The 110,592-nt window shown below is 63.5% G+C and carries 113 protein-coding genes and 1 tRNA gene (2 of these 114 running past the window's edge); 87 read left to right on the top strand and 27 right to left on the bottom strand.

Features of this window, described 5'->3' with window-relative positions; genetic code table 11:
* From cysT to MGMSRV2_RS06200, 4 genes are all read right to left on the bottom strand, one after another.
* Nucleotides 1-94 carry the 5' portion of a sulfate ABC transporter permease subunit CysT gene (cysT, locus tag MGMSRV2_RS06215; protein WP_024079505.1) on the bottom strand. The gene continues 731 nt to the left of window position 1, outside the view, so 94 of the gene's 825 nt are visible here — the first part of the coding sequence; its start codon is at nt 92-94; the stop codon falls past the left edge of the window.
* A gap of 7 nt (nt 95-101) precedes the next feature.
* Complete coding sequence (locus tag MGMSRV2_RS06210; RefSeq protein ID WP_024079504.1) at nt 102-1,145, bottom strand: sulfate ABC transporter substrate-binding protein; 1,044 nt, start codon at nt 1,143-1,145, stop codon at nt 102-104.
* An 87-nt stretch (nt 1,146-1,232) separates the two neighbouring features.
* Nucleotides 1,233-2,513 carry an NAD(P)/FAD-dependent oxidoreductase gene (locus MGMSRV2_RS06205; RefSeq protein WP_024079503.1) on the bottom strand — a complete coding sequence of 427 codons (1,281 nt, stop codon included), beginning with the start codon at nt 2,511-2,513 and terminating at the stop codon, nt 1,233-1,235.
* A gap of 13 nt (nt 2,514-2,526) precedes the next feature.
* Complete coding sequence (locus tag MGMSRV2_RS06200) at nt 2,527-2,832, bottom strand: c-type cytochrome (RefSeq protein ID WP_024079502.1); 306 nt, start codon at nt 2,830-2,832, stop codon at nt 2,527-2,529.
* Nucleotides 2,833-3,066: 234 nt separating this feature from the next.
* Between MGMSRV2_RS06200 and MGMSRV2_RS06195 the strand changes: the two genes are divergently transcribed.
* The 16 genes from MGMSRV2_RS06195 to MGMSRV2_RS06120 are packed head-to-tail and all read left to right on the top strand — an operon-like array spanning nt 3,067 to nt 16,317.
* Nucleotides 3,067-3,747, top strand: a complete 681-nt coding sequence (locus tag MGMSRV2_RS06195; RefSeq protein WP_052588882.1) for a beta-ketoacyl synthase chain length factor — start codon at nt 3,067-3,069, stop codon at nt 3,745-3,747.
* On the top strand, nt 3,737-4,573 hold the full coding sequence (locus tag MGMSRV2_RS06190; protein ID WP_024079500.1) for a lysophospholipid acyltransferase family protein: 837 nt from the start codon (nt 3,737-3,739) through the stop codon (nt 4,571-4,573). Before MGMSRV2_RS06195 ends, MGMSRV2_RS06190 begins: the two co-directional genes overlap by 11 nt.
* The gene (locus MGMSRV2_RS06185) at nt 4,524-4,775 is read left to right on the top strand and encodes a phosphopantetheine-binding protein (protein WP_234016346.1); all 252 of its coding nucleotides are present in this window, start codon (nt 4,524-4,526) and stop codon (nt 4,773-4,775) included. The genes MGMSRV2_RS06190 and MGMSRV2_RS06185 overlap by 50 nt, the downstream gene beginning before the upstream one ends.
* Nucleotides 4,772-5,017 carry an acyl carrier protein gene (locus tag MGMSRV2_RS06180; protein WP_024079498.1) on the top strand — a complete coding sequence of 82 codons (246 nt, stop codon included), beginning with the start codon at nt 4,772-4,774 and terminating at the stop codon, nt 5,015-5,017. Before MGMSRV2_RS06185 ends, MGMSRV2_RS06180 begins: the two co-directional genes overlap by 4 nt.
* 7 nt (nt 5,018-5,024) lie before the next feature.
* Nucleotides 5,025-5,576: a COG4648 family protein gene (locus MGMSRV2_RS06175; RefSeq protein WP_052588881.1), complete on the top strand. Its 552-nt coding sequence runs from the start codon at nt 5,025-5,027 to the stop codon at nt 5,574-5,576.
* Entirely contained in the window at nt 5,573-6,880 is a 1,308-nt protein-coding gene (locus MGMSRV2_RS06170; protein WP_024079496.1) for an AMP-binding protein, read from the top strand. The genes MGMSRV2_RS06175 and MGMSRV2_RS06170 overlap by 4 nt, the downstream gene beginning before the upstream one ends.
* The gene (locus MGMSRV2_RS06165) at nt 6,877-7,218 is read left to right on the top strand and encodes a 3-hydroxyacyl-ACP dehydratase FabZ family protein (RefSeq protein WP_024079495.1); all 342 of its coding nucleotides are present in this window, start codon (nt 6,877-6,879) and stop codon (nt 7,216-7,218) included. Before MGMSRV2_RS06170 ends, MGMSRV2_RS06165 begins: the two co-directional genes overlap by 4 nt.
* Entirely contained in the window at nt 7,215-8,891 is a 1,677-nt protein-coding gene (locus tag MGMSRV2_RS06160) for a glycosyltransferase family 2 protein (protein ID WP_024079494.1), read from the top strand. The genes MGMSRV2_RS06165 and MGMSRV2_RS06160 overlap by 4 nt, the downstream gene beginning before the upstream one ends.
* Nucleotides 8,878-9,285: an acyl-CoA thioesterase gene (locus MGMSRV2_RS06155; protein WP_024079493.1), complete on the top strand. Its 408-nt coding sequence runs from the start codon at nt 8,878-8,880 to the stop codon at nt 9,283-9,285. The genes MGMSRV2_RS06160 and MGMSRV2_RS06155 overlap by 14 nt, the downstream gene beginning before the upstream one ends.
* Nucleotides 9,282-9,863: a LolA family protein gene (locus MGMSRV2_RS06150; protein ID WP_024079492.1), complete on the top strand. Its 582-nt coding sequence runs from the start codon at nt 9,282-9,284 to the stop codon at nt 9,861-9,863. Before MGMSRV2_RS06155 ends, MGMSRV2_RS06150 begins: the two co-directional genes overlap by 4 nt.
* On the top strand, nt 9,860-12,172 hold the full coding sequence (locus MGMSRV2_RS22155; RefSeq protein WP_024079491.1) for an MMPL family transporter: 2,313 nt from the start codon (nt 9,860-9,862) through the stop codon (nt 12,170-12,172). Before MGMSRV2_RS06150 ends, MGMSRV2_RS22155 begins: the two co-directional genes overlap by 4 nt.
* Nucleotides 12,165-12,758, top strand: coding sequence for a DUF3261 domain-containing protein (locus MGMSRV2_RS06140; protein WP_024079490.1), 594 nt, complete (start codon nt 12,165-12,167; stop codon nt 12,756-12,758). The genes MGMSRV2_RS22155 and MGMSRV2_RS06140 overlap by 8 nt, the downstream gene beginning before the upstream one ends.
* On the top strand, nt 12,755-13,921 hold the full coding sequence (locus MGMSRV2_RS06135) for a beta-ketoacyl-ACP synthase (protein WP_024079489.1): 1,167 nt from the start codon (nt 12,755-12,757) through the stop codon (nt 13,919-13,921). Before MGMSRV2_RS06140 ends, MGMSRV2_RS06135 begins: the two co-directional genes overlap by 4 nt.
* The gene (locus MGMSRV2_RS06130) at nt 13,918-14,376 is read left to right on the top strand and encodes a hotdog family protein (protein WP_024079488.1); all 459 of its coding nucleotides are present in this window, start codon (nt 13,918-13,920) and stop codon (nt 14,374-14,376) included. The genes MGMSRV2_RS06135 and MGMSRV2_RS06130 overlap by 4 nt, the downstream gene beginning before the upstream one ends.
* Nucleotides 14,369-15,085 (top strand): 3-ketoacyl-ACP reductase FabG2, encoded by a 717-nt coding sequence (locus MGMSRV2_RS06125; protein ID WP_024079487.1) that lies wholly within the window; start codon nt 14,369-14,371, stop codon nt 15,083-15,085. Before MGMSRV2_RS06130 ends, MGMSRV2_RS06125 begins: the two co-directional genes overlap by 8 nt.
* Nucleotides 15,085-16,317 (top strand): beta-ketoacyl-ACP synthase, encoded by a 1,233-nt coding sequence (locus tag MGMSRV2_RS06120; protein WP_024079486.1) that lies wholly within the window; start codon nt 15,085-15,087, stop codon nt 16,315-16,317. The genes MGMSRV2_RS06125 and MGMSRV2_RS06120 overlap by 1 nt, the downstream gene beginning before the upstream one ends.
* Here the strand turns inward: MGMSRV2_RS06120 and MGMSRV2_RS06115 are convergent.
* On the bottom strand, nt 16,314-17,213 hold the full coding sequence (locus tag MGMSRV2_RS06115) for a LysR family transcriptional regulator (RefSeq protein ID WP_024079485.1): 900 nt from the start codon (nt 17,211-17,213) through the stop codon (nt 16,314-16,316). The genes MGMSRV2_RS06120 and MGMSRV2_RS06115 overlap by 4 nt on opposite strands.
* Before the next feature lie 104 nt (nt 17,214-17,317).
* Here MGMSRV2_RS06115 and MGMSRV2_RS06110 point away from each other — a divergent pair, with 104 nt between their 5' ends.
* Nucleotides 17,318-17,791 (top strand): DoxX family protein, encoded by a 474-nt coding sequence (locus MGMSRV2_RS06110; RefSeq protein ID WP_024079484.1) that lies wholly within the window; start codon nt 17,318-17,320, stop codon nt 17,789-17,791.
* Nucleotides 17,792-17,793: 2 nt separating this feature from the next.
* Nucleotides 17,794-18,555 carry a DODA-type extradiol aromatic ring-opening family dioxygenase gene (locus MGMSRV2_RS06105; protein ID WP_024079483.1) on the top strand — a complete coding sequence of 254 codons (762 nt, stop codon included), beginning with the start codon at nt 17,794-17,796 and terminating at the stop codon, nt 18,553-18,555.
* On the opposite strand, the gene MGMSRV2_RS06100 is transcribed toward MGMSRV2_RS06105, so the two are convergent.
* Nucleotides 18,556-19,239, bottom strand: coding sequence for an ABC transporter substrate-binding protein (locus MGMSRV2_RS06100; protein ID WP_242410722.1), 684 nt, complete (start codon nt 19,237-19,239; stop codon nt 18,556-18,558). It lies immediately after the preceding gene.
* Nucleotides 19,240-19,453: 214 nt separating this feature from the next.
* On the opposite strand from MGMSRV2_RS06100, the gene MGMSRV2_RS06095 reads away from it, so the two are divergent.
* The 9 genes from MGMSRV2_RS06095 to MGMSRV2_RS06055 all read left to right on the top strand — a co-directional run bounded on the left by MGMSRV2_RS06095 (nt 19,454) and on the right by MGMSRV2_RS06055 (nt 32,605).
* A complete protein-coding gene (locus MGMSRV2_RS06095; RefSeq protein ID WP_144084273.1) occupies nt 19,454-21,532 on the top strand; it encodes a sensor histidine kinase in 2,079 nt (692 codons plus the stop codon).
* Nucleotides 21,533-21,538: 6 nt separating this feature from the next.
* Nucleotides 21,539-21,973 (top strand): response regulator, encoded by a 435-nt coding sequence (locus MGMSRV2_RS06090; protein WP_024079480.1) that lies wholly within the window; start codon nt 21,539-21,541, stop codon nt 21,971-21,973.
* 131 nt (nt 21,974-22,104) lie between these two features.
* Nucleotides 22,105-23,397: a PP2C family protein-serine/threonine phosphatase gene (locus tag MGMSRV2_RS06085; RefSeq protein WP_024079479.1), complete on the top strand. Its 1,293-nt coding sequence runs from the start codon at nt 22,105-22,107 to the stop codon at nt 23,395-23,397.
* Nucleotides 23,398-23,414: 17 nt separating this feature from the next.
* Nucleotides 23,415-24,062, top strand: coding sequence for an STAS domain-containing protein (locus MGMSRV2_RS06080; protein ID WP_024079478.1), 648 nt, complete (start codon nt 23,415-23,417; stop codon nt 24,060-24,062).
* A gap of 10 nt (nt 24,063-24,072) precedes the next feature.
* Nucleotides 24,073-24,801, top strand: a complete 729-nt coding sequence (locus MGMSRV2_RS06075; protein WP_024079477.1) for an ATP-binding protein — start codon at nt 24,073-24,075, stop codon at nt 24,799-24,801.
* 102 nt (nt 24,802-24,903) lie between these two features.
* On the top strand, nt 24,904-26,040 hold the full coding sequence (locus MGMSRV2_RS06070; RefSeq protein WP_024079476.1) for an FIST signal transduction protein: 1,137 nt from the start codon (nt 24,904-24,906) through the stop codon (nt 26,038-26,040).
* Between the two features lies 1 nt (nt 26,041).
* Nucleotides 26,042-29,245 (top strand): response regulator, encoded by a 3,204-nt coding sequence (locus MGMSRV2_RS06065; RefSeq protein WP_024079475.1) that lies wholly within the window; start codon nt 26,042-26,044, stop codon nt 29,243-29,245.
* A gap of 10 nt (nt 29,246-29,255) precedes the next feature.
* On the top strand, nt 29,256-30,332 hold the full coding sequence (locus MGMSRV2_RS06060; RefSeq protein WP_024079474.1) for an HD domain-containing phosphohydrolase: 1,077 nt from the start codon (nt 29,256-29,258) through the stop codon (nt 30,330-30,332).
* 14 nt (nt 30,333-30,346) lie between these two features.
* Nucleotides 30,347-32,605 (top strand): response regulator, encoded by a 2,259-nt coding sequence (locus MGMSRV2_RS06055; RefSeq protein WP_052588879.1) that lies wholly within the window; start codon nt 30,347-30,349, stop codon nt 32,603-32,605.
* Between the two features lie 2 nt (nt 32,606-32,607).
* Here MGMSRV2_RS06055 and MGMSRV2_RS06050 read toward each other — a convergent pair whose 3' ends face one another.
* Nucleotides 32,608-33,861, bottom strand: a complete 1,254-nt coding sequence (locus MGMSRV2_RS06050; protein ID WP_024079472.1) for a hypothetical protein — start codon at nt 33,859-33,861, stop codon at nt 32,608-32,610.
* A 195-nt stretch (nt 33,862-34,056) separates the two neighbouring features.
* Here MGMSRV2_RS06050 and MGMSRV2_RS06045 point away from each other — a divergent pair, with 195 nt between their 5' ends.
* Both MGMSRV2_RS06045 and MGMSRV2_RS06040 read left to right on the top strand, forming a co-directional pair.
* The gene (locus MGMSRV2_RS06045) at nt 34,057-36,153 is read left to right on the top strand and encodes an MASE3 domain-containing protein (protein ID WP_158497739.1); all 2,097 of its coding nucleotides are present in this window, start codon (nt 34,057-34,059) and stop codon (nt 36,151-36,153) included.
* 9 nt (nt 36,154-36,162) lie between these two features.
* Nucleotides 36,163-36,564, top strand: coding sequence for a response regulator (locus tag MGMSRV2_RS06040; RefSeq protein WP_024079470.1), 402 nt, complete (start codon nt 36,163-36,165; stop codon nt 36,562-36,564).
* Here MGMSRV2_RS06040 and rimO read toward each other — a convergent pair whose 3' ends face one another.
* Nucleotides 36,565-37,905 (bottom strand): 30S ribosomal protein S12 methylthiotransferase RimO, encoded by a 1,341-nt coding sequence (gene rimO, locus MGMSRV2_RS06035; protein WP_041633475.1) that lies wholly within the window; start codon nt 37,903-37,905, stop codon nt 36,565-36,567.
* A 143-nt stretch (nt 37,906-38,048) separates the two neighbouring features.
* Here rimO and MGMSRV2_RS06030 point away from each other — a divergent pair, with 143 nt between their 5' ends.
* On the top strand, nt 38,049-38,480 hold the full coding sequence (locus tag MGMSRV2_RS06030; protein ID WP_024079468.1) for a YeeE/YedE family protein: 432 nt from the start codon (nt 38,049-38,051) through the stop codon (nt 38,478-38,480).
* Between the two features lies 1 nt (nt 38,481).
* A complete protein-coding gene (locus MGMSRV2_RS06025; protein WP_024079467.1) occupies nt 38,482-38,928 on the top strand; it encodes a YeeE/YedE family protein in 447 nt (148 codons plus the stop codon).
* Between the two features lie 51 nt (nt 38,929-38,979).
* Here MGMSRV2_RS06025 and pal read toward each other — a convergent pair whose 3' ends face one another.
* The 5 genes from pal to hpnC form a co-directional block, all read right to left on the bottom strand.
* Nucleotides 38,980-39,504 carry a peptidoglycan-associated lipoprotein Pal gene (pal, locus tag MGMSRV2_RS06020; protein WP_024079466.1) on the bottom strand — a complete coding sequence of 175 codons (525 nt, stop codon included), beginning with the start codon at nt 39,502-39,504 and terminating at the stop codon, nt 38,980-38,982.
* Nucleotides 39,505-39,649: 145 nt separating this feature from the next.
* Nucleotides 39,650-40,246, bottom strand: coding sequence for a superoxide dismutase (locus tag MGMSRV2_RS06015; RefSeq protein ID WP_024079465.1), 597 nt, complete (start codon nt 40,244-40,246; stop codon nt 39,650-39,652).
* Between the two features lie 102 nt (nt 40,247-40,348).
* Nucleotides 40,349-41,515, bottom strand: coding sequence for a hydroxysqualene dehydroxylase (locus MGMSRV2_RS06010; RefSeq protein ID WP_024079464.1), 1,167 nt, complete (start codon nt 41,513-41,515; stop codon nt 40,349-40,351).
* Nucleotides 41,512-42,306, bottom strand: a complete 795-nt coding sequence (locus MGMSRV2_RS06005; RefSeq protein ID WP_024079463.1) for a squalene/phytoene synthase family protein — start codon at nt 42,304-42,306, stop codon at nt 41,512-41,514. Before MGMSRV2_RS06005 ends, MGMSRV2_RS06010 begins: the two co-directional genes overlap by 4 nt.
* The gene (gene hpnC, locus MGMSRV2_RS06000; protein ID WP_024079462.1) at nt 42,303-43,151 is read right to left on the bottom strand and encodes a squalene synthase HpnC; all 849 of its coding nucleotides are present in this window, start codon (nt 43,149-43,151) and stop codon (nt 42,303-42,305) included. Before hpnC ends, MGMSRV2_RS06005 begins: the two co-directional genes overlap by 4 nt.
* 79 nt (nt 43,152-43,230) lie before the next feature.
* Between hpnC and MGMSRV2_RS05995 the strand changes: the two genes are divergently transcribed.
* Nucleotides 43,231-44,067, top strand: coding sequence for a phytoene/squalene synthase family protein (locus MGMSRV2_RS05995; RefSeq protein ID WP_024079461.1), 837 nt, complete (start codon nt 43,231-43,233; stop codon nt 44,065-44,067).
* Nucleotides 44,068-44,300: 233 nt separating this feature from the next.
* Here MGMSRV2_RS05995 and MGMSRV2_RS05990 read toward each other — a convergent pair whose 3' ends face one another.
* Together MGMSRV2_RS05990 and MGMSRV2_RS05985 are read right to left on the bottom strand one after the other, a co-directional pair.
* Complete coding sequence (locus MGMSRV2_RS05990; RefSeq protein WP_024079460.1) at nt 44,301-44,489, bottom strand: YgaP family membrane protein; 189 nt, start codon at nt 44,487-44,489, stop codon at nt 44,301-44,303.
* Nucleotides 44,490-44,567: 78 nt separating this feature from the next.
* On the bottom strand, nt 44,568-45,230 hold the full coding sequence (locus MGMSRV2_RS05985) for a Crp/Fnr family transcriptional regulator (RefSeq protein ID WP_024079459.1): 663 nt from the start codon (nt 45,228-45,230) through the stop codon (nt 44,568-44,570).
* Nucleotides 45,231-45,284: 54 nt separating this feature from the next.
* Between MGMSRV2_RS05985 and MGMSRV2_RS05980 the strand changes: the two genes are divergently transcribed.
* Nucleotides 45,285-46,208 (top strand): esterase-like activity of phytase family protein, encoded by a 924-nt coding sequence (locus MGMSRV2_RS05980; protein WP_024079458.1) that lies wholly within the window; start codon nt 45,285-45,287, stop codon nt 46,206-46,208.
* Here MGMSRV2_RS05980 and MGMSRV2_RS05975 read toward each other — a convergent pair.
* On the bottom strand, nt 46,205-46,717 hold the full coding sequence (locus MGMSRV2_RS05975) for a glycine cleavage system transcriptional repressor (RefSeq protein ID WP_024079457.1): 513 nt from the start codon (nt 46,715-46,717) through the stop codon (nt 46,205-46,207). The two genes, MGMSRV2_RS05980 and MGMSRV2_RS05975, sit on opposite strands and share 4 nt — an antisense overlap.
* Before the next feature lie 142 nt (nt 46,718-46,859).
* Between MGMSRV2_RS05975 and MGMSRV2_RS05970 the strand changes: the two genes are divergently transcribed.
* The gene (locus MGMSRV2_RS05970; protein WP_234016350.1) at nt 46,860-47,279 is read left to right on the top strand and encodes a c-type cytochrome; all 420 of its coding nucleotides are present in this window, start codon (nt 46,860-46,862) and stop codon (nt 47,277-47,279) included.
* Nucleotides 47,280-47,657: 378 nt separating this feature from the next.
* Here the strand turns inward: MGMSRV2_RS05970 and MGMSRV2_RS05965 are convergent, their stop codons facing one another.
* Nucleotides 47,658-48,428 (bottom strand): metallophosphoesterase family protein, encoded by a 771-nt coding sequence (locus tag MGMSRV2_RS05965; RefSeq protein WP_024079455.1) that lies wholly within the window; start codon nt 48,426-48,428, stop codon nt 47,658-47,660.
* Nucleotides 48,419-49,330 (bottom strand): lipid kinase MamU, encoded by a 912-nt coding sequence (gene mamU, locus MGMSRV2_RS05960; RefSeq protein ID WP_024079454.1) that lies wholly within the window; start codon nt 49,328-49,330, stop codon nt 48,419-48,421. Before mamU ends, MGMSRV2_RS05965 begins: the two co-directional genes overlap by 10 nt.
* A 185-nt stretch (nt 49,331-49,515) precedes the next feature.
* Between mamU and MGMSRV2_RS05955 the strand changes: the two genes are divergently transcribed.
* The 21 genes from MGMSRV2_RS05955 (at nt 49,516) to MGMSRV2_RS05855 (ending at nt 69,039) form a co-directional block, all read left to right on the top strand.
* On the top strand, nt 49,516-50,631 hold the full coding sequence (locus MGMSRV2_RS05955) for an HD domain-containing phosphohydrolase (protein ID WP_024079453.1): 1,116 nt from the start codon (nt 49,516-49,518) through the stop codon (nt 50,629-50,631).
* A gap of 52 nt (nt 50,632-50,683) precedes the next feature.
* Complete coding sequence (gene mepA / locus MGMSRV2_RS05950) at nt 50,684-51,547, top strand: penicillin-insensitive murein endopeptidase (RefSeq protein ID WP_024079452.1); 864 nt, start codon at nt 50,684-50,686, stop codon at nt 51,545-51,547.
* A gap of 161 nt (nt 51,548-51,708) precedes the next feature.
* Nucleotides 51,709-52,503, top strand: a complete 795-nt coding sequence (rpsB, locus tag MGMSRV2_RS05945) for a 30S ribosomal protein S2 (protein WP_024079451.1) — start codon at nt 51,709-51,711, stop codon at nt 52,501-52,503.
* 110 nt (nt 52,504-52,613) lie between these two features.
* A complete protein-coding gene (gene tsf, locus MGMSRV2_RS05940) occupies nt 52,614-53,540 on the top strand; it encodes a translation elongation factor Ts (protein ID WP_024079450.1) in 927 nt (308 codons plus the stop codon).
* Between the two features lie 176 nt (nt 53,541-53,716).
* A complete protein-coding gene (pyrH, locus tag MGMSRV2_RS05935) occupies nt 53,717-54,442 on the top strand; it encodes a UMP kinase (protein ID WP_024079449.1) in 726 nt (241 codons plus the stop codon).
* 3 nt (nt 54,443-54,445) lie between these two features.
* Complete coding sequence (gene frr, locus MGMSRV2_RS05930; protein ID WP_024079448.1) at nt 54,446-55,018, top strand: ribosome recycling factor; 573 nt, start codon at nt 54,446-54,448, stop codon at nt 55,016-55,018.
* 6 nt (nt 55,019-55,024) lie between these two features.
* Nucleotides 55,025-55,759, top strand: coding sequence for an isoprenyl transferase (locus MGMSRV2_RS05925; RefSeq protein ID WP_024079447.1), 735 nt, complete (start codon nt 55,025-55,027; stop codon nt 55,757-55,759).
* Between the two features lie 6 nt (nt 55,760-55,765).
* Nucleotides 55,766-56,545 carry a phosphatidate cytidylyltransferase gene (locus MGMSRV2_RS05920; RefSeq protein WP_024079446.1) on the top strand — a complete coding sequence of 260 codons (780 nt, stop codon included), beginning with the start codon at nt 55,766-55,768 and terminating at the stop codon, nt 56,543-56,545.
* A 10-nt stretch (nt 56,546-56,555) separates the two neighbouring features.
* Nucleotides 56,556-57,722, top strand: coding sequence for a 1-deoxy-D-xylulose-5-phosphate reductoisomerase (locus tag MGMSRV2_RS05915; protein ID WP_024079445.1), 1,167 nt, complete (start codon nt 56,556-56,558; stop codon nt 57,720-57,722).
* Between the two features lie 10 nt (nt 57,723-57,732).
* Nucleotides 57,733-58,860 (top strand): RIP metalloprotease RseP, encoded by a 1,128-nt coding sequence (gene rseP, locus MGMSRV2_RS05910; RefSeq protein ID WP_024079444.1) that lies wholly within the window; start codon nt 57,733-57,735, stop codon nt 58,858-58,860.
* A 46-nt stretch (nt 58,861-58,906) separates the two neighbouring features.
* A complete protein-coding gene (bamA, locus tag MGMSRV2_RS05905) occupies nt 58,907-61,180 on the top strand; it encodes an outer membrane protein assembly factor BamA (protein WP_024079443.1) in 2,274 nt (757 codons plus the stop codon).
* A gap of 1 nt (nt 61,181) precedes the next feature.
* On the top strand, nt 61,182-61,808 hold the full coding sequence (locus MGMSRV2_RS05900; protein WP_024079442.1) for an OmpH/Skp family outer membrane protein: 627 nt from the start codon (nt 61,182-61,184) through the stop codon (nt 61,806-61,808).
* A 5-nt stretch (nt 61,809-61,813) separates the two neighbouring features.
* Nucleotides 61,814-62,833 (top strand): UDP-3-O-(3-hydroxymyristoyl)glucosamine N-acyltransferase, encoded by a 1,020-nt coding sequence (lpxD, locus tag MGMSRV2_RS05895; RefSeq protein ID WP_024079441.1) that lies wholly within the window; start codon nt 61,814-61,816, stop codon nt 62,831-62,833.
* Nucleotides 62,834-62,860: 27 nt separating this feature from the next.
* The gene (fabZ, locus tag MGMSRV2_RS05890; protein WP_024079440.1) at nt 62,861-63,334 is read left to right on the top strand and encodes a 3-hydroxyacyl-ACP dehydratase FabZ; all 474 of its coding nucleotides are present in this window, start codon (nt 62,861-62,863) and stop codon (nt 63,332-63,334) included.
* Nucleotides 63,334-64,134 (top strand): acyl-ACP--UDP-N-acetylglucosamine O-acyltransferase, encoded by an 801-nt coding sequence (gene lpxA / locus MGMSRV2_RS05885; RefSeq protein ID WP_024079439.1) that lies wholly within the window; start codon nt 63,334-63,336, stop codon nt 64,132-64,134. The genes fabZ and lpxA overlap by 1 nt, the downstream gene beginning before the upstream one ends.
* Nucleotides 64,124-64,936, top strand: a complete 813-nt coding sequence (locus MGMSRV2_RS05880) for an LpxI family protein (RefSeq protein ID WP_041633472.1) — start codon at nt 64,124-64,126, stop codon at nt 64,934-64,936. The genes lpxA and MGMSRV2_RS05880 overlap by 11 nt, the downstream gene beginning before the upstream one ends.
* The gene (gene lpxB / locus MGMSRV2_RS05875; RefSeq protein ID WP_024079437.1) at nt 64,933-66,105 is read left to right on the top strand and encodes a lipid-A-disaccharide synthase; all 1,173 of its coding nucleotides are present in this window, start codon (nt 64,933-64,935) and stop codon (nt 66,103-66,105) included. Before MGMSRV2_RS05880 ends, lpxB begins: the two co-directional genes overlap by 4 nt.
* Nucleotides 66,102-66,500 (top strand): lactoylglutathione lyase, encoded by a 399-nt coding sequence (gene gloA / locus MGMSRV2_RS05870; protein ID WP_024079436.1) that lies wholly within the window; start codon nt 66,102-66,104, stop codon nt 66,498-66,500. Before lpxB ends, gloA begins: the two co-directional genes overlap by 4 nt.
* A 57-nt stretch (nt 66,501-66,557) precedes the next feature.
* Entirely contained in the window at nt 66,558-67,481 is a 924-nt protein-coding gene (locus MGMSRV2_RS05865) for a helix-turn-helix domain-containing protein (protein WP_024079435.1), read from the top strand.
* 14 nt (nt 67,482-67,495) lie between these two features.
* Entirely contained in the window at nt 67,496-68,083 is a 588-nt protein-coding gene (locus MGMSRV2_RS05860) for a BON domain-containing protein (RefSeq protein WP_041633470.1), read from the top strand.
* Between the two features lie 80 nt (nt 68,084-68,163).
* Nucleotides 68,164-69,039, top strand: a complete 876-nt coding sequence (locus MGMSRV2_RS05855) for a DMT family transporter (protein WP_024079433.1) — start codon at nt 68,164-68,166, stop codon at nt 69,037-69,039.
* Here MGMSRV2_RS05855 and argE read toward each other — a convergent pair.
* Nucleotides 69,036-70,169, bottom strand: coding sequence for an acetylornithine deacetylase (gene argE, locus MGMSRV2_RS05850; RefSeq protein WP_242410746.1), 1,134 nt, complete (start codon nt 70,167-70,169; stop codon nt 69,036-69,038). The genes MGMSRV2_RS05855 and argE overlap by 4 nt on opposite strands.
* Before the next feature lies 1 nt (nt 70,170).
* Nucleotides 70,171-70,386 carry a hypothetical protein gene (locus MGMSRV2_RS21545; protein ID WP_162472131.1) on the bottom strand — a complete coding sequence of 72 codons (216 nt, stop codon included), beginning with the start codon at nt 70,384-70,386 and terminating at the stop codon, nt 70,171-70,173.
* Here MGMSRV2_RS21545 and MGMSRV2_RS05845 point away from each other — a divergent pair.
* From MGMSRV2_RS05845 to MGMSRV2_RS05830, 4 genes are read left to right on the top strand one after another with little or no spacing between them, the layout of a single operon-like run.
* Nucleotides 70,385-72,040 carry a peptidase domain-containing ABC transporter gene (locus MGMSRV2_RS05845; RefSeq protein WP_242410721.1) on the top strand — a complete coding sequence of 552 codons (1,656 nt, stop codon included), beginning with the start codon at nt 70,385-70,387 and terminating at the stop codon, nt 72,038-72,040. The genes MGMSRV2_RS21545 and MGMSRV2_RS05845 overlap by 2 nt on opposite strands.
* On the top strand, nt 72,037-74,208 hold the full coding sequence (locus tag MGMSRV2_RS05840) for a peptidase domain-containing ABC transporter (RefSeq protein WP_024079430.1): 2,172 nt from the start codon (nt 72,037-72,039) through the stop codon (nt 74,206-74,208). The genes MGMSRV2_RS05845 and MGMSRV2_RS05840 overlap by 4 nt, the downstream gene beginning before the upstream one ends.
* Before the next feature lie 2 nt (nt 74,209-74,210).
* Nucleotides 74,211-75,599, top strand: a complete 1,389-nt coding sequence (locus tag MGMSRV2_RS05835) for an HlyD family type I secretion periplasmic adaptor subunit (protein ID WP_024079429.1) — start codon at nt 74,211-74,213, stop codon at nt 75,597-75,599.
* Nucleotides 75,600-75,609: 10 nt separating this feature from the next.
* Complete coding sequence (locus tag MGMSRV2_RS05830; RefSeq protein ID WP_024079428.1) at nt 75,610-76,311, top strand: DUF502 domain-containing protein; 702 nt, start codon at nt 75,610-75,612, stop codon at nt 76,309-76,311.
* Here MGMSRV2_RS05830 and recG read toward each other — a convergent pair.
* The gene (gene recG / locus MGMSRV2_RS05825; RefSeq protein WP_024079427.1) at nt 76,298-78,379 is read right to left on the bottom strand and encodes an ATP-dependent DNA helicase RecG; all 2,082 of its coding nucleotides are present in this window, start codon (nt 78,377-78,379) and stop codon (nt 76,298-76,300) included. The two genes, MGMSRV2_RS05830 and recG, sit on opposite strands and share 14 nt — an antisense overlap.
* Before the next feature lie 124 nt (nt 78,380-78,503).
* Between recG and MGMSRV2_RS05820 the strand changes: the two genes are divergently transcribed.
* Nucleotides 78,504-78,755 carry a succinate dehydrogenase assembly factor 2 gene (locus MGMSRV2_RS05820; protein WP_242410720.1) on the top strand — a complete coding sequence of 84 codons (252 nt, stop codon included), beginning with the start codon at nt 78,504-78,506 and terminating at the stop codon, nt 78,753-78,755.
* Complete coding sequence (gene mfd, locus MGMSRV2_RS05815) at nt 78,752-82,219, top strand: transcription-repair coupling factor (protein ID WP_024079425.1); 3,468 nt, start codon at nt 78,752-78,754, stop codon at nt 82,217-82,219. The genes MGMSRV2_RS05820 and mfd overlap by 4 nt, the downstream gene beginning before the upstream one ends.
* 195 nt (nt 82,220-82,414) lie before the next feature.
* Here the strand turns inward: mfd and MGMSRV2_RS05810 are convergent, their stop codons facing one another.
* Nucleotides 82,415-83,062, bottom strand: coding sequence for a DsbA family oxidoreductase (locus MGMSRV2_RS05810; protein WP_024079424.1), 648 nt, complete (start codon nt 83,060-83,062; stop codon nt 82,415-82,417).
* A 12-nt stretch (nt 83,063-83,074) separates the two neighbouring features.
* A complete protein-coding gene (locus tag MGMSRV2_RS05805; RefSeq protein WP_024079423.1) occupies nt 83,075-84,385 on the bottom strand; it encodes a diguanylate cyclase domain-containing protein in 1,311 nt (436 codons plus the stop codon).
* A gap of 171 nt (nt 84,386-84,556) precedes the next feature.
* Between MGMSRV2_RS05805 and MGMSRV2_RS05800 the strand changes: the two genes are divergently transcribed.
* Together MGMSRV2_RS05800 and MGMSRV2_RS05795 are read left to right on the top strand one after the other, a co-directional pair.
* Nucleotides 84,557-85,627 (top strand): efflux RND transporter periplasmic adaptor subunit, encoded by a 1,071-nt coding sequence (locus tag MGMSRV2_RS05800; RefSeq protein ID WP_024079422.1) that lies wholly within the window; start codon nt 84,557-84,559, stop codon nt 85,625-85,627.
* Nucleotide 85,628: 1 nt separating this feature from the next.
* On the top strand, nt 85,629-88,691 hold the full coding sequence (locus tag MGMSRV2_RS05795) for an efflux RND transporter permease subunit (protein ID WP_024079421.1): 3,063 nt from the start codon (nt 85,629-85,631) through the stop codon (nt 88,689-88,691).
* Here the strand turns inward: MGMSRV2_RS05795 and MGMSRV2_RS21385 are convergent.
* Both MGMSRV2_RS21385 and MGMSRV2_RS05790 read right to left on the bottom strand, forming a co-directional pair.
* Nucleotides 88,674-88,829 carry a hypothetical protein gene (locus MGMSRV2_RS21385; RefSeq protein WP_024079420.1) on the bottom strand — a complete coding sequence of 52 codons (156 nt, stop codon included), beginning with the start codon at nt 88,827-88,829 and terminating at the stop codon, nt 88,674-88,676. The genes MGMSRV2_RS05795 and MGMSRV2_RS21385 overlap by 18 nt on opposite strands.
* A gap of 153 nt (nt 88,830-88,982) precedes the next feature.
* Nucleotides 88,983-89,453: a Ros/MucR family transcriptional regulator gene (locus MGMSRV2_RS05790; RefSeq protein WP_024079419.1), complete on the bottom strand. Its 471-nt coding sequence runs from the start codon at nt 89,451-89,453 to the stop codon at nt 88,983-88,985.
* A gap of 330 nt (nt 89,454-89,783) precedes the next feature.
* On the opposite strand from MGMSRV2_RS05790, the gene rpiB reads away from it, so the two are divergent.
* The 11 genes from rpiB (at nt 89,784) to MGMSRV2_RS05735 (ending at nt 99,642) form a co-directional block, all read left to right on the top strand.
* Nucleotides 89,784-90,233, top strand: a complete 450-nt coding sequence (gene rpiB, locus MGMSRV2_RS05785) for a ribose 5-phosphate isomerase B (RefSeq protein ID WP_024079418.1) — start codon at nt 89,784-89,786, stop codon at nt 90,231-90,233.
* A 30-nt stretch (nt 90,234-90,263) separates the two neighbouring features.
* Nucleotides 90,264-91,541 carry a serine hydroxymethyltransferase gene (glyA, locus tag MGMSRV2_RS05780; RefSeq protein WP_024079417.1) on the top strand — a complete coding sequence of 426 codons (1,278 nt, stop codon included), beginning with the start codon at nt 90,264-90,266 and terminating at the stop codon, nt 91,539-91,541.
* A gap of 63 nt (nt 91,542-91,604) precedes the next feature.
* Entirely contained in the window at nt 91,605-92,072 is a 468-nt protein-coding gene (nrdR, locus tag MGMSRV2_RS05775) for a transcriptional regulator NrdR (RefSeq protein WP_024079416.1), read from the top strand.
* Between the two features lie 16 nt (nt 92,073-92,088).
* Nucleotides 92,089-93,162 carry a bifunctional diaminohydroxyphosphoribosylaminopyrimidine deaminase/5-amino-6-(5-phosphoribosylamino)uracil reductase RibD gene (gene ribD, locus MGMSRV2_RS05770; protein WP_041633466.1) on the top strand — a complete coding sequence of 358 codons (1,074 nt, stop codon included), beginning with the start codon at nt 92,089-92,091 and terminating at the stop codon, nt 93,160-93,162.
* A 13-nt stretch (nt 93,163-93,175) separates the two neighbouring features.
* A complete protein-coding gene (locus MGMSRV2_RS05765; protein WP_024079414.1) occupies nt 93,176-93,769 on the top strand; it encodes a riboflavin synthase in 594 nt (197 codons plus the stop codon).
* Complete coding sequence (gene ribB / locus MGMSRV2_RS05760) at nt 93,741-94,889, top strand: 3,4-dihydroxy-2-butanone-4-phosphate synthase (protein ID WP_052588878.1); 1,149 nt, start codon at nt 93,741-93,743, stop codon at nt 94,887-94,889. The genes MGMSRV2_RS05765 and ribB overlap by 29 nt, the downstream gene beginning before the upstream one ends.
* Before the next feature lie 2 nt (nt 94,890-94,891).
* Nucleotides 94,892-95,326 (top strand): 6,7-dimethyl-8-ribityllumazine synthase, encoded by a 435-nt coding sequence (gene ribH, locus MGMSRV2_RS05755; RefSeq protein ID WP_024079412.1) that lies wholly within the window; start codon nt 94,892-94,894, stop codon nt 95,324-95,326.
* 12 nt (nt 95,327-95,338) lie between these two features.
* Complete coding sequence (gene nusB / locus MGMSRV2_RS05750) at nt 95,339-95,821, top strand: transcription antitermination factor NusB (protein WP_024079411.1); 483 nt, start codon at nt 95,339-95,341, stop codon at nt 95,819-95,821.
* Nucleotides 95,799-96,842: a thiamine-phosphate kinase gene (gene thiL, locus MGMSRV2_RS05745; protein ID WP_024079410.1), complete on the top strand. Its 1,044-nt coding sequence runs from the start codon at nt 95,799-95,801 to the stop codon at nt 96,840-96,842. The genes nusB and thiL overlap by 23 nt, the downstream gene beginning before the upstream one ends.
* A complete protein-coding gene (locus MGMSRV2_RS05740) occupies nt 96,830-97,297 on the top strand; it encodes a hypothetical protein (RefSeq protein ID WP_024079409.1) in 468 nt (155 codons plus the stop codon). The genes thiL and MGMSRV2_RS05740 overlap by 13 nt, the downstream gene beginning before the upstream one ends.
* A gap of 263 nt (nt 97,298-97,560) precedes the next feature.
* Entirely contained in the window at nt 97,561-99,642 is a 2,082-nt protein-coding gene (locus MGMSRV2_RS05735; RefSeq protein WP_024079408.1) for a sodium-translocating pyrophosphatase, read from the top strand.
* 54 nt (nt 99,643-99,696) lie between these two features.
* Here the strand turns inward: MGMSRV2_RS05735 and MGMSRV2_RS05730 are convergent, their stop codons facing one another.
* Nucleotides 99,697-100,167, bottom strand: coding sequence for an outer membrane protein assembly factor BamE (locus tag MGMSRV2_RS05730; RefSeq protein WP_024079407.1), 471 nt, complete (start codon nt 100,165-100,167; stop codon nt 99,697-99,699).
* Nucleotides 100,168-100,302: 135 nt separating this feature from the next.
* Between MGMSRV2_RS05730 and MGMSRV2_RS05725 the strand changes: the two genes are divergently transcribed.
* The 10 genes from MGMSRV2_RS05725 (at nt 100,303) to cutA (ending at nt 106,481) form a co-directional block, all read left to right on the top strand.
* A complete protein-coding gene (locus MGMSRV2_RS05725) occupies nt 100,303-100,842 on the top strand; it encodes a ubiquinol-cytochrome C chaperone family protein (RefSeq protein WP_024079406.1) in 540 nt (179 codons plus the stop codon).
* Nucleotides 100,843-100,847: 5 nt separating this feature from the next.
* Nucleotides 100,848-101,381 carry a DUF177 domain-containing protein gene (locus tag MGMSRV2_RS05720; RefSeq protein WP_024079405.1) on the top strand — a complete coding sequence of 178 codons (534 nt, stop codon included), beginning with the start codon at nt 100,848-100,850 and terminating at the stop codon, nt 101,379-101,381.
* 91 nt (nt 101,382-101,472) lie between these two features.
* Nucleotides 101,473-101,661: a 50S ribosomal protein L32 gene (gene rpmF, locus MGMSRV2_RS05715; RefSeq protein ID WP_024079404.1), complete on the top strand. Its 189-nt coding sequence runs from the start codon at nt 101,473-101,475 to the stop codon at nt 101,659-101,661.
* Nucleotides 101,662-101,694: 33 nt separating this feature from the next.
* Nucleotides 101,695-102,747, top strand: coding sequence for a phosphate acyltransferase PlsX (gene plsX / locus MGMSRV2_RS05710; RefSeq protein WP_024079403.1), 1,053 nt, complete (start codon nt 101,695-101,697; stop codon nt 102,745-102,747).
* Between the two features lie 8 nt (nt 102,748-102,755).
* Nucleotides 102,756-103,730: a beta-ketoacyl-ACP synthase III gene (locus tag MGMSRV2_RS05705; protein ID WP_041633462.1), complete on the top strand. Its 975-nt coding sequence runs from the start codon at nt 102,756-102,758 to the stop codon at nt 103,728-103,730.
* Between the two features lie 127 nt (nt 103,731-103,857).
* Nucleotides 103,858-104,172 carry an integration host factor subunit alpha gene (locus MGMSRV2_RS05700; RefSeq protein WP_024079401.1) on the top strand — a complete coding sequence of 105 codons (315 nt, stop codon included), beginning with the start codon at nt 103,858-103,860 and terminating at the stop codon, nt 104,170-104,172.
* The gene (locus MGMSRV2_RS05695) at nt 104,172-104,726 is read left to right on the top strand and encodes a MerR family transcriptional regulator (protein WP_024079400.1); all 555 of its coding nucleotides are present in this window, start codon (nt 104,172-104,174) and stop codon (nt 104,724-104,726) included. Before MGMSRV2_RS05700 ends, MGMSRV2_RS05695 begins: the two co-directional genes overlap by 1 nt.
* 135 nt (nt 104,727-104,861) lie before the next feature.
* Nucleotides 104,862-104,938 (top strand) — tRNA-Pro (locus MGMSRV2_RS05690).
* Between the two features lie 58 nt (nt 104,939-104,996).
* Nucleotides 104,997-106,094: a hypothetical protein gene (locus MGMSRV2_RS05685; protein WP_024079399.1), complete on the top strand. Its 1,098-nt coding sequence runs from the start codon at nt 104,997-104,999 to the stop codon at nt 106,092-106,094.
* A gap of 60 nt (nt 106,095-106,154) precedes the next feature.
* Entirely contained in the window at nt 106,155-106,481 is a 327-nt protein-coding gene (gene cutA / locus MGMSRV2_RS05680; protein ID WP_024079398.1) for a divalent-cation tolerance protein CutA, read from the top strand.
* Here the strand turns inward: cutA and MGMSRV2_RS05675 are convergent.
* Nucleotides 106,478-107,629 (bottom strand): bifunctional 2-C-methyl-D-erythritol 4-phosphate cytidylyltransferase/2-C-methyl-D-erythritol 2,4-cyclodiphosphate synthase, encoded by a 1,152-nt coding sequence (locus tag MGMSRV2_RS05675; protein ID WP_024079397.1) that lies wholly within the window; start codon nt 107,627-107,629, stop codon nt 106,478-106,480. The two genes, cutA and MGMSRV2_RS05675, sit on opposite strands and share 4 nt — an antisense overlap.
* A 97-nt stretch (nt 107,630-107,726) precedes the next feature.
* Between MGMSRV2_RS05675 and MGMSRV2_RS05670 the strand changes: the two genes are divergently transcribed.
* The 3 genes from MGMSRV2_RS05670 to MGMSRV2_RS05660 form a co-directional block, all read left to right on the top strand.
* Nucleotides 107,727-108,521: a cytochrome C assembly family protein gene (locus tag MGMSRV2_RS05670; RefSeq protein WP_024079396.1), complete on the top strand. Its 795-nt coding sequence runs from the start codon at nt 107,727-107,729 to the stop codon at nt 108,519-108,521.
* An 80-nt stretch (nt 108,522-108,601) separates the two neighbouring features.
* A complete protein-coding gene (gene dusB / locus MGMSRV2_RS05665; RefSeq protein ID WP_024079395.1) occupies nt 108,602-109,609 on the top strand; it encodes a tRNA dihydrouridine synthase DusB in 1,008 nt (335 codons plus the stop codon).
* Nucleotides 109,606-110,592, top strand: the 5' portion of a protein-coding gene (locus MGMSRV2_RS05660) for a two-component system sensor histidine kinase NtrB (RefSeq protein WP_024079394.1). 132 nt of this gene lie beyond the right edge of the window; only the first 987 of its 1,119 coding nucleotides appear in the window; its start codon is at nt 109,606-109,608; the stop codon falls past the right edge of the window. The genes dusB and MGMSRV2_RS05660 overlap by 4 nt, the downstream gene beginning before the upstream one ends.

The following is a 110,592-nucleotide window of genomic DNA, read 5'->3' as shown; positions in this document are numbered from 1 at the left end:
CCAGCGGGATCAGCACCACCAGCGACAGATAGCCTATGGTCAATCCCAGGGTTAGCGAGAACCCTGGGATGACGCGAACGGTTTTGGCCGTCATGGTTGGTTTACTTCTTGGCCTGGATGCGGTCGAAGATGCCGCCATCGCCGAAATGTTCCTTCTGTGCCTTGCCCCAGCCGCCGAAGACGTCGTCGATGGTGAACAGCCGCACATTGGGGAAGTCGGAGGCGTACTTCTTGGCGATATCGGGATCGCGCGGACGATAGTGGTTCTTGGCGGCGATTTCCTGGCCCTCGGGTGAATAGAGGAACTTCAGGTAGGCCTCGGCCTGGGTGCGGGTGCCCCGACGGTCGACCACCTTGTCGACCACCGCCACCGGCGGCTCGGCCAGGATGGACAGGCTGGGGATGACGGTCTCGAAGCCGCCGCCGAATTCGCGGTTGGCCAGGATGGCTTCATTTTCCCACGACAGGAAGACGTCGCCGATGCCCCGTTGGGCGAAGGTGGTCAGCGAGCCGCGCGCGCCGGTATCGAGCACCGGAACGTTCTTGTAGATCTTGCCGACGAAATCTTCGGCCTTGGCCTGATCGTTGTTCCACTTGTTGAGGGCATAGCCCCAGGCGGCCAGATGGTTCCAGCGCGCGCCGCCCGAGGTCTTGGGATTGGGGGTGACGACCTGGACGTCGGAGCGGATCAGGTCGTCCCAATCCTTGATGTTCTTGGGATTGCCCTTGCGGACCAGGAAGACGATGGTCGAGGTGTAGGGCGACGAATTATAGGACAAACGCTTCTGCCAATCGGGCCCCAGCAGCTTGGCCTTTTCGGCGATGGCGTCGATGTCGTAGGCCAGCGCCAGGGTGACCACGTCGGCTTCCAGGCCGTCGATGACGCCGCGGGCCTGCTTGCCCGAGCCGCCATGCGACTGGTTGATCTTCAAATCCTCGCCGGTCTTGGCTTTCCACGACTTGACGAAAGCGGCGTTGAATTCCTGGTAAAGCTCGCGCGTCGGGTCATAGGACACGTTCAGCAAGGTCTTGGGCTCGGCCGCCTGGGCGCCGGGAATGGCCACCGCGATGGCGGCGGCGATGGCGGTGGCGGCAGCGGCGGCGATGGCGGCACGCTTGATGTCTTGGATCAGAAACCAGGTCATTTATTCGGCTCCTAAGATAGAAGTCTATCGGAAATTAGGTTTATCGGGCCGGAAAAAGGCGACGGGCGGTGCCGTCGCCGGTTTTCCTCAGCCCCAGGTGTCGGTGGTGATGGACTTGTACCAATCCCGGGCATAACGGGCTTCCAGGGCGCGGAACTGGGCATCGGCGTCCTTGGGGCTGACGCCGCCGGAACCGGGCACTTCTTCCAATCCCTTGTCGCCGACCCGGTACACGCCGGCGACGGTGATGCCGTAATCGGGGGCGATCAGCGAATAGCAGGTGTTGGCCCACGACGGTTCCAATTGCCCCTTGCCGTTCACGGCATTGACGATGGTGGCGGCCACCACCTTGCCGTGGGCGTTGGCGATGAAGCCCGATTTGGGCTGCGGAGCGGCGATGGTGGCGTCACCGACCACGTAAACGTCCTTGGCCTGCTTGGCCTCGAAGGTCTTGGCATCCACCGGCACCCAGCCCGACTTGTCCACCAGCCCGGCCACATGGGCGATGGCGCCGGCCTGTTGCGGCGGAATGACATTGGCCACCGCCACCTTGTGCTTGGTGCCGAATTCGCTTTCCAGCACGCGGGCGGCGGCGTCGACCTTGGTGATCTTGCCGTCCTTGGACAGCGGCACCCATTCGATCAGGCCGGGATACATCTTGGCCCAGGCATCCTGGAACAGGCCCTGCTTGGAAAAGCTGTCCTTGCCGTCAAGGATCAACAGCTTGGACTTGGGCTTTGTCGTCTTCAGGTAATGAGCGATCAGGCTGGCCCGCTCATAGGGGCCGGGCGGGCAGCGATAGGGGTTGGCCGGCACCGACAAGGCGACGACACCGCCATCTTCCAGGGCTTCGAGCTGACGGCGCAAGGTGATGGTCTGGGCCCCGGCCTTCCAGGCATGCGGCAGGATTTCCGCCGCCTTTTCGTCGTAGCCTTCGATGGCGTTCCATTTGAAATCGATTCCTGGGGCCACCACCAGCTTGTCATAGGACAATTGGCGCCCACCCTTCAGCGCCACGATCTTCTTCACCGTATCGACAGCGATGGCTTCATCGTGGATGACGTCCACGCCCCAGCGCTCGGACAGCGCATCATAGGAATGGGTGATGGTGGAAATATCCTGCAAGCCGCCGATGACGGCGTTGCTGAACGGGCAGGTGACGAAGCTTTTGGACCGTTCGACCAAGGTGACGTCGATGGCCGGGTCGAGGCGGCGGATATACTTGGCGGTGGTGGCGCCGCCGAAGCCGCCGCCGATGACCACGACGCGGGCCTTGGCCGGCGGACGGGCGGCGCAGGCGGATAGGCCGGTAAGGGCGGCGGCGCCGGCCAGCAGGCCGAAGGAGCGGCGGGAAAGACGGGTGGTCATGGTCGGGCGCTCCTTACTTGTCGCCGAAATGGGCGGCCAGCTGCGACAGCTGATCGTCGGAATAGCCCTTGGCCAGCCGGCCCATGACCGTCGAGGGCAGGGCGCCCGAGCGGAAGGCCTTCAACTGGTCGAGCAGGACCGAGGCGGGGCGACCCTTCAAGGCCGGAATGGCGCCGGCGCCGCTACCGTCGCTGCCATGGCACGACGCGCAGGGGCCGGCCAGGACGCTGCCCTGGTTGGGCAGTTGATCGGTGGCGGACGCGGGATGGGGGGCGGTGGCCAGCAGGCCGAGGGCGAGAATGAAGAATGGGCGCTTCATGGTCGATCCGTTCCGATGAATTTGTCTGCGATCAGGGTGCCCATGTGCTTAGTCCATGTCAACCATAAATCTATCATTTAGTAGATTACTGCGCTTTGTATGTGAAATGTGGAGTGGGTGGGCGACTTTTCGTGATGGTTGTAATGTCGTTCGACTAAGGCTTCCTTGCGTGCTAAATCCCTGGTCGTGTGATCAGTTGACCGGCATCCGGGGGAGAGGGTGGTGTCTGTTTGCGTGCGCGTTGCCGCTTGGGCGGCCTGGGATGGACATGCCGATGTCCTGGCCGTGGGCGGTATGGTGCCGCCCGCCCGCCCGGCTTTGCCGTCCCTGTTGCGCCGCCGCGTCTCGGCCATCGGGCGCAAAGCGCTGGAGGCCGCCTGGACGGTCCTGCCCACCGATGGCGAGCCGCGCCTGATCCTGGCCTCGCGCCATGGCGAATACGTCCGCACCTTCGATCTGCTCAATGCCCTGGCCGAAAGCGGCGAGGTGTCGCCGGCTGAATTCAGTCTGGCGGTGCATCATGCCCTGGCCGGGCTGCTGTCCATCGCCACCGGCAACCGCCAGGGCCACTCGGCGGTGGCCGCCGGCCCGGATTCTTTCGGCTATGGCCTGCTGGAAGCAGCCGGTTTCGTCGCCGAGCAGGCGGCACCCGCCCTGTTGCTTTATTTCGACGAGCCGTTGCCGTCCCTGTACACCGCCTTGGACGACGATGACGTCCCGGCGCCGGTGGCCCTGGCCGTGCTGCTGGTGCCGCCGGAATCGCCTGTGGCGCGGGTTGTCCATATGGATCTGCACCCCGGCACCGGGACTGCCGGCCAGTGCCTGGCGCGGTCGTTCCTGTCGGTGCTGGAGCAAGATATCGACGTCGCCGTCCAGGGTGGGCGTCATGCTTGGCGGTGGTCCCATGCGGCTTGATCCTGGCCAGCTGTGGCGCGGTTTCGGCACCGCCTTGTTCCTGTCGCTGATCGCCGTCGGCGGCACGCTGATGGCGGTGACGGTGTTTCCGGCCATCAATCTGGTCACCCGCTCCGCCGAGGCCCGGCAGCGCCGCATCCTTTACGCCATGCATCTGGCGTTTCGGCTTTATTGCGCTGCCATCAAGGTCTTGCGGGTGGCCGATATCGACATCAAGGGCGGCGAACGGCTGCGTCACCTGCAAGGCGCCCTGATCGTCGCCAATCACCCGTCGCTGCTGGATGTGGTGATGATCATCGCGGCGACGCCTAAGGTGCAATGCATCGTCAAGGCCGGGCTGTGGCGGCATCCGCTTTACCGCCTGACCGTGGGCGGCGCCGGCTTCATCCGCAACGATCTGGAGCCGGAAGACCTGGTCGCCGCCTGCACCCGCGACCTGCACGCAGGGCTCAACCTGATCATCTTCCCCGAAGGCACCCGCACCATCCCCGGCACCCGGCCCAAGCTGCAACGCGGCTTCGCCAATCTGGCCATCACCGCCGATTGTCCGGTGCAGGTGCTGACCATCACCTGCGACCCGCCGGTCCTGCACAAGGGCAATCCGTGGTGGCGGGTGCCGGAAAAGCGTTCGCGCTTTTGCCTGGAGGTGGGAGAATTGCTGGACATCGAACGTTTCACCGACGGCCATATCCGTTCGGTGGCGGCGCGGCGGCTGGTCGCTCATCTGGATAACTTCTACCTGGAAAAATTGGGTCATGGACACGCTGGAACAGCACTTGAAGACATTGATCGTCGATGCGTTGAAGTTGGAGGATCTCTCGCCTGACGACATCGACGCCGCCGAACCCCTGTTCGGCGATACCGGGTTGGGCCTTGATTCCATCGACGCGCTGGAACTGGGGGTGGCCATCCGCAAGACCTTCGGCATCAAGATCGACACGGTGACCGAGGACGTGCGTCACCACTTCGCCAGCATCGACAATCTGGCTGCCTTCATCCGTGCCCAGCAAGGGAACGCCCAGGAATGACCCGCGACGAAATTCAGACCTCTCTCGCCGGCTATCTGACCGAAATGTTCGAGGTGGCGCCGGAAAGCATCACCGCCGAGGCCCGCCTGTACGAGGATCTCGACCTGGACAGCATCGACGCAGTCGATCTGGTGGTGAAGTTGCAGGAATTGACCGGGCGCAAGATCAAGCCCGAGCAGTTCAAGACCGTCCGCACCGTCGGCGACGTGGTGGACCGCGTGCATGAACTGTTCAACGAATAAACGGGGCATGCTGGTCTCGGCCCTGTTGGCCGGGGCCGGCATGGCCTATCCGTTCGTCGTCCATGCCGTCATGGGGCGGGTACCGCCGGGGGCATTCGTCCTGCTGGTGCTGGTGTTGCTCGGCCTGCGCTTCATGGCGTTGCGCGGCACCGCCATCGCCCGCACCCTGGCGGTGCCGCTGGGGCTGGCCTTTACCGGCACCATCGTGTTGGGGCTGATGGACGCCCAGGTGGCCGCCTTGGCCTATCCGGTCATGATGAATTTGGCCTTCGCCGCCGCCTTCGGCTGGTCGTTGCGGGCGCCGCCATCGCTGGTCCAGGTCTTCGCCAGTATCACCGAGCCCGACCCGTCGCCGGTCGCCATCGCTTATATGCGGGTCGTGTCGCTGGTGTGGTGCGTGTTCCTGACCGTCAACGCCCTGATCGCCCTGGCCTTGGCCCTGTGGGCCGACAGGGGGCTATGGGCGCTTTATACCGGATTGATTTCCTATGGGCTGATGGGGTTGTTGTTCGCGGGGGAATGGCTGGTGCGCCAACGGGTGAAAAGGCGGGCGGCATGACGGCCTGCATTCCCCTGGCTGGCCCCCGTTCGGCTGATGCCGTCATCGCCCGTCATGATGGTCAAGCCATTGCCTGGGGCTGGGTGCTTCAGCATTCCGCCTCGCTGGCCGGGCGGTTGCGGGCCCAAGGGGTGACGCGGCTGGGGTTGTGGTGCGCCGACGGTCACCTGCTGCTGATCGGCCTGCTGGCGGCGGCGCGGGCCGGCTGCACCGTGGTGCTGCCGCCGGCGGATCAACCCGGTCTGCTGCACGATCTGTCGGGCGCCTGGGATGTGCTGGCCGGCGACGGCGCCGGCATGATGCCGGTCCTGGCCGAGGGCAGTGAGGCAATGACCGCCCCGATCGGCGACATCGTCATCGCGTTCTTCACCTCGGGCAGCACCGCCCAGCCCAAGCGGGTCGAGCGCCGGCTGGATCAATTGCAGGCCGAAGTGGCCGCCTTGCATGCCTTGTGGCCAGGGGTGGGCTGGGGCTTTCACCACGCCACCGTGCCGCATCAGCATATCTATGGGCTGGTGTTCAAGCTGTTGTGGCCGTTGCTGTGCGGGCGCGGCTTTTTCTCGTCTTCGCACCAGTACTGGGAAAGTGTAGAGGCCGAGATGCAAGACGGCGACGTGCTGATCTCGAGCCCGGCCCATCTCAGCCGTTTAGGTGGGCTGGGCGCCATGCCCAGGCCGGCGTTGCTGCTGTCGGCGGGGGCGGCCTTGCCTATGCGTGCAGCGGACGAGGCCGAAAGCGTGTTCGGCTTGCGCCCCATGGAAGTGTTCGGCAGCACCGAGACCGGGGCCATCGCCGCCCGCCCTGCCGTGGCCAGTGCGCCATGGTCGGTCCTGCCGGGCAATGTGGTCACCGCCGATGCCGATGGATTGCTGATGCTGACCTCACCGTGGGGGGCGGGCGTTCACACCGGGGCCGATGCGGTGGACATCTTGCCCGATGGCCGCTTTCACCTGTTGGGTCGCGCCGACCGGGTGGTCAAGATCGAAGGCAAGCGGATCGGGGTGGCGGCGGTGGAAGCCGCCTTGCGCACCCTACCGCAGGTGGCCGATGCCGTGGTCATCAAGGTCAATGCCGGGCGCGACCAACTGGCGGCGGCGGTGGTGCTCAGCCTTCTGGGCCGGGCCGAGCTGGCGCAATGGGGTGCCTTCCGTTTTGGCCGGCGCTTGCGGGCCGGGTTGGCCGGACAACTGGAACCCATGGCGCGCCCGCGTCTGTGGCGCTTCGTCGATGAAGTGCCGTGCAACGCCATGGGCAAGCGCACCGAAAGCGCGGTGGCCGCCTTGTTTGACGTGGGGGCATCATGATCGAACCGACCCTGATCAACAGCCGCGCCATGGATGGCGGTATCGCGCTGGATTTGTACCTGGACCCGGATTTGCTGTGGTTTCAGGGCCATTTTCCCCATTTGCCGCTGCTGCCCGGGGTGGTGCAACTGGATTGGGCCTTGCTGTTGGCCGGGCGCCATCTGGGGCTTGCCGCCCAATACACCGACCGCTTTCAGGTCAAGTACAAGGCAGGGCTTTTCCCCGGCGATCAGGTGACCTTGGTGTTGCGCCACGACCGGGCCAAGGGGCGGTTGGGCTTTGAATACCGCCGTGACGGCGCCCTTTGTTCCAACGGTTCGCTGGCGGTGGCGTCATGACCGGCTTCAACCCTTGCGCCCTGGTGCCCAGCCGCAATCATCATCTGGCCTTGCCGCAAGTGGTGGCCGGCTTGCGCGCCTTGGGCCTGCCGGTACTGATCGTCGATGACGGCAGCGACGAGACAGCCGCCGCCGCCATCGCGGCCTTGCATGACCCGGATGGCGGCGTCATCGTCCACCGGCGCCCTTTCAACGGCGGCAAGGGGGCGGCGGTGAGCGATGGTTTCCGGCTGCTGCATGCCCAGGGGTTCAGCCATGCGGTGCAGGTGGATGCCGACGGCCAGCATGATCTGGCGGCGTTGCCAGCGCTGCTGGAGCAGGCCCGCGCCCATCCGACAGCATTGGTCAGCGGCGCCCCGATTTATGATGACAGCATGCCCAGGGCGCGGCGCATCGGTCGCTGGTTCACCCATGTCTGGGTGTTCGTCGAAACCCTGTCGCTGCGCATCACCGACAGCATGTGCGGCTTTCGCGTCTATCCGCTGGCGCCGTGCCTGGATTTGCTGGCGCGTGAAAAAGTGGGCGCGCGCATGGATTTCGACACCGATATCATGGTGCGGCTGTTCTGGCGCGGCATCGCTCCGATCATGGTGCCGGTGCGGGTGACCTATCCGCCCGGCAATACCTCGAATTTCGACATCTGGCGCGACAATCTGCGCATTTCCTGGATGCATACCAGGCTGGTGCTGACCATGCTGGCCCGCCTGCCGTCCATCCTGCGCCATCGTCCACCGGCCATCGGCACGGCACCGTCCCATTGGGCCGGTCTGGCCGAACGCGGCGCCGCCTGGGGCTTGTGGCTGACCGCCTGGGTTTACGCCCATCTGGGCCGTGGCGCCTGTCTGGCCCTGTTGGCCCCGGTGGTCGGCTATTTTCACCTGACCGGGGCCGAGCAACGTCTGGCCTCGCGCCAATTTTTGGGCCGGGTGCTGAAGCGTCAGCCCCGGGCCTGGGACTGTTATCGCCATGCCCTGGATTTCGCCATCCGCGCCGTCGATACCATCGCCGCCTGGTCGGGGCGGCTGCCCGCCGAAGCCTTGCGGGTGGAAAACCCCGACACCCTGGCCGCCGCCGCAGCCGAGCCTAAGGGCGCGGTGTTGGTGGTGTGCCATCACGGCAATGCCGAGCTGGCCCGCGCCCTGATGGACCCGGCGCTTCGCGGGCGCCTGACCGTGCTGGTCCATACCCGCCACGCCGAGAACTTCAACGCCGTGCTGCGCCGCTTCAACCCCGAGGCGGCCCTGCGGCTGATCCAGGTCACCGACCTTGGCCCCGATACCGCCATCGCCTTGCAGGAACGGGTGGAGCGGGGCGAATGGATCGCCATCGCCGGCGACCGCGTGCCGGTGCTGTCGCAAGGCCGGGTGGTCGAGGCCGCGTTCCTGGGCGAGACGGCGGAATTCTCGGTTGGGCCATGGGTTCTGGCGGCTTTGCTGGAATGTCCGGTGCATCTGCTGTTTTGCCGCCGCACCGGGGCAGGTGAGTGGTCCATGGTGCTGGAACGCTTCGCCGACCGGGTGGAACTGCCGCGCGGGCGGCGGGCGGAAGCCTTGCGGCAACTGGTCCAGGCCTATGCGGCGCGGCTGGAAAGCCAGTGCCGGCGTGATCCCTATCAATGGTACAACTTCTTCGATTTCTGGGCGCAGGGGGCGCGACGCGGTGATCTCGGCTGAAACCACCTTGAAGGTGCAATTCTACGACCTCGACCCCATGCAGGTGGTCTGGCACGGCAATTATGCCCGTTTTCTCGAGCAAGCGCGCTGCGCCCTGCTCGACAAGATCGGCTATAATTACACGGAAATGGCCCAGTCCGGCTATATGTGGCCCATCGTCGACATGCGGCTGAAATACGTGCGTCCGGCCCGGTTCGGCCAGGAATTGCGGGTGATCGCCAGCTTGCGCGAATACGAAAACCGCTTGCGCATCGAGTATCGGGTGTTGGATCACGCCAGCGGCGAGACCCTGACCAAGGCCGAGACCATTCAGGTGGCGGTGTTGGCCGAAACCATGGAATTGTGCCTGGAATCGCCTGCGGCCTTGACCGACCGGGTCCGGGGGCTGCTGTGATCCGTCTGCTCGCCCTTTTCGCCCTGCTGTGGCCGTTATCAGTACAGGCTGACCCCGTCAGCCTGAAACCGGGAGAAATCCTGCGCGGTCATTTCACCCAGGAACGCTTTTTGGCCGGTTTCGCCCAGCCTGTGCGCTCCGAGGGGCGCTTCGTCCTCGCCCCTGGTCAAGGGTTGATCTGGCAGGGCGACAAGCCCTTCGCCGTCCTTACCGTCATCACTCCGGCGGGCATGGCGCAAAGTCTGGGCGGCAAGGAAACCATGCGGCTGTCGGCGACCAAGGCGCCGTTTCTGGCCCGTCTGCACGAGGTGATGGCCGGGGCCATGGCCGGCGATTGGCGGGCGTTGGAAGGCGAGTTCGTGGTCAGCCGCCAGGGCGACGCCGTCACCTTGGTGCCGCGCCGCGCCGATATGGCCCAGCCGATCAAAGCCATCCGCGCCCGCATCGGCGCCTTCGTCGACGAGGTCGAGGTGGAAAAGCCCGACGGCGACCGCGACCATCTGGTGTTCAGCCGCCAAAGCATCGATCCGGGGCCGTTGACGGCGGATGAAGCCGCGGCCTTCGCCGGTCTGCGATGAAACAGCGCCTGTTCGCCCTGCTCTGGCTGGCTGTGGTGCTGGCCGCTGGCATCCATGTGGGCCTGACCGCGTGGCGCGGTCTGCCGCTGCAAAGCGACCTGCTGGCCCTGCTGCCGGCAGAGGAACGCCAACCCATGGTGCAGCGGGCCAAGGACCACATGGCCGCCCAGGTGTCGGGCCGGGTCGCTGTCCTGGCTGGTCACGCCGACCCGGCGGCCGCCTTCGGTGCCGCCCAAACCCTGCGTGACAGCCTGATGGGGCAAGGCCTGCTGGCCGATGCCGGCGACGTGCCATCGGCCCAGGCCTTGCGCCAATTGGGCGGGCTTTACCATCCGCACCGGGCCGGATTGCTGGCGCCCGCCGACCGTCAGGCGCTGGTGGACGGCAATCCCCAGGCCTTGGCCGACCGCACCTTGTCCCAGGTGTTCGGCATCGGCGGCATGGCCGATGCCCGCTTGCTGACCAATGATCCGTTTCTGCTGCTGCCGGCCTTCATGACATCGTTGCCGGTGCCGGCCAGCCGGTTGACGCTGGTTGACGGTTGGCCCAGCGTCACCACCGACGGCATCACCTGGGTACTGGTCAGTGGTCGGCTGACCGGTCGGGCCTATGGCCTGTCCGACCAACAGGCCTTTGTCGATGGCTACGCCAAGGCCGCCCAACTGGCGGCAGCGCAGGCGCCGGGCCTGCGTCTGCTGCGGCTGGGGGCGGTGTTCTATGCCCAGGCCGGGGCGGCCCAGGCCATGGCCGAAACCTCGTTCATCGGTGTGATCTCGACCATCGGCACCGTGCTGCTGCTGCTTGTGGTGTTCCGCTCGCTGTCGCCGTTGCTGCTGAGTTTGCTGGCCATCGCCTCGGGCCTGCTGGTGGCGGTGTCGGCGACCTTGCTGGTCTTCGGCTTCCTGCACGTTACCGCCGCTATTTTCGGTGCCAGCCTGATCGGGATCACCGTCGATTACAGCCTGCATTACTTCGCCCGCCTCTTCGCCGAGGGTGAGCCGCACCAGCGGCTGCGCCATGTGGGTACCGGTCTGATCCTGGGCCTGCTGACCACCTTGATCGGCTATGGCGCCATGGCCCTGGCGCCGTTACCGGGCCTGCGTCAGGTGGCGGCGTTTTCCGGTTTTGGTCTGATCGCCGCCTTTGCCGCCGTCGTTTTGTGGTTTCCGCTGCTCGATCGCTCGCGCTGCCGCCCGCTGCCGCCGCTGCTTGGTCGTCTGGGGCGTGGTTTTTGGGCTCTGTGGGACAACCAGGGACGCCGGTTGCTGCTGCTGGGGCTGGTGGCCCTGGCCCTGTTGGGGGCCGCCCGCTTGCGGGTTGACGACGATGTGCGCCGGCAACAGGCGCTGGACCCGGCGCTGGCCGCCGAACAGGCGCAATTGCAGGCCATGGCCGGCTTTGCCGGGGCGGGGCAATTCTATCTGGTCCGTGCTGGCGACACCCAGACGGCGCTGCGCCAGGAAGAAGCCCTGGGCGAGCGGCTGGCGGAGTTGCGCCGGCAAGGCGCGCTGGCCGATTGGCGCTCGCCCGCCCGTTTCGTCCCCTCGGTCCAGCGGCAGGTCGACAACATCCGGTTGACGGGGCAGCATCTGGACGGGGCACCCTTGGCCGAGCTGTCCGCCGCCATCGGTCTGCCCATGGCCTTGGCCCCGGTGGCGTCGGAGATGCTGGAATTGGAGCAGGTGATGGCCACCGGGGCCATGCCGGTGCTGTCGGGGCTGGTGCTGGCGCCGGGAATGCATCTGGTCGCGCTCGACAATGCCACCGATCTGGCCAAGTTGCGCGACGCCGCCAATGGTCTGGACGGAATCAGCTTCATCGATCCGGTCGCCGATATGGGGACTTTGCTGGGCCAGTACCGCCAGCGGGCCTTGTGGCTGTTGGCCATATCCCTGGTGCTGATGCTGCCCTTGCTGATGTGGCGCTATGGCGTCACGGGCGGATTGTGGGTGATGGTGCCGCCCCTGGCCGCAATCTTGCTGACCCCGCTTTTGCTGGCGCTGGTTGGTCAGCCCTTTACCTTTTTCGCCGCCATGGCTTTGATTCTGGTGGCCTCGGTCGGTGTCGATTATGCCGTTTTTTGCGCCGAAAGCGGCCAGGGCCGCGATCCGCTGACCATCCTGGCCACCTTGCTGGCGACGCTGACCACGGTTTTGTCCTTCGGCCTGTTGGCCTTCAGCGGCGTGCAGGGCGTGCGCTCGTTCGGCGCCGTCATGCTGACCGGTATCGTGCTGTCGGCCTTGCTGGCGCCCCTGGCCGGGCGGGTACGGCCAAAACGCGCATGCAATTGGCAGGCTCACCATGATTGATGTATATGCTGCCCCCATCATGGTGCGCCATCTCCTTTCCCTGATCCTGGTCGGCCTGTTGGCCGCCTGTAGCCTGCAGCCGCCTGCGGGCGGGCCGGTGGTCCTTGCCCCCCAGGTCAGCCTGCGCCTGCCCGATCCGGCCTCGCTGGGCGAAACCGTCGAGGCGGCACAATTGGTCACCGCCAGTCACGGCGGCGACGGCTTCACCTTTGAAGGACGGTTGTCGGTGAATGCGGACCGCCTGATCCTGGTGACCACCGACGGTATGGGCCGGCGGGCCATGACCATCCGTTGGGGCAACGGATCGCTTGAGGTGGACAAGGCGTCGTGGCTGCCCGCCAGCCTGCCGCCGCCGGCCAACATGCTGGCCGACATCATGCTGATGTATTGGCCGGTGGAGGTGTTGCGCACCCATGTGGACGGCGCCTCGGTCGAGGCGGACGGCACCAGCCGGTCCTTGCGCCGCGATGGCGCCGTAATGGTCGAGATCAGCGGCGATGCCGATCCGTGGAATGGCAGCGTCACCTTGCACAACCGGGTGTGGGAGTACCGCATCCACGTCGTTTCCAGCCGGTTGCCGTCATGAGCGCGCTCCTGTACCTGCCGGCCATGGCGGTGGCCACCTGTCTGGGCCTGGGCAAGGAGTCCAATATGCGTGGCCTGCTGGCCGGCGACCGGGGCGGCCTGATCCAGCGGGCCGGCGATCCGGTGCCGCTGGGGCATCTGCCGGAAGAGCCAAATCAGCCGGGCGACAGCCGCAACAACCGGCTGCTGGCTTGGTTGCTGGCGGAAATGGCCGAACCCTTGGCCAAGGCCATCGCCCGTTATGGCCGCGACCGCATCGCCGTGGTGGTGGGCACCAGCACCTCGGGCATCGCCGAGGGCGAAGCGGCGCTGGCCCGTCGGCTGAACACCGGATCGTGGCCCGACGGTTTCCATTACAGCCAGCAGGAAACCGGCAGCGCCGCCAGTTTCATCGCCGACAATCTGGGGCTGACCGGACCGGCCTATGTGGTCGGCACCGCCTGTTCGTCCAGCGCCAAGGTGTTCGCCTCGGCCCGGCGGCTGATCCGTCAGGGGCTGGCCGATGCCGCCATTGTCGGCGGCGCCGATACCTTGTGCGGCCTGACGGTCGCCGGCTTTTCCGCCCTGGGGGCGGTGTCGCCGCAACCGTGTTTGCCGTTTTCCGCCCAGCGGCGCGGCATCACCATCGGCGAGGGCGGGGCGCTGTTCCTGCTGAGCCCCGATCCAGCGGAAATCGCCCTTTTGGGTGTGGGCGAACGATCCGATGCCCATCACCTCAGCGCCCCCGAACCTGACGGGCGCGGCGCGCGGGAAACCATGGAAGCGGCCTTGGCCGATGCCGGGCTGCGCCCTGACCAGATCGCCTATGTCAACCTGCACGGCACCGCCACCCAACTGAACGACGCCATGGAGGCGCGCGCCGTCAACGCATTGTTCGGCCCGCATGTTCCGTGCAGTTCGACCAAGGCGTTGACCGGTCACACCCTGGGCGCCGCCGGGGCGGTGGAAGCCGCCTTGCTGTGGCTGACCCTGTCGTCCGGGTGGAACCCAGCGGGCCTGTTGCCGCCCCAGGCCGGCGACGGCAGCCTGGATCCGGAGATGCCGCCCATCCATCTGGTGCAAGGCGGTGAAACCCTGCCGGCCATCGGGCCGGTGGCCGGGCTCAGTTCGTCCTTCGCCTTTGGCGGCAGCAATTGCGCCCTGGTGCTGGGGCGGACGTCATGACCGCATGGACCATGACCGACCTGTTGCCGCATCGCCCGCCCATGGTGCTGGTCGACCGCTTGCTGTCCTTCGACCAGGACAATGCCCATGTGCAGGCCGACATCCGGCCCGACCATCCGTTCCTGCGGCCCCAGGGGGTTGCCGCCCATGTGGGCATGGAGATGATGGCCCAGGCCTGCGGCGTCCATGTGGGGGCCTTGGCCCGGCAGGCGGGCACGGGCGTGCGCCTGGGTTTCCTGCTCGGCACCCGGTCCTATGTGGCACATCTGTCCTGGTTTCCGCCCGGCGCGGTGCTGGATGTGCTGGTGCATCGGGTGTTCAACGATGACGGCATGGGCGTCTATGACTGCCGCATCCTGCTGGCGGGGGCCGAGGCCGCCGCCGCGCAGTTAAGTCTGTATCAACCGCCGGACCAGGAAACGGCCTTGGCGCGCTTAAGGGGGGAACATGGCTGACACCATTCTGGTGACCGGGGCCAGTAAGGGCATCGGTGCGGCAATCGCCGAGCGGCTGGGCCGCGACGGCTTCAATGTCGTCGTCCATTATCATTCCGACCGTGACGGCGCCGCCCGGGTCGCCGATGCCATCGGCACCCAGGCGCGGCTGTTGCAGTTCGACATCGCCGACCGCGACGGCACCAAGGCCAAGCTGGAAGCCGACATGGCCGAACACGGCGCCTATTGGGGCGTGGTGCTCAATGCCGGCATCGCCCGCGACGCGGCCTTTCCGGCCATGACCGACGACGATTGGGACGATGTGCTGGGGACCAACATGGACGGGTTCTACAACGTGTTGCGGCCCGTGGTCATGCCCATGGTGCAGGCGCGAAGGGGCGGGCGCATCGTCACCTTGTCGTCGGTGTCGGGGCTGGTGGGCAATCGCGGTCAGGTCAATTATTCCGCCGCCAAGGCCGGCATCATCGGCGCCACCAAGGCCTTGGCGCTGGAACTGGCCAAACGCTCCATCACCGTCAATTGCGTCGCTCCCGGCGTGGTCGAGACCCAGATGGTCGCCGATCTGCCCATGGACGAGGTGTTGAAGATGGTACCCATGCGCCGCTTGGGCAAACCGGCCGAGGTGGCGGGGGTGGTATCGTTCCTGTGCTCCGCCGATGCTGGCTATGTCACCCGGCAGGTGATTTCCGTCAATGGGGGGATGGTGTGATGCGCCGCGTCGCCGTCACCGGCATGGCCGGCATCACCGCCTTGGGCCACGACTGGCCGACCATCAAGGCGGCCATGGCCCAGGGCCGGACCGGCATCCGTGACATGCGGCCCCAATGGGACCGCTTTGAAAGCGTCAATACCCGTCTGGCGGCACCGGTTCTGGATTTCGCCACCCCCGCCCATTGGCCGCGCAAGAAGGCCCGCACCATGGGCCGGGTCGCCACCATGGCGGTGTCGGCGTCGGAACGGGCCTTGGATCATGCCGGATTGCTGGGCGCCCCGGTGCTGACCAGCGGGCGGGCGGGGGCGGCCTATGGCTCGTCGTTCGGTTCGCCCGATTCGGTGCTGGGATTCTTTGAATTGAAGATGAGCGGGGTGTCGCGCCATCTGAACGCCACCACCTATATCCAGATGATGAGCCATTCCGCCCTGGTCAATATCGGCCTGTTCTTCGGCCTGACCGGGCGGATGATCCCGTCATCCAGCGCCTGCACCTCGGGCAGTCAGGCCATCGGTTATGCCGCCGAGGCCATCCGCTGGGGCAAAGCCGAGGTGATGATCGCCGGCGGGGCCGAGGAACTGGACATCACCGACGCCGCCGTTTTCGATACCTTGTTCGCCACCTCTGTGCGCAACGACACGCCCGAGGCGACCCCGCGTCCATTCGACCGTGACCGTGACGGCTTGGTGATCGGCGAGGGCGCCGGCACCCTGATCTTGGAGGAATGGGAGCACGCCCGCGCCCGTGGTGCCGAGATTTATGCCGAAGTGGTCGGCTTCGGCACCAATTCCGACGGCAACCATGTGACCCAGCCGCAGGCCTCGACCATGGAGCAGGCCTTGCGCATGGCCTTGGACGATGCCGGGTTGAGTCCCGCCGATATCGGTTTCGTCAGCGGCCACGGCACCGCCACCGAATGGGGCGACATCGCCGAAAGTCAGGCGACGGCGGCTTTGTTCGGCGACAGCGTGCCGGTGCATTCGCTGAAAAGCTATTTCGGCCATTCGCTCGGCGCCTGCGGCGGCATCGAGGCCTGGTTGGGCATCGAGATGATGCGTGACGGCTGGTTTTGCCCCATCGCCAATCTGGACAATGTCGACCCGCGTTGCGCCGCGCTCGATTACGTGCGCGGCCAGCCGCGCCTGACCAAACCCCGCTATCTGATGAGCAACAACTTTGCCTTCGGCGGCATCAACACCTCGCTGATCCTGGCCGCCAGTACGCCCTAATCCCAAGGCGCCGAGCCGAAGGCGGTTTGTAGAAAGTCCAGGAACACCCTGACCTTGGCCGACAGATGGCGGCCATGGGGATAGGCGCCGTACAGGGCGCTGTCCTGGGGGACGTACTGATCCAGCACCGATACCAGGGTGCCGGCGCGCAGATCGGCGCCGATGAAGAAGCTGGGCAGATAGACGAAGCCCAGCCCGGCCAGGGCCATGGTGCGCAGCGCCTCGCCATTGCCGGCGCGGAACCGACACGATACGCGAACGGTTTCCAACCCATTATCGGCGGTAAGGAAACGCCATTCCGACGATCCCATTTCCAGGTGCCCCAAACAGGCATGGTGAGCCAGATCGGCGGGGCGTTGCGGGTGTCCGCAGCGGGCCAGATAGGCCGGACTGGCGCACAACACCCGGCGGATCGGGGTGATGCGGCGGACGATCAGGCTGGAATCAGCCAGCCGACCGATGCGTACGGCGACGTCGAAACCTTCCTCCACCAGATCGACGAAACGGTCGGTCAAAGCCAGATCCATTTCCAATTCCGGGCATGATTCGAGAAAGCGGGGCAGGGCCGGAGTCAGATGCAGCACCCCGAACGACATGGGCGCGCTGATGCGCAGCTTGCCGCGCGGCATGGATTGCAACTGGCCGATTTCCGCCGATGCTTCGGCCAGATCGGCCAGGATGCGTTGGGCGCGCTGATAATAGGCTTGGCCAGCCTCGGTGGTGGACAGCTTACGGGTGGTGCGTTGCAGTAGCCGCGCCCCCAATTGCGCTTCCAACTGGGCCACCTGGCGGCTGATCAGCGATTTCGACTGGCCCAGGCGGCGGGCGGCCTGGGTGAAACCGCCGCATTCCACGGTCTGGACAAAGGCGGTCAGGGCGGCGAACTGGTCCATCATTGTCCTGTTTCATGCAACGATATGTCAAAAATATACATAATTGTTGATTGATCGGCAAAGCGGCATCTTCGTCACAGCTTAATTGTCCAGTTTGGAGAGCCCCGATGAATACCCATATCCTTCGTTCTGCTTCCGCCCCGGTCATTCCCGCCTTGGCCCCGGTTTATGCTGCCCTGTCGCCCTTGGCCGATCCGCTGGTACGCGTGGTCGCCGGTCTGTTCCTGGTCCCCCACGGGGCGCAAAAGTTGTTCGGCTGGTTCGGCGGTTACGGCCTGTCGGCCACCGACCAGTTCTTCCAGACCAAGCTGGGTCTGCCGGCGGGTGTCGCTTTGGCCGCCGGTCTGATCGAGTTCTTCGGCGGTCTGGCCCTGGCCCTGGGCCTGTTCACCCGCCCGGCGGCGGCCCTGGCCACCGGCTTGTTGCTGGTCGCCGCCTTGCAGGTGCATCTGGGGGCGGGGTTCTTCTGGAGTGCCGGCGGTTTTGAATATCCGCTGCTGTGGGCGGTGGTCACCTTGGGCTACGCGGTCAAGGGCGGCGGGCGTTATTCCGTCGACGCCATCATCGGCAAGGAAATCTGATCATGGCCGGGCTGAAGTCGCTGTTCGTCTCTCATGGCTCGCCCATGATCGCCCTGGAAGCGTCTCCGGCCAGTCATTTTCTCATGGAACTGGGGCGCACCATGGTGCGCCCCAAGGCGGTGGTGGCGATTTCGGGCCATTGGCGCACCGATGGTTTTGCCGTCGGCGCCGCCGCCATGCCGGAAACCATCCACGACTTTTTCGGCTTTCCGCCGCCGCTTTACGCCATGACCTATGCCGCCCCCGGTGATGCCGCCTTGGCGGTACGGGTGGCGGAGCTGACCGGCGCCCGTCTTGATCCGCGCCGAGGGCTGGATCATGGCCTGTGGACGGTGATGAAATTGCTGTGGCCCGAGGCGGATGTGCCGGTGGTGCCGCTGTCGCTGGGGCGCCGCCTTGGCCCCGAAGCACATTTCCAACTGGGCCGCTGTTTGCAGCCCCTGACCGACCAAGGCGTGCTGATCCTGGGCAGCGGTGCCGCGACCCATAATCTCGCCGCCTATGCCGGACGCGAGCGCGACGAAACGGCCTTGCCCTGGGTCACCGCCTTCACCGACTGGCTGGCCGCGGCGGTGACACAGGGGCGCCAGGACGATCTGACGCAATATCGCTGTCTGGCCCCCCATGCCATGGACAATCACCCCACCGACGAACATCTGTTGCCGCTGTTCGTCGCCGCCGGCGCCGCCTCCGCTAAGGGGGCGGTTCTGCACCGGTCGGTGGAGCACGGGGTGATCGCCATGGATGCCTATGGCTGGGAGTAGTTAGTCTTTATCGACAATGGCTTCCAGGCCGTTGTTCGTAGCCGCCTTCAACAGGCGCCCATCCTTTTTCGCCCGTTCGACGAAGCCGTCGACGGTGTCGCGCCAAAGGCGATCGCCCTTGGCCATTGCATAGGCATAGGCGGTGGGAGCCAGCGGCGTCGGCGGCGCCAGCAATTTGGCCCAATCGTGGCGAGCCAGCATCTTGCGACTGTAAGGGTAGTCGGTCATGAACAGATCGGCGCGTCCGCTCATCACTTCCTGTTCGCGGGCTTCCGGGGTGGCGACCACGTTCAGGCTGGCTTGCTTCAACTCGGCCTTCATCACGTCAACCATGTAGGTACCGGCCTGGGCGGCGACGACGATTCCGGGCTTGTCGATGTCGGCCCAGGTGGCGACCGCCGGATTGGTCTTGGTGGTGATGGCATAGATACCGCTGCGCAGATGCGGACGGCTGAAATCCAGCTTTTCCTGCCGCGCCGGAGTGATGCCGATACCATGCATGCTGACGTCGCATTTATCCTCGGTCAGGTCGGCGATCAGGGTCTTGAACGACGAATCGACGAATTCCACCTTCACGCCCAGATCGGCGGCCAGTTCCCGCGCCAATTCGATGTCGATGCCTTCCAGGGCGCCGGTGCGGGTGTTGCGGTAGGTGATGGAGTAATAGTCGGGCCAGATGCACACGCGAACCTTGCCGGCGGACTTGATCCGATCCAGGCGCGAAGCGGTTTGCGCCTGAGCTTGAGAGAGGATCGTGCCACAAAAAAGTGTGGTACAAACCAGGGCTGTCAAAAGGCATGCTTTACGCATGGCGTTGCTCCGTCAATAATCCAGCGGCAAGATATATCACTTTTGGGGGATAAGATTGAGTCCGCTGATAGCATCCGAGACCGGAGGCTTGCTCCGCCGCCCCATGGGCGCGGTGACGCGGCTTTATTCCAACCGTCTGATCGTCATGGTCGCGGTGTTCGGTGTGTTGGCGGTCTTGGGCCTGACCGCCGTGCTGCTGGTCTCCATGCGCAATTCCCGCCTGATGGCGTTGCAGGCGGCGGAACATTCGTCCCATACCATCGCCCAGGCGGTGACCGGTTCGGTGGCGCGTACGGTGCAGTCGGTGGATGTGCTGCTGCTGGCCACCGCCACCCAGTTCGAGGAAAACTCCTGGCCGGCCAATCCCGCTGATGCCGACGGGCAATTGCGCCGTCTGCTGGCGTTCATGCCCCATATCCGTCAACTGGCCCTGATCGCCGCCGATGGTCGTATCCTCGGCGACAGCGGCGACCGGCGGCTGACCGCCCAATGGGATGCCCGACCTTATTTCGCCCAGGCCGACAGCGGGTTGCGCGGGACTTTGATCGGCACCCGCCAACCGGGGCGCATGCTGGGGCCGGCGGGGGCACCCCATATTCACCATTTCATCCCGTTTTTCCGGGTACTGAAATCCCGAAGCGGTCAAGGCGACGCCCTGTTGGTGGCGGCGGTCAACCCGCTTCACTTCAACGACATGTTCACCAGCCTGGATCTGCCGCCCAGTGCCCGGCTGCGCATGTGGCGTTATGACGGTACCTTGCTGGCCGGCGACGAGGATGACGGCGGTTTCGCCGCCGCCGACCATGCCGGTGATACATTGTTCGCCGAGCAGCTGAAAAAGTCCGAGTTCGGCACCTTCCTGCTGACCGATACCGACGGCACCGAGCGCATCACCAGCTATCGCACCACCGCCAATTGGCCGGTGGTGATTTCCGTCGGTCTGTCGCGCGATGACGTTCTGTCCCTGTGGCGGGACGCGTCATTGCCGTTGCTGTGGCCGGTGGGCGGCCTGGGCCTGGGGCTGCTGGTCCTGACCGCCATCCTGACCCGGTCGTTGATCCTGCGCGCCCGCACCGAAGCCACCTTGGTCCTAAGCGAGCAGGTGTTGCAGACAGTCAGCAACGGCGTCGCCATCGCCGACGCCACCCAACCTGATTTCCCGCTGGTTTACGTCAACCCCGCCTTTGAGAGCATGACCGGCTACAAGGCCGCCGACGTGGTGGGGACCAATGCTCGTTTTCTGCACCGCGACGACTACGATCAGCCCGATCTGGCGCGCCTGCGCACAGCTCTGGAAACCGGCGGTTCAGTGCATGTTGTGTTGCGCAATTACCGTGCCGACGGCAGCCTGTTCTGGAACGACATGACGGTTTCGGCGGTTCACGCCATCACCGGGGGGTTGACCCATTTCGTCGCCATCCAGCGCGACATCACCGAACAGGAACAAAATCGCGTTTCGCTGCGTCAGGCTTATGACCGTATCGAACGCTACAGCGCCGAGCTGGAACGGTTTTCCTTCATCCTGGCTCATCATCTGCAAGAGCCGGCGCGCCATATCGTCTTGTATTCGCAGATGATTTCCCGTGCCTTGGACGAAAATGCCGACCTGGAACTGCGCGGCAACCTGGATTTTCTGACCAGGGCCGGCAGCCGGCTGAAGGATCTGCTGCGCGACGTTCAGCTTTATCTGGCCATGGACCGCTTGGCCATGGTCGGCGGTAACGCCGAGGCTGAAATGGTGTTGGACAAGGAATGGGTCAATCGGTCGGTCGGGATCGACGGGGCTGAAATGTCGTCGTCGGCGTTGCCGCGGGTTCAGGTGCCACCCCGGCGCCTGGCCGACCTTTTTGCCGTCCTCATCGACAATTCCATTTTGTTCCGCCACCCCGACCGGCCCTTGCGGGTCACGGTCGAGGCCAGGCGGCAGGACGACGGCTTCTGGCGCTTCGACTTCAGCGATAACGGCATGGGCATCCCGCCGGAATTTCTGGAAAAAGTATTCGGCGTGTTCGAACGTCTGCATGGGCGCGAACAGTTTCGCGGTAATGGCGTCGGGCTGGCAATCGCGCGCAAATTGGTGGAAACTTTGGGCGGACGCATCAGCGCCCATTCCGATGGTGTCAGCGGAACTACTCTGACCTTCACCTTACCCGAAGCGACGGAGTAACTGTTCGTGCCTCATTCACAGACTTTCGACATCCTGCTTGTCGAAGACGATCCGGGCGATGCCGGCCTGACCAAGGCGGCCCTGGCGCAAGCAAGGATATTGTGCAAGCTGCATCACGTGAACGACGGGGTCGAGGCCATGGCCTTTCTGCGTCGGCAGGGGATACACGCCGACGCGCCCACTCCGCATCTGGTGCTGCTGGATCTGAACATGCCGCGCATGAGCGGACGCGAGGTGCTGGCGGCCATGCGCGGGGACGAGGCTTTGCACAAGATCCCGGTGGTGGTCCTGACCACCTCTGATGTCGAGGCGGATATCGAGACCTCGTACGAATTGGGGGCCAACAGCTTCATCACCAAGCCGGTGGATATCGACCAGTTCATCGATTCCATCAAGGCGGTCGGCGATTACTGGTTCAGCATTGTCCGCTTGCCGCAATGACGAGGGGGTTGTTCCCCTGGCTACAGGCTGTTTGACTTTCATTTACCCCTGACCATAAGTATATTCAATCTCATAATCTAAAGTATGAGCCATGAGGTGTTGGGGTCGCATGGACTGGGGGCGCTGCGCGAATGCCTGAAGGGGAAAAGAACGTTTCCGGATTGGTGAAGATCGCACCGCTTCCCCATTGGGGTAAGGCGGTGGAAATTCCCGCGGCGGACCAGGGGGACCAGGCGGGCGGCGGCGCCAAGGTCAAGACCAAGGTCTTGCGCGTGCTGCTGGTCGAGGACCAGCCCGGTGACGCCATGCTGGTGATGATCGCCTTGCGTGAATGCCGGTCCACCCGCTTTGCCGTCTCGCATGTGGCGACCCTGGCCGATGCCCGCGACCATCTGGGGCGCGAGGTCATGGATGTGGTGTTGTTGGACCTGTCCTTGCCGGATTCCAGCGGGTTGGACACGGTGACCAAGGTGTTGCAGGTGGCGCCGCGCATGCCGGTGGTGGTGATGACCGGGCTTGACGATCCGTCGCTGGCGTCGCGGGCGCTGGAGGTGGGGGCACAGGATTATCTGGTCAAGAGCGATGATCCGGGCCGGGCGGTGGAGCGTGCCATTTTGTACGCCATCACCCGCATGAATTCGCAGATCGAACGCGAACACTTGTCCGAGCAACTGGCCCACGAGCAGCAAAGAGTGCAAGAGGAAATGGTGGTGGCGCGGACCATGCAGTTCGACCTGCTGCCGCGCCCCGACCGTTTGAATCCGGTCTTGGAAAAGCAAGGAATTCGCCTGCATTCCTATTTCGAGCCGTGCTCGGGCATCGGCGGCGATCTGTGGGGGTGTCACGATCTGGGGGACGGCCGTCTTTCCCTGACCGCCTTCGACTTTTCCGGTCATGGCATCGGTGCCGCCCTCAACGTGTTCCGTCTGCATACCCTGATCGACGAACATCGCAGCTATCTGGGCGATCCGGCGGCCTTGCTGAACATGCTGGCGCTGTCGTTGCGCCAATTGCTGGGGCGCGGGCAATTCGCCACCATGTTCGCCGGAATCATCGATTTCGCCAATTCCGAGTTGACCTGGGCCGGGGCGGGGACGCCGCCGCCCATTCTGTTTCGCGGTGGCCGCCGCGAGTTTCTCGATACGCGCGGCGTGCCGCTGGGGTTGTCGGCCAAGCCGGCGCATGAAAATCACCGGACCGCCTTTCCGCGTGGGTCCTGTCTGCTGATCTACAGCGATGCCCTGGTTGAAGCCCAGGGGGCGGACGACAAGATGTTGGGAAATGATGGCCTGCTGGACATGGTTCAGGATTGTTCCGGCGATGGCCGGGGGCTGTCGGTCGATCGCTTGCTCGACCAGTTCTACGCATGGGCCCGGCCACCCATCGAGGACGATTTGACCGTCATTTATTTGGATTGGCCATAAGGGCTGGGGGATTTAAGGTGGATATACAGACCTTTGCTCAGACGGATGGATTGCGCTTCAGCCTGAAGGGCAGCTTGTCGTTTCGCGACAAGGATGCCTTCTCCCCCATCCTGAATGCGGCCAATGGCCCGACCGGCCAGATTGTCGCTGTCGATCTGTCCGAATTGGAGAACGTGGATTCATTCGGGATCGGCCTGTTCCTGCTGGCCAACGAACAGGCGGCGGCGGCGGGGGTTCGCCTGCATCTGCTCAATCCGCGCGGCAATGTCGCCCGTGTATTCGAGTTGGCCAATCTGGAGGCTGTGCTGCACCTGAGCAAGCCGATCGCCCATCAGCCGGTGCCGGCGCGGCGCGGCGGCATCGGTTTCCGCCGTTTGCCCGATGCCGCCGACGGCTCGCCTTGTGCCGGCTTTTCCGGGCGGTTGGTGTTTGCCGAACACGGCAATTTCCAGGAAATTATCGAAACCCTGTTGGGGGCCGGTGGTCCTCGCATGGTGTTGGACCTGCATGAACTGGAATTCATGGATTCCGCCGGTCTGTCCATGATCATGATCGCGCGAGAGGAAGCCGAGAGCCGCAACATGGAGTTGGTCTTGCGCAATCCGCGCGGTCCGGTGGCCCAATTGCTCAGTCTGTCGGCGCTTGATTTCATGGTCGAAGTGTAGGACTCGCGCCATGACGTCGCGCCCGGTGATCCTGTTCGAAGGTGGCGAGGTTCCGGCCAGTCTGGCCTATCGCGCCGGCAAGTTGGGGGTGGATGCCTGTCCCCACGTGGAGTTTCTGGATATTCCGGCGCCATGCGTGTTGATGGCCCCCATTTCGCTGATCGAGAATGGTTTTACCGGTGGCTTGCGTGGCTTCATCGAATATCGCGCCGATGACGCGGTTTGTCCGCTGACGGCGGAAGCGGTCGAAGCTGTGGCCCAGGGCGGCCTGTGCCTGTCGGCCTGCACCACCAGCATGTTGTCGTCCGATCCGGCCCAGGTGTTTTGCGCGGCGGTGCGCAAGATCGCGCCGGCCATCGGCGATATGATGGTCGAACTGGCCCTGGCCGAGGCACTGGGGAATTCCATCATCCATGGCAATCTGGGCTTGCAAAGCGATCTGCGTCACAGTCTGGCCGGTCTGGTCGAGTTCAATACCCGCCTGGCCCAGCGCTTGGCCGATCCCACCTTGGCTTCCCGGCGGGTGACGGTCACCGCTGTTCCTTTGGCAGGAGCGGGCATCAGCATTTCCGTCACCGATGACGGCGATGGTTTCGATATCGATCATGAATTGAAAAAACCGGTGGATGTGGCCGCTAAAAGTGGGCGCGGTTTGGGGCTGATCCGCAAAGTCAGCAGCCAGATCGAAGGCAGTAATGGCGGACGCACCCTGACCATGCGGTTCTTACGCACAGGGTGAACCGGCTTTATTCACAGCATATTTAATTTGTCCAAATATCCTGTTGCCATACCGATGTTAAGCTAGGGTAATGTCAACCATTGGCATGGGGGGATGGACAATATGGATGTCAGGCAAATTCAGATTTCCGCGTTGCAGGCGCAGCACCTGGACGGTCTTCGGGCCTTGCAGCCGGATTTGGTATTGATCTTCGCCGCCCTTGGCCATCTGCAATCCCCCGACGCCTTCGATGTTCTGCGCCAGGCTTTTCCCGCCGCGCTTCTGGCCGGCTGTTCCACCGCCGGTGAAATCACCAATCAGGGCATGTCCGACAACACGGCGGTGGTCACCGCCGTCAAGTTCGACCGCACCCGGGTCAAGGCTGCCACCGGGCGGGTTACCGCCATGGACCAGTCGGACGCCATCGGCGCCAAGCTGGGGGCGGAATTGGCGGCTCCCGATCTGCGGGCGGTGCTGGTTTTCGGCAAGGGCGTGGGCATCAACGGCAGCGCCCTGATCAGCGGCCTGATCGATAAGGTGGGGGTCAGTGTACCGGTTTCCGGCGGCTTGGCCGGCGACGGCGGCGCCTTCACCGGTACCCTGACCGTGACCCCCGATGGCATGGATGCCGACGGCGTGGTCGCCATTGGTCTTTATGGCGACGATGTGCGGGTCAGTCACGGCAGCTTCGGCGGTTGGCAGCCGTTCGGTCCGCCGCGCAAGGTGACCAAGAGCGAAGGCAACATCCTGTACCGTCTGGACGATCAGCCGGCCCTCGATCTGTACAAGGAATATCTGGGCGAATACGCTAAGGATCTGCCGGCCTCGGGTCTGCTTTTCCCGTTCGAGATGCTCGATGCCGACCATCGCTCCATTGGTCTGATCCGCACTATCTTGGGGGTGGACGAGCAAGCCGGGTCGCTGATCCTGGCCGGCGACATCGACGGCGAGGGCTATCTGCGCCTGATGCATGCCAACAATGAAGGCCTGATCGACGGTGCCGAAACCGCCGCTCGTCTGGCCCGCGATGGGCTTGGCGGCGCCAATGGCGGCTTGGGTATTTTGGTCAGTTGCGTCGGGCGCAAGCTGGTCATGGGCGATGCCGTCGACGAAGAGGTCGAGGTGGTGTCCCATGTCCTGGGGCGTCAGTTGCCGCTGACCGGTTTTTATTCCTATGGCGAGATCGCGCCGTTTTCCTCGACCACCGAGTGCAAGCTGCACAATCAGACGATGACCGTGACCTTCATCGCGGAGGCCTGAGGTGCATCGTCTGCTGGTTCGTCAGATCAGGCGTGCCGTCGGTGCCGCCGATGATTCCGAAGCCCAGGCCTTCATCGATGCCTTGGCGGCAGCGGATGTCTCTGCTCTGCCCGAGCCGTTGGCACGTCTGGCCCAGGGTTTGCCCGACCTGCTGCGGCGGGTGGGGGAAACCTATGACCAGCACGAACGCGACCTGACCCTGCGCAACCGCTCGTTGGAACTCAGTTCCAGCGAGCTGACCAAGGCCAATGCCAAGCTGCGCGAGGAATCCGCGGCCCAGGCCCGCGCCATCACCTCGTTGCGCACCACCGCCAACGAGATTTTGGATGCCGCCGGTCGACCGCCCTTGCCCGAGGATGAAACCGGTCTTGAAGGCCTGAGCACCTTGATGGCCGATCTGATGCGCGAACGGGCCGAGTTCCAGCACAATCTGGAACGGCAGAAATTCGCTCTTGATCAGCACGCCATCGTCAGCATCACCGACCAGACCGGCACCATTATCTACGCCAACGAGAAGTTCTGTCAGATCAGCGGCTACGATGCCTCGGAACTGCTGGGCGCCAACCATCGCATCGTCAATTCCGGTCTGCACCCGCGTGAGATGTTCACCGATATGTGGCGGACCATCGGCAATGGTCAGGTGTGGCGCGGCGAGGTCTGCAACAGCAAGAAGGACGGCTCGCTTTATTGGGTCGATGCCACCATCGTCCCCATTTTGGACGCCAACAACCGCCCGCGCCAGTATATCGGCATCCGCACCGACATCACCGCGCGCAAGACCATGGAAGCGGCGCTCAGGGAAAGCGAAAAGCGGCTTCAGATCGCTCTTGATGCCGGTCGCATCGGCCTGTGGTCGTGGAATACCCGCACGGACGAGGCCTTTTTCAGCGACCAGTGGATGGCCATGTTGGGCTATGCCGCCAATGAACTGGCGGCCTGCGGCTCGACCTGGAAAGCGTTGATGCATCCCGACGATTGCGATGCCACCTATGCCGCGCTGGAACAGCACCTCGAAGGGGCTACTCCGGTCTACGAGGCCGAGTTCCGCCTGCGTCACAAGGACGGGTCGTGGCGTTGGGTGTTGGCCTCGGGCCGGGTGATCGACCGTGATGCCGAGGGCCGGGCCATTCGCATCGCCGGTGTGCACAAGGAAATCACCGACCGCAAGCAGGTCGAGGACATGCTGAAGGAAGCGGTGGAGCGGGCCGAGGCTGCCAACCGGGCCAAGTCCGAGTTCCTGGCGACCATGAGCCACGAAATCCGCACGCCCATGAACGGCATCATCGGCATGACCGGTCTGTTGCTGGACACCCAGCTGACGCGCGAACAGATGCATTTCGCCAATACGGTGCGCACCTCGGCGGAAGCCTTGCTCAGCATCATCAACGACATCCTCGATTTCTCCAAGATGGAGGCCGGGCGGCTGGAATTCGAGTATGGGCCGTTTGAAATCCGCCCGCTGATCGAGGGTGTGGTCGATATCCTGGCCCCGCGCGTCAAGGGCCGCAATGTCGAGCTGACCTATGTGGTTCCGCCCAGTGCGCGCGGCGTGTTCTATGGCGATGCCGGACGCTTGCGTCAGGTGCTGCTGAACTTGGCCGGCAACGCCATCAAGTTTACCGAGATCGGGTCGGTCCATATCGGCATCCGGGCCGAGACCGAATTCGACGACATGGTCCGCCTGCGCATCGAGGTGGTCGATACCGGCATCGGCATTTCCGACAATGCCAAGTCGCGCCTGTTCACCATGTTCACCCAGGCCGATTCCTCCACCGCGCGGCGTTTCGGCGGTACCGGTCTGGGCTTGGCCATTTCCAGGCGCATCGTCGACATGATGGGCGGCGAAATCGGTTTCGACAGCACCGAGGGGCAGGGATCGACCTTCTGGTTCCAGGTGTCGTTGCGTCGCAGCGACGAGCAGACTTCGGACATCGAGGTCATCAATCCGCTGGAAGGGGCGCGGATTCTGGTGGTCGACGATAACGCCACCAACCGCGAGGTGTTCCAGCACCAACTGGAGAACTGGGGCGCCCAGGTCGATCTGGTGGACGGCGCCGCTGGTGGCCTGATGGCCATCCGTCAGGCGCAACACAGTGCCCATCCCTATCAGTTGGTGTTGCTGGATCACCACATGCCGGGCATGAGCGGCCTTGATCTGGCCGCCGTGGTCCGTGCCGACCCAACCACCGCCGACCTCAAGCTGGTGCTGGCGTCGTCGGCCAATCCGTCGGATTTCCGGCAGCTCAATGCCAGCCTGCGTCTGGATGACGTCCTCTCCAAGCCGGTCCGGCAAAGCGCGCTGCTGGATTGCCTGATGTCGCGGCTGGGGCGTGGTCAGGCCTTGCCGCAACAGACCACCTTGTCGGCCCTGTCCGATCTGCCGGCGCCGGCTTTGGCCTTGCGCATCCTGGTGGTCGAGGACAATCCCATCAATCAGCAGGTGGCTGTCGGCCTGTTGGCCAAGCTGGGGCATCGTGCCGATGTGGCCGATGACGGCGCCGAGGCGGTGGCCCTGGTCGAGCGCGGTGATTATGACCTGATCCTGATGGACATGCAGATGCCGCGCATGGATGGCCTGACCGCCACCGGTATCATTCGCCGTCTGCCGGCGGGCAAGGGCGAGGTCACCATCATCGCCATGACCGCCAACGCCATGGAAGGCGACCGCGACGCCTGTCTGGCCGCCGGCATGAACGATTATTTGGCCAAGCCCATCGATCGGCACCGCTTGGCCGCCGTGCTGCAGCGCTGGATCGACCATATCATCGACACCCGGGGCGAACGCACCGCCTGCGTTCCGTTTCCCAACGATTTCGACTTTGTGCTCAATGCCTCGCCGCCGCCGCCGGCGCCTGCCAGCGAAAGTGCTTTTGTCGATCTCGACATCCAGACCGATCTGATGGATGCCCTGGGGCCGGACTCGTTTCAGTCGCTGTTGTCGTCGTTCAGGGGCAGCATTCCGGTGCGGCTGGGCGAGATACGCGCCGCCATCGACGCCAACGACATCAACGCCATCGCCTCGGCCGCCCATTCCTTGAAAGGGGCGGCGTCCAACCTGGGATTTCTCAGTCTGGCCGATGCCGCCGGCGGGTTGGAAAAAGCCGGCAAGTCCGGTGGGGGCGATTTCGAGGAACTTGAACAAAAGCTGGTCGTTGCCGGCAAGGCGGCCATCGACCATTTGAGCCGGGCCAATCCCAAGACCTGAGAGGCGATAGATGCGGATTCAGATTGTCGACGATAACGAAACCAATCTGATGCTGTTCGAGCAGATTGCCTTGCGCGTGGCCGATGACGTCACGGTGGAATGCTTCGCCGATCCGGTCAAGGCCCTGGAAAACGCCCGCCAATCGCTGCCCGATCTGGTGTTGGTGGATTACATGATGCCGGTGATGGACGGCCATGAATTCCTCTCCCATATCCGCAAGTTGCCGGGCGGGCGCGACGTTCCCATCCTGATGATCACCGCCGCCGGCGAACGTTCGGTGCGTCAACGGGCGCTGGAACTGGGCGCCACCGACTTTCTCACCAAGCCGGTCGATCCCACCGAGGTGCGGGTGCGTCTGGTCAACCTGCTGGCGCTCAGGCGCAGCCATCTGCGCCTGCACGACCGCAATCGCTGGCTGGCGGAAGAGGTGCGCAAGGCCACCCAGGCCATCGGCGACCGCGAGGTGGAATTGGTGGTGCGCTTGTCCAAGGCGGCCGAGTTCCGCGATCCCGAGACCGGCGGCCATATTCAACGCATGGCCCATTATTCCGCCCTGATCGCCCGCGACATGGGGCTGGCCCCCGATCTGGTCGACCTGATCCTGCGGGCGGCGCCCATGCACGACGTGGGCAAGCTGGGTATCCCCGACGGCATCTTGCTGAAGCCCGGGCGGCTGGATGAAAGCGAATTCGACATCATGAAGCGCCATGCCGAGATCGGCCATGCCATCCTGGCCGGCAGTGCGTCGCAATTGATCTCCCTGGGGGCGGAAATCGCCCTGACCCACCATGAAAAAATCGACGGCAGCGGTTATCCCAACCGCCTTAAGGGGGAACAGATCCCGTTGCCCGGGCGCATCGTCGCCGTCGCCGACGTCTTCGACGCCCTGACCAGCGAGCGGCCCTATAAAACGGCTTGGACGGTGGAGCGTGCCCGCGCTTTCCTGGTGGAGGGACGCGGCAGCCATTTCGATCCCGCTTGCGTTGACGCCTTCATCGCCGCCTGGGATGAGGTCATGACCATCAAGGGTCGTTTCGTCGATGATTTCCCCACCATCGAGGAAAACGTCGATCAGGTTCTGGCGTGAGAGGATCGCTGTTCATGCGGCGCGCCAATTTCAACGCGGTTTTCATCATCGCGGCCGTCACCTTGGCCTCTTTGGTCTATGGCGGTTCGATCTGGTTCGTGCGCGCCTTGCTGATGGACAGTATCATTCAGTCGACCCAGTCGGCCAATCTGGCTCTGACCCGGGTGTTCGCCAACCAGCTCTGGCCGGAAATCGGTCCGCAAGTGAGAAACGGTGGCGCCGGGCCGGGATGGGTGGACGACAAGGTGCGGGACTTCAGCGCCGGCACCGACATGGTCAAGGTCAAGATTCTCGATCCCAACGGTCTGGTGGTTTATTCCAGCAATCCCGCCGATTACGGCAAAAGCTATGCGGACAACAAGGCGTTCCAGCGGGCCTTGGCCGGGGGGGTGAGCGTCGGCACCCATGCGGAACGGCAGGATTTCCACGGCATCGGCGGGATCATGGCCCAGGTGGACGTGATCTCCAGTTATGAGCCGATCATCGATGCCGAGGGCGGTATCGACGCGGTGCTCGAGCTTTATACCGACCGCAGCGCCGCCATTGCCCAGGCCCGCCATGGCCTTAGCCAATTATCCGTGTCCATGGCCTGTTTTTTCTTTTTCGCCATTGTGTGTCTCAGCTTCATCGTTTGGCAACTGGACCTGGCGCGGCGGCGGCAAGAAGAGCAACTGGCCGAACGCAACGTTGAGCTGGCCCATCTGCTGGAAGAAAACGCCCAGGCGCGGGAGGCGGCGGAACAGGCGACCAAAGCCAAATCGGAGTTTCTGGCGACCATGAGCCACGAAATCCGCACGCCCATGAACGGCATCGTCGGCATGACCGAATTGCTGATCGATACCGGCCTGACGCCCGAACGGCTGAAATTCGCCCAGACCATCCGCACCTCGGCCGAATCGCTGTTGACCATCTTGAACGACATTCTGGACTTCTCGAAGCTGGAAGCCGGCCATCTGCATTTCGAGAGCGTCGAGTTCGACCTGTCGCTTCAGGTCGAGGATGCCATTGACATCGTGGCGCCGCGCTTGCGTGGTCGCAATGTCGATCTGGTCTATTGGATCGAACCCTCCTTGCGGGGGCGGTATTTGGGCGATCCGGTGCGTCTGCGCCAGGTGATTCTCAATCTGTTGGGCAATGCCGCCAAGTTCACGGAATTTGGTGTGGTCTCCATTGATGTCGCATCCGGGCAGGGCGGGCGCTTGCGTTTCGCCGTCACCGATACCGGCATCGGTATCCCTCAGGCCGCGCAAGCCAGTCTGTTCGGCATGTTCGCCCAGGCCGATTCCTCCACCGCCCGACGCTTCGGCGGCACCGGCCTGGGGCTGGCCATTTGTCGTCGCATCGTCGAGGGCATGGGGGGCGACATCGGCTTTTTCTCGGAGGAGGGCAAGGGCAGCACCTTCTGGTTCGAGGTGATGTTGCCGCTGATCCAGCCGGTCCCGGCGCAGGATGTGGGCTTGCGCGGCATCCCGGTGCTGGTGGTCGACGACATGGTCGCGTCGGGCGGCATTGTCCGCGACGTGCTGACCGAGGCCGGAGCCACGTGCCATCTGGTTGCCACGGTGTCCGAGGCCTTGGGGTGGTTGCGCCAGCCCGGACGGGCGCAGGCGAATCTGGTGGTGGTGGCCGACCAGGATATGCCGCTGATGGGCGGGTTTGAATTGCTGACCATGATGCGCGGTGACCCGCATCTGGCGGCGCTCAAGGTGGTGATCGGACTTCCTGGCGGCAACCGCGAGCTGATGGCCGCGGCGAGCCAGCGCGGCGCCGATCTGGCGCTGGCGGCGCCTTATCGTCATGCCGAATTGGTGGATGCGGTGGCGCGGGTCGCCGGCCTGACCGCCAGTGCCGAGGTCGGCGAACATGCGGCGGCGGCGGTGGCACCTTCTGGCGGTCGACCGCTGCATCTGCTGGTGGTCGAGGATAATCTGGTCAACCAGGAAGTGGCCAAGGGCTTCCTGACGGCCATGGGACACAGTGTCGACGTGGCCGGCGATGCCGGCGACGGCGTCGCCATGGTGTTGCGCGGTGGCTATGATCTGGTGTTCATGGACCTGCAATTGCCGGATATGGACGGCATGGAAGCAACCCGGCTGATCCGCGATCTGCCGGGGCCCAACGCCCAGATTCCCATCATCGCCATGACCGCCAACGTCATGGAGGAAGATCAGCGCAATTGCCGCGAGGCGGGGATGAACGGTTTCCTGCCCAAGCCGGTCCGCCGTGACGCCCTGGCGGCGCTGCTGGCGGAATGGCAGGCCAAGCTAAGCTAAAGCTAGCGCGACAGAACCTTCAGCACCTGTTCCAACAGATTGTCCACCTGTTGGCGGTTGGCGGGGGCGGATTCCGCCGGTGCCGTCAATGGCGGCGGAATAACCGGGGCCACCGGCGGTTGCGGCTTGACCGGCGCAGCTTCCGCCACGACGGCTTGTTGCGGTTCCGGCGCCATGACGACGGTTTCGGGCTCGGGCGGCGCTTCCGCGGGCGTCCCGATCGCCGCCGGGTCAGTGGTTTGGGCTTCTTCCACCATCTGCTCGGCCTGTTCGCTGATCGCCGCCATGTTCAGGCCGCTTTCCATGCGCTCCAGCCGCTGGTTGACCATGTCCAGGAACGAGGTCAGCGCCCCCAGATTGGCCCCCGATTCCACCTTGTTTTCCATGGAGGAAATGCGGCTGGAAATGGCGTTGAGCACTTCGGTGATGGGGGCGGGGTCGAATGGCTCGGGGACTTGATCCTTGGGTGTGGTTTCGATGCGCCGTTCAATGCGCGAAACCCGTCGGGCGATGGTGTCCAGGGATTCGCGCAAGGGCGCGATGTCGATCTGGTTGGCTTCATCGATCTTGCGCTCGACGCTGGCCACCCGTTCGGCGATGGTTTCCAGGTTGGCGTTGACCGGGGCCATATCGACGGTTTCGGTGACGATGCGGCTGGGCAGGTCGTCGATCTTTTCCTCGACCTGCTCGACCTTGTGCGCCATCTGCTCCAGCAGGCTGGTCAGCGGGCCGGTATCGATGCCGTCATGCTGGCCGACCATTTCCTCGATGTGGCCGAGACGTTCGGAAATGATCGCCAATTGACTGCCGTGGGCGGCGGGCAGGGCGGTGTGGGGGGCGCCCAGCTGGTTTTCCAGCAGGTCCAGGCGCTCGCTGATGACATGGAAGCCGTGGGCGGTATCGTGGGCGGTGGTCTGGATGGCGTTGCGCAGGCCGGCCAGATGCTGGCTGACGGTTTTCAGCGCGCTGGCAAAGGCTTCGATGGCGGCAAGCGACTGAAGATCGCGCCGCTCCATGCGGCCCAGGGTCTCCAGCACCGCTTCGGCGGCATAGGTGCGGCTGCCGGCGTTCAGCGCCTCGAAGGTGAAGGACAGCGTTTCCAGCCGCTCCAACAGCGGCATCAGGGCGTTTTGCTCCACCGCTGCCGTCCGGGCGGGGGGCGAACCGGGTTTCACCGTCAGGCTTTGGCCCTGAGGATTGTCCCCGCCTTGACTTCCCGGTTGAGCCGGATTGCCGGATATCACACGAAACGCCATTGCTTCCCACCCGATGCCGAATCAATCAACACTATGCCTTCATTGTCATTGTGCTACAAGGCCGCGCCCCAGGGAATCAGTCATGGACCCCAGTGCTAAAGGAATAGAGCGGCCAAAGCTGCTTTGGCTAATATAGGCCGTTTCTCGCCTGGCGTGATTATGTTAGAGGTATGCATCAACCTTCTGGGCATTGACATGGCGGATACGGTTCAAGGGCAGGATACCGATCGCGTTCGCGTCACCTCGAGTGGGCGCTTTGCCGTCATTACCGCCATGGTTTTGACCTTTGTGTTGCTGCTGACCCCGGTTTTGCCTCGGGTGACGTTGTTTCACCGGCTCAACGATTATCTCGCCGCGCATCAAAGCATCGAAATATTCGCGATGATTGTCGCCGGTCTGGTGTTCGCCATCGGCTGGAACTCCCATCGGCAGGCGCGTCCGGGCAATGTCAGTATTTTGTCGGCGGCCTTTCTTGGCGTCGCCCTGATCGATCTGGGGCATAGCCTGTCCTATAAGGGTATGCCCGATTTCATCACCCCCAGCGGGCCGGAAAAGGCCATCGCCTTTTGGTTATCCATGCGGGCTTGCGGCGCCTTCGGTCTGTTGGTTGCGGCCTTGTTGCCGTGGCGGCGCTTCGCCACTCCTCTTGGTCATTGGCTGGCCATGGCAGTGGTTCTGGCCTGGGTGGCGGTGACCTATTGGGGCGCCCTGGCCCATCTGGAAATCTTGCCGCGCACCTTCATTTCCGGCCAGGGCCTGACCCCTTTCAAGGTGGCGGCCGAAGCCTTCCTGGTGCTGGTTTATCTGCTGGCCGCCTTCTTGTTCTGGCATGCCGCCAATCTTCCCAATGCCCGCTGGCTGGCCTCGGCCAGTTGGGTGATGGGGTTGGCCGGGGCCTATTTCTGCCTCTATGACGACCCTTTCGACATCTACAATCAGGTCGGCCACCTTTACATCGTCATCGCCTATGCGCTGCTGTACCAGGGACTGTTCATCAGCACCATCCGCGATCCTTATGTGCGGTTGCAGCAGGCGCAAGACGAACTGGAAAACCGCGTGGTCGAGCGGACACGCGAATTACACGACGCCCTGATCAGCCTGGAGCGTCAGCAACACGATCTGGAGCAGGCCAAGCTCGGCGCCGACCGTGCCAATCAGGCCAAGTCCGAATTCCTCTCATCCATGAGCCACGAGCTGCGCACGCCGCTTAACGCCGTCATCGGCTTTACCCAATTGCTGCGCACGGAACGTCCCGGCCCCTTGAACGAGAAGCAGGCCGGGCAGTTGGATCACATCCTGCGTGGCGGTCAGCATTTGCTGGAACTGATCAACGAGGTTCTGGATCTGGCCCGCATCGAAACCGGCAAGCTGTCGCTGTCGGTGGAAGTCATCGACCCGGTGGCGGTGATGGATGAGTGCCTGGCCTTTGGCCGCGCCTATGCCCGCGAACGCGGGGTCGAAATCGGCGAGTGGCAGGGCGGGCCGGTTTTGCCCATCAGTGTCGATTACACCCGCTTCAAACAGATTCTGCTGAATCTGATTTCCAACGCCATCAAATACAATCGCGCCGATGGTCGCGTCACCCTGACCGCCCAGCCCTGGGGGACCGGGATGATGCGGTTTTCCATCGCCGATACCGGGCCGGGTATCGCCAGGGACAAGCAGGCCCACCTGTTCGAGCCGTTCAATCGACTGGGGGCGGAAAGCCGGGACGTCGAAGGAACCGGTATCGGTCTGACCATCACCAAGCGGCTGGTCCAGGCCATGAATGGACTTATCGGATTCCATAGCCAGGAAGGTCAGGGGTCGGTGTTCTGGATCGACTTCCCCATTGCCCGCGACGGTGCGGTGGCCGCGCCTGCACACCCGGTGACGGGCAAGGTCGAGTTGTCATCGCCGCCGGGGGCTGGTTGCCGCATTCTGTATGTCGAGGACAATCCCGCCAATGTGCAGTTGATGGAAGCGGTGCTGGGAGAGATTCCTGGCTTCGTCCTTGAGACCGCCACCACCGTCGAGGCCGGGCTGGAAAAATTGCACCACAACCGCCCCGACATCATCGTCCTTGATATCAACCTGCCGGGTATGAGCGGCCTGCAGGCGGTGCGGCAATGGCGGACCATGCCGGAATTCAACGGCTTGCCGATCATTGCATTGTCAGCCAATGTAATGCCCAACGCGGTAGAGGCGGCGTTGTCCGCCGGCTTCGATCGCTATTTGACCAAGCCGCTGGATCTGGATCAATTCCTGCGCACGGTCCGCGAACTGACCCATTCAGGGGGGCAGTGCACTTAGGGGGGCGCCGTGACGGAAAATCTGGTTGTGGTTGTCGACGACAATGCCGCCAACCGCGAGCTTTATCGTGATCTTTTGGACATGACGCCGTTTTCGGCCATTGCCCTGGATTGCGGTGACACGGTGGTGCAGGTGGTGCGGGAAAATCGCCCCGGTCTGGTGCTGATGGATCTGCACATGCCAGGCCGCAGCGGCCTGGACGTTTTCGCCGATCTGCGGGCCGCCCTGGGCGATGCGTCCCCGCCGGTTTTGGCCTTGACCGCCTCCAACCTGCCCGATCTTGCCAAAAATTTGCGTCAGGCCGGGTTTGCCGGGCTGGTCAGCAAGCCTTGCGGTGTCGCCACCTTCATCGAGGCGGTGACCTGGGGCATGGCGGAAGGACCGAAATCCTTCCGCGTCTTTAATGGCTGATCAGAACCGTCGCTTGCGTTCTGGCGCGGTGGCGACGATGCGGCCCCACAGGTCGAAATCCTCGGCGTGTTCCACCTCGACCATCACCACGTCGCCGGGCTGGGCGTCGGTTTCGTGGTTGATGTAGACGCAGCCGTCCACTTCCGGGCTGTCGGCCCACGACCGGCCATAGGCGCCGTCCTCGTCCACCTCGTCGATGATGACTTCGATGGTCTTGCCGATCTTGCCCTTGGAAATCTCGTCGGAAATCTGCCGCGCCACCTCCATCAGGCGGTTATAGCGTTCCTCCTTGACGTCCTCGTCCACGTGGTCGGCCAGATGATTGGCGGCGGCTCCGGCGACGTTTTCGTACTTGAAGCAGCCGACGCGGTCGATGCGGGCCTGTTGCAGCCAATCCAGCAGGAACTCGAAATCCTCTTCCGTCTCACCGGGGAAGCCGACGATGAAGGTGGAGCGGATGGCCAGATCGGGGCAGATTTCCCGCCAGCCATTGATGCGCTCCAGCAGCCGTTCATGGTCGGCGGGGCGGCGCATGGCCTTCAGCACCTTGGGGCTGGCGTGCTGGAACGGGATGTCCAGATAGGGCAAAATCTTGCCCGCCGCCATCAGCGGGATGACCTCGTCCACATGGGGATAGGGATAGACGTAATGCAGGCGCGTCCACACGCCTAAATCCCCCAGGGCCTCGGCCATTTCGGTCAGGCGCGCCTTGACGGCGCGGCCATGCCACGGGCTTTCGGCGTATTTGATGTCCAGGCCATAGGCGCCGGTATCCTGGCTGATGACCAGGATTTCCTTGATGCCGGCCATGGCCAGACGCTCGGCCTCTTCCAGCACCTCGCCCACCGGACGGCTGGCCAGATCGCCGCGGATGCCGGGGATGATGCAGAAGGAACAGCGGTGGTTGCAGCCTTCGGAAATCTTCAGATAGGCATAATGCGACGGCGTCAGGTGCAGGCCTTCCGGCGGCACCAGCGAGTGCAGCGGCGAGCTTTCCGGCGGCGCCGCCTGATGCACGGCATCGACCACCTGCTGGTACTGGTGCGGCCCGGTGACCGCCAGCACGTCGGGGTGAGCCTTGCGGATGACGTCTTCCTCGCCGCCCATGCAGCCGGTGACGATGACGCGGCCGTTCTCGTTCATGGCCTCGCCGATGGCTTCCAGCGATTCGGCGCGGGCGCTGTCGAGGAAGCCGCAGGTGTTGACCACCACCACGTCGGCGCCGTCATAGCTGTCCGAGATGTCGTAACCTTCGGCGCGCAAACGGGTGAGAATGCGTTCCGAATCCACCAGGGCCTTGGCGCAGCCCAGGCTGACGATGCCGATCTTGGGAATGGTGATTGCTCCTTAAGGGCAAGGGGTTTGTGCACGAAGTAGCCTTTTGCGCCGCCAGTTTCAAGCCATGCGCAAACATCCCTTGACGTTTTGCTGCACATGCTAAATTAGTTCCCGCTGTTTATCCATGCTGTAACGGGTTGGAACCGATGGTCCTGGCTGAGTTTTCCCCCTTCACCGCCTTGGCTGGCGGCATGCTGATCGGTGCGGCGGCGGTGCTGCTGATGCTGGTCAATGGCCGCATCATGGGCATCGCCGGCATTGTCGGTGGTCTGCTGGGCGGCGGGCGCGATGCCGACAATGCCTGGCGTCTGGCCTTTGTCGCCGGCCTGCTGGTGCCGGCGATAATCGCCGGTCTGAGCGGCGGCCTCAATGGCCCGGCCATAAATCTGGGGCTGCCGGTGCTGCTGGGGGCCGGCTTCCTGGTCGGCTTGGGCACCCGCATGGCCAATGGCTGCACCTCGGGCCACGGCATCTGCGGCCTGTCGCGGCTGTCCAGGCGGTCGTTGGCCGCCGTCGCCACCTTCATGGCGGTGTGCGGGGTTACCGTCTATGTCACCCGTCATCTGTGGGGGGCTTGAGATGAAGCGGCTGTTGTCGGCCTTTGCCGCCGGTCTGGTGTTCGGTTCGGGGCTGCTGCTGTCGGGCATGGCCGATCCGGCCCGGGTCTTGGGCTTTTTCGATCTGTTCGGGGTCTGGGATCCTACCTTGGCCCTGGTCATGGCCGGTGGGCTGGCGGTGACCGCCTTGGGTTATCGCTGGTGCCTGCGCCGCTCGGGGCCGCTTTGCGCCGTGCAGTACCAGATTCCGGCCAACCAGAGCTTGGATGCGCGCCTGTTCATGGGCTCGGCCCTGTTCGGTCTGGGCTGGGGGCTGGTGGGCTATTGCCCCGGCCCGGCCATCCTGTCCGCCGGTGGCGGCGTGTCCCAGGCCTGGTGGTTCTGCCTGGGCATGGTGGCGGGCATGCTGGTGTGGCGGGCGCTTGAATACGCGCAGATGCCGCAAGGTCGTATCGCGCAACGGGGATAAAAAAGCCCGGAACCAAGCGGTTCCGGGCTTTTTCTTTGAGCGCTTCGCCGCTTACTGGGCGATGACGCTGATGGCGCGGCGGTTCTGGGCCCAGGCCTGCTCGTTGGCGCCATTGGCTTCCGGGCGTTCCTTGCCGAAAGTCGAGGTGCTGAGGCGGCCCGAGGCGACGCCCTGGGCCAGCAGGTATTCCTTCACCGACTGGGCGCGACGATCGCCCAGGGCCAGGTTGTATTCGCGGGTGCCGCGTTCGTCGGCATGGCCTTCGATGCGCAGCATCACGGTGGGGTAGCGGCGCAGGAAGGCGGCCTGACGGTCCAAGGTGGCCTTGGCGTCGGCGTTCAGCGAGTGGCTGTCGGTGCCGTAATAGACGCGATCCCCGACCGAGGTCTGGAATTCGCGCTGCATCTGGGCCAGACGCTCGGCCTCGCTCATGACGTTGCCCGACGGGCGGGCGACGCCGCCGCCGGTATTGGAGCCCGAGCCGGTGACGCCACCGGATTGCTGAGCCTGATCCGAGCAAGCGGCGACGGCCAGCAGCGCGGTGAGCGCGGTGAAAGTTACAGCGATGCGACGCATGTGCGTGTCCCCTGAAAGAAGTCTATCCAGTCGGCGACATTCGCCGATCAATCAGTCGGCGAATGTCGCCGAAGAACGTGGCGGAAATATGGAACGGCCCCTCCCGAAAGGGAAGGGCCGTTTCGCATTTGCATCAAACTTGGGCTCAGCCCAGGTTCTTGGCGACGAAATCCCAGTTCACCAGCTTGTCCAGGAAGGTCTGGACGAAATCGGGGCGGCGGTTCTGGAAATCCAGGTAATAGGCGTGTTCCCACACGTCCACCGTCAACAGCGCCTTCTGGCCGTGGGCCAGGGGCAGGTCGGCATTGGCGGTCTTGGTGATCTTGAGCGCGCCGTTTTCTTCCACCAGCCAGGCCCAGCCCGAGCCGAACTGGGTCACAGCGGCGTTCTTGAATTCCTCGGCGAACTTTTCGTAGGACCCGAAGGCGGCCTCGATCTTGGCCAGCACGGTGCCGGTGGGCTTGCCGCCGCCGCCCTGCTTCATGCAATTCCAGAAGAAGGTGTGGTTCCACACCTGGGCGGCGTTGTTGAACACGCCCTGCTTGGCCGGCAGATCCTTGGCGGCGATGGCGATGATCTCTTCCAGCGACTTGGCCGCCAGATCGGTGTCCTTCACCAGATTGTTCAGGTTGGTCACATAGGCGTTGTGATGCTTGCCATGGTGGAAGTCCAGCGTCTGGGCCGAGATATGGGGTTCCAGAGCGGTCTTGTCATAGGGAAGCGGGGGAAGCTCGAAAGCCATCATTGCCTCATATGCATAATGTTGAAGGGTAGTTTGGAAGTTGTCTAAACCTGCTGCACAACATAGGGGGGCGCAGGCTGAATGTGAAGTGGCAAAATCCTATCACGATAATCGGAGATCGTCGCGTCCCAAGGCAAGACGGGCGGCGGCAAGGCCGGAAGAAATGGCGGATTCCATGGTACACGGCCACGGTGAGGCGAGCCAGTCGCCGGCCAGGAACACCCCATCCCGGTCGGTGGTCGGGCCGGGGCGGCGGCGGCTGCTCGATGGGGTGTGCCGTAAGGTGGCGCGCTTTTCCTGCACTACCCGATGGGGTGGCAGCGGGAGGTGCAAATCCAGTACGGGGGCGATTTCCCGCCAAAGGATGGCGGCATCGGGTGGAGTTTGCGCCGCCGAGATGGTCACCGAGGCGACGTCGCCGCGCACGAACAGCCATTGCCCCATACCGCCGATCAACCCCAGCGGATGGGACAGGGTGTGAGCGTGGGGCAGGCGGAAATGCACGTTGGTGATTGTTTCTGTATCGAAATTACCGTTGTCGGGGAGCAAGGATTCCAACGCCCAGGGCGGCAGGGCCAGGATGACGCGGTCGTTTTTCCCCAAGGAAACCGCCCTTTCAGCAAACGTCAACCACTGTTGACTGATGCCGGTCAGGCGCTGGCCGAAATGGATGCCGGCCCCCAATTCGCCCAGCCGGGCCAAGGCGGGGTCGATCAGGGCGGCGGACAGCCCGTGGGGGAAGGCATAGCCGCGAAACCCCGCCCGCCCACCCAGCAAGATAGCGCGCAGCACGCGGGCGAACAGGCGGGCATCGGCGGCGGCGGGGGCGGTATTCATGATGGCCAGACACAAGGGCTGCCAGAAATCGGCAAAACCCCGGCACGATCCCAGCCGTTGCGCCACCGTGCCGCCACCGGGCCAGACGGCGCGCAGAACTTCCCATGCCGATACCGGCAGCCGGGTCGGCGATGCGGTCCAAGTGTGGCCGTTGCCCACATGGGCGAAATGGATGCGGGGCGGCAAGGCATGGACAAAGTCCAGGCCGCCGCTGGCTTTCAGGTAGTCCAGCGCAACCCGGTTGACGCCCAGCAACAGGTGCGAGCCGTTGTCGATGACCCGGTCGAGTACCGGGTCATGAAACGAGCGGCAGCGCCCGCCGGCCTGGGGCGCGGCTTCGTACAGGTGCACGGCGTGACCGCTGCGGGCGACAGCCAGGGCGGCGGCAAGTCCGGCCAGACCGGCACCGACCACATGGACGACCGGTTTCATGCCCAAGCGGCGGACAGGGCGATCAACAACCGACGCCAATGCCCCAGGCGCGGCGGCGGTGCCGACCAGTCGCGCCGGGGCAGGCGGCGCAAAAGGCTGCGGTAGATGGCCATCATGGCCAAGGGCGGCCACAGATGGCGCTTGCCGGTCTGGGCCAACAGGGCTTCGGCCTCGCTGAACTTGGCCTCGGCCTTGGTGTAAAGCGCCATGCAGGCGGCGGGCAGGGCCGGATGGCTGAGCACGGCGCGCGGTGATTGCACCAGGATATGGGCCTGATCCAGGCATTCCTTCGGCAGGTACAGCCGGCCCAGCCGGGCATCCTCGGCCACGTCGCGCAGGATGTTGGTCAGTTGCAGCGCCTCGGCCAGGGCCAGGGCGAAGTCCCGCGCGTCGGGCCGGCCCAGGATGTGGATGGCCAAGACCCCCACCGTACCGGCGACCTGACGGCAATAATGCGACAATTCCGCCATTGTCGGCGCTGTCAATGGTGAGTTGACGTCAGTCTCCATGCCGTCCAGCAACAGTTCAAGCTCGGCCACCGGCAGGGTGAAGCGTTGGACGAAGGGGGCCAGGTCCGCGATGGCCGGATGCAGGGCGATACCGGTCTGTTGCCATGTGGTCAGGGCAGCGCGCAGGGTGGTCAGTTTGGCCCGCTTGGTGTCGGTGTCGAAATCGCCGTCGCTGATGTCGTCCACCGCCCGGCAAAAGCCGTAAAGGGCGAACATGGCCTGACGCTTCGCCTTGGGCAGCAGCCGCATGGGCCAATAGAACGAGGAATGACCGCCGCTCATGCCCGCGATCGCATGACCGACAAAACCCCACCGATAAAGGCGGCGCCATAGGCCAGGGGCGATAGTTTGACCGGTTGGGCCAGCGGGTCACGCTGGCGCAACAGTGCAGCCAGCCGGCGGGCGATGCCGATGGTGATGGCGGTTTCCATGGCCAGACGGCGGTTATCCATGGCTTGGGGCAGGGGCTCGGCCTGCTCGATCAGCATTTCGGTACGGTCGAGCATCAGGTCGATGACGTGGCGCAAGGACGCATCGCCCCCATTGGCGGCCAGAGCGTTCGGGGTCAGCCCGCTGGCGGCCATCCAGTCGGCGGGCAGGTAGATGCGGCCCAAGGCGCGGTAATCCTTGCCGCAATCCTGCAAATGGTTGAGCACCTGCAAGGCGGCGCACAAATTGTCGGTTCTGGCCTGCAGATGCTGCGGCTGATCGTGCAAATCCAGCAAAAAGCGCCCGACCGGGGCGGCGGAACAACTGCAATAGGCCATCAAATCGGCCCATGACCGGCAGCGATCGGTCATGGCATCGCGGCGAAAGGCATGCAGCAAGGTGGCGGCATGGCCGAGCAGGCGGGAATTGCCGCCGACGGCTTCATGCAGGGCCAGGGCCTGGGGGGCCCCGGCAAGGCCGCTCAGGCCCCGCTCGAACTCGTCCAGACGCTGCAATTTGACGGTGCTGTCCAGATCAGGGGCGTCGGCGATGTCGTCGGCGGCACGGGCAAAACGGTAAAAGGCCAGGATTTTCGGGCGAAGCGACGACGACAGCAGCAATGACGCGACCGGAAAATTCTCGTCGCCATGCTGCTTGCCCGCCGGGCTGGGCAGGGGAACGGCATCGGCACGGGCCATAGGCGTCCTCCCATTGGTGTTGCGCTATAGACCGATTATATATGGTAATCCCACCGCCCCCGACCAGGGAAATTCCGCCTTGACCGCTTCGATCACCGATCTTTCCGCCTTAGGCGAATCCCTGCGCCGTCACGATCACGACCGTTACGCCACCGCCATGTTCGCCGATCCCGCCCGCCGTGGCGATCTGTGGGCGCTTTATGCCTTCAATCTGGAACTCAGCCAAATCCGCACCCAGGTGCGCGAGCCCCTGGCCGGGATGATCCGGCTGCAATGGTGGCGCGACGTGGTCGAAGGGGCGCGACGGGAAGAAGCCATGCGCCATCCGGTCGGCGGGCCGCTGTTGGACCTGATCGAGCGCCGTCAACTTCAGTTGACGGATGTGCATGATCTGATTGATGTCCGTCAGCATGATCTTGATCCTGCGCCCTTCACCACCATTGCCGATTGGCAGGAATACGGTCGGCGCAGCTCCGGTGGGCTGGCCCGTCTGGCTGCGACCGTGTTGGGGGCCGAGGATTGCGCGGCAGCACAAAGCGCCGGTACCGCCTGGGCCTTGACCGGATTGCTGAGGTCGCTGCCGTTTCATCTGGCCCAAGGCTGGTGCTCATTACCCGCCGATGTGTTGGCCGGGCAGGGAGTGAGCAGTGATGAGGTTTTGTCAGCTGCGGTTGACAAGACCGCTTTGGCCGCCTCTGTTCTGACCTTGACCGACCTTGTGGAGCCGCATTTGCGCCAATCCCGCCGCCTGCGTGTACCGCGTACGGCGCTGCCGGCGCTGTTGCCGGCGGTACTGGCTGGGGCTCATCTGCGTCGCATCCGCTCGCTGGGCGGCGATGTCTTCGATTCCCGCTCGTACCGGCCCCGGCCCATGCCAGTGCGGCTGGCCTGGGCGGCCTTGCGGGGGCGGGTGTGAGGCGCCATCGATATCTTTTCGTAACGATTGGGTTGGCGGAGCAGAATTGTCCATATATTCGTCAACTTGCGGCTGACAGAAACTAGGGCTGGTGAAAGCCCCGTGCGCTTGGCCGTCCTGGCGACATCCTTCGCGGTGTTCGCGCCAAAATTCGTTTTGATTTTAAAATGAAATGCAAAACCCGCCGCGATCACCAGGATCGCGGCGGGTTTCATTGACTGTAAACCAGTGGTTTACGGGGTCTTGCAGGTCTTGATGCCCAGGGGCAGATAAGCCGGGCACCAGCCGATCAGGCCGGTCAGCAACGGCACCACGCCGATATAGCCCCACAGGCCCACGGTGCCGGTGACGGCCAGGGCGATCAGCACCAGACCCACGACGATGCGCAGGATGCGGTCGATGCCGCCAACATTCTTGTTCATGGGACGCGAACTCCGAAAGGGATGAACCACTTGATGGTGGATTTATATCCCGGTCGGCTGGTTTATTCGGTGACTAGGTCACACAGAATCGCGCAATGACGCCAGGCCGGACCGATTCTTCACCTCGACCCGACCGCGATGCAGGCTGACCCAGTGGCGCCGCTCGAATTCCTTGAGCTGGCGGCTGATCACCTCGCGCGCGGTGCCCAGTTCGGTGGCGATGTCCTGATGGGTGGATTTGATGGTGCCGTCGTCGTCGCAATGATGCAAAAGCCAGGCGGCCAGGCGCACGTCGATGCGGCCGAAGGCCACTTCCTCGATCAGCATCAGCAAATCGGCGATGCGGGCGGCATAAGCGGAAAAGACGAAATCGCGAAAGGCCTCCGAACGCGCCAGCAGGCTGCGGAAGGCCGAGGCCGGCAGCACCAACGCCCTGACGTCGCTTTCGGCGATGCCTTGGGCGGTATAATCGGCGTGCGAGATCAGGCAATTGGTGGTGAGCACGCAAGATTGCCCGCTTTCCACCCGGTAAAGCACGATTTCGCGGCCATTTTCCGCCACTTTCTGCACCCGCACCGAGCCATCGATGACCAGGACGTAATTGGAACATTCGCTGCCGTCATGAAAGACGGAGGTGCCGGCAGGCAGGGCGACCACCCGGGCGGAACCCTCTAGCAGGGCCGCCGATTGCGGATCAAGGCGGGTGAATTGCGGAAAGGTGGTGGCGATTTCGGCATTCATCGGGCCATAGTGCCGCATGTGCGAAAGCGACGCCACAGCCAAGACGGGGGATGCATGCGCCGGTTGATGATTTTGCTGGTCCTGCTGTTCCCATCGGCCTGTCTGGCCGCGGATCAAGGCGATATCAGCGCGGTGGCGGTACCGCTTTCCTCAACCGATCCGACCCTGGACCGGCTGGGGGAGGTGCGGGTTCTCGGCCTGCATCGTCTGAGTGCTGCGCAGTCCTGGTTCGGCGGCATTTCCGGGCTGGCCTGGGACGGCGATGCCTTGGTCGGCGTGACCGACAAAGGGTATTGGCTGCGTTTTCACGTTCAGGCCGACAAGGAGGGCGCCCCGCTTGCCGTGAGCGGGTTGCAGGGCGGGGGTTTGGGTGGAATAACCCAAGACAGCAAGGTCGACGGCGACGCCGAGGAAATCTTGCGCGATGGTTCGTCCTGGCTGGTGTCGTTCGAGCGTCGGCACCGGGTCTGGCGTTATCCGTCCGGTCTGGACGGTGCCCCGATCGCCGTGCCGTTGGCCGAAGGCGTGGCCGCCCTGGGCGAAAACGACGGTATCGAGGCCATGGCCCGGCTGGCCGATGGTCGCCTGCTGCTGATCGCCGAAGGGCGCGAGGGCGAGCCGACATCGCCGGCCTGGATCGGCACTCCGGGGCAGTGGCGGCAATTGCTCTATCCGCGCCACGGGCTGTTCCGCCCCACCGCTGCCGTGGCCCTGCCCGATGGCGGCCTGCTGGTGGTGGAGCGCCAGTACACCATGCTGGCCGGTCCGGCCATGCGGCTGCTGCGCCTGGACGCGGGCCAAGTGGAAAATTTGGCCGGGCGTGAGATCGTGCGGCTGGCGCCGCCGCTGAATGTGGACAATTTCGAAGCTGTCGCCGTGCGGGCGCGGGCCGACGGCCGTCTGGTGGCGACCCTGATGTCGGACGACAATTTCAACCCGTTGCAATCGACCCTGATGCTGACGATCCTGTTGCCCTAAATTTCCTCGATATGGCAGGTCAGGTGCAACTCGCCGGCGGTGTTGGTGATGGTGGCCAGACAGGCTTGGGCGCGTTCGGGCAGGCAGACGGAAAAGCGGGTGACATACAAATTCTGCTCGGGCACCCGTTGGGCGTCCATGCGCACGATATTGGCGTTGAACTGGCCGAAAACCTCGCTTAAGCGCGCCACCAGACCGGGGCGGTCGCCACCCGAGACGATCACCCGATGGGTGATGCGGCCCAGGGCGCCATGGGCGGAATCAAGCTCGAACGGACGCGCATCGATGCGGGCCTGGGCCAGTTCCGGCAAGGCGGCCAGTTCGGTTTGCAGATCGTCCAGGGCCAGAGAGTCGGGCACCTCGCACACCGAACTGAATTCGGCCCCGGCCCCCAGCATGGCGAAACTGCTGTCACCCAGGTTGACGCCAAGATCGAACAAGCGCCCGGTGATGGCGGCGATCAGGCCGGGACGATCAGGACACGAAATGGAAATCAGCACGGCGGCCATGGAAGTTCTCCGCGAAAGCACGGGCATCATGATGCGCCAAGACAGGGCGATTTCAAGCCTGGGATGAAAGCCCGAGGGTGGGGTATACTGCCGCCGGAAGGCAAGGGAGCGGGGCGTGCGTGCAATCGGGGCAGTATTGGCCGTGGCTGTCGCCATCGGGGCGGTGGGCGGCGCTTGGGTCTGGTGGCAGGGCCGGGGGCGCATCGACCCCGACGACAGCGCCCAGGTGGCCCGCGGCAAGGAAGTCTATGCCCTGCACTGCGCTCAATGTCACGGCGGCCAATTGCAAGGCCAACCCGATTGGCGGATACGCTTGCCCAGCGGCGCGTTGCCGGCCCCGCCCCATGATGTCAGCGGCCATACCTGGCACCATGCCGACGAATATCTGTTCGCGGTGACCAAGCACGGCCTGGCCCGTTTCGCCCCGCCCGATTACAAAAGCGACATGCCGTCCTTCGTCGGTAAGTTGAGCGATGCCGACATCCGCGCCAGTCTGGCTTACATCAAGTCGTCCTGGCCCGAAGACATCCGCCGGCGCCAGGAAACGCTGAATCGGCGTTAGGGCGTAAACTCATAAATCCCATGGTGCTCTGCACGCCCCGCAAGGCCATATAAGATGCCGGGAAATGCAGGCGATAGCGGGGCTATCGCCAAATTTGACGGCACGGTTAGACCAGTTTCAGCTAAAGCGGAAACTGGTCTAACTCTTACAAATGGCCCGTGACGGGCTGCTCAGGCGCCGCTTGGGCTTATCGCATGTCCACGCTTTGCGTGAAAATGCTATAGATGGCCTTGCGGGGCGTGCCCTTCGGGTTTGTCTAAGACGTCGTACTGCGACGTCATCGTCGCTTGGCTGTACCCAAGGTACAGCCCGCGCTCGTTTCCTGGCATTACGACGTCTTAGACAAACAGAGCGCCATGGGATTTATGAGTTTACGCCCTAAGCCCGCCGCCAGCCGGTTTCGGCGCGGACAAAGCCGTAATGGTGGATTGCGTGAAAGGCGGTGCCGCTCCAGCCGCGGATGTCCACCTCCAGGCTGGGGCCGTCGATGCGGATCAGGGCGTAGCCGTTGGCATCCTCGCGCAGGCGGGTCGAGCAGGCGGTCGAGGCCTGGACCAGCACGCAGGCGCCATGGTCGGGCGAATCGATCAGGTCCACATGGGCCTTGTGCACGTGTCCGGCCAGGATCAGGTCGACGCCAAGTTCGGTCAGTGTGTGGAACGGATGGCCCGATTGGGCGGTACTGGGCGGATGATGCAGGAAGACGATCTTGCAATGATGATCGCCGCTGTCTTGCAGGCTGTCTTCCACATGGTCAAGGTGATGATCGCGCAGCTTGCCGCTTTGCCAGCGCAGATGGCGGGTGCTGTCCAGGCCGATGACGATGATTTCATCGTCGTTCCAGCCATTGGCGTGGGCGCTGGCCGGCAGATATTTCTCGAACTTGGCGCGCGGATTGAGCAAGCGGTTCAGCGGGCGGTAGACCGGGGCCAGATCGTGGTTGCCGGGCACCACCAGCACCGGAATGCCCAGGCGTTCCAAGAATTTGCGCGCTTCCAGGAATTGATGGCTTTTCGCCCGCTGGGTCAGGTCGCCGGAAATGATCGCCAGATGCGGGCGGTGATGGGCGATGTCATGCACCAGGGCGTCGACCACCATCGGGTCGGTGCGGCCGAAATGCAGGTCGGACAAATGAGCGATCAGGCGCATGGCGTTTCATCCGGGACCAGGACGCGCAGGGATTTGGGGTGGGTGCGAAATACCAGGGGCGCGCGCAACACGGTGACTTCGCCGTCCAGCGACAGCATCATCCGGCTTTTTCGCCCGGTCACCACCACCTGCTCGGCGCTGAAGATCTGGAGCAGGCGGTTGACCCGCCAACGCCCCAGCAGGGCGTTCAGGGCCAGCCACAGCAAGCCCCAGCGCGAGGTGGTCTTGGCCACGTGCACCATCAATTCGCCCCGGTCCAGGCTGGCCCGCGACGGCGGCAGGGGCAATGGCGTTTCCGCCCAGGCATTGTTGGAAATGACGACGATGGGGGTGATCATGGTGATGGTGTCGCCATTGATGGTGATGTCGACCTGCATCAGCGGATAACGGCGAAAGGCGCGCAGCGCCGCCAGGGCGAAGGCCCGCCACTTGCTCAATCCCTCGGCCTGCAACTTGTCGCGCCGGCGGACCACCCTGGGATGCATGCCCAACGAGGCCCAGATGGCGAAGGGCAGGCCGTTGACCTCGGCTAGGTCGATCTCGGCCACACGGCTGAAGGCCAGGGCTTGGGCCGCGGCCAGCGGGTCGGTGGGCAGGCCCAGGTCGCGGGCCAGCAGGTTGAGCGTGCCCAGGGGCAGCAGGCCCACCGGCTTGTCGTTGCCCAGGCCGGCCAGGATGGCGGTCAGGAAGGTACCGTCGCCGCCGCCGGTGATGATGGCGTCGATGTCGTCGCGCCTTGCCCATTGGGCCAGGGCGGCGGACAGGTCGCGCTTGCCGCAGACAGTGACGGTGACGTCATGACCATGGCGGCGGAAAACGGCGGCGATGGCCTCGACCGTCGATTCCAGCGGCAGGCGGCGAAAAGTTCCGGCGGATCGGTTGATGACCAGGGCAAGGCGCATGGATGATTCTTAGTCCGGTTATTTGCGGCAATGTCAAGATGGCTGCGCCAATTGCCAATGCCGATGGATACCCCCCCTAAACCATGCATCTAACCATTGCAGTCATTTGACCGCAATTAAGCACAAGCGTATGGTGGCTGACTGCCTTGACATTAATCAATGGGGATAGGGGTCGCGACGGGATCATGTATCAATTGCCCGCCGTTCATCGCGGTATCGCCGAGCGCCTGATCTGTCTTCATGACGAAATCAAGGGCGAGAACACCTTGGCGTCGCTGAGCCGCATCGCGGTTGCCCTTTATGACGACACCTCGGACATGGTGAAGACCTTCATCCATTCCTCGGATGGTGAAAGTCCGGTGGATGGTGCCTCGATGCCGTTGGCGCAATCCCATTCGCTCAAGCAATTGGCCAAGACCGGGGCGCGACGGATCATCAACGACCTGACCCCGGCGGCCACCGATGGCGGCAGCTTTTCCCGCCGGCTCTACGATGCCGGCTATCGTTCCAGCTATACCGTCCCCATCGTCAACAAGGGCACGTTCTACGGCTTCTTGTTCTTCAACTCGTTCGAGATCGGCTTTTTTCAGCCGCCGGTGGTGCAGCGCCTGCGCCCCTATGCCGAGTTGATTTCCCTGGCGGTGATGCGCGAACTGGACACCGTGCGCATGATGCAGGCGGCGGTGAAGGTCATCCGCTCGGTCAGTTCGGCCCGCGACGAGGAAACCGGGTCGCATCTGGCCCGCATGGCCCGCTATGCCCGCCTGATCGCCGCCAAGATGCCCGATCATTACGGGCTGACCGACGAATATGTCGAGTTTCTGTTTCAGTTCTGTCCGTTGCACGACGTCGGCAAGGTGGCGGTGCCCGACGCCATCTTGCTGAAGCCCGGCAAGCTGACCGAGGACGAATTCACCTTGATGAAGGGCCATGTGGTCAAAGGCGTGGAAATCATCGACCTGATGATGCGCGATTTCGGTCTGAAATCCATGCCTTACCTGGATGTTCTGCGCAACATCGTCGCCTATCACCATGAAGCCCTGGACGGCAGCGGCTATCCCTATGGTCTCAGGGAAAGCCAGATCCCCATCGAGGCGCGCATCGCCGCCGTCGCCGACGTCTTCGACGCCCTGACCTCGGTGCGTCCGTACAAAAACGCGTGGACCAACGAAGAGGCCATGCAATTGCTGCAAAAAAATGCCGGCACCAAGTTCGATCCCGAATGTGTCGACATCCTGGCCGGCAGCCTGGACGAGATCAAGGTCATCCAAGCCCGCTTCGCCGAGACCGTATTTGATTGACCCTGGCCGTGCCGCCATGTTCCCCTTTGCTCCTGGGCAGGGAAGGGGAGCGATGGTGAAGCGTCTGGTGTCGTCGGTTTTGTTGTTGCTGTCGGTGTCGGCCCCTGTCGCGGCCGAGCCCATGAGCGCGGGTCAGTGGGCGGCGTTGACCCATCCGGTGCCGGAACGGCCATCCTCGGTCGGCGGTGCCGCCGCCGGCTGCCTGATCGGCGCGCAATCCTTGCCGGCGGATAGCCAGGGGCTGCAAATATTGCGCCCGCAGCGCAACCGCTTCTGGGCGCATCCCCGCACGGTCGAGTTCATCGAACAATTGGGCCGCACCGCCCATCATCAGGGGCTGGGGCCGCTGTTGATCGGCGACATGTCGCAGCCGCGCGGCGGTCCCATGGCTTATGGTCACGGCAGCCACCAGAACGGGCTGGACGTGGATATCTGGTTCCGTCTGCCGGGCAAGATGCTGAACGCGCGCGAACTGGGCAACCCCACCCCGGTTTCCATGGTGCGCGGACGCAATGTCGATTCGCGCACGTGGAGCGCGCGACAGCTGAAAGTGCTGGAACTGGCGGCAAACTCGTCCGAGGTCGACCGCATCTTCGTCAATCCGGCGATCAAGGCGGCGGCCTGCAAGGCGGCCAGGGGCAATACCGACTGGCTGGCCAAGCTGCGCCCGTGGTGGGGCCATGACGAACATTTCCATGTGCGGCTGGCCTGTTCCATCGGCGACATCAACTGCGTCACCCAGGCGCCGGTTCCGCCCGGCGACGGTTGCGGCGCCGAGTTGTCGTCGTGGCTGGCCAAGTCGACGGTGCTGCCCGATCACGGGCGCGACAAGCCCAATACCCGCCGGCCCAATCTGCCGTCTTTGTGCTCGCAGGTGCTCGATCAGCCCGGCCCGCGTGAGGCCAGCGCGCGTTGATCTGCCTTCGGGCTTGCTAAAACCGCCGCAACCGAGTATGAAGCCGCCACCAAACCGCACGCGGGTCCGCGGCGGCGCTCAGGCGCTGTCGCTCCGGTGCCGGGTCTATCCCGGCGTTTACCCGCGGAGGCTCAACCGGAGAAAGAAAAGGAATTCTCTCCATGTCCATGCCGACCTTCTCCATGCGTCAGCTCGTCGAAGCTGGTGTGCACTTCGGTCACAATACCCGCCGCTGGAACCCCAAGATGGCGCCGTTCCTGTTCGGTATCCGCAACGGCATTCACATCATCGACCTGCAGCAATCGGTGCCGATGCTGCATGCCGCCATGACCGCCGTGCGCAACGTCGTTGCCGGCGGTGGCCGCGTTCTGTTCGTGGGCACCAAGCGCGCCGCCTCCGACACCGTCGCCGAAGCCGCCAAGAAGTGTGGCCAGTACTATGTCAACCACCGCTGGCTGGGTGGCATGCTGACCAACTGGAAGACCATTTCGCACTCGATCAAGCGCCTGCGCGAACTGGACGAGATGCTGGCTTCCGGCACCCTGGCCGGCCTGACCAAGAAGGAACAGCTGGTCCTGGCCCGTGAAAAGGAAAAGCTGGACCGCGCGCTGGGCGGCATCAAGGACATGGGTGGCCTGCCGGACATCCTGTTCATCATCGACACCAACAAGGAAGCCCTGGCCGTTCAGGAAGCCAACAAGCTGGGCATTCCGGTCGTCGCCATCCTCGATTCCAACTCGGACCCGTCGGGCGTGCAGTTCCCGGTTCCCGGCAACGACGACGCCATCCGCGCCATCCAGACCTATTGCGATCTGATGGTCGGCGCCGTTCTCGACGGCATCCAGGCCGAGATCGGTCGCTCGGGCGGCGATATCGGCGCCCAGGCTGAAGCTCCGGTGGAAGTGATCCCCGCCGAAGCTGAAGTTGTGGCCGTGGAAGCCCCTTCGGCCGAATAAGGCCCAAGATTGTTGCGAGATGGCGGCGACATGCGTCGCCGCCATTTTGTTAAGTACACAACGTTACAGATCTGTTTCTTCGATCACACCAAACGAAGAGGAATATTCCCATGGCCGAGATTACCGCTGCGCTTGTCAAGGAGCTGCGCGAAAAGACTGGCGCTGGCATGATGGATTGCAAGAAGGCGCTGAACGAGACCGCCGGTGACGTGGAAGCCGCCATCGACTGGCTGCGCAAGAAGGGTCTGGCCGCCGCCGCCAAGAAGGCCGGTCGCGTCGCCGCCGAAGGTCTGGTCGCCATCGCTTCCGCCGGCACCAAGGGCGTGGCCGTCGAGATCAACGCCGAAACCGATTTCGTCGGTCGCAACGACCAGTTCCAGGGCTTCGTCTCCGGCGTTGCCCAGGTTGCCTTGACCAAGGGCGCCGACGTGGAAGTGCTGAAGGCCGCCGAGTTCCCCGGCGCCGGCAAGTCGGTGGCCGAGCAGCTGACCGCCCTGATCGCCACCATCGGCGAGAACATGAACCTGCGTCGCGCCATCGTCTTGGAAGTGTCGCAAGGCGTGGTCGCCGGCTACATGCACTCGGCCACTGCTCCGGGCCTGGGCAAGATCGGCGTGCTCGTCGCCCTCGAATCCGCTGGCGACACCGCCAAGCTGGAAGCTTTGGGCAAGCAGATCGCCATGCACGTGGCCGCCGCCAATCCGCTGTTCCTGGATTCGGCTTCGGTCGACAAGGCGGCGCTCGAGCGTGAAACCGCCGTGCTGACCGAACAGGCCAAGGCCTCGGGCAAGCCCGCCGAAGTCATCGAGAAGATGGTTCAGGGCCGCATCCGCAAGTACTACGAAGAAGTCTGTCTGCTCGATCAGGTCTTCGTCATCGACCAGGAAAACAAGATTTCCAAGGTGGTCGAGAACTTGGCCAAGGAATTGGGCGCCCCGGTCAAGCTGACCGCTTTCGCCCGTTTCGCCCTGGGCGAAGGCATCGAGAAGGAAGAGAAGGATTTCGCCGCCGAAGTGGCCGCCCAGCTGGGTGGTTGATCGGTCGAAGGTCCGTTTCGCGTAGAAGCCGCCGCCAGGGGGAGAGCCCTTGGCGGCGGTTTTCGCCTCTGTCACATCAAGCGAGACAGACGGGTGGAATGGTGTATGATCGCCACCCGGTAAAAACCCCGGCTTTGCGCCGGGTTCAACTGCAATCCAGGCTTTTGGGGGCTCTGATGGCCAGCGACGCCAAGTTTCGCCGCGTTCTCCTCAAGATCTCGGGTGAAGGTCTCATGGGGGATCTCGAATACGGGCTTGATATGGTCACCGTCGACCGTATCGCCGCCGAGGTTCAATCCGTTCGCGACCTGGGGGTCGAGGTGTGTTGCGTCGTTGGTGGCGGCAACATTTTCCGCGGCCTGTCGGGCGCGGCCAAAGGCATGGAACGGGCCGCCGCCGATAATATGGGCATGCTGGCCACGGTGATGAACGCCCTGGCGCTGCAAAACGCCATGGAGGCCCGGGGCATCGAGACCCGGGTGCAATCGGCCATCCCCATGCCGTCGGTGTGCGAATCCTTCATCCGCCGCCGCGCCATCCGTCATCTGGAAAAGGGGCGGGTGGTGATTTTCGCCGCCGGCACCGGCAATCCGTTCTTCACCACTGATACCGCCGCTGCGCTGCGCGCCGTCGAAATGGGCTGCGACGCGCTGTTAAAGGCGAGCCAAGTCGACGGCGTCTATTCCGCCGATCCGAAAAAGGTCAAGGATGCCGTGCGTTACGACACCTTGACTTTCCACGACGTCCTGGCCCGCGATCTGGCGGTGATGGACGCGTCCGCCATTTCCCTGTGCCGGGAAAACAACGTGCCCATCGTCGTCTTCGACATGCACACCGACAAGGCCTTCGCCGAGGTGGTGTTGGGACATGGGCGTTTCACCATCATCAAAGAAGGGGGTTGAGCCGTGTCCGCACCGACCACTTGGAGCGATCTCAAGAAGGATGTCGCCCACCGCATGGACAACACGGTGGAAGTGCTGAAAAAGGAATTCTCGGGCCTGCGCAGCGGTCGTGCCGTCGCGTCCCTGCTTGAGCCGGTGGTGGTCGAGGCTTATGGCCAGACCATGCCGATCACGCAATGCGGCACCATCGCCGTACCCGAGCCGCGCATGCTGACCGTGCAAGTGTGGGACAAGGGGCAGGTCAAGGCGGTGGAAAAAGCCATCCGCGAAGCCGGTCTGGGCCTTAACCCGCAGACCGACGGCCAGTTGGTGCGGGTGCCGATTCCGTCCTTGAACGAAGAACGCCGCAAGGAATTGCAGAAGGTCGCCGGCAAGTATGCCGAACAGGCCCGCATCGCCATCCGCAATGTGCGCCGCGACGGCATGGACACCTTGAAGAAGATGGAAAAGGACGGCCACATCTCGGAAGACGAGATCAAGAAGCACGAAAAAGAAGTGCAGAGCCTGACCGATGACACCATCAAGAAGGTGGACGAAACCCTCGCCCACAAAGAAAAAGAAATCATGCAGGTCTAGCAGGTGATGGAGAGCGCCCCCTTGCATGCTGCCCCCCCCACGCCGCCCGTCCACGTGGCCATCATCATGGATGGTAACGGGCGCTGGGCCAAGGCGCGCGGGTTGCCGCGCACCGCCGGGCACAAGCGTGGGGCCGAGGCGGTGCGCCGCACGGTCGAGGCCGCGCGCGAGATGGGCGTCTCCTACCTCACTCTTTACGCTTTTTCCTCGGAAAACTGGAAGCGCCCCACCGGGGAAGTCACCGATCTGATGGGGTTGTTGCGGCTTTATCTGCGCAACGAGGTCGCCAATCTGCACAAGAACGGCATCCGCCTGCGGGTCATTGGCGACCGCTCGCGCCTGAGCCGCGACATCAATGCCCTGATCGACGAATCCGAGGCCAAGACCGCCAACAATACGGCGCTCACCCTGGTTCTGGCCCTGTCCTATGGCGGTCGCCAGGAAATTACCGATGCCGCCCGTCGGCTGGCCTGCGATGTGGCCATGGAGCGCCTCGACCCCGATTCCATCGATGAAGACGCCTTGGCCGCCCGGCTTTATACCGCGGACATCCCCGATCCCGATTTGCTGATCCGCACCTCGGGGGAAAAGCGCATTTCCAATTTTCTGCTGTGGCAATCGGCCTATGCGGAATTCGTCTTCACCGACGTTTTGTGGCCGGATTTCGATCGCACGCACCTGGAAGACGCCATCCGCGACTTTCATGGCCGCGAGCGTCGTTACGGCAACGCGCCCGGCTGACCCGACGTGCTGCGCACCCGCATCCTGTCCGCCTTGGTGATGGCCCCGCCGGCCCTGATGGCCGTATGGCTGGGCGGCTGGGCTTTTGCCCTGCTGGTGGCGGTGGCTTGCGCGATCATGTGCTGGGAATGGCACAAGATGACCCTGAAGGGGTTTGGCCCCTCCGGTTGGGTCGCCGCCTTGGGTGGGGCCGCTGCTTCGCTGCTGGTCTTGCTCGACCCTCGGGCGGCCCTGGCCGTGGCCGTGATCACCGCCTTGATTTCCGCCTTCCTCGCCGGCCCGGCCCGAGTATCGGCGGGATTGGGGGCGCTCTATGCCGCCTTGCCGTCCATCGCCTTGGTGTGGTTGCGCCAGGATCAGGCCGCTGGCCTGCTGACCGTGATCTGGTTGTTCCTGCTGGTCTGGGGCACCGATATCGGCGCCTATGCCGCCGGGCGCACCATCGGCGGGCCGCTGCTGATGCCTGTCGTCAGCCCCAAGAAGACCTGGGCCGGTCTGCTGGGTGGCATGGCCAGCGCCATGCTGGCCGGGGCCGGAATGGCGTGGTGGGCGGATTTGTCTGCCCCCGTCTTCATCGTTGTCGCCAGCGCTGTGCTGGCGGTGGTGGCCCAGGCCGGCGACCTGCTGGAAAGCTGGGTCAAACGCCGTGCCGGCGTCAAGGATTCCAGCAATATCATCCCCGGTCACGGCGGCGTGCTGGATCGGGTCGACGGCCTGTTGACGGCGGGTTTGGCCGTGGCTATCGCCGCCTTGGTGGCGGCAAAGCCGCTATTGTTGTGGTCGTAACGAGGGCGGAATGAGCGACGCGAGGCGGGCAATCACCATTCTGGGCTCGACCGGTTCCATCGGTCGCAACACGGTGGAGCTGATCGAGGCGCGGCCCGACCTTTATCGCACCGAAGCCCTGGTGGCCAATGCCAGCGCCGATCTGTTGGCGGATCAGGCGTTGCGGCTGCGTCCGCGTCTGGCCGTCCTCGCCGACGAAGCGGCCTTGCCGCGTCTGCGGCAATTGCTGGCCGGCAGCGGCATCGAAACCGCCGCCGGGGCCCAGGCGGTGATCGAGGCGGCGCGCCTGCCCGCCGACTGGGTGATGGCGGCCATCGTCGGTGCCGCCGGTCTGGCGCCGACCTTGGAAGCGGTGCGCCGGGGCGTGGTGGTGGCTTTGGCCAACAAGGAATGCCTGGTCTGCGCCGGATCGCTGATGATGGCGGAGGTTGCCGCCCATGGTGCCACCCTGCTGCCGGTGGATTCCGAGCATTCGGCCATTTTCCAGGTGTTCGAGACCAATCAGCGCCACGCTATCGACAAGATCGTGCTGACCGCCTCGGGCGGGCCGTTCCGGCAAAAAAGCCTGGAGGACATGCGGGCCATGACCCCCGCTCAGGCGGTGGCCCATCCCAATTGGTCCATGGGGGCGAAGATCTCGGTGGATTCCGCCTCGATGATGAACAAGGGCCTCGAACTGATCGAAGCTCATCACCTGTTCGCCTTGCCCGAAGACAAGATCGACATCCTGGTGCATCCGCAATCGGTGATCCATTCCATGGTCGCCTATGCCGACGGCTCGGTATTGGCGCAATTGGGCAGCCCCGATATGCGCACCCCCATCGCCTATGCCCTGGGCTGGCCGCGCCGCATCGCTTCGCCGGCGCCCAAGCTGGATCTGGCTTCCATCGCCACCCTGACCTTCGAGGCCCCCGATCCGATCCGCTTTCCGGCGCTGGGGCTGGCGCGGGCGGCCTTGCAAAGCGGCGGTTCGGCACCTACTGTCCTCAATGCCGCCAACGAAGTGGCGGTGGCTGCCTTCCTGGCTGGTCGCATCGGTTTCCTGGACATCGCCGCCACGGTGGAAAAGACCCTGGAAACCATGACCTTGGTGCCGCTGGGCGGCATCGGCGACGTGCTGGAGCAGGATCGCGCCGCCCGACATTGCGCCCAGGCGCTGATCGACACCCTGGCCTGATCGGACCAAGATGGACTTTTTTTGGAATTATATCGTCGTTTTCCTGCTGATCCTGACGGTGGTGGTGTTCGTTCATGAACTGGGCCACTACCTGATTGCCCGCTGGAACGGCGTCAAGGTCGAGGTCTTCTCCATCGGCTTTGGTCCGGAAATCTGGGGCTTCAACGACCGCCACGGTACCCGCTGGCGCTTCAGCGCGCTGCCCCTGGGCGGCTATGTCAAGATGTTCGGCGATGCCGACGCCGCCTCGGCCACCGGCGATCCGCGGCCCATGACCGATGACGAGATGGCGGTCAGCTTTCGACACAAGCGGGTGGGGCAACGCGCCGCCATCGTTTTCGCCGGCCCCGCCGCCAATTTCATTTTCGCCATCCTGGGTTTGGCGGTGATGTTCATGATCCTGGGGCAACCGGTGACCGAGCCGGTGATCGGTCAGGTCATGCCCGGCAGCGCCGCCGAACAGGCCGGCCTCAAGGCCGGCGACCGTATCGTCATCGCCAATGACAGCGAGGTCGAGCGCTTTCAGGACATCCAGCGCATCGTGCGGCTGGATATCGACAAGCCCCTGTCGCTGACGGTCGAGCGCGCTGGCGGGCGGCTGGATTTCGTCGCCCATCCCCGCATCGTCGAACGCAAAGGCATTTTCGGCGATATGGAGAAGGTGCCGGTATTGGGCATCGCCGCTGATTCTGCCAGCACCCGGGTGGTCACCCATGGCCCCGGCACCGCCCTGGTCCTGGCCGTACGCGAGACCGGGACGATGATTTCCGCTACTTTCGTCGGCATCGGCCAGATGATCGGCGGCAGCCGTGACAGCGATGAACTGGGGGGCCCGATCCGCATCGCCAAAGGCGCCGGTGAGGCGGCACAATTGGGCGTGGCCAGCGTCGCCTTTTATGTAATCATGCTGTCGTTGAATCTGGGGCTGATCAATCTGTTTCCCATCCCCATCCTGGATGGGGGGCATCTGGTTTTTTATGCCTTCGAGGCCATCCTTGGTAGGCCTCTGGGCGAGAAGGCACAAGAATATGGTTTCCGAATCGGGCTGTTTCTGGTATTGGCCTTGATGGTATTCGCGACCCGTAACGATATCGTATCGTTGCCGGCTTGGGACGCCATAAAGCGGCTGTTCTCGTGATTTCGCAACTGCCTGTGAAAAACGGCGGTTTGGGAAGGGGGCGTTGATGGGTTTGTTACGCAACACCGCGGTGCTGGTGGCTGTTTTGCTGGCGATGCCGGCCTGGGCTCAGAACATGGGGTCCGTGCGGCAGATCGTCGTCCAGGGAAACCAGCGCGTCGAGGTGGAGACGGTCAAGTCCTATATGGCCATCGCCGAGGGCGATCCCTACAGCGCCGATCGCGTCGACCGTTCGCTCAAGACCCTGTTCAATACCGGCCTGTTCGCCGATGTCTCTATCCGTCAGGAGGGCGAGGCTCTGGTGGTGCGGGTGGTGGAAAACCCCATCATCAACCGCATCGCCTTCGAGGGGAACAACCGCGTCAAGGACGAGCAGCTGGAAACCGAGACCCAGTTGCGTCCGCGTGTGGTTTACACCCGCACCAAGGTGCAAAACGACGTCAAGCGCATCCTTGATCTGTACCGCCGCAATGGCCGCTTCGCCGCTACCGTCGAACCCAAGCTGATCCAGCTCGAGCAGAACCGCGTCGATCTGGCCTATGAGATTTCCGAAGGCGAGCCCAGCTACGTCAAGCGCATCAATTTCGTCGGCAACCGTTTTTACCGCGATTCGCGCCTGCGTGAGGTACTGTCGACCAAGGAAGAACGCTGGTACCGCTTTCTGTCCTCCGACGATACCTATGATCCCGATCGGTTGACCTATGACCGCGAATTGCTGCGGCGCTATTACCTGAAGCATGGTTTCGCCGATTTCCGTGTGGTCTCCGGCGTCGCCGAACTGACCCCGGATCGCGGTGGATTCTTCCTGACCTTCACGGTGGAAGAGGGCGAGCGCTATAAATTCGGCACCGCCACCATCAACGCCAATCTGCGCGACCTCGACGGCAACGAGTTGAACCCGTTGCTGACCAGCGTCCCGGGCGAATGGTACAACGCCGATCAGGTCGAAGACATCGTCCAGAATCTGACCGATGCCCTGGGGTCCAAGGGTTTTGCCTTTGTCGACGTGCGCCCGCAGGTCAACCGCGACCGCGAGAACAAGGTGATCAACATCACCTATGACGTCCACGAAGGCCCGCGCGTCTATGTGGAGCGTATCGACATCACCGGCAACGTCCGCACTCTGGACAAAGTGATCCGGCGCGAATTCCGTCTGGTCGAAGGCGACGCCTTTAATACCGCCAAGGTGCGCCGGTCGCGCCAGCGCATCAAGGATCTGGGCTTCTTCGACAAGGCCGAAGTCACCAACATACCTTCCGACAGCGCGCCCGACCGCACCATCATCAAGGTCGACGTGCAGGAAAAGTCCACCGGCGAATTGTCCTTCGGCGTTGGCTGGTCCACCGTGGTCGGTCCGCTGGTCGAAGCCTCGATCCGCGAACGCAACCTGCTGGGCCGTGGTCAGGATCTGAAGCTGAGCTCGTCGTTGGGAACGCGCCGCACCAGCGCCGAATTGTCCTTTACAGAACCCTATTTCCTCGATCGCAAGCTGTCGGCCGGCTTCGATATTTTCGGCCTGACCCGCAAGATGCAGCGTGAAAGCTCGTACGACCACAACACCATGGGTGCGGCGGTGCGGTCCGGCTATTATATCCACGACAATTTGCGTCAGGATGTGCGCTATCAGGTCAAGCGCGATCAGGTGGAAAACGTCGATGACGACGCCTCGATTTTCGTGCGCGAGCAGATGGGCACCTCGTCCACCTCGTCCATCCAGCAGACTTTGACCTGGGATTATCGCGACAGCAGGATGGAGCCGACCGAGGGCTACGTCTTCAAGATCAACAATGAATTGGCCGGTCTTGGTGGGTCGCAAAAATGGATGCGCAACAATCTGAGCGCAGCCCAATATTTCCAACTGGATGAACAGGTCATCCTGGGGGTCAGCGGCACCGCCGGTATCATCAGCGGCTTCGCTGACGAAAAGGTCCGCATCACCGAGCGCTATTATTTGGGTGGTGACAGCTTGCGCGGCTTCGCCAATTCCGGTGTCAGTCCCCGCGACAAGAGCTCGGGCGACGCCCTGGGTGGTATGTGGCAGGCCACCGGTAGTGTCCAGGTCAAGTTCCCGCTGGGGCTGCCCGAGGAATTGGGGTTTGCCGGTCAGGCCTTTACCGATTTCGGCAGTATCGGTTCGACCGAGGATTACGCCAACTCCGCGACCATCAATCAGGCCAGCTCGTTGCGCGCCTCGGTCGGTGTCGGTGTGACCTGGAAGTCGCCCATGGGTCCGGTGGCCTTGGATCTGGCGGTGCCGGTGATGAAGGAATCGTTCGACGAGGACGAGTTCTTCCACTTCAATTTCGGCACGAGGTTCTAGGATGGTCGGTTTCAAGGCCATCCGCCTGACGGCGGTTTTGGTCTGTCTGTTGGTTCCTTCCATGGTGGTGGCGGCGGATAACGCCGCCACCCGGTCGGGCGCGGCGGTACCGGCGGCCATCGTCGTCGTCGATGCCAATCGGGTCCAGCGTGAAAGCTTGGCCGGCAAGGCCATGGTGGTCGAGCGCGAACGCTATCAGCAATCCTTCAATGCCGAATTCGAGGGCACTCGCAAGCAATTGCAGGTCTCCGAGCAGGAATTGGCGCGTCAACGCCCAAGCCTGTCATCCGAGGTGTTTCAGGAAAAAGCCCGCGATCTCAATACCCGAATCGCTGACTTTCAACGCCAATATCAGGGCGCGGTGCGGGCGTTGGACAAATCCAGCGCCACCGCCAGCAACGAGTTGCAAAAGGCGGTGGTGTCGGTGACCAGCGAGGTGGCGTCGGAACTGGGGGTGGGCTTGGTCATGCACAAGCAGCACGTCTTCTTGCATGACGAGCGCATGGATATCACCAACGTCGTCATCGAGCGGCTGAACAAGCGCGTCGCCACGGTGCCGTTCCCGGTCCCTGAAACGGAAAAGCTGGCTCCCACCGGTGGCGCCGCGACGACCAAGGGAAAGAAGTAATCATCATGGCCGATTCCCGCTTTTTCACGGTCGCCGGACCGTTCACCCTGGCACAACTGGCGGAAATCTGTGGGGCCGAACTGTCGCAGCCGCAGCAATCGGGACAGGTGGTCATCGATGTCGCCGCTCTGGAAATCGCCGGCGCCGACCACATCAGCTTTCTCGATAACCGCAAATACATCAATGCCTTCACCGCCACCAAGGCCGGTGCCGTGATCGTGCACCCCGATCTGGCCGAGCGTGGGCCGGCGGGCACGCCTTTGCTGCTGAGCAAAGACCCTTACCGCGCCTATGCCATGGTGGCCCAGGCGTTTTATCCGCAGCCTGCCCCCAGTGCCTGGGTTTCGCCCACCGCCCATGTGGATTCGTCGGCCAAGATCGGTGCCAATTGCTGGATCGGTCATGGCGTGGTGATCGGCGCGCGGGCTGAAATCGGCGACAATTGCCGTATCGAGGCCAACGTGGTGATCGGCGACGGTGTGGTCATCGGTCCCGGCGGCACCATCGGCGCCAATGCCACCGTGCAATGCGCCATCATCGGCGCCAAGGTCAACATCTATCCCGGTGCCCGCATCGGCCAGGACGGTTTCGGCTTCGCCATGGGCATCCAGGGCCACCTGAAGGTGCCGCAACTGGGCCGGGTGATCATCGGTAACGGTGTCGAAATCGGCGCCAACACCACCATCGACCGCGGTGCCGGTCCTGATACGGTGATCGGCGATGGCTGCTGGATCGATAATCTGGTGCAGATCGGTCATAACGTCCAACTGGGCCGTGGCTGCGTCATCGTCGCTCAGGTGGGAATTTCCGGGTCGTGCCAGTTCGGTGATTTCGTCGCCGCCGGCGGTCAGGCCGGTTTCGCCGGCCATCTCAAGATCGGATCGGGGGCCAAGGTGGCGGCGCAAGGCGGCGTTATCCGCGACATCGCCCCGGGCGAGACCGTGGGTGGCACTCCCGCCGTTCCCCGCATCGAATGGCTGCGCCAATCGGCGGTTTTGAGTAAGCTGGCCCGTAACAAGCGCTAAGAACAACATCTTTCAAGGAAAAGCAGGATGGACAGCATGGTGAATGCAACCGAGACCGCCGGGAAGGAGGTCGATATCAACCGGATCATGGAAATGATCCCGCATCGCTATCCTTTCCTGATGGTCGACAAGGTGGTTGGCATCGTTTCCAATGTCAGCGCCATCGGCATCAAGAACGTCACCATCAACGAACCGTTCTTCCAGGGCCATTTCCCCGAGCGTCCGGTGATGCCGGGCGTGCTGATCATCGAAGCCATGGCCCAGACGGCGGCGGTGCTGGTGGTCGACACCCTGGGACCGAGCGCCGAAGGCAAGCTGGTCTATTTCATGAGCGTCGACAGCGCGCGGTTCCGCAAGCCGGTGGGGCCGGGCGACCAGTTGGCCATCCATGTGTTCAAGGAACGCTCGCGCGGCAACGTGTGGAAGTTCCGGGCCGAGGCCAAGGTGGGCGACACCTTGATGGCCGAAGCGACCTATGCCGCCATGATCATGGATAGCTGATGCCCAATATTCATCCCACCGCCATCGTCGATTCAAAGGCGGAAATCGCCGAATCGGCTTCCATCGGTCCGTTCTGTGTGGTCGGACCCCATGTCCGTCTGGGCGAAAAGGTCGAGTTGCTGTCGCATGTGGTGGTCGAAGGCCGCACCACCATCGGCGAAAGCACCCGCATCTTTCCGTTCGCGTCCATCGGCCACCAGCCCCAGGACCTGAAGTATCACGGTGAGCCGTCGACCCTGGAGATCGGCTGCAACAACCAGATCCGCGAATACGTGACCATGCAGCCCGGCACCGAAGGCGGCGGCATGATCACCCGCGTCGGTGACAATTGCCTGTTCATGGCCAGCGCCCACGTGGCCCATGACTGCATCTTGGGCAACAACGTCATCATGGCCAACAACGCCACCTTGGCCGGCCATGTGATCGTCGGCGAATACGCCTTCCTGGGCGGGCTGTCGGCGGTGCACCAGTTCGTGCGCATCGGCAAACACGCCATGGTCGGCGGCATGTCGGGGGTCGAGGCCGACATCATTCCGTTCGGCATGGTCATCGGCAACCGTGCCCATCTGAACGGCTTGAACATCGTCGGCCTCAAGCGTCGCGGTTTCTCGCGCGATGAAATCCACAGCCTGCGCAATGCCTATCGGCTGTTGTTCGGGCCGGAAGGCACCTTGCAGGAGCGGGTGGCCGACGTGGCCGAGCAATTCCAAAGCAACGCGGCGGTGATGGAAGTGGTGGAATTCATCCGCGACGATTCGTCCCGGTCGCTGTGCACGCCCGGCTTTGAGGATGGCAAGTAAACTCGGCATCATTGCCGGGGGTGGCGCGTTCCCCGGACTCGCCATCGCCGCCTGCCGGTCGCAAGGCCGGCCTTTCCATGTCTTGGCGCTGAGCGGTCATGCCGATCCGGCGGTGATCGGCGACGCGCCCACCGACTGGATACGCCTGGGTGAGGCGGGCAGCGGCTTCAAGAAGCTGCACGAGGCCGGTGTCACCGAACTGGTGATGATCGGCCCGGTCCGCCGCCCGACCATCAAGGAACTGGCGCCTGACTGGCGCACCACCAAATTCTTCGCCAAGGTCGGGCTGAAGGCTTTGGGGGACGACGGCTTGCTGCGTGCCGTCACCCGCGAGATCGAGGACGAGGGTTTCCGCGTCGTCGGTATCGATGACGTGTTGGCCGATTGTCTGGCGCCCGACGGCCTGTTCGGCAGCTTGGCCCCCGACGACCAGGCCCTGGCCGATATCGACCGTGGCTGGGAGGTGGCCAAGGGCATCGGCGCCCTGGACGTGGGCCAGGCGGTGATCGTCCAGCAGGGTATCATCCTGGCGGTCGAAGCCATCGAAGGCACCGACCGGCTGATCCGCCGCTCGGCGGAACTGCGCCGCGACGGCCCCGGCGCCGTGCTGGTCAAGGTCAGGAAGCCGGGCCAGGATCGTCGCCTGGATTTACCGACCATCGGTCTGGGAACATTGCGCGCGGCGGCGGCGGCGGGGTTGCGCGGCATCTGCGTCGAAGCCGGCGGCACCTTGGTGCTGGATCGGGCCGAATTGGGGGCCGAGGCCGATCGAGCCGGGCTGTTCATCCTGGGCCGGTTATGAGCCCGGTTCCGCTGATCTATATCATCGCCGGCGAGCCTTCGGGCGATCTGCTGGGCGGGCGGCTGATGGCGGCCCTGCACGCGGCCAGCCATGGTCAGATACGCTTTGCCGGCATCGGCGGCACCCATATGCGGGAGCAGGGGCTCGACAGCCTGTTCCCCATGACCGAGTTGACGGTGATGGGCCTGACCGAGGTGTTGCCGCGTATTCCCCGCATCCTGCGCCGGGTGCGTGAAACCCTGGAGGATATGGGGCAACGCCAGCCGGTGGCCCTGATCACCATCGATTCCTGGGGCTTCACCGGACGGGTGCAGAAGGGCTGTCAGAAGCGTTATTCCCATATCCCGCGCATCCATTACGTCGCCCCCATGGTGTGGGCATGGAAACCCAAGCGCGCCGCCAAGCTGGCCGGGGTTCTCGATCTGCTGATGACGCTACTGCCGTTCGAGCCGCCTTTTTTTGAGAAGGAAGGTCTGCGCACACTCCATGTGGGCCACCCGGTGGTGGAATGCGGGGCGGAAAAGGGCGACGCTGCCGCCTTCCGCCGCCGTCACGGTCTGGCCGAGGACACGCCGCTGTTGGCGGTGCTGCCGGGTAGCCGGCATTCGGAAACCGCCAAATTGCTGCCGGTTTTCGGCGAGGTTTTGCGCCGATTGCAGCCCGAACGGCCTGATTTGCGGGTGGTGGTGCCGACCTTGCCGCATCTGGCCCCCGAGGTGCGCGCCGCTGCCGCCGGTTGGCCGTTCCAGCCTTTGGTGCTGGAGACGGAAAAATACGATGCCTTCGCCGCCGCGACCTGTGCCTTGGCGGCGTCGGGTACGGTGGCGCTGGAACTGGCCATGGCCGGACTGCCGACGGTGATCGCCTATCGCCTGTCGGTGCTGACCGCCTTTGTCGCCCGCAGCTTCTTCGGCTTCAAGATCAAGTGGGCGACCCTGGTCAACATGATGCTGGACCGTCCGGTGATGCCGGAATTCCTGCAAGAGGATTGTACCGCCGAGGCCATTACCCCCATCTTGAGCAAGATGCTCGACGATTCGGTCGACCGCCAACAGCGCCGCGCCGACATGGCCGCGGCCATGGTCAAATTGGGCTTCGGCGGTGCGTCGCCGGCCCAGCGGGCGGCACAAGTGGTTCTGGATTATATCGCTGAAAGGAAAACGCCATGAGCTGGCGCATGCTGCATACCATGATTCGGGTCGGCAACCTGGATGCCTCCATCGATTTCTACACCCGGCTTTTGGGCATGAAGCTGCTGCGCCGCCAGGATTACCCCGATGGCCGCTTCACCCTGGCCTTCGTCGGCTATGGCGACGAGGCCGACAATACGGTGATTGAGCTGACCCATAATTGGGATACGGCCAGTTACGATCTGGGCACCGGTTTCGGCCATGTCGCCCTGGGCGTGCCCGATATCCATGCCACCTGCGCGCAATTGGCCCAGGCCGGGGCCAAGATCACCCGCCCGCCGGGACCGATGAAGCATGGCAGCACCATCATCGCCTTCATCGAAGACCCCGACGGCTACAAGATCGAACTGATCGAGCGAAAAGCCCATTCTTGACAAGCGACCAAGGTCAGCGCACCGTCAACCCGCAAGTTGACGGGGATGGGTGTGGGTATGGACCTGCTGCAATTGATGGACAATGCCGGTGATCAGCGCGACAAGGCGCTGGATCGGCTTGAAAGCATTGTCGCTCTGTACCAATCGGAAGACCCTGGCGTGCGCGAAGAAGCCATGGGCCGGGCCATGGTGTTCTGCGGCAAGGAATGGGGCGGTTACGCCGTCGGTCTGGAAGCTCTGGCCGCGCGCCTGGATGGGCGCGACCAACCGCTGGAAGCCCTGCGTCTGCGCGAAGAGGCGGAAGACCCCGGCACCCTGATCCGCCAGACCGAAGCCCGTCTGGCCGAAGCGGAGAAAATGACCGACGAGCGTCGGGCGGTGATCGCTCGCTATGGCTCGGAAGCGGAAGCGTTGGGACCGACGGCGCTGGAACGCATGTTCGTCGATGCCGTCGATCAATGGCTGGGCGAGGCGACCGACCCCTGGGCGCCGGTGGCCGGCTGGTCGGTGCCGTGGCATCCCATTCCCGACGAACTGGCCCATACCGTGGCCGTCGCCTGCCCGTTGCCGGCAACCATCGCCGACGCCCGCGCCGAGTGTCTGACTTGGGAACAGCGTCTGGCCGAGTTGGAAGTGTTGGCCGACGGCCCCGGCAGCGCCGTGTTGCCCACCGCCTGTGCCGTCCGCCACATCCTGGTCCAGCGTGAATGGGCCAGCCAGTTGCCGGTGCGAACCTTGGCCGATCTGCAGATCAGGTTGGAATACTGGAAAACCCATGGCGTCGATGACGGCAGCGGCTATGCCTGTCTCAGCCGGGATCTCGAGCAATTGCTGGCCCAGGGCGTCACCCTGGCTCCCGGCGAGGGCACCAAAAGCAAGTGCCATCGCCTGCGTCAGGAAAACCCGCAATGGTCGCTGGCCCGGATCGGCCAGGAATTGGGGATTTCCCGCCAAGCCGTACATAAGCATTTGCAATCATGAGAGGGTGGGGGACCATGCGTAAATTATTCGTCCTGGCGCTGTTGCCGATGCTGGCAAGCTTTTCGGCCCACGCCCAGTTGCTGGATGTGCTGACCGCACCCAAGACTCTGATCGACCGCGCCATCGAGGCCCGTTCCGCCGGTGACATCGCCAAGGACAACGAGATCGTCGTCAAGGTCAACGCCATCATGGGGAAGATGGGGACGGTCAAGGCCTCGACCGAAATCTATGAACAGCGCCTGCTGATCACCGGCATCTTCGACGACAAGGCGTTGTACGACCGCTTTGAACGGGAAGTGCGTCAGGTCCAGGGGGTGAAAAAGCTGTACTGGCACGTCAGCTACCTGGCCAAGGACGATTCAAGGCGCAAATCGCTGCTGGATTGGGGCGACGTCACCGTGATGGCGGCCAAGGCGCAAGGCCGTCTGGTCGGCACCGCCGGGGTGGCTGATGTCAATTTCCGCACCACCGCCGATGCCTATGGCACCGTCTATCTGCTGGGCCGCGCCCGTTCCGGCGAAGAGGGCAAGAAAGCCCTGGCCCAGGTCAAGGATGGGACCGGCGTCAGGAAGGTCGTCGATTATTCGGTGGTGCGCCCCTGACCATACATCGCGTCGGGTTGTTTGGAACACGGGCGGCGGCTATCCTGCCGCCCGTTTTACTGATCAGGCGGTAATTTATCATGTCGTCGGCGTTGTTCACCAAAGCCATGCCCGCCTTGTTCGTCCTGTTGTGGAGCACCGGCTTCATCGGCGCCAAATATGGCTTGCCCTATGCCGAGCCCTTCACCTTCCTGTCCATCCGTTTCGTCCTGATCATTTCCCTGCTGGCCGCCTTGGCCTTGGCGGCGCGGGCGCCGTGGCCGCGCCAGCCCCGGCAGATCGTTCATCTGCTGGTGTCGGGCACCTTGGTTCATGCCGCTTATTTGGGTGGAGTGTTCGCCGCCATCCATCATGGCCTGCCGTCGGGCATGGCCGCCTTATTGGTGGGTTTGCAACCCATCCTGACCGCCCTGGTCGCCGGCCCGCTGTTCGGCGAGGAAATCCGGGTCCGGCAATGGCTGGGCCTGCTGCTGGGGCTGGTCGGTGTCACCCTGGTGCTGGCGGCCCGCAATGGCGGGTTGTCGGTGGATGGGCTGTCGTGGGCGGGCATCGGCTTCGCCCTGGTCGCCCTGCTCGGCATCACCGCCGGTACGCTTTATCAGAAGCGCTTTGGTCAGGGCATGGATTTGCGCACGGGCTCGTTGGTGCAATATGTGGGGGCGCTGCTGGTGCTGCTGCCGGTGGCCATGAGCACCGAGACCATGCGGGTGCATTGGAGTTTGGACTTCGTCCTCGCCCTTTTGTGGCTGGTGCTGGTGCTGTCCTTGGGCGCCATCACGCTTTTGATGATGCTGATCCGAAGCGGCGAGGCGGCTCGCGTCGCCAGCCTCTTCTATCTGGTGCCACCGGTCACCGCCGGTCTGGCCTGGCTGTTGTTCGACGAAACCCTGAGCCCGATCGGATTGGCCGGCATGGCCTTGGCCGCCTTGGGCGTGGCGTTGGTGATCAGGCGTTAGCTTCTCACCATCCGCCCCAACAGCCGGCGGACGAAAGCTTCTCCCTGTTTGACCTGTTCGACGGTGATGAATTCATCGGGCTTGTGCGCCTGGGCGATGGAACCGGGGCCGCAGACCACGGTGGGGATACCGGCCTTGTTGAACAGCCCGGCCTCGGTGGTGAAGCTGACCTTGGCGGTGGCATTGTTGCCCGACAATTGCCGGGCCAGTACCGCTGCTTCGTCGTCGTCGTCGGTCAACAGGCCGGCGGTGGTGTTGTATTCATCGAACATGATGCCGGTGGCCCCGTCCACCGCCAGCATTTCCGGTACCAGATCCTGGGCGAAGCCGCGTAATTGGGCCATCAGATCCTCGGGATCGTGCTGGGGCAGGTTGCGGAACTCGAACTCGAACGAACAATGCGCCGGCACGATGTTGAGCGCCGTACCACCCTGGATCAGGCCGGTGTGAATGGTGGTGTAGGGCGGCTGATAGCCGTGGTCGAAGGGGCCGTTTTCGCGGATGTGCTTTTGCATGTGGCGCAGGAAGGTGACCATCTCGGCGGCGATTTCCACCGCGTTGACACCCTGGTGATTGAGGGCGGAATGACATTCTTTGCCATGTACGTGGCAGCGAACGTTTTTTTTACCCTTATGGCCGACAATCACCCTCATCTCGGTGGGTTCGCCCACTATGCACAGCCTGGGTTTGACGGGGAGGGACGTAACATCCTGGATCAGGCGGCGGACGCCGATGCAGCCGATTTCTTCGTCATAGGAGAAGGCGAAGTGAATGGGCATGGACAGGGGGGCGGCGCTGAATTCGGGGGCAAGGGCCAGACAAATGGCGATGAACGACTTCATGTCGGCGGTACCGCGCCCATATAATGCGTGGTCGCGCCGCGACAGCCGAAACGGGTCGCTGGACCAGTCCTGGCCGTCGACCGGTACGACGTCGGTATGTCCTGACAAAACAATGCCGGGGATATCCGACGGGCCTATAGTCGCAAATAGATTTGCCTTTTCTTGATTATCGTCATAAGTCAACCTGATATCCGCGCCAAGGCCTGACAGAAAGTCGGCGGCAAACTGAATAAGTTGTATGTTCGCTTTATAACTTGTGGTGTCGAAGCTGATGAGACGCTCGATCATGTCAATGCTGGTTGGCATGACTGTCCTGCTTTCTGGCTTTGGTGCCGCCGATGTGCGAAGCCACATCATAAGGCGCCGTTGTCATCGGTGCCAGTGCAGAGGATTGCCAATTCGGATCGAGGCGTATGAGCGAAGCCCAAACCGCCGCCAAGGCGGATAAAAAGCAGCGCCAGCCGGCATTTTCGCTGGGGGCATATTCCACGTTGAAATCGAACATGTTCGATTTGGCGGTGGCTTCGCTTTTTCTGAATGTCCTTGGTCTGGCTCTGCCCATGGCGTTGTTGCAGGTCTATGACCGCATCCTGCCCAACAAGTCCACCGGCACCATGGTGCTGTTGATGGCCGGTGTGCTGGGCGCGCTGTTGCTGGAATCCATTCTGACTTTCGCCCGCTCCTACGTCACCGGCTGGATCGGCGCCCGTTTCGAGCACAAGGCCGGTTGCGAGGCCATCGACCGCCTGATGATGACCAGTATCGACAATTTCGAGAAGGAAGGGTCGGGTGTCCATCTGGAACGGTTGAACTCCCTGGCCACGGTGCGTGAATTCTATGCCGGTCAGGCCTTGCTGACGCTGCTGGATCTGCCTTTCGCCCTGATCTATCTGGCCTTGGTGGCGCTGATGGGCGGGTGGCTGGTGCTGGTTCCCATTGCCTTGCTGGTTCTCTTCGCCCTGTCCGCCATGAAGATCGGCACGGCTCTGCGCGATGCCATCGAAAAACGCATGATCGCCGATGATCGCCGTTTCAACTTCCTGATCGAGGTGTTGGGCGGTATTCACAGCGTCAAGGCCATGGCCATGGAAACGCAGATGGTGCGCCGCTATGAACGCCTGCAGGAAAGCTGCGCCGAGGGCTATTATACCGTCGCCTTGCGCAGCGCCAACGCGCTGGGGGTGTCGTCGTTCTTCTCGCAGATGACCACCATCGCCGTCGCCGCCTTCGGCAGCGTCATCGTCATGAACGGCGACATGACCACCGGTGGTCTGGCGGCATCGTCGCTGCTCGCCGGCCGTTCCATGGCACCGATCCAGAAGGCCTTGGGGGTGTGGACGCGGTTCCAAAGCTTCGTCCTGGCCAGCGGGAGATTGGAAAAGCTGTTCGCCCTGCCGCCGGAAGCGGAAAAGAACCTGCCCAAGATGCCGCCGACCAAGGGCAAGCTGGAACTGGAAGGCGTCAGCTTTGCCTTTGACCCCAAAATGCCCACCGTCATCGACAATGCCAACATCAGCATTGAAGCGGGCGAATGCATCGCCATCGCCGGCGGCAACGGCTCGGGCAAGACCACGTTGTTGACCCTGATGCAAGGGGCGCTGCGCCCGACCCAGGGTCGGGTGATGATCGACGGCACCGATGTCACTCAATACGAACCGCAATCCGTGCGTGACCAGATCGCCTATCTGCCGCAATCGGGCGTGTTGTTCCAAGGGACCATCTTGCAGAACATCACCATGTTCCGGTCCGAATTCGACGATATCGCGGTGGAAACCGCCGGCCTTCTGGGGCTGGACGAGGTGGTGGCGACCATGGCTTACGGCTTCGACACGCCGGTGGGCGACGGCGCCTATGATTCATTGCCGCGCGGCATCAAGCAGCGTATCGCCATCGCCCGCGCCCTGGTCAACAATCCACGCATCGTCTTGTTCGACGAGGCCAACACGGCGGTGGATTCCGCCGGCGACAATTTCCTGCGCGTCTGGCTGGAACGGGCCAAGGGCAAGCGCACGCTGATTTTGGTCACCCACCGCCCGTCCCTGGTCAAGCTGGCCGACCGGGTGTTCGACCTGGATCACGGTCGCCTGTCGCCCAAGCCGCCGCGCGATGACAGCCGTCCCTTTGCCGCCCTGACCGCACCGGCGGGAGGGGCTGCATGAATCAGGTCGCCAACACCGCCGCTGCCGGATCGGTCAAAGCCAGTCAGCAGGCCATCGAACAATATCAGGCGCAGATGGCCCATAACATCCTGGGCGGCTTCAGCGCCGCCTCGGATCTGGCTGCCTGCCTGTTGCCGTTGTTGAAGGCGTTGGGATGGAAGGGCGATCCCCGCCATGTGGCGGAATCGTTGCCGCACTTCGCCAACGACCTGGATTTGACCGGCCTGCGCAACGTCATGGCCCAGCTCAATTATTCCAGTCGGCCACTCAGGGTTAAGGTGGGCGAGATCGACAAGCGTCTGCTGCCCTGCCTGTTTCTGCCCGACAATAAGCCGGCCATGGTGGTGCGGGCGAAGGACAGCGATGCCATCGAGGTGTTCGACAGCGCCATCGGCGAAGGCCGGCGCGTCGAGGAGCTGTCGCAGACCGGCACCGCCTATTTCTTCACCGCCATGGGCGAGACCGCGCCCAGCCGGGTGGGCTGGTTCCGCACCGTGTTGGACCGGTTCCGGCCGCTGTTCTGGCAGGCGTTTTTCGTCACCTTGTTCTTGAACCTGATGGCCTTGGCCACGCCGGTCTTCGTCATGAACGTCTATGACAAGGTGATCGGCACCAATTCCATGCCCTTGTTGTGGGCGCTGTGCGCCGGAGTGGGGATGGCCCTGATCTTCGACGCCGTATTGCGGGCGGTGCGTGCCCGCATCCTGGCTTTCATCGGTGCCCGTCTCGACAACATCATGGGCAACAACATCTTCCAGCACATTCTGTCCTTGCCGCCGGGCTTCACCGAGCGCGCCACCATCGGCGCCCAGGTCGCCCGCATCAAGGATTTCGAATCGGTGCGCGAGTTCTTTACCGGGCCGTTGGCCACGGTGTTCATGGAACTGCCTTTCGCCCTGTTTTATTTCGCCATCATCTTCATGCTCGGCGGCGTGTTGGCCCTGGTGCCGGTGATCAGTACCTTCCTGTTCATCGTCGGCGGCATCCTGGTCATGCCGGTGGTGCGCAAGAACGTCTCCATCGCCTCGCGTGCGGCGTCGCGCCGCCAGGAATTCCTGATCGAGACCCTGGGCAAGATGCGCGCGGTCAAGCTGTCGGCGGCGGAACACGACTGGGTCAAGCGCTATCGCGAGATGTCCGCCCGCGCCGCCTATGGCGGCTTCAAGAACGGTATCTTCGCCGCGCTGATCACCACCGGTTCCAATATCCTGATCGTGTCGTCGGGGTTGGCGACCATCGCCACCGGCGTGTTGGGCGTCATCGACGGCAACATGACCACCGGCGGCCTGATCGCCGCCATGATGCTGGTGTGGCGGGTGTTGGGGCCGTTGCAGACCGCCTTCACCCTGATCCAGCGGGTCGAACAGGTGCGCGGCTCCATCGCCCAGATCGACCAGTTGATGAATTTGAAGCCCGAGCGCGACCCCAGGGCCATGGTGGCGCCCCTGAAGAACCTGAAGGGCAGGGTGTCGTTCTCACGCGTCAGCCTGCGTTATGCCAACGACGCCGACCCGGCCCTGGTCGGCGTGTCGTTCGACGTGGAGCCGGGCGAAGTGGTGGCGGTGACCGGGCGCAACGGCTCGGGCAAGTCGACCATCATCAAGCTGATGATGGGGCTTTACGCGCCGCAGGCCGGCTCGGTGCGTATCGACAATGCCGACATGCGCCAGATCGATCCGCTGGAACTGCGCCACGCCATCGCCTATGTGCCGCAGGTGTGCAACCTGTATTTCGGCACCGTTGCTCAGAACCTGCGTCTTGCCCAGCCCACTGCCACCGAGGCCGATATCCGCTGGGCCTGCGAACTGGCCGATGTGTGGGATGAAATCAAAGCCTTGCCGCGCGGGCTGGAAACCCGTGTCGGCGATGGCACCATCGACCATCTGCCGACCAGCTTCGTGCAGAAACTGTCGTTGGCGCGGGGCTATCTCAAGCGCAGCCCGTTGATGTTGTTCGACGAACCGGTCAACGGCCTGGATTTCGAAGGCGATCGCCAGTTCATGCAGGCGGTCGAGTATTTCCGTGGCCAGTCCACCATCTTCATGGTGACCCACCGGCCCAGCCATTTGCGTTTTGCCGATAAAATCCTGGTTTTCGACGGCGGTTACCTGCGTCTGGCAGGCCCTGCCGACGAAGTCCGCGCCCGTATCCCACCGGATCTGATCTAGCCATGACCAGCCAAAGTCTCGTCAACGTCCCGCAATCGACGCCTCCGGCCCCGGGCACGGAGGCGCGTCCGCCCATCAAGCAATCCAGCCGGGTGGCCCGCCACTTGGCCCAGGCGGTGCAGTTAGAGGAAAGCGGCACGGCGCCCCTGATCCGGCTGACCATCTATCTGGCCTGCGCCGCCTGCGCCGTCTTCCTGGTGTGGAGCGCGCTTACCACGGTGGACGAAGTGGCGGTGGCCGAAGGCGAAATCCTGCCCTTGGGCTCGGTCAAGACAGTGCAGCATCTGGAAGGCGGCATCGTCGATGAAATCCTGGTCAAGGAAGGCGAACTGGTCGAGGTCGGCCAACCCATCATCAAGCTGTCGCCGGCCCAGGCCCTGGCCGAGTTGGAACAGACCCGCGCCCGTGAAATGACCCTGCTGCTCAAATCGGAACGCCTGCGCGCCTTCGTCGAGGGACGCGCGCCCGATTTCAGCTTTGCCGGTCCGCAATACCGCACCTTGGTGCAGGACAACCAATCCATCTTTCAGGCGCAATCCCAGGCCCGCGATACCGCCCGCTCCATCATCCTGTCCCAGATCGACCAAAAGCGCTCTGACCTCAAGCTGATGGAATCGCAGCATAAAAGCCTGCGCGAACAGGTGGCGGCGCTGGCCGAGGAAATGAAAATCCGCGATGAATTGGTGGCCAAGGGGCTGGTCACCCGCATCACCCATCTGGACACCCGGCGCGAACTGGCCCGGGCCGAGGGCGAACTGACCCGTATCCTGGGCCAGACGGTGACCGCACGCCAAGCGGTGTCGGAAATGGAAAACCGCCTGATCGACAGCCAATCGGCGCTGCAAAAGCAGAACATGGATGAAATGGGGGTCAGCATCGCTGAGTTGGCCCAGGTGCAGGAAACCATTTCGCGCCTGGAAGACCGGGTGACCCGTCTGATCATCGAATCGCCCTCGCACGGCTATATCAAGGGATTGACGGTGAAGAACCAGGGCGCGGTGATCCAGCCCGGCGGGCTGGTCAGCGAGATCGTGCCGGTCAACCGCGAGCTTCGGGTCGAGGCCAAGGTTCTGCCCCGTGACGTCGGCCACCTGCATGTGGGCCAGAAGGTGCGGATCAAGGTCACCACCTACGACTTCGCCCGTTATGGCTCGATCATGGGCAAGCTGGAAAAGCTGTCGGCGTCCACCTTCCTCAACGAGAAGGGCGAGCCCTTCTTCAAGGCCCAGGTCAGCCTGGAGCAGAATTACGTGGGCTCGGACCCCGGCAATTTCGTCGTCACCCCAGGCATGACCGTGTCGGCGGAAATCATTACCGGCGACAAGACCTTGTTTCAGTACATGCTGAAACCTATCTTCACTCAGCTTCAGCAATCCTTCCACGAACGGTGATCGGTCGATTATGAACGAGCAAAGCCCAGCACGACCGGCGAAGGTGACCAAGGCGGTACCGTTCCATATCGGCATGCTGGCGCGGCTGCGGGCCTATTTCTTCGCCGGCATCCTGGTGACGGCGCCGATTTCCATCACCTTCTACATCGCCTGGCAGTTCATCAAGTTCATGGACAATCAGGTGTCGCCGCTGGTGCCGCCGGAGCTGAACCCGCAATATTGGGGCTTTCCCGGTTTCGGCCTGATCGCGGTGATGGTCGGGCTGACCTTGATCGGCATGGTCACCGCCGGTTTCGTCGGTCGTATCTTGGTCAAGGTCTACGACATCATCTTGCAGCGCATGCCGGTGCTGTCGGGCATCTATTCGGCGGTGAAGCAGATTTTCGAGACCATGCTGGCGCAAAAGGCCAATGCCTTCCGCGAAGTGGCGTTGATCGAGTACCCCAGGAAGGGTATCTGGACCATGGCCTTCATCACCGGCACCACCGCCGGTGAAATCGGCGAGGTTTTCGCCGATGACGACATGGTCAATGTCTTCGTCCCCACCACCCCCAACCCGACCTCGGGTTTTCTATTGTTCCTGCCGCGCCGCGACGTCCGCGTACTGGACATGAACGTGGAGGAGGGGCTGAAGATGGTCATTTCCACCGGCATCCTGGTGCCGTCGCACCGCAAACCGCTGGAAGATCAGCCGGAACTCAGCCTGACCTGAGGGTGTGGACGGCAGCGTCGCGCTCGAACAGGTACAGCAACACCCGCAGGGCCTGACCGCGCTCCGATGTCAACTCGGGGTCGCGGGCCAGGATCAGCGCCGCATCGTCGCGGGCGGCGGCCAGCAAGTCGCCGTGCAGGGCCAGATCGGCCAGTTTGAATTCCGGCAGGCCGCTTTGCCGTGTGCCTAAAATCTCGCCGCCGCCGCGCAGGCGCAAATCTTCCTCGGCGATGACGAAACCGTCCTCGGTGGCGCGCATGATTTCCAGCCGCGCCTTGGCGTTTTCCGACAGAGGCGCCCCGTACAGCAACAGACAGCTCGAGGCGCCGCTGCCGCGCCCGACCCGACCGCGCAACTGGTGCAACTGGGCCAGGCCGAAGCGTTCGGCGTGTTCGATGACCATGATGGTGGCCTCGGGGACGTTGACGCCCACCTCGATCACCGTGGTCGCCACCAGGACCGACAACTGGCCGGCGGCGAAATCGGCCATCACCTTGTCCTTGGCCGGTCCCTTCATCTTGCCATGCACCAGCCCGATTCCGTCGCCGAACACTTGCGACAGATGGCGGTGGCGTTCCTCGGCGGCGGCCAGATCGGAGGTTTCCGAATCCTCCACCAGCGGGCAGACCCAATAGACGCGGGCGCCAGCCTTGACGGCACGACCGATGCCGTCCACCACCTCGTCCATGCGTGACAACGGCAGGGCGCGGGTGGAAACCGGCTGCCGCCCCGGCGGCTTCTCGTCCAGCCGTGATGCATCCATGTCGCCATAGCTGGTCAGCAACAGCGTGCGCGGGATGGGGGTGGCGGTCATCACCAGCATGTCCACCGCTTGGCCCTTGGACGCCAGTTCCAGCCGCTGATGCACGCCGAAGCGGTGCTGTTCGTCGATGACGGCGAAGGCGAGGTCGGCATAGGCGACGTCTTCCTGAAACAAAGCGTGGGTGCCGATGATGATATGGATGTGGCCCGCCGCCAGATCGGCCAGGATGGCGTCGCGGGCCTTGCCCTTGTCGCGCCCGGTCAGCAGCGCCACCCGCAAGCCGGCGCCTTCCACCAAAGGCGCGATGGTTTCCATGTGCTGGCGGGCCAGGATTTCGGTCGGCGCCATCAGCGCCGCCTGGGCGCCTGCTTCCACCGCGTTCAGCATGGCCAGCAGGGCCACCACCGTCTTGCCGCTGCCCACATCGCCTTGCAGCAGCCTGAGCATGCGCAGGGGCTCGGCCATGTCGGCATCGATCTCGGCCAGGGAGCGGGTTTGCGCCGCCGTCAGGGTAAAGGGCAGGGCCGCCAGCACCTGCGGACGCAGATGGGTGGAGACCGCGATGGGCCGGCCCTTTAGCTTGCGCATATGGGCGCGCACCATCATCAGCGCCAATTGGTTGGCCAGCAATTCGTCGAAGGCCAGCCGGCGGCGGGCGGGGCTGTCCTCGATCACCGCCTGTTCCGATTGCGGGCGGTGCAGGCTGTCCAGCGCCTGATGCCAGGACGGCCAGGCATTGCGGGCGAACCAGGCGGCATCCTGCCACTCGGGCATTTGCGGTGCCTGATCCACCGCCGCCCGGATGGTCTTGGCCACCATGCGCGCGGTCAGCCCGCCGGTCAGCGGATAGACCGGCTCGATATTCATCACCTGTTCGCGCTCGGCCACCGGCACGATGTGGTCGGGATGGGTGATCTGGATGCCGTCGTTGAAATGCTCGACCACACCGCTGATCACCCGCCATTCGCCTTCCGGCAATTGCCGGCGCAGCCAATCCTCGCGCCCATGGAAGAACACCAGATGGGCGAAGCCGGTCTCGTCGGAACAGCGCACCCGATAGGGCCGTTTGGGGCTGCCTGAGGGGAAATGGGCCTCTATCTGCACGGTGATGGTGGCGACCTTGCCCGCCGGCGCCTCGGCCAGCTTGGGGGCGAAGCGGCGGTCGATGACGCCCGACGGCAGGTGCCACAGCAAATCGACCACGCGCCCGCCGGCCAGGCGTTCATAAAACGGTGCCAGCTTGGGGCCGATGCCGGCAAGCGTGGTGATCGGCGCGAACAATGGGTTCAGCAGGCTGGGGCGCATGGGGATTTTTGTGGGCTTGATGCTGACAGATGGGTGGGAACGCTCTATATCCTAGAGCCGCTTGGCCGCCAAGGCCAGGGATCAGGTCCATCCAAGCGTACAGGCGATCATGGAAGAAGCACGATTGAAGCGATTGAAGTTTCGCGCCCACCACATGGGCTCGAACGAAAACGACATCCTGTTCGGCGGCTTCGCCGAAAAATATCTGTATAGCCTGAGCGCCGAGCAGGTCGACCGCTTCGAGACCTTGATCGCCGAAACCGACACCGACCTGTTCAACTGGGTCACCGGTAAGGTGGACGTGCCCGCCCATCTGGATCACGACGTCATGCGGATGATTAAGAATTTCGTTCAGAATGAAGCTGCAATCCGTTGATTAAAATACAGAATATCTCTGACGCTCCGGGCCGACAGACTCTTGCCGGCACCCCCGATGGCGCCGATGCCCTGACGGTGGCCGAACTGGCCCGGGCCTGGATCGGGCGGGATGTTCTGTATGTCGCCCGCGATGATGGCCGCATGGCCCGCATGGCCGAGGCCCTGGCTTTTTTCGCTCCCGATATCGAGGTGGTGGATATTCCCGCCTGGGATTGCGTGCCCTATGACCGGGTGTCGCCCCATGTGGATCTGGTGGCGCGCCGCGTCGACGGTTTGTGCAAGCTGGCCCAGGGACCGGGCCAGGGGGCGCGGGTGGTGCTGACCTCGGTCGCCGCCCTGGTACAAAGGGTGCCGCCGCGTCAGGTGCTGGCCTCGTCCAGCCTGTCGGCCCAGGTGGGTGGGCGGCTGGATATCGACGGCATCGTCGCCTATCTCAACCGCAACGGCTATGGCCGCACCGATACGGTGATGGAGCCGGGCGAATACGCGGTGCGCGGCGGTATCCTTGACCTGTTCCCGCCCGGCACGCCCGAGCCGGTGCGCCTGGATTTCTTCGGCGACGAGTTGGAAAGCATCCGCAGCTTCGACCCCATGAGCCAGCGCACCAGCGGCAAACTGCAAAGCTTTTCCCTGGTTCCGGTCAGCGAGGTGACGCTGGACGATGCCGCCATCGCCCGCTTCCGCAGCACCTACCGCGAGATGTTCGGCGTGGTCAGCGGCCCCGACCCGCTGTACGAGGCCATTTCCCAGGGCATCAAGTTCAACGGCATGGAACATTGGCTGCCGTTGTTCCATGACGGCATGGATACCCTGTTCGCCTATGTCCCCGACGCCCTGGCGGTGCTGGACCATCAGGTGGAAGAGGCGCGCGACGCCCGCCATGCCCTGGTGCTGGAATATTACGACGCAAGGCGCACCATCACCGGCGCCGGCTTGGCCGAATCGGGCATGGTCTATCACCCGTTGCCGCCCAACCGGCTGTACCTGGAAAAGGACGAATGGGACCGCCTGCTGGCCACCCGCCCGTGCGTGGCTCTGTCGCCGTTCGGCCCGGCCAGCGAAAAAGGCGCCGATGCCGGCGGCAGGCCTGGGCGCGATTTCTCCGACATCCGGGCGCGGCCCGACGGCAATGTCTATGAGGCGCTGCGCGAGCATGTGGGGGCGGAAAAAAGCCGCCGTTCGGTCCTGGCCGCCTGGAGCGCCGGATCGCGCGATCGCCTGTCGCATGTGCTGGCCGATCACGGCCTGAAGCCGGTTCTGGTCGATAGCTGGCCCGAGGCGCTGGCCACCCCGGCCAAATCCCTGCCCATGGTGGTGCTGGCCCTGGATCACGGTTTCGTCACCGACGACGTGGCGGTGATCACCGAACAGGATCTGCTGGGCGACCGTCTGGCCCGTCCGGCCAAGAAAAAGCGCAAGGGCTCGCAATTCCTGGCCGAGGCCTCGGCCCTGGCCGAAGGCGATCTGGTCGTCCATCTGGAACACGGCATCGGTCGTTATGACGGTCTGGTGACGTTGCAAGTGTCGGGCGCGCCGCATGATTGCTTGCGGGTGATCTATGACGGCGGCGACAAGCTGTTCGTGCCGGTGGAAAATATCGAGGTTCTCACCCGTTACGGCTCGGAACAGGCCGGCGCCCAGCTCGACCGCCTGGGCGGGGTGGCGTGGCAGTCGCGCAAAGCCAAGCTGAAAAAGCGCATCCGCGACATGGCCGACCAGTTGATCGCCATCGCCGCCCAGCGCCAGTTGCGCAAATCGGAATCCCTGACCCCGCCGGAAGGGCTGTGGGACGAATTCTGCGCCCGCTTCCCCTATGCCGAGACCGAGGATCAGGCCCGCGCCATCGAGGATACGGTGGCCGACCTGGGATCGGGCCGGCCCATGGATCGTCTGGTCTGTGGCGATGTGGGTTTCGGCAAGACCGAAGTGGCCATGCGCGCCGCCTTCGTCGCCGCCATGAGCGGCATGCAGGTGGCGGTGGTGGTGCCGACCACGCTGTTGGCGCGCCAGCATTACCGCAATTTCTCCGACCGGTTCCACGGCTTGCCGCTGAAGGTCGAGCAATTGTCGCGGCTGGTGACGGCCAAGCGGGCGAACGAGGTCAAGGCCGGGCTGGCCGACGGCTCGGTCGACATCGTCGTCGGCACCCATGCGGTGCTGGCCAAATCCATCAATTTCAAGCGCCTGGGCCTGTTGATCATCGACGAGGAACAGCATTTCGGCGTCGGCCACAAGGAGCGGCTGAAACAGCTGAAATCCGACGTCCACGTGCTGACCCTGACCGCCACCCCGATTCCGCGCACGCTGCAACTGGCGCTGACCGGGGTCAAGGAGATGAGCGTCATCGCCACCCCGCCGGTGGACCGTCTGGTGGTGCGCACCTTCGTGCTGCCCTTCGATCCGGTGGTATTGCGCGAAGCCATCCTGCGCGAACGCTATCGGGGCGGTCAGGTGTTTTACGTCTGCCCGCGTCTGGCCGATATCGACCGCGTCGCCGACCGGCTGGCCAAGCTGGTGCCCGAGGTCAAATGCGCCATCGCCCATGGCCGGTTGACGCCGACCGAGCTGGAAGAGGTGATGACCGCCTTCGGCGACAAGCAATACGACGTGCTGTTGTCCACCAACATCATCGAATCCGGCCTGGACATGCCATCGGTCAACACCTTGATCATCCACCGTGCCGACATGTTCGGCCTGGGCCAGCTTTATCAGTTGCGCGGTCGCGTCGGGCGCGGCAAGACCCGTGGCTATGCCTATTTCACCCTGCCCACCGACAAGGTTTTGTCGAAGCCGGCGGAAAAGCGCCTGCATGTGATGCAGACGCTGGACAGCTTAGGCGCCGGTTTCCAATTGGCCAGCCATGACCTGGATATCCGGGGCGCCGGCAATCTGCTGGGCGAGGAACAATCGGGCCATATCCGCGAAGTCGGCATCGAGCTTTACCAGCAACTGATCGAGGAAGCGGTGGCCGCCGCCAAGGGCGGCGAGGGCGAGATGGCGGTGGAAGAATGGTCGCCGCAGATCACCTTGGGCACGCCGGTGCTGATCCCCGATACCTATGTGGCCGACCTGTCGGTGCGTTTGTCGCTTTATCGCCGCATCGCCACCTTGGCCGACCGCGAGGAAATCGATCAATTGGCGGCCGAGCTGGTCGACCGCTTCGGCACCATGCCGCCCGAGGTGGAAAACCTGCTGGAAGTGGTGGCGGTCAAGGCCTTGTGCAAACAGGCCGGGGTGGAAAAGCTGGATGCCGGTCCCAAGGGGGCGGTGGTCACCTTCCGTGGCAATGTCTTCGCCAATCCCATCGGTCTGGTGCAATACATCGCCCAGCAGGCCGGTGCCGCCAAGCTGCGCCCCGACCACAAACTGGTCTTCGTCCGCGCCTGGGACGAGCCGGCCAAGCGGGTCAAGCTGGCGCAGAAGCTGATCGCCAAGCTGGTGGAAATCGCCAAGGCGGGGTGAGGGGACGTGCGTTAAATCATACGCACGTATGCATCAACCGTCACTCCCGCGCAGGCGGGAGTCCAGAGGGTGCACCACCACCTTTTCCGCGACTCCTGGATACCCGCCTGCGCGGGTATGACGGGGTGAAAGGTGGAGACGTCAATAAATTCACACGCTCTTCGCGGGCATGACGCGATTTGCGGTGATTAAAAGTCAGGACAGCGCCAGTTCCGTTTCCGATTGGCGGGCGATGTCGATCAGGCGCAGCAGGATGTCGGGTTCCTGCGCCCCGGCCAGGGCGTAGGAACCGTCCAGGATCAGGCAGGGCACGCCGTTGACGCCCTGGCGATGGGCGCGGGCGTTGTCGTTCAACACGGCGCTGACATCGGTTTCCGAGCGCAGGTACTCTTCCAGCTCGATGCCTGGCAGGTCCAGCCTTTCGCCCAGGGCGACCAGGGTGGGGACCAAACCGATATCCAGACCCTCGACGAAATAAGCGCGGTAGAGCGCCTCCACCACTTCCGGCTGACGGCCGAAGCCGGCGGCAAAACGGATCATGCGGTGTGAGTTCAAGGTATTGGGCGCACGGGTGATGCGGTCGAAGGCGAAGTCGATGCCCTCGGCGGTGCCGGCGGCGGCGACGGCGGCATGGATGCGGTTGACCCGTGCCGGGCCGCCGAATTTGCGGTCGAGATAGGCGCGGCGATCAATGCCCTCGGGCGGGATATCCGGGTTCAGCAGAAACGGGCGCCAGACGATTTCGGTGCGGGTGCCGGGGCGCTGGGCCAAGGCGCGCTCGAACCGGCGCTTACCCACATAGCACCATGGACACACCGTATCGAAGATGAACTCGATCTTCACGCCGCTTCGCCTTTAATCCAGATTCTGCCGGGCGCGCGCGATCACGCTGTCCAAGGTGTCGCCGGCGCCGATGACGGTGCACCCCACCTGCACCCACACCTTGATCGGCTGATAGACCTCGCGCACGGCAAAATCCGTATAGGCCAGCACACCGGCGATGCGGTGCATGACCACTTCCGCCTCGTGCACCGGGGTGTCGGGCAACACCACACAGAATTCGTTGGATTTGAACGAGGCGGTCAGATCCTCGGCCCGAAGCAGGCCGGTGATCCACTGGCCCACCTGCTGGGTCAGGTGCAGGCCGGCATCGTCGCCGAATTGCTGGCGCACCACGTCGATGTTGGGGGCGGCGAAGAACACCACGGCCAGATGCCGGTCCTGGCTTTTGGCGGTCTCGATGCGGCTGGCCAGATAGGCTTCCAGGAAGGCGCGGCCATAGGCGCCGGTGACCGGATCGCGGGTGGCGTCGGCCAGACTGTCGTTGAGCGCGCCCCTGATGCTCCAGCGCAATTGCTGCCGCCGCACCAAGGTGAGGACCGCCGCCTTCAGGATCAGCGGTTCCACCGGGCGGCCCAGCACCCGGGTGGCGCCGCGGCGATAGGCGTCGGCGGCGTCGGTGCCCAGGCCGGCCAGCAGCACCATGGGCAGGTTGAACAGGCGCGGGTTGTTGCGGACCTGCGAACAGAAGCTCAGCAAGCCTTCGGGCTCCTGGGCGAAAGACAGCACGGCGGCGTCGAAATTGCGGCGCACCAGCAATTCCTCGGCATCGTACAGGGTCTGGGCCTGGACGATGTCGCCGCAGCCGTCCAGAATCGCCGCCACCGGGGCAGCATCGTCGCCGATGATCAGGATGGCCGGCGGTGTATCCTCGGCGTTGGTCATGCGGTCACGGGCGGCGACGCCGAAGCGCCGGGCCATGGCGGCACGGTGGCGCAATTCGGCGTGCATGGTCGCCAACCGCACCAGCGGGCGCATGCGGGCGAACAATTCAGCGTCGTCGCAGCCGATGTTGAGCACATCGTCCAGGCCGTTATCCAGGCAGCGCCCGCATTGTTCGGCCACCAGACGGTCCACCGCCAGCACCACCGGAATGTCGGCGGTGTCCGGCTCGCTCTTGAAGCGGCAGCCCAAATCCACCGCATCGCCTTGATCGGAGGAGCCGATCAGGACGAGGTCCGGGTGTTCGGTCCGTGCCGTTTCCATGCCTTGGGCGGCGGTGAGGGCGACGCCGGAATGATAGCCGCCACGGGCCAAACGCTCCTTCAAGGCTGCCGAACGGTCGGCGTTGGCGTCGATGATCAGCACGTTGGCAAGGCGAATCATTGTTTCCCCGATCTTTTAAGGCTTGCTGCGCGTCACCAGAATAATACGGAACAGCCCTCTCCATAAGGGGGCATGTGCATTAATCGGCGTATGGTCGGAGGGGTGGATTGACTGAACCGTTCAGTTCAGTTATTCGGGACTTAAGTGAAGCTCTGGCAGCGGATGACCAAAATGCGGAAAAAGTTGGGCATTGTGATCCTTGGTTGTGTCGCCGCTGCTGCCGGGGGCTGGTGGTATTTCGGCAAGAACGCGGCGCCGCCGCCGGCAGCCGGTGGGGCCATGGGGCCGGTCGCGGTCGAGGTGGCCAAGGTCACGGTGGGACCGATGGCGCGCGAGATCACCTCGGTCGGCAGCTTGCGTTCGGACGAGGCGGTGGTCATCCGCCCGGAAATCGCCGGTCGGGTCAAGGCCATCGGTTTCGAGGAAGGTAGCCGGGTGACCAAGGGCCAGGTGCTGCTGCGCCTGGACGATTCGTCGCTATCCGCCGATCTGGTGCAGGCCCAGGCCAATCTGGCCTTGTCGCGGGCCAATTCCGACCGCGCCGTGCGGCTGGCCGGGCAGGGGGCGGGAACCGAGCGTGCCCGCGACGAGGCCGAGGCCAAGCTGCGCGTCGATCAGGCCAAGGTCGAACAGGCCCGCGCCCAATTGGACAAGACGGTGCTGGTGGCGCCCTTTGCCGGTACGGTGGGGTTGCGCACGGTCAGCGTCGGCGCCTATGTGCAGCCGGGCCAGGATATCGTCAATCTGGAAGCCACCGACCCGATCAAGGTGGATTTCCGTGTCCCTGAAATCTTTTCGGCGGTGATGCGCACCGGCATCGAACTGTCGATGACCACCGATTCCCACCCCGGTCGCCAGTTCACCGGCACCGTCTATGCCATTGACCCGGCGGTGGATCAGAACGGTCGCGCCATCGTCGTCCGCGCCCGCGTCGCCAATGGCGACAGCGCCCTGCGCCCTGGCCAGTTCGTTCGCCTGGTGCTGAAGGTGGACGAGGTGGCCGACGCCCTGACCATCCCGGAAGAGGCGCTGGTGCCGCGCGGCCAGCAGATCATCGTCTTCCGCATCGTCGACGGCAAGGCCCAGCCCGGCCCGGTTAAGACCGGGCGGCGGGCTAGGGGACTGGTGGAAGTCACCGAAGGCCTGAAGGCCGACGACACGGTGGTCACCGCCGGGCAGATGAAGCTGCGCCCCGGCGTGCCGGTGGCGGTACCCGCCGCCGCACCCAAGAGCGGAGGCTGACATGCGTCTGCCCGAATTGTGCATCCGCCGTCCCGTCCTGGCGACAGTGATGAGCCTGATGATCGTGCTGGTCGGTCTGGTCGCCTATGACCGCCTGCCGGTGCGTGAATATCCCAATATCGACGAACCGGTGGTCACCGTCGAAACCACCTATAAGGGCGCCTCGGCGGAAATCGTCGAGACCCAGGTCAGTAAGATTCTGGAGGATTCCCTGGCCGGCATCGAGGGCATCGACGTGCTGTCGTCGCTGTCGCGTTCGGAAAGCAGTCAGATCACCATCCGCTTCAAGGTTACCCGCGACGCCGATTCCGCCGCCTCGGACGTGCGCGACCGCGTCGCCCGTGTGCGCGGCAAGCTGCCCGAGGACGTGGAAGAGCCGGTGATCGCCAAGGTCGAGGCCGACGCCCAGCCGATCATCTATCTGGCTTTTTCGTCCGACCGCCACGACGCTTTGTTCGTCTCCGATTATGCTTGGCGTTTCGTCCGTACCCGTTTGCAGAACCTGACCGGCGTTGCCGACATCCGCATTTTCGGTGAGCGCAAATACGCCATGCGCATCTGGCTCGACCGGGTGCGCATGGCCGCCTATGGCATGACCCCTCAAGACGTGGAAAACGCGCTGAAGCGCCAGAATTTGGAAGTGCCGGCGGGCCGCATCGAATCGGCGGAACGGGAATTCACCGTGCTGTCGGAAACCGATCTGAAGACGCCGGAGCAGTTCAGCGCCATCATCCTGGCCGAAAGCAAGGGCTATCCCATCCGTCTGGGCGATATCGCCAAGGTCGAGATCGGGCCGCAGGACGAGCGCCGGGTCACCCGCTTCAACGGCTCGTCGGCAGTGGCCTTGGGCGTGGTCAAGCAATCGGTGGCCAATCCGCTCGACGTTTCCAGCGCCGTGCGCGGCGTGTTGCCGGAAATCCGCGAAAACCTGCCCGAAGGCATGAGTGTGGACGTGGGCTATGACAGCTCGGTGTTCATCGAACGCTCCATCGAGGCGGTGTTCCGCACCATCGTCGAAGCGGTCATCCTGGTGGTGCTGGTCATCTTCTTCTTCCTGCGCACGGTGCGCGCCACCTTGATTCCGCTGGTCACCATTCCGGTGTCGCTGATCGGCGCTTTCGCCCTGATGTACGTTTTGGGCTTCACCATCAACACCTTGACCCTGCTGTCCATGGTGCTGGCCATCGGTCTGGTGGTCGATGACGCCATCGTCGTGTTGGAAAACATCTTCCGCCACATCGAGGAAGGGGTGGAGCCGGTCAAGGCGGCGCTGGACGGCTCACGCGAGATCGCTTTCGCCGTCATCGCCATGACCATCACCCTGGCCGCCGTCTATGTGCCCCTGGCCTTCATGACCGGGCGCACCGGCAAATTGTTCGTGGAATTCGCCCTGACCCTGGCGGCGGCGGTGATGGTGTCGGGCTTCGCCGCCCTGACCTTGTCGCCGATGATGTGCTCGCGCCTGTTGCGGCACGAGACCAAGCATTCCCGCATCTATCTGCTGATCGAAAACTTCCTCGAGGGCATGACCGCCGGCTATCGCCGCTTGCTGGGCAAGTCGCTAGCCAAGCGCGCCGGCATCGTCGTTTTGGGCGGCGCGGTGGCGGTATCGGCGGTGTTCCTGTTCGGCTCGCTCAAATCGGAACTGACGCCGACCGAGGATCGCGGCACCGTGGTGGTCATCGGCATCGGCCCCGAAGGCGCCACCATCGGCAATATCGACAAATATTCCCGCATGGTCGAACGCTTCATCGCCGACGTGCCGGTGGTCGAACGCTATTTCGTCATCACCGGCGTCCCCGTGGTCAACCAGATGCTGGCCTTCGTCCGCATCAAGGATTGGAGCGAGCGCAGCACCTCGCAGATGAAAGTGGCCAGCGGCCTGATGCCCAAGCTGATGAGCGTGCCCGGCATGTTGGCCTTTGCCGTCAATCCGCCTTCCTTAGGCGAAAAAGCCTCGTCCAAGCCGTTGCAGGTGGTGATCCAGACCGCCGGCACCTATGAGGATCTGCAAAAGGTCAACGATGCCTTCATGGCCGAGGCCATGAAGATTCCCGGCCTGATCAGCCTGGATTCCGATCTCAAGCTCAACAAGCCGCAGATCAAGGTGGCCATGGACCGCGACCGCATTTCCGACATCGGTTCGTCGGTGGATGTGGTCGGACGCACCTTGGAAACCATGCTGGGCGGCCGTCAGGTCACCCGCTTCAAGCGCGAAGGCGAGCAATACGACGTCATCGTCCAGGTGGCCGATGTGGATCGCCGCAATCCCAACGACATGACCAACATCTATGTGCGCGGCGACAAGGGCGACATGGTGCAATTGTCCAATCTGCTCAGCCTGCACGAAGGCGTCGCCGCCCGCGAACTCAACCACTTCAACCAGTTGCGCGCCGCTACCATCAGCGCCAATCTGGCGCCCGGCTATACCATGGGCCAGGCGGTGACCGAGTTGGAGGCCATCGCCGCCCGCGTCCTGCCGGGTAATTCGCAGTTGGATTACAACGGTCCGTCGCGCGAGTTCAAATCGTCGAGCTCGGCCATGTGGATGACCTTCGCCCTAGCGCTGTTGTTCATCTATCTGGTGCTGGCGGCGCAGTTCGAAAGCTTCGTCGATCCGTTCGTCATCATGCTGACCGTGCCCCTGTCCATGGCCGGCGCCCTGGCGGCGCTCAAGCTGACCGGCGGCACCATCAACGTCTACAGCCAGATCGGTCTGGTGACGCTGATCGGCCTGATCACCAAGCACGGCATTCTGATCGTCGAGTTTTCCAACCAGTTGCGCGATCAGGGCAAACCGATGATGGAAGCGGTGGTGGAAGCAGCCGCCCTGCGCCTGCGCCCCATCCTGATGACCACCGGGGCCATGGTGCTGGGGGCCATTCCCCTGGCCTTGGCCCATGGCGCCGGCGCCGAAAGCCGCCAGCAGATCGGCTGGGTCATCGTCGGCGGCATCACGGTGGGCACCTTCTTCACCCTGTTCGTGGTGCCGGTGGCCTACACCCTACTGGCCAAGAAGACCCGGCACGGTCAGGCGGTGGCGGCCTCACAGGGTCAGGAATAGGAATGACGCGACGATCAGGGTCGAGACGATAACCAACAAAAAGGCCTTGGTCCCCAAGGCCTTGTTGCGTTTCAGCAGGCCAGCGGTGAACAAGATGGCGACGGTCATGAAGGCCAGGGTGATCTGTGCCTCGTTCACTTGCATTCTCCCGCGATCGGATGATGTCGATCAGCCTGAGCGACGTGCCCACGGAAGTCTCTGACCCTGGTCAATCGCCATAGGGACAAAGAAAGCAAAAACGCCCCGCTTGCGCGAGGCGTTCCGTCCGGCCCGAAAAAGGGGGGCTGCGGCTTACTTGGTGGTCTTGCGCCGCGTCGGGGCGGTCACGGCCTTTTCCTCGGTTTCGGCGACCTTGCGGCCCAGGCCGATCTTTTTGGCGAAATCGGAACGCTGAGCGGCGTAATTGGGCGCCACCATGGGATAGTCGGGCGGCAAACCCCACTTGGCCCGGTATTCGTCGGGGGTCATGCTGTAGGTGGTGCGCAGATGGCGCTTCAGCATCTTCAGCTTCTTGCCGTCTTCCAGACAGACGATGTAATCGGGATGCACCGACTTCTTCACCGAAATGGCCGGCTTGAGCGCTTCACTTTTGGTTTCCACCGGGGCGCCGTCAAGGGCGGCCAGCGAATTGTATACGGTATTGATGATCTCGGGGATCTGACCGGCAGGCAACGGATTGTTGCTGACATAGGCAGAAACCACGTCGACAGCCATGCGCAAAATGTCATCGTGGCTGATCTTGTCGGAGATATTGTCGGTCATGGTCTTGGTCCGGCACCCGGTTATTTCCCTTAGGTTGATAATGAACGCATGACAGGTCTTTTGAGTCAATTCCATTTTGATGACGGTGAATAACGAGTTCTTGGTATGATTGCCCGGATCAGTAAAAGCCCCTAGCAATTGGTCAGGGGGGGAATACTGGACCAAGGATATTTTTCATCATTGTTTGGCCGCAACGCGAAGCATCCCCCCAGTTGGAGCGGGGCACCCCCGTGCCCGGCGAATACCCCATGAGTTGGTGGCGCATTGGCAAGCTGTGCGGACATATGGTATGTAGCCCATCTGTCTGACGAAAATTTCGGAACCCCGGTCATGACCAAGGACATCATCGCGCTTGCTTCCGATCACGGCGGCCTGGAAATGAAGGCCATGGTGGCCGCCTTGCTGCAGGAAAAGGGGTTCGGGGTCCTTGACCTTGGCGCCCATGACGGCCAATCCGTGGACTATCCTGATTTCGCCGTCGCCATGGCCCAGGTGCTGAAGGATGGCCGCGCCACCCGCGGTGTTCTGATGTGCGGCAGCGGCATCGGCATTTCCATTGCCGCCAACCGTTTCGCCCATGTGCGCGCCGCCTTGGTCCACGATTCCTATGGTGCGCGCATGTGCCGGCTGCACAATGACGCCAACGTCCTGGTCCTGGGCGGACGTACCACCGGCCCGGAAGTGGCCAAGGAATGCGTCGAGATTTTCCTCGCCACCCCATTCGAAGGCGGTCGCCATGCGCGCCGCGTCGCCAAACTGGCCGAGAACGGCCAAGCCTGAAGCTGACCTCGCTCTAACGAAAGTCCGACGATGACCAAAACAGACGCTTTCTTCCGCACCTCCTTGGCCGACAGCGATGCCGACGTGTTCGCCGCCATTTCCAAGGAATTGTCGCGCCAGCAAGACCAGATCGAGCTGATCGCGTCGGAAAACATCGTGTCGCGGGCGGTTCTGGAAGCCCAAGGCTCGGTGCTGACCAACAAATATGCCGAAGGTTATCCGGGTAAGCGTTATTACGGTGGTTGCGAGTTCGTCGATATCGTCGAAAAGCTGGCCATCGACCGCGCCTGTCAGCTGTTCGGCTGCTCTTTCGCCAACGTCCAGCCCAGCTCGGGTTCGCAGGCCAATCAGGGCGTGTTCATGGCGCTGTTGCAGCCCGGCGACACCATCATGGGCATGAGCCTGGCCGCCGGTGGTCACCTGACCCATGGCGCTGCCCCCAACCAGTCGGGCAAGTGGTTCAAGGCCATCCAGTACGGTGTGCGCCTGCAAGATGCCCGCGTCGATTTCGACGAAGTGGAAGCCCTGGCCAAGGAACACAAGCCCAAGCTGATCATCGCCGGCGGCTCGGCCTATCCGCGTGAATTGGACTTCGCCCGCTTCCGCAAGATCGCCGACGAGGTGGGGGCCCTGTTCATGGTCGATATGGCCCACTTCGCCGGTCTGGTCGCCGGCGGGTCCTATCCCAGCCCGTTCCCCCATGCCCATGTGGTCACCACCACCACCCACAAGACCCTGCGCGGTCCCCGGGGCGGCATGATCCTGACCAATGACGAAGCCATCGCCAAGAAGATCAACTCGGCCATTTTCCCGGGTATCCAGGGCGGTCCGCTGATGCATGTCATCGCCGGCAAGGCGGTGGCCTTCGGCGAGGCGCTGCGCCCCGATTTCAAGGATTACGCCCATCAGGTGGTCGCCAATGCCCGCGCCTTGGCCGATACCCTGGTGCGCCGTGGTCTGGCCATCGTTTCCGGCGGCACCGATTCGCACCTGATGCTGGTCGATCTGCGGCCGAAGAAGCTGACCGGCAAGGCGGCGGAAGCCAGCCTGGAACATGCCGGCATGACCTGCAACAAGAACGGCATCCCGTTTGACCCGGAAAAGCCGACCATCACCTCGGGCGTGCGCCTGGGCACCCCGGCGGCGACCACCCGCGGCTTCGGCGTTGCCGAATTCACCAAGGTGGGCGAACTGATCGGCGACGTTCTCGACGGCCTGGCCGCCAATCCGGAAGACAATTCGGCGGCGGAACAAAAGGCCCGGGCCGAAGTGACCGAGCTGTGCCGCCGGTTCCCGATCTACCAATAACCAAAAAATGCCGGAGCCTTGGACCCGCCAAGGCTCCGGTCTTCCATGTGGGGGGAGTGACGTATGCGCTGTCCATTTTGTGGCCACGACGATACCCAGGTGAAGGATTCGCGGCCGACCGAGGATAATTCGGCCATCCGTCGCCGCCGGTCCTGCCCGGAATGCGGGTCGCGTTTCACCACTTTCGAGCGTGTACAGATCCGTGATCTGGTGGTCATTAAAAAGGACGGCTCGCGCTCGCCCTTCGATCGCGACAAATTGCTGAAGTCGCTGCGCATTGCCCTTCGCAAACGTCCGGTCGAGGAAGAGCAGGTCGAGCGCATCGCCAACGGCATTCATCGCCGCCTGGAAAGCATGGGCGAAAACGAAGTGCCGTCCAAATATATCGGCGAGTTGGTGATGGACGTCCTGATGGACCTGGACAAGGTCGCCTATGTCCGTTACGCCTCGGTCTACCGCAACTTCCGCGAAGCCAAGGACTTCGAGGATTTCCTGGGAAAGATGGTGGGTGGCGACGACGACGATCTCTGACGGCGACCGCGCCCATATGCGTGCCGCGCTGGCCCTGGCCAAGCGCGGACTGGGCAACGTCTGGCCAAATCCCGCCGTCGGCTGCGTCATCGTCGCCGAGGGCCGTGTCGTCGGTCGCGGCTGGACCCAGCCGGGCGGGCGCCCGCATGCGGAAACCGAGGCCCTGGCCATGGCTGGGGCTCTGGCGCGCGGCGGCACCGCCTATGTGACGCTGGAACCGTGTTCCCATCACGGCAAAACCCCGCCTTGCGCCGAAGCTCTGGTCGCCGCCGGTATCCGCCGGGTCGTGGTGGCCATCCAAGACCCCGATCCCCGCGTCGCCGGTCGCGGCATCGCTCTTTTGCAAGCCGCTGGGCTGAGTGTGGTCACCGGGGTGATGGCCGAGGAAGCGGCGGAACTGAACGCTGGGTTTTTATCGAAAGTCACCCGGGGGCGCCCGCTGGTCACTGTCAAGCTGGCCACCACCTTGGATGGCCGCATCGCCACCCATGGCGGTGAAAGTCGCTGGATCACCGGTGCCGCCGCCCGTCAGGCCGGCCATCTGCTGCGGGCCGAAACCGACGCCATCATGGTCGGCAGCGGCACCGTGCTGGCCGATGACCCGGAACTGACCTGCCGCTTGCCCGGCCTGTCCGAGCGTTCGCCCGTGCGCATCGTCGTCGATGGCCGTCTGCGGCTGCCCTTGACCAGCAAGCTGGTCAGCACCGCCAACGATGTGGCCACCTGGGTGCTGACCCAGGAAGGGGCCGAACAGGACCGCCGCGAGGCGTACGAGGAATCCGGTGTCGATGTGGTCGAACTGCCCGCCAACGACCAAGGTCTCGATCTGAACCGAGCCATGCAGGTTCTGGCCGAAAGCGGCATCACCCGCGTTTTGGTGGAAGGTGGCGCCCATCTGACCGCCACCTTGCTGCGCCAGGGGCTGGTCGACCGTCTGGTGTGGTTCCGCGCGGCCCGCGTCATGGGCGGCGATGGCCTGCCGGCGGCGGTGTCGTTCGGCGTCGATCACCTGTCGCAGATGCCTGGGTTTGAATGTGTCGATGTCCGCCGCATCGGTGCCGATCTTGTCGAAAATTACCGAAAAATCTAAGGAGTAGCGGCCGATGTTCACCGGCATCGTCACCGATTTGGGCGCAATTCGTCGTGTTGTCCGCAACGCTGGCAAGGAGACCCGTTTCGAGATCAACACGGCTTATGATCTCAACGGTATCGATATCGGCGCCTCCATCGCCCATAACGGCGTCTGTCTGACCATCGTCGACAAGGGCGCCGATTGGTACGCGGTCGAGGTGTCGGCGGAAAGCATTTCCAAGACCACCTTGGGCGATTGGGTCGAGGGCGGACGCATCAACCTGGAACGCGCCATGAAGGTGGGCGACGAGTTGGGCGGGCATATCGTTTCCGGTCATGTGGACGGCGTCGCCACCGTAATGTCGATTACCGATGAAAATGAATCCAAGCGCTTCGTCTTCGAAGCCCCTGAAAACCTTGCCAAATTCGTCGCCCCCAAGGGCAGCGTGGCGCTGGATGGCGTGTCGTTGACGGTCAATGAGGTTGACGGACGGCGTTTCGGTATCAATGTGATACCGCATACCCAGGCGGTGACCACCTTTGGCCGTTTGCGCCAAGGCGACCGCGTTAACATGGAAATCGACATGCTGGCCCGGTATGTCGCCCGGCTTCTCGACAAGGAATAGGCCCGTGGTCTCGGAATATCATTCTTACCTGTCGCCGATCGAAGAGATCATCGAAGAGGCCCGTCAGGGCCGCATGTTCATTCTGGTCGACGACGAGGACCGCGAAAACGAGGGTGATCTGGTCATCCCCGCCCAGATGGCCACCCCCGACGCCATCAATTTCATGGCCAAGTTCGGTCGCGGCCTGATCTGCCTGTCCATGACCCGGGCCCGTTGCGAGATTTTGGGCTTGAAGCCCATGAGCGCCGATAACGGCACCCGCATGCAGACCGCCTTCACCGTCTCCATCGAGGCCAAGGAAGGGGTGACCACCGGCATATCCGCCGCCGACCGGGCGCGCACCGTGCAGGTGGCCATCGACCCGGAAAAGGATGTGGGCGACATCGTCACCCCCGGCCACGTCTTCCCGCTGATGGCCCGTGACGGCGGCACCCTGGTGCGCGCCGGGCACACCGAAGCGGCGGTGGATATTTCCCGTCTGGCCGGGCTCAACCCGTCCGGCGTGATCTGCGAGATCATGAACGACGACGGCACCATGGCGCGCATGCCCGATCTGGTGAAGTTCGCCCAGTTTCATGGCCTCAAGATCGCCACCATCGCCGACCTGATCGCCTATCGCCGTCGCCACGACAAGATCGTCCGCCGCGAGGTGGAATCCGCCTTCCATTCCACCTGGGGCGGCGACTGGCGCATGGTCGTCTATGTCAACCAGGTGGCTTACGCCGAACATATCGCCCTGGTGAAGGGCGAGATTTCCGGCGAAGGCCCGGTGATGGTGCGCGTCCACGCCGTCAACATCCTGGATGACGTGTTGGGCGACCAGGGCTCGGGCAAGGCCGGACAGCTTCATTCCGCCATGGAAACCATCGCCGCTCATGGCCGTGGCGTGGTGGTTCTGGTGCGCGAGCCGCGTCCGACCAGCCTGTCCGACAGCATCCGCGCCCAGCTCGATTCCAAGCCGGCCCCGGCGGAATTGCGCGATTATGGTGTCGGCGCCCAGATCCTGCTGGATTTGGGGGTCGAGGAAATGATCCTGCTGTCCAACACGCAAAAGACCATCATCGGCCTCGAAGGCTTCGGCCTCAAGGTGGTGGAGCAGCGCCCCATCGAGGTGAAATAGCCATGAACGCCCATATCCTGGTCATCGAGGCCCGTTTCTACGACCATCTGGCCGACATGCTGCTGGCCGGGGCGGTGCAGGCCCTGAACGAGGCCGGCGCCACCCATCAGGTGGTGACCATTCCAGGCGTGCTGGAAATTCCGGCGGCCTTGGAATTCATGGTCGCCTCGGGCAAGCCCTATGACGGCTATGTGGTGCTGGGCACCGCCATCAAGGGCGAGAGCGATCATTACGATCATGTTTGCACCGAATGCATGCGCGGCTGCACCGAATTGTCGCTGCGCCATCATTTGGCCCTGGGCAACGGCGTGCTGACCGTTCATAACGAGGCCCAAGCCTTGAAGCGTGCCGATCCCGCCCGCAAGAACATGGGCGGCCAAGCCGCCCGAGCGGCGTTGCGCATGCTGGAAATCAAACGCGAATTGCAACTGAGCTAGAGAAGAACCGAATTGCGCAAACCCAATCCCGGCGCCACCCGCCGTTCCGCCGCCCGTCTGGCGGCGGTGCAGGCGCTGTATTCCATGGAAATCACCGGCGTCACCGCCGAGCAGGCGCTGGTGGAATTCCGTCAGCGCCTGGACTCCGAACCGCGCGGCAAATTGGCCGAACCCGACATGGATCTGGTGGCGCTGCTGGTGCGCGGCGCCTCGTTCGACGGCGGTGATCTGGATGCCCATATCGCCCGTGGTCTGGCCCGCGACTGGACCGTCGACCGCCTGGAATCGGTGCTGCGCGCCATCCTGCGGGCCGGTGCCTACGAGTTGAAGGCCCGCCCGCAAACTCCGGCCCGCGTCGCCATCACCGAATATGTGGACGTGACCCACGCTTTCTATTCCGGCCCCGAACCGGGCTTGGTCAATGCCGTCATGGACCGCATGGCCCGGGCGCTGCGCCCGGCGGAATTCGAAGGTGGCGGCGCTGCGGCGTCGTAATCCCCCGGTGCCCGGCGCTCCCGACGAATTCGCTCTGATCGCCGAACTGTTTGCCCCGTTATCGGCATCCTATCCCGGTGCCCTCAGTTTGACCGATGATGCCGCCCTGATGGATGTTCCATCGGGGCGGCAATTGGTTTTGACCATGGATTCCATGGTCGCCGGCGTTCATTTCTTCGCCGACGACCCACCGGACCTGATCGCCCGCAAGCTGATTCGCGTTAATCTGTCGGATCTGGCGGCAAAGGGGGCTCAGCCTTTTGCCATCATGCTGAGCGCCGCTTTTCCCCACGCCACCGACGGCGTCTGGCTGCGCCGCTTCGCCCAAGGGCTGGCCGAGGATTGCCGTGCCTTCGCCATTGCCCTGATCGGCGGCGATACCGTCGCCACCCCCGGTCCGCTGACCCTGACGCTGACCGCCTTCGGTCAGGTGCCGCAGGGCCGCGCCTTGCTGCGCTCTGGCGCCGTTGCTGGTGACCAGATATGGCTAAGCGGCAGCCTGGGCGATTCCGCCCTGGGGCTGGTTGCCCGTCAGGGCGGCTTGCCGCACCTGTCCACGTCTTGCCGCGATCACCTGATCGCCCGGTATCTGCTGCCCGAGCCCCGCGTCACCATCGGCCCCGGGCTGATCGGTCTGGCCCATGCCGGCATGGATGTGTCCGATGGTCTGATCCAGGATGTGGGACACATGGCCCGGCAATCGGGGCTGGCGGCGGAAATCCGGGTTGATTTGCTGCCTTTATCCCCGCCGGCGCAGACCGCCCTGGCCGCCGACAATTCCTGTCTTGCCACGATCCTGGGCGGAGGCGATGATTACGAAGTGCTTTTTACCGCGCCGCAATCCGAGGCCGGCGCAATACAGCGCCTTGCCGCCCATACCGGAATCGCCTTGACCGTTATCGGCACCATGGGCGCGGGGCAGGGGGTTCGGGTGGTGGACCGGGACGGGAATGCCGTCGCCGTGGCCCATGAGGGCTGGCGGCATTTCACCGATGCGGGGGAAGAGCAGTGGTCAGGTTGATTTTCATCGTCATTGCTTTTCTGCTGGTCATGGGTGGCCTGGTCGGCGGCCTGTATTTCTGGGGTATCGATCCGTTGGAGAAATTCAACGTCCTGATCGGCAATGCCCCCTCCGTCCCAGGAGCCGAGGTCAAGCCCACCGTCGCGCCGCCATCCTATGTGGAATATGGCCTGCTGTCCGTGCCGGTGATCGAAGAACACGAGGTGCGTAAGCAAGTCGAGATGATCCTGCGGCTCGAGGTTCCCTTCGAGAAGCGTGAAATCGTCGCCCAGAATATCCCACGGTTACAGAGCGCCTATTTGCAGGATATGATGGAGTATCTGCCCATTCATTTGCGCAATGGGCGCCGGCTTGATCCGCCGACGGTCAGTCAGCGTCTGCTGAAGCTGACGGAAAAAACCATAGGTGCCGGCTTTGTTAAGGCTGTTCTAATCGACCAATCCTCGATCAAGTAGTGCTGCATCGCAATATTGCTTGAAATCGGGTGGATGTTTTAGCGGGATTTTGAGGGTTGTTGTTGGAAGCATCCCAAAATCCCCATGGATTGGACAGTCTATTTCTAAAATCCGATGACAAACCGCTACACCCCGTTGCCAACCACCAGTTTATCTGGCAGCGTTTAATGACCTTGCGTCGTCCTCCTTTCGGCCTTTAGCAACTGCCGCAAGCGTTCAAGGGCGTCGAAGTCGTTAACGCAGGCTAAGGGGATCGAACCAACATGACAGATATTTTCGTACTGGCATGCGGCCTCGCGGCCCTGCTTTATGGTGCATGGGCGTTCAAATCGGTGATGGCGACATCCACCGGGACCGAGCGCATGCAGCAAATCGCCGGGGCCATCCAGGAAGGTGCGCGTGCCTATCTGAACCGTCAATACACGACCATCGCCATCGTCGGCGCGGTCATTTTCGTCATTCTGTTCGCCCGTTTGGGGGGCTTTCAGGCCTTTGGCTTTCTGATCGGCGCCATTTTGTCGGGCGCCGCCGGCTATATCGGCATGAATGTTTCGGTGCGCGCCAACGTCCGCACCACCGAAGCCGCCCGCAGCGGCGGCATGCAGCAGGCCCTCGACGTCGCCTTCCGCTCTGGCGCCATCACCGGCATGCTGGTGGTCGGCCTGGGGCTGATCGGACTGGCCGGCTATTACGCCATCCTCAAGGCTACCGGCACGCCGCCGCGCGACGTTCTGGAAGCTTTGGTGGCGTTGTCGTTCGGTGCGTCGCTGATTTCCATCTTCGCCCGTCTGGGCGGTGGCATCTTCACCAAGGGCGCCGACGTGGGCGCCGATCTGGTGGGTAAGGTCGAGGCCGGCATCCCCGAGGATGACCCGCGCAATCCGGCGGTGATCGCCGACAACGTGGGCGACAATGTGGGCGATTGCGCCGGCATGGCCGCCGATTTGTTCGAAACCTATGCGGTGACCATCGTCGGCACCATGCTGCTGGGCTCTATTTTCTTCCTGGGGGCTGCCGACAAGGCGGCGATGATGTCTTTCCCGCTGGTGATCAGCGCGGTGTGCATCCTGTCGTCGGTGGTGGGCACCTTCTTCGTCAAGCTCGACGATTCCGGCAACATCATGAAGGCCTTGTACAAGGGCCTGATCGTCACCGGTTTGTTGTCCGTCGTTCTGATCGCCGGCACCATCATGATCGCCTTCGGCGGCTTCAATGCCGTCTACGACATGAGCGGTCGTCCGGTCACCGGTCTCAACCTGTTCGTCTGCGCCATGTTCGGCCTGGTGGTTACCGGCCTGCTGGTGTGGATCACCGAATACTACACCGGCACCGATTATCGTCCGGTGCGCAGCGTCGCCCAGGCCTCGACCACCGGCCACGGCACCAATGTCATCCAGGGTCTGGCGGTGTCCATGGAATCCACGGCACTGCCGGTTCTGGTCATCTGCGTCGCCATCCTGGCCACCTACTCGGTGGCGGGCCTGTTCGGCATTTCCGTCGCCGCCACCACCATGCTGGCCCTGGCCGGTATGATCGTCGCCCTCGACGCCTATGGCCCGGTGACCGACAATGCCGGCGGTATCGCCGAAATGGCGGAACTGCCCAAGGATGTGCGCAAGATCACCGACGCGCTCGACGCCGTCGGCAATACCACCAAGGCGGTGACCAAGGGCTATGCCATCGGTTCCGCCGCCCTGGCCGCCCTGGTGCTGTTCGCGGCCTATACCGAGGATCTCAAGCATTATTTCCCCGATATCAAGGTCACCTTCAGCCTGGAAGACCCCTATGTGGTGGTCGGCCTGTTCATTGGTGGCCTGCTGCCTTACATGTTCGGTGCCATGGGCATGATGGCGGTGGGGCGCGCCGCCGCTTCGGTGGTGGTCGAGGTTCGGCGTCAGTTCAAGGAAATCCCCGGCATCATGGAAGGCACCGGCAAACCCGATTACGGGCGTGCCGTCGACATGCTGACCAAGGCGGCGATCAAGGAAATGATCATTCCGTCCATGCTGCCGGTGCTGTCGCCCATCGTGCTGTTCGCGGTGATCACCATGGCCGCCGGTCAGGTCGCCGCCTTCACCGCCCTGGGCGCCATGCTGTTGGGCACCATCGTCACCGGCCTGTTCGTGGCCATTTCCATGACCTCGGGCGGTGGTGCCTGGGATAATGCCAAGAAGTACATCGAAGACGGTAATTTCGGCGGCAAAGGCTCCGACGCCCACAAGGCGGCGGTGACCGGCGACACCGTCGGCGATCCCTACAAGGATACCGCCGGCCCCGCCGTCAACCCGATGATCAAGATCATCAACATCGTCGCCATCTTGTTGCTGGCCATGGTCTCCGGCTAGCAGGCAAGCCTTTAAAATCAAAGCCCCGGTCATCACTGACCGGGGCTTTTTTTATCAGTTGCGGCCCATGCCACCCAGGCTGCCGCCGCTTTCCGGTTTGGAGAAGCGACCGATATTGCCCATCAACTGCTCGAGGATTCCCAGTTCCTTGCCGGCGGTCGGGGTTTCGCGGTCGACCAGGACGATTTCCTTGCCGTCCTGCAATTCCTTGTAGGTCACGGTCTTGACGATGCCGGCCATATCGAAATTGACCGACACCACCTTGCGGTCCTTCAGTTCCGGCTTGAAAAAAGCGGTGGTCTCGAAGACCGCCGAGATATATTGCCAGCTTTCGTCGCCATAGGGCATGACCGACGATGGCGTGCCCAGCAAGGCCTGAACCTCCTCGCGGCTGGTTTTACCGGCGGTGATCTTGGCCAGATCCTCGGGATGCGGCAGATTGCCGCGATTGTCGATGGTGGGCGTGCAAGCGGCGATCCCGCCGATGACGGCGGCCAGCAAAGCGGTGCGGAATATCTTCTTCATGGTCGCAATCACGTCTGGGCATTGACGGAGACGGGCTCCGTGTCCAAAGATGGCGAAGATTGCACCCCGTGGTGACGGGTTGTCAACGACCCCGCCGCTCGCCGCGGGCGACCAGACCCACAATCAGGACCGCAGATGCCCTTCAGCCGATTTTTCAAACGCCGGCGTTTCGACGATGCCGCCAATGCCCTCTATGTCGCCCTGGTCGAGCAATCGCGCCAGCCGGCCTTCTATCGCGACCTGGGGGTGGCCGACACCCTGGAGGGGCGTTATGATATGATCATCCTGCACGCCTACATGCTGTTTCGGCGTCTGGGTAAGGGTGACGACGGCGGCTTGCGCGAACTGTCCCAGGAAACCTTTGATTTCATGTTCAACGACATGGATCAGAACCTGCGGGAGATGGGGGTGACCGATACCGGCATCGGCAAGCGGGTGCAGCGCATGGCCGAGGCCTTCTATGGCCGCACCGCCGCCTATGACAAGGCGCTGGGGCAGGGGGGCAGGGCATTGCAGCAGGCCCTGGGCCGCAACCTGTATCAGGGCGTCATGGTGCCCGCCGAGACCGAGGATCGCATGGCCGCCTATGTGCTGGCCCAGATGGCGCATTTGGACACCATCGCCGACGCGACCTTGCTGACCGGCCAGATCACCTTTATTCCGTTGGCGGAGTAAGCGGGATGGACCATACCCCCGAGTTTTCCCGCCCCGTCCTGGTCGACGTCATTCCTACCCGTGGCATCGATATGGAGGTCGAGGCCAAGCCCGGCGAATGCGCTGGCTTGGCCGAACGTTTCGGCATCGTCGCCGTGCACTCGCTGGTGGCGTCGGTGCGCTTGCAGGCCATGGACAACGGCACCTTGTTCCGCCTCGACGGTCGTTTGCGGGCCAAGGTGACGCAAACCTGCGTGGTGACGTTGGAGCCGCTGGAACAAGAGGTTGATGAAACTTTTACGATGACCTTTGGCGGCAGCGAAGAGTCCGATACTATGGAGCTGGATTTGTCCATGGATGACGACGATCCGCCGGAACCCCTGGTGGATGGCGCCATTGACGTGGGCGAAGTGGTCGCCGAGCATCTCGCTTTGGCCTTGGATCCCTTTCCCCGCAAGGCCGGCGCCGCCTTGCCGGAGGTGGTCGCCGAGCCCGAAGTGGTCGAAGTTAAGGTCAGTCCGTTCGCGGCTCTTGCCGGCTTGCGGGAAAAAAAGAAGTAGCAGGGGTCAGCAAACCCTTGCTCCTTGGACACTTTTTGGCTAATAAACCTCCCTTTCCCCGTCAGGGCTTCTGAGCAGAGAGTACGAGAAAATGGCTGTCCCGAAGAAAAAGACCTCCAAGTCCCGCCGCAACATGCGCCGTGCCCACCACGCGCTGCCGTCGGCTTCGGTGGTCGAATGCCCCAATTGCGGCGAAGTGAAGCTGCCCCATCATGTGTGCGGCTCGTGCGGGCACTATGACGGCCGCGAAGTCGTCGCCCAGGCCGAAGCCAACGCCTAAATCTCCCGCTGATCTCTTACGGAGCGCACGGACGTGAGCGCACCCGTCACCATATCCATCGACGCCATGGGTGGCGATCATGCTCCCGAGATGGTGGTCGAAGGGGTGCGGCTTGCGCACGTCCGTCTTCCGCACGTGCGCTATCTGCTGTTCGGCGATGCCCAGCGGATCGAGCCGTTGCTGGAGAAGGCGCCCGAGATCAAGGGGGTCTGCACCGTTCGTCACACCGACGAGGCGGTCAGCAACGACGCCAAGCCCAGCCAGGTTCTGCGTACCGGTCGGCGTTCGTCCATGTGGCTGGCGGTCGATGCCGTCGCCAAGGGCGAAGCCGCCGGCGTGGTTTCCGCTGGCAATACCGGCGCCTTGATGGCGGTGTCCAAGTTCGTGCTGCGCATGCTGCCCGGTATTGACCGCCCGGCCATCGCCGGCCTGTTTCCCACCGAAAAGGGGGAAACGGTGATGCTGGATCTGGGCGCCAACGTCGATTGCAATGCCAACAATCTGGTCGAGTTCGCGGTGATGGGCGAAGTGTTCGCCCGCGCCGTCTTGGGCCTCGAGCAGCCGTCGGTCGGCCTGCTCAATGTCGGCTCCGAGGACATGAAGGGCAACGACGCGGTCAAGGCCGCCGCCGCTGCCCTGCGCGATTCGCCCTTGCCCATCCGCTTCCATGGTTTCGTCGAAGGCAACGATATCGGTGCCGGCACCGTCGACGTGGTGGTGACCGATGGGTTCACCGGCAATATCGCGCTCAAGACCGCCGAAGGCACGGTGAAGTTCTATTCGTCGTTCCTGCGTCAAGCGTTCCAAAGCTCGATCCTGGCCAAGATCGGCTATATCTTCGCCAAGCATGCCTTGAACAAGGTCAAGATGCGGACCGATCCGCGTCGCTACAATGGCGCCATGTTCCTGGGGTTGAACGGCATCGCCGTCAAGAGCCACGGCGGCACCGATGCCTTCGGCTTCGCCAATGCCATCGCTGTCGCCGTCGATCTGGTGGCCCATGGCTATAACGAGCGGATCCGCAAGGAATTCGACCGGTTGAATCCGCAGGATCCGCCTACGCAACGCGCTGCCGGCAACGGGTGACCATTTCCATGATTCTGCGTTCTCAGATCGTCGGCAGCGGCAGTTATCTGCCGTCCCGTATTGTTACCAATGCGGAACTGGCCTCCAAGGTCGATACCTCGGATGACTGGATCGTCGAGCGTACCGGCATCCGCCAGCGCCATATCGCCGCCGATGGCGAAACCACCTCCGATCTGGCCACCATCGCCGCCGAGCGCGCCCTGGCTTCCGCCGGCCTGAAGGGCAGCGACGTCGATTTGCTGATCGTCGCCACCGCCACCCCGGACAATACCTTTCCCGCCACCGCCACCAAGGTGCAAAGTCGCCTGGGCATGACCGGCGGCGCCGCCTTCGACATGCAGGCGGTGTGTTCCGGTTTCATCTTCGCCATGGCCACGGCGGACAATTTCATCAAGGCCGAGCAGGCCCGGACCGCCCTGGTGATCGGTGCCGAAACGTTCTCGCGCATTCTTGACTGGGAAGATCGCGGCACCTGCGTCCTGTTCGGCGACGGTGCCGGCGCCATGGTGTTGCGCGGCTCGTGGGAGAAGGGCGGCAACCAGGATCGCGGCATCTTGTCCACCCATCTGCATTCCGATGGTCGGCACTATGGCTTGCTGCATGTGGATGGCGGTCCGTCCTCGACCCAGACCGTCGGGCATCTGCGCATGGAAGGCAAGGAAGTGTTCCGCCACGCGGTCACCAACCTGGCTCAGGTGGTGGGCGAGGCCTTGCGCGCCAATGATCTGAGTGCCGCCGACATCGATTGGGTGGTGCCGCATCAGGCCAACCGCCGGATTCTGGAAAGCACCGCCAAGAAGCTGGGGCTGTCCATGGATCGCATGGTGGTGACGGTGGATCAGCATGCCAATACCTCGGCGGCTTCCATTCCCCTGGCTTTCCATAGCGCCGTCAGCGATGGCCGTCTGAACAAGGGCGATCTGGTGGTGATGGAAGCCATGGGCGGCGGCTTTACCTGGGGTTCTGCCCTGGTTCGCCTGTAACCTCCATAAGTCAGACCTGCGCACATAGGCAAGGGTCTTCTTGCATCCCTTTGATATTGACGCTTTTCCCGGGACAGGATAGGGTCGGTGACCAATCCACGATCCCCCGTGAAAGGGGCTTTTCGGCATGTCGGACAACACCATCACTCGCGCCCAACTCAGTGAAGCCGTCTACCAGGAGGTGGGGCTTTCCCGCAACGAATCCTCGGATCTGCTCGAGGCCGTGCTGGAAGAGGTGGCCGAGGCCTTGGCCCAGGGTGAAGCCGTGAAGATTTCGTCTTTCGGCAGCTTCGCCGTGCGCTCCAAGGGGCAGCGCATCGGCCGCAATCCCAAGACCGGTGAAGAAGTGCCGATCCTGCCCCGGCGGGTTCTGGTGTTCCGCCCGTCCCAGCTTCTCAAGAAGAAGATCAACGACGGTCCGGTTTCCAAGGCTGGTAAGTAATGACCGGCGACGGCGACGTATCCTCCGGGCGCCGCAGCAACGGTAAGTCCGAATCCGCCTTCCGCACCATCAGCGAAGTTGCCGATGACCTGGACGTGCCGCAGCACGTCCTGCGTTTTTGGGAAAGCAAGTTCCCCCAGGTCAAGCCGCTGAAGCGGGGTGGCGGGCGCCGTTATTACCGCCCCGAGGACGTGGCGCTGCTGCGCCGTATCCGCGATCTGCTGTACAGTGAAGGCTATACCATCAAGGGCGTGCAAAAGCTGTTGCGCGAGGGTGGCCACAAGGATGCCCCGGCGGCGTCTGCGGCCCCGGCCGGCGACGAGCCGGAATTGCAGCTTGATTTGCCGCCGCAGGCCGATGATATCGAGGAAGACGACTTCACCATCATGGATGATGGTGAAGAAGATGATCATCAGGTCATGGCTTTGGAAGCGGAGATGGCGGCGAAACCGGCGGCCGAAGCCGGTTTGCGCCCGGAAATCCGCCAGGAATTGGCCCTGTTGCTGGACGAGCTCGAACAAATGCGATCTTTGCTGCGTCCAAAGCAACGTTGAGGGTTGCATCCCATCGGGGGCGTGAGTATAGTGCGCCCCTCTTCCGGCGGTAACGTCGGTGGAACCCCCGCCAAGCCCTTGGTTTGGCAGCTATTCTTGGATAATCGGCGTCACTGCCGTGCTCCTCGAATCGGTCGGAGCGTAGCGCAGCCCGGTAGCGCATCAGTCTGGGGGACTGGGGGTCGTGGGTTCGAATCCCGCCGCTCCGACCATTATAAAGCCCTGAAATCGCAAGGTTTCAGGGCTTTATCATTTGGGTGACGATGAACCATGTCCGCGACCCCTCATCTCTGGCTGGCCCTGTCGCCCCATGGCTATGGCCACACCGCCATGACCGCACCGGTCATCGCCGAAATCCAACGGCGTATTCCGTCCTTGCGGCTGACGATCCAGACCCAGGTCGACCCGGACTTTCTGCGCAGTCGCTACCGTCATTTCAGTCACGTCGACCAGATCGCTGATTTCGGCTTTCACATGGTTTCCGCCACCGGCATCGACCTGGAGGCCAGTGCACAGGGCTATCTGGACCTGTTCAATCGCTTCGATGTCGAGGTTGCCGACAATGCGGCGCGGATGGCGCTGGATCGTCCGCATCTGGTCTTGTCCAATGTCGCCTTCATCCCCCTGGCGGCGGCGGCCCGCTTGGGGGTTCCCGCTCTGGCCCTGTCGTCGCTGAACTGGGCCGACATGTATGCCCATTACCTTGGTCATCGCCCGGAAGCGCCCCGAGTGCTGGAAAAGCTGCTTTCCGCCTATCACGGTGCCCAAGCTTTTCTGCGCTGTACGCCCGGACAGGCGATGAGCCTGACCAATCAGGTTCAGATCGGTCCCATCGCCCGTATCGGCCAGGATCGACGGGCGGAGATGCGGCGTAATCTGGGGCTGGCCGGTGCGGACCGGGTTGGATTGATCGCCTTTGGCGGTATTGGCCATGATCTGGATTTGACCCATTGGCCTGCGGTGCCGGGCTGGTCGTGGTTGGTGGTCGCCGATGACGTTGCCAGACCCGATATGGTGCATTGGCGGCGCTCGGGCCTGCATTTCAGCGATCTGATCGCGTCCGTCGACGTGGTGGTGACCAAGCCCGGCTATGGCACTTTCACCGAGGCGGCCATGGTCGGAACCCCGGTTTTGTATACCAGCCGCCCCGATTGGCCGGAATCGCCGCATCTGGATGATTGGCTGGCCCGGCATACGCAAGCCTTGGCCACGCAGCACGATGCCTTGATGGGCGATCTTGCCGGCTTACTGCAAAAGTTGTTTTCACTGCCGAAGCAACAGGTTGCCACTCCGGATGGGGTGGCGGAAGCGGCGGAAATCATTGTCGCCGAACTGGAGCGACACTGCGCTATCGACATATGTAGTTGATATGGGCCGAATTCATCACGGCGCTGCATCGACTATCCAGGTGGGAAGGGGAGAGCGAGCATGAGTGAACAAGCCCAGATGGTCTATGTTACCGCACCCGGTCACGATGTGGCGGTCGCCCTGGCCGAAGCCGTGGTCGGGGAAAGGCTGGCCGCCTGCGCCAATATCCTGGGCGCGATTACCTCGGTCTATTGGTGGGACGGCAAGCTGAACCGGGATGGTGAGGTGGCGATGATTTTCAAGACCACGGCCGCGCACATTCCGGCACTGACGGCGCGTATCCGTCAGCTTCATCCCTATGAATGTCCGTGCATCGTCGCCCTTCCCATTGGCGGTGGCAATCCGGACTTTCTCGCCTGGATCGCAGCGGAAACGGCGCCGCGTTAACCCGGCAGCCAGACCGAGGCGGTGGCTTGGGCGGCGATGCCTTCGCCTCGTCCGGTAAAGCCCAGACCTTCGGTGGTGGTGGCCTTGACGCTGACCCGATCCATGGGCAGCCCCAGGATTTCGCCGATGCGGGCGCGCATGGCCGGTCGATGGGGTCCGATTTTGGGCCGTTCGCAGATCAAGGTGACGTCCACATGGACGATGCGGGCACCCAGGCCGTCGACCAGACCGGCAGCATGGGCGAGGAAGCGGTCGGAAGAGGCGCCGCGCCATTGTGGGTCCGAAGGCGGGAAATGGGCGCCGATATCGCCGGCACCGATGGTTCCCAATACCGCATCGGTCAAGGCGTGCAGGGCGACGTCGGCGTCGGAATGGCCCTCCAGTCCCTGATCATGGGCAATCGGCACGCCGCACAGCCACACCTTGGTTCCCGGCGCGAAACGATGGACGTCATAGCCGTTGCCGCAAACCGTATAGCCTTGGCCGCTGAAGCGCCCCTGGGCACGGCTCAGATCCTCGGTGCTGGTGATCTTGAAATTGTCCTCGCTGCCGGCCACCAGGGCGACGCCAAGCCCGGCATGTTCGGCCACGGCGGCATCATCGGTCAGTTCCTGACCCACGGCCTGATGATGGGCCGCCAGGATCGGGCCGAAGCGGAACCCCTGCGGAGTTTGCGCCCGCCACAGCCCGGTACGGTCGATGGTGGTTTGCACCAAGCCGTCGCTGCCGCGCTTCAGGGTGTCGGCCACGGCGATGGCCGGCAGGGCGCCGTCATGGTCGGCCAGGGCGGCAATCACCCGCGCTATGGTGCCGCAATCGACGAAGGGACGGGCACCATCATGGATCAGCACCTGATCGGGGGCCAGGGCCGCCAGGCTTTCCAGCCCCAGACGAACCGAATCCTGACGGCTTTCACCGCCGAAAACCGGCTCGAGCAGGGCCAATCCCTTGGCCGCCGCCTGATAAAGTTCCTGGTCGTCGGGGTGGATGACCACCCGAGTGGCCGCGATGGACGGGTCGGCGGCCAGCCGAGCGAGGGAGTGGCGCAACACCGGGCGCCCGGCAAGATCATGATATTGCTTGGGAATATCACCGCCGAAACGACGCCCGCGCCCGGCGGCGACCACCAATGCCACTGTCTTTGCCATGATCCACTCCGTTCTTGCCGGCGGCAGCCTAATCATCTCGTCGGCGGCTGCCAAGCACGGCCTTTTCCTGGCGCTAAAGGATGCTATAGTCGCCGCCATGCCGACGACCAATCTTCTCAATGCCCTCGCCCTGTGCAGCCTGATTCCCGCCGCCGCCATCCCGTTGCGGCAGGGGGCGGGCCGCGATGGGCCGTTCTGGGCGGCATTGCTGTTGGCCATCAGCGGCCCGGCGGCATGGTCGGTGCATCTGTTATGGGGGGCGTGGCAAACCGGTCTGGGCACCAGCCTGTGGGTGTCCATCGCCGCCAGCGCCTTGCTGTTCGCCCTGGTCGCCGCCCGCACCGAGACCGGCTGGCGGCTGGCGCCGCTGCTGATGCCCTATCTGCTGGCCTTGGGTTTCCTCGCCTCGGCGGTCAAGGGCGAGGCCCGACCGCTGAGCGGGGCGGCGCCGGATGTCTGGTTGGACCTGCATATTGTGACGGCGGTGCTGACCTATGCGCTTTTGACCTTGGCGGCGGTGGCGTCGCTGGCGGTGTTCCTGCAGGAACGCGCGCTCAAGCACAAGCGTCCGACCCGTCTGACCCGCATGTTGCCGGCGGTTTTGCAAAGCGAGACCCTGGCCGGGCGGCTGTTGGTGCTGTCCGAGGTGGTGCTGGGCTGCGGTCTGGCCTCGGGTATGGCCACCCAGTTCCTGGAAACCGGCCATCTTCTGCATTTCGACCACAAAACCCTGTTGTCCATCATCGCTTTCGTTCTGATCGGCGCGTTGCTGACCGGGCATCGGGTTTGCGGTGTGCGCGGACGACTGGCGGCACGGGTGGTGCTGGTGGCGTATCTGCTGCTTACGTTGGCATATCCTGGCGTTAAATTTGTCACGCAAGTAGTTTATTGAGGCACTTTTAGGCATATTTCCCGTAGGCAAGCGGCTTTTGCCGTTGCGTTACGCAGCGTCTGCATAATAAATACGCAGTTATGCACGATACCTTTCGCAAATCGGTCACCATCGGCTCGGTGACCCTGCCCAACCCGGTGATCCTGGCGCCCATGTCGGGGGTCACCGACATGCCGTGCCGCCGTCTGGTCAAGCGCATGGGCGCAGGCCTGGTGGTTTCCGAAATGATCGCCAGCCAAGCCATGATCCGCGCCAATCGCCAGACCATGAAAATGGCCAGCAATTGCGCCGAGGAACACCCCATGTCGGTGCAGCTTGCCGGCTGCGAACCCGAGGTGATGGCCGAGGCGGCGCGCATGAACGCCGATCGCGGCGCCGCCATCATCGACATCAACATGGGCTGCCCGGTGAAGAAGGTGGCGGTCAAGGGCGAGGCCGGTTCGGCCCTGATGAAGGACGAAATTCTGGCCGGCCAGCTGATGGAAGCCACCGTCCGGGCGGTGGATGTGCCGGTGACGCTGAAATGCCGCATGGGCTGGGATCACAACCGGCTGAACGCGCCGCGTCTGGCCAGGATCGCCCAGGAATCGGGGATCAAGATGGTCACCATTCATGGCCGCACCCGCCAGCAATTCTATACCGGCACCGCCGATTGGAAGTTCGTCCGTCAGGTCAAGGACGCGGTCGATATCCCGGTGATCGTCAACGGCGACATCGAAACCATCGACGACGCCATCCGCGCCTTGGCGGAATCGGGCGCCGACGGCGTGATGATCGGGCGCGGCTCCTATGGCCGTCCGTGGTTTCCCGGTCAGGTGGCCCATTATCTGGCCACCGGCGAACGCCCGACCGATCCGGCACTGGACCAGCAATTGGCCATCTTGCTGGAGCATTTCGACGACATGCTCAGCCATTACGGCCTGGACACCGGCGTGCGCATGGCCCGCAAGCATATCGCTTGGTATTCCAAGGGGCTGCACGGCTCGGCGGAGTTCCGTTCACACGTCAACAAGATGTCCGACGCCCAGGCCGTGCGGGCGGCCATTCATGATTTTTATCTGCCGCTGCTGGACAAGGTGGCCGCATGATCGGGAAGGTATCCGCCATGCTGCGCCGCCCTCAGGCTGCTTCCATCGATCCGTCCGTGGTGCTGGGGGCGCTGGCCTCGTCGATCCTGGTGATCGATACGGCGAACAAGATTCAGTATGCCAACGCCTCGGCCGAGCAATTGTTCCAATCCGGCGCCTCGTATCTGCTGGGCAAGCCGATCACCGATCTGCTGCCGCCCGATTCGCCCATTCTGTCGCTGATCGACCAGGCCCGTAACGATGCTCAGGTGGTGTCGGAACACGGCATTTCCCTGGATACCCCGCGCACCGGCCACCGTACCGTCACCGTCCAGGCGGCACCGGTGAACGAATGCCCCGGTCTGGTGGCCCTATCGCTGCACGAACAATCCATCGCCCTCAAGATCGGCGGGTCGTTGTCCAGCCGCAACGCGGCACGCTCGGTATCGGCCATGGCCGCCATGCTGGCGCACGAGGTCAAGAACCCGCTGTCGGGCATCCGCGGCGCCGCCCAGTTGCTGGAAAGCGCAGCAAGCGAGGACGACCGGGTGCTGACCCGCCTGATCATCGACGAGGCCGATCGCATCGTTGCCCTGGTCGACCGCATGGAAGTGTTTTCGGACAAGCCCATGGTCGAACGCGGCGCCGTCAACATCCATCAGGTGCTGGAGCATGTGCGCCGCATCGCCGAAAACGGCTTTGCCCGCACTGTGCGCATTGTCGAGAATTACGATCCGTCCTTGCCGCCGGTGGCCGGCGACCGCGACCAGTTGATCCAACTGTTCCTCAATCTGGTCAAGAACGCCGCCGAGGCGGTGCCGTCCGAGGGCGGCGAAATCATCATTTCCACTGCCTACCAGCATGGTGTGCGTTTGGCCGTTCCGGGCAGCGAAGTGCGCCGCCACCTGCCGCTGCTGGTCAGTATTCAGGATAATGGAATCGGTATCCCCGATGACCTGCGTCCGCATCTGTTCGATGCCTTCGTCACCACCAAACCTTCGGGT

This window comes from Magnetospirillum gryphiswaldense MSR-1 v2, assembly GCF_000513295.1.
Classification (GTDB): domain Bacteria; phylum Pseudomonadota; class Alphaproteobacteria; order Rhodospirillales; family Magnetospirillaceae; genus Magnetospirillum; species Magnetospirillum gryphiswaldense.
This window is presented reverse-complemented; position numbering and strand designations above follow the sequence as displayed.

What these genes read in the sequence shown, in the direction of transcription:
- MGMSRV2_RS05830 (WP_024079428.1), top strand. Translation starts at nt 75,610, where the DNA reads ATGAACGAGCAAAGCCCAGCACGACCGGCGAAGGTGACCAAGGCGGTA.
- MGMSRV2_RS05705 (WP_041633462.1), top strand. Translation starts at nt 102,756, where the DNA reads ATGATTCTGCGTTCTCAGATCGTCGGCAGCGGCAGTTATCTGCCGTCC.
- MGMSRV2_RS06055 (WP_052588879.1), top strand. Translation starts at nt 30,347, where the DNA reads ATGCGGCGCGCCAATTTCAACGCGGTTTTCATCATCGCGGCCGTCACC.
- MGMSRV2_RS05670 (WP_024079396.1), top strand. Translation starts at nt 107,727, where the DNA reads ATGCCGACGACCAATCTTCTCAATGCCCTCGCCCTGTGCAGCCTGATT.
- MGMSRV2_RS06045 (WP_158497739.1), top strand. Translation starts at nt 34,057, where the DNA reads ATGGCGGATACGGTTCAAGGGCAGGATACCGATCGCGTTCGCGTCACC.
- MGMSRV2_RS06075 (WP_024079477.1), top strand. Translation starts at nt 24,073, where the DNA reads ATGACGTCGCGCCCGGTGATCCTGTTCGAAGGTGGCGAGGTTCCGGCC.
- mepA (WP_024079452.1), top strand. Translation starts at nt 50,684, where the DNA reads ATGGTGAAGCGTCTGGTGTCGTCGGTTTTGTTGTTGCTGTCGGTGTCG.
- mamU (WP_024079454.1), bottom strand. Translation starts at nt 49,330, where the DNA reads ATGCGCCTTGCCCTGGTCATCAACCGATCCGCCGGAACTTTTCGCCGC.
- pal (WP_024079466.1), bottom strand. Translation starts at nt 39,504, where the DNA reads ATGCGTCGCATCGCTGTAACTTTCACCGCGCTCACCGCGCTGCTGGCC.
- rpiB (WP_024079418.1), top strand. Translation starts at nt 89,784, where the DNA reads ATGACCAAGGACATCATCGCGCTTGCTTCCGATCACGGCGGCCTGGAA.
- MGMSRV2_RS06125 (WP_024079487.1), top strand. Translation starts at nt 14,369, where the DNA reads ATGGCTGACACCATTCTGGTGACCGGGGCCAGTAAGGGCATCGGTGCG.
- rseP (WP_024079444.1), top strand. Translation starts at nt 57,733, where the DNA reads ATGGACTTTTTTTGGAATTATATCGTCGTTTTCCTGCTGATCCTGACG.
- MGMSRV2_RS05925 (WP_024079447.1), top strand. Translation starts at nt 55,025, where the DNA reads ATGGAGAGCGCCCCCTTGCATGCTGCCCCCCCCACGCCGCCCGTCCAC.
- MGMSRV2_RS05805 (WP_024079423.1), bottom strand. Translation starts at nt 84,385, where the DNA reads ATGATTCGCCTTGCCAACGTGCTGATCATCGACGCCAACGCCGACCGT.
- MGMSRV2_RS06175 (WP_052588881.1), top strand. Translation starts at nt 5,025, where the DNA reads ATGCTGGTCTCGGCCCTGTTGGCCGGGGCCGGCATGGCCTATCCGTTC.
- MGMSRV2_RS06030 (WP_024079468.1), top strand. Translation starts at nt 38,049, where the DNA reads ATGGTCCTGGCTGAGTTTTCCCCCTTCACCGCCTTGGCTGGCGGCATG.
- MGMSRV2_RS06115 (WP_024079485.1), bottom strand. Translation starts at nt 17,213, where the DNA reads ATGATGGACCAGTTCGCCGCCCTGACCGCCTTTGTCCAGACCGTGGAA.
- MGMSRV2_RS05865 (WP_024079435.1), top strand. Translation starts at nt 66,558, where the DNA reads ATGGACCTGCTGCAATTGATGGACAATGCCGGTGATCAGCGCGACAAG.
- lpxB (WP_024079437.1), top strand. Translation starts at nt 64,933, where the DNA reads ATGAGCCCGGTTCCGCTGATCTATATCATCGCCGGCGAGCCTTCGGGC.
- MGMSRV2_RS05700 (WP_024079401.1), top strand. Translation starts at nt 103,858, where the DNA reads ATGTCGGACAACACCATCACTCGCGCCCAACTCAGTGAAGCCGTCTAC.
- MGMSRV2_RS06190 (WP_024079500.1), top strand. Translation starts at nt 3,737, where the DNA reads ATGCGGCTTGATCCTGGCCAGCTGTGGCGCGGTTTCGGCACCGCCTTG.
- glyA (WP_024079417.1), top strand. Translation starts at nt 90,264, where the DNA reads ATGACCAAAACAGACGCTTTCTTCCGCACCTCCTTGGCCGACAGCGAT.
- MGMSRV2_RS06135 (WP_024079489.1), top strand. Translation starts at nt 12,755, where the DNA reads ATGAGCGCGCTCCTGTACCTGCCGGCCATGGCGGTGGCCACCTGTCTG.
- MGMSRV2_RS05880 (WP_041633472.1), top strand. Translation starts at nt 64,124, where the DNA reads ATGGCAAGTAAACTCGGCATCATTGCCGGGGGTGGCGCGTTCCCCGGA.
- MGMSRV2_RS06200 (WP_024079502.1), bottom strand. Translation starts at nt 2,832, where the DNA reads ATGAAGCGCCCATTCTTCATTCTCGCCCTCGGCCTGCTGGCCACCGCC.
- MGMSRV2_RS05990 (WP_024079460.1), bottom strand. Translation starts at nt 44,489, where the DNA reads ATGAACAAGAATGTTGGCGGCATCGACCGCATCCTGCGCATCGTCGTG.
- MGMSRV2_RS06180 (WP_024079498.1), top strand. Translation starts at nt 4,772, where the DNA reads ATGACCCGCGACGAAATTCAGACCTCTCTCGCCGGCTATCTGACCGAA.
- MGMSRV2_RS05985 (WP_024079459.1), bottom strand. Translation starts at nt 45,230, where the DNA reads ATGAATGCCGAAATCGCCACCACCTTTCCGCAATTCACCCGCCTTGAT.
- MGMSRV2_RS22155 (WP_024079491.1), top strand. Translation starts at nt 9,860, where the DNA reads ATGAAACAGCGCCTGTTCGCCCTGCTCTGGCTGGCTGTGGTGCTGGCC.
- MGMSRV2_RS05725 (WP_024079406.1), top strand. Translation starts at nt 100,303, where the DNA reads ATGCCCTTCAGCCGATTTTTCAAACGCCGGCGTTTCGACGATGCCGCC.
- lpxD (WP_024079441.1), top strand. Translation starts at nt 61,814, where the DNA reads ATGGCCGATTCCCGCTTTTTCACGGTCGCCGGACCGTTCACCCTGGCA.
- lpxA (WP_024079439.1), top strand. Translation starts at nt 63,334, where the DNA reads ATGCCCAATATTCATCCCACCGCCATCGTCGATTCAAAGGCGGAAATC.
- MGMSRV2_RS06085 (WP_024079479.1), top strand. Translation starts at nt 22,105, where the DNA reads ATGCCTGAAGGGGAAAAGAACGTTTCCGGATTGGTGAAGATCGCACCG.
- MGMSRV2_RS06005 (WP_024079463.1), bottom strand. Translation starts at nt 42,306, where the DNA reads ATGAGCGGCGGTCATTCCTCGTTCTATTGGCCCATGCGGCTGCTGCCC.
- MGMSRV2_RS06160 (WP_024079494.1), top strand. Translation starts at nt 7,215, where the DNA reads ATGACCGGCTTCAACCCTTGCGCCCTGGTGCCCAGCCGCAATCATCAT.
- ribD (WP_041633466.1), top strand. Translation starts at nt 92,089, where the DNA reads ATGCGTGCCGCGCTGGCCCTGGCCAAGCGCGGACTGGGCAACGTCTGG.
- MGMSRV2_RS06025 (WP_024079467.1), top strand. Translation starts at nt 38,482, where the DNA reads ATGAAGCGGCTGTTGTCGGCCTTTGCCGCCGGTCTGGTGTTCGGTTCG.
- MGMSRV2_RS06050 (WP_024079472.1), bottom strand. Translation starts at nt 33,861, where the DNA reads ATGGCGTTTCGTGTGATATCCGGCAATCCGGCTCAACCGGGAAGTCAA.
- gloA (WP_024079436.1), top strand. Translation starts at nt 66,102, where the DNA reads ATGAGCTGGCGCATGCTGCATACCATGATTCGGGTCGGCAACCTGGAT.
- dusB (WP_024079395.1), top strand. Translation starts at nt 108,602, where the DNA reads ATGCACGATACCTTTCGCAAATCGGTCACCATCGGCTCGGTGACCCTG.
- MGMSRV2_RS06060 (WP_024079474.1), top strand. Translation starts at nt 29,256, where the DNA reads ATGCGGATTCAGATTGTCGACGATAACGAAACCAATCTGATGCTGTTC.
- bamA (WP_024079443.1), top strand. Translation starts at nt 58,907, where the DNA reads ATGGGTTTGTTACGCAACACCGCGGTGCTGGTGGCTGTTTTGCTGGCG.
- MGMSRV2_RS06130 (WP_024079488.1), top strand. Translation starts at nt 13,918, where the DNA reads ATGACCGCATGGACCATGACCGACCTGTTGCCGCATCGCCCGCCCATG.
- MGMSRV2_RS05900 (WP_024079442.1), top strand. Translation starts at nt 61,182, where the DNA reads ATGGTCGGTTTCAAGGCCATCCGCCTGACGGCGGTTTTGGTCTGTCTG.
- argE (WP_242410746.1), bottom strand. Translation starts at nt 70,169, where the DNA reads ATGATCGAGCGTCTCATCAGCTTCGACACCACAAGTTATAAAGCGAAC.
- MGMSRV2_RS05695 (WP_024079400.1), top strand. Translation starts at nt 104,172, where the DNA reads ATGACCGGCGACGGCGACGTATCCTCCGGGCGCCGCAGCAACGGTAAG.
- MGMSRV2_RS05795 (WP_024079421.1), top strand. Translation starts at nt 85,629, where the DNA reads ATGCGTCTGCCCGAATTGTGCATCCGCCGTCCCGTCCTGGCGACAGTG.
- nrdR (WP_024079416.1), top strand. Translation starts at nt 91,605, where the DNA reads ATGCGCTGTCCATTTTGTGGCCACGACGATACCCAGGTGAAGGATTCG.
- MGMSRV2_RS21545 (WP_162472131.1), bottom strand. Translation starts at nt 70,386, where the DNA reads ATGTTCGATTTCAACGTGGAATATGCCCCCAGCGAAAATGCCGGCTGG.
- MGMSRV2_RS06105 (WP_024079483.1), top strand. Translation starts at nt 17,794, where the DNA reads ATGGCCGGGCTGAAGTCGCTGTTCGTCTCTCATGGCTCGCCCATGATC.
- cutA (WP_024079398.1), top strand. Translation starts at nt 106,155, where the DNA reads ATGAGTGAACAAGCCCAGATGGTCTATGTTACCGCACCCGGTCACGAT.
- MGMSRV2_RS06120 (WP_024079486.1), top strand. Translation starts at nt 15,085, where the DNA reads ATGCGCCGCGTCGCCGTCACCGGCATGGCCGGCATCACCGCCTTGGGC.
- MGMSRV2_RS06110 (WP_024079484.1), top strand. Translation starts at nt 17,318, where the DNA reads ATGAATACCCATATCCTTCGTTCTGCTTCCGCCCCGGTCATTCCCGCC.
- MGMSRV2_RS05720 (WP_024079405.1), top strand. Translation starts at nt 100,848, where the DNA reads ATGGACCATACCCCCGAGTTTTCCCGCCCCGTCCTGGTCGACGTCATT.
- ribB (WP_052588878.1), top strand. Translation starts at nt 93,741, where the DNA reads ATGTCGCCCGGCTTCTCGACAAGGAATAGGCCCGTGGTCTCGGAATAT.
- MGMSRV2_RS05855 (WP_024079433.1), top strand. Translation starts at nt 68,164, where the DNA reads ATGTCGTCGGCGTTGTTCACCAAAGCCATGCCCGCCTTGTTCGTCCTG.
- MGMSRV2_RS06170 (WP_024079496.1), top strand. Translation starts at nt 5,573, where the DNA reads ATGACGGCCTGCATTCCCCTGGCTGGCCCCCGTTCGGCTGATGCCGTC.
- MGMSRV2_RS05790 (WP_024079419.1), bottom strand. Translation starts at nt 89,453, where the DNA reads ATGACCGACAATATCTCCGACAAGATCAGCCACGATGACATTTTGCGC.
- MGMSRV2_RS05845 (WP_242410721.1), top strand. Translation starts at nt 70,385, where the DNA reads ATGTTCGATTTGGCGGTGGCTTCGCTTTTTCTGAATGTCCTTGGTCTG.
- rpmF (WP_024079404.1), top strand. Translation starts at nt 101,473, where the DNA reads ATGGCTGTCCCGAAGAAAAAGACCTCCAAGTCCCGCCGCAACATGCGC.
- MGMSRV2_RS06205 (WP_024079503.1), bottom strand. Translation starts at nt 2,513, where the DNA reads ATGACCACCCGTCTTTCCCGCCGCTCCTTCGGCCTGCTGGCCGGCGCC.
- fabZ (WP_024079440.1), top strand. Translation starts at nt 62,861, where the DNA reads ATGGACAGCATGGTGAATGCAACCGAGACCGCCGGGAAGGAGGTCGAT.
- MGMSRV2_RS05735 (WP_024079408.1), top strand. Translation starts at nt 97,561, where the DNA reads ATGACAGATATTTTCGTACTGGCATGCGGCCTCGCGGCCCTGCTTTAT.
- MGMSRV2_RS06165 (WP_024079495.1), top strand. Translation starts at nt 6,877, where the DNA reads ATGATCGAACCGACCCTGATCAACAGCCGCGCCATGGATGGCGGTATC.
- MGMSRV2_RS05860 (WP_041633470.1), top strand. Translation starts at nt 67,496, where the DNA reads ATGCGTAAATTATTCGTCCTGGCGCTGTTGCCGATGCTGGCAAGCTTT.
- MGMSRV2_RS05955 (WP_024079453.1), top strand. Translation starts at nt 49,516, where the DNA reads ATGTATCAATTGCCCGCCGTTCATCGCGGTATCGCCGAGCGCCTGATC.
- pyrH (WP_024079449.1), top strand. Translation starts at nt 53,717, where the DNA reads ATGGCCAGCGACGCCAAGTTTCGCCGCGTTCTCCTCAAGATCTCGGGT.
- MGMSRV2_RS05730 (WP_024079407.1), bottom strand. Translation starts at nt 100,167, where the DNA reads ATGAAGAAGATATTCCGCACCGCTTTGCTGGCCGCCGTCATCGGCGGG.
- MGMSRV2_RS06010 (WP_024079464.1), bottom strand. Translation starts at nt 41,515, where the DNA reads ATGAAACCGGTCGTCCATGTGGTCGGTGCCGGTCTGGCCGGACTTGCC.
- MGMSRV2_RS05765 (WP_024079414.1), top strand. Translation starts at nt 93,176, where the DNA reads ATGTTCACCGGCATCGTCACCGATTTGGGCGCAATTCGTCGTGTTGTC.
- MGMSRV2_RS06140 (WP_024079490.1), top strand. Translation starts at nt 12,165, where the DNA reads ATGATTGATGTATATGCTGCCCCCATCATGGTGCGCCATCTCCTTTCC.
- tsf (WP_024079450.1), top strand. Translation starts at nt 52,614, where the DNA reads ATGGCCGAGATTACCGCTGCGCTTGTCAAGGAGCTGCGCGAAAAGACT.
- MGMSRV2_RS05975 (WP_024079457.1), bottom strand. Translation starts at nt 46,717, where the DNA reads ATGGCCGCCGTGCTGATTTCCATTTCGTGTCCTGATCGTCCCGGCCTG.
- MGMSRV2_RS05800 (WP_024079422.1), top strand. Translation starts at nt 84,557, where the DNA reads ATGCGGAAAAAGTTGGGCATTGTGATCCTTGGTTGTGTCGCCGCTGCT.
- MGMSRV2_RS06015 (WP_024079465.1), bottom strand. Translation starts at nt 40,246, where the DNA reads ATGGCTTTCGAGCTTCCCCCGCTTCCCTATGACAAGACCGCTCTGGAA.
- MGMSRV2_RS05965 (WP_024079455.1), bottom strand. Translation starts at nt 48,428, where the DNA reads ATGCGCCTGATCGCTCATTTGTCCGACCTGCATTTCGGCCGCACCGAC.
- MGMSRV2_RS05675 (WP_024079397.1), bottom strand. Translation starts at nt 107,629, where the DNA reads ATGGCAAAGACAGTGGCATTGGTGGTCGCCGCCGGGCGCGGGCGTCGT.
- MGMSRV2_RS05840 (WP_024079430.1), top strand. Translation starts at nt 72,037, where the DNA reads ATGAATCAGGTCGCCAACACCGCCGCTGCCGGATCGGTCAAAGCCAGT.
- MGMSRV2_RS06070 (WP_024079476.1), top strand. Translation starts at nt 24,904, where the DNA reads ATGGATGTCAGGCAAATTCAGATTTCCGCGTTGCAGGCGCAGCACCTG.
- recG (WP_024079427.1), bottom strand. Translation starts at nt 78,379, where the DNA reads ATGCGCCCCAGCCTGCTGAACCCATTGTTCGCGCCGATCACCACGCTT.
- hpnC (WP_024079462.1), bottom strand. Translation starts at nt 43,151, where the DNA reads ATGGCCCGTGCCGATGCCGTTCCCCTGCCCAGCCCGGCGGGCAAGCAG.
- MGMSRV2_RS05685 (WP_024079399.1), top strand. Translation starts at nt 104,997, where the DNA reads ATGTCCGCGACCCCTCATCTCTGGCTGGCCCTGTCGCCCCATGGCTAT.
- MGMSRV2_RS05980 (WP_024079458.1), top strand. Translation starts at nt 45,285, where the DNA reads ATGCGCCGGTTGATGATTTTGCTGGTCCTGCTGTTCCCATCGGCCTGT.
- ribH (WP_024079412.1), top strand. Translation starts at nt 94,892, where the DNA reads ATGAACGCCCATATCCTGGTCATCGAGGCCCGTTTCTACGACCATCTG.
- rpsB (WP_024079451.1), top strand. Translation starts at nt 51,709, where the DNA reads ATGTCCATGCCGACCTTCTCCATGCGTCAGCTCGTCGAAGCTGGTGTG.
- MGMSRV2_RS05915 (WP_024079445.1), top strand. Translation starts at nt 56,556, where the DNA reads ATGAGCGACGCGAGGCGGGCAATCACCATTCTGGGCTCGACCGGTTCC.
- MGMSRV2_RS06210 (WP_024079504.1), bottom strand. Translation starts at nt 1,145, where the DNA reads ATGACCTGGTTTCTGATCCAAGACATCAAGCGTGCCGCCATCGCCGCC.
- MGMSRV2_RS05835 (WP_024079429.1), top strand. Translation starts at nt 74,211, where the DNA reads ATGACCAGCCAAAGTCTCGTCAACGTCCCGCAATCGACGCCTCCGGCC.